Origin of the sequence: Sulfuritalea sp., from assembly GCF_031426875.1 — a bacterium.
Lineage (GTDB): Bacteria > Pseudomonadota > Gammaproteobacteria > Burkholderiales > Rhodocyclaceae > Sulfuritalea.
This window is the reverse complement of the sequence record NZ_JASJPC010000018.1, coordinates 55330-153317: the sequence shown is the minus strand read 5'-3', so window position 1 is coordinate 153317 and position 97988 is coordinate 55330. Positions and strand designations below refer to the sequence as shown.

Below are 97988 nucleotides of genomic sequence, written 5' to 3'. Positions count from 1 at the left end.
TCCCGGATCGTGAAATCGGGTCGTCGGCTGAACTCAAGTCCGACAGGCTGCTAGAGGTCGTTGCTGGCCTGTTCCCGGCGCAAGGCGCGGGCGTAGCGATGGCGTGCCATGAGGCGCGGGTCGGTGACGATCAGGCCGATGGTTTCGCCGATCACCATCACTACCCCCAGTACCGGCAGCACCAGCATCAGGCCCGACACTCCGGCCACGGCGCCGCCGACGAAAATCATCAGCACCGTGACCAGCGGATGCAGTTCCAGGCTCTTGCCTATGGTCAGCGGCATGTACACGAAATCGTCGAGCAGCCGCACCCCGATGAACAGCGCGACCGCCCAGTAAGCCATGCCGGGAGCATCGGGAAAGTCGGTCGCCGCGACCAACACCACCAACAGGCCGCCGAGGATCGAACCGACATAGGGTACCCAGGCCAGCACCGCGCAGATCAACCCCAGCGCCAGCGGGCCGGGTATGCCCAGCAGCCAGAGACCGGCGGCCAGGGTCAGGGCATCGAGCACGGTAAGGTTGATCAGGCCCTGGAAATAGGCGCGGGAGGTGCGGTCGATTTCGTGCAGCAGGAACAGCGTCTTCTCGAAAAAGGCGTTCGGCACCGCGGCGCTGAGAAAGCGCTTGAAGCGGCGCCCGTCGCGCAGAAAGAAAAACGCCAGGAAGGGCGCCAGCAACAGCGACGGAGTCCAGGCCATGATGCCGATAGCGATCGGCTCCAGATGATCGCCGACGCTACCCGCGCCCTGCGTCAGGCGCGCCGCCACGGTATCGGCGAGGTGGGCGCGGGCCAGCGTCGGCCAGTGCGCTTCGAGCGCGCGCAAGGACGCATCGAGCAGCCGCATGCCGCCCTCGGCGTAGCGCTCGACGGTGTTCTGCCAGTCGACAATCTGCCGGGCCACCCACGGCATCAGCGCAACGCCAACGATGACCAGCAACGCCAGGAAAACCAGGGTGACGACGCTTGCCGCGGCATCGCGACTCATGCCGCGATAGATCAGCGCCTTCACCGGCGGATACAGAAAATAATAGAGGATCAGCGCCAGCAGGAAAGGCACCACCAGCCACAGCATCTTCTGGAACACCAGCAGCAGCAGGCAGGTCGCGGCAATGATCGCGGCCCAGACCACCGGGCCGGAGCTGTTGTGAGCCGATCCCGCAGTTGCCGGCGCGTGCTTGAATCCGTTCACGGTCCGGAGCTAGACCATATGCTGATGCGCGCCCACTGCCACGGCCATGTTGCGCATGCGGGCGCCCAGGTGGCACGCCAGCTGGCGCGAAATCTTGGAGGCGATGCGGGCATGGGTGTCGAGCAGGCCGACGAAATCGTCGCGGAAAAACACGATCAGCTGGCAGGGCGTGACGGCGCGGGCCTGCGCCGAGCGCGGCGAGTTGTCCAGCAGCGCCAGTTCGCCGAAGAAGGTGCCGGGGCCGAGCTGGGCCAGCTGCCCACTGTCGCCCTGGCGCCGTCGCGGGTGGAGGGTGGATTCATGCGCAGCGGCTTGCGCGGCGTGGCCGCCATCCCCGTTTTCATGGCGGGAAATCCGCACCTCGCCCGAGGCGACGATGTAGATCGCCTGCCCCTCCTCGCCTTCGTCGAAGATCACCTCGCCACCGAGATAGTGTCGTTCGTGCAGCAGGCCATCGACGATCTGCAATTCGGCCGGCGTCAGGTTCACGAACAGGCTGAGGCTGTGCAGGCGTTCCAGGCGCGGACTGGTTTTTTTGGGGCGAAACAGGCTGACCACGGTATCGGCTCCGTCAGAGTCGTAATGACGGCATTCTAATCAATCGAGGTCCGCTGCGGCGAGCGGAAAGCTGGCCAGCGTCTGATAGCTTGCCGCCGACGGATGCAAATGGGTCTCGACCAGGGCGAATTCGCCGACCGGCCAGCGCACCGGCGTTTCCAGCCGCGGCAGCGACGCGCAACGCACGCGGCGCGCCAGCGTGACATGCGGCACCTGGGCCGAGCCGGAGCGCGCAGCGATCGCGAAGTCGGCCGCACGCAGTTCGGCGCCGAGCCTCTCGCCGAGCCGGCGCAGCGGCGCCGGCGTCTGGCGGCAGCCCGCCCACAGGATGCCGCGCTGCGGCCAGAAACCCAGCCGGTCGAGGCTCAGTTCGAAGGCATCGGCGCGTACCGCGGCCGCGATCCGTTCGAGTTCGGCGACCTGGCTCGGCGTCACCGATCCGACAAAAGCCAGGGTCAGGTGCAAGGACGCCGGACGGATCGCCCGGCCGCCGCCGCCCGCCAGGCTGTGGCCAAGGGCCGCAAGGTGGCCGCTCGCCTCGGCGTCCGGCCACAGCGCGAAGAACACGCGCCGCGAGCGAGCCTCGCTCATGTTGCCGCGCCGGCGCGCACCAGCAGCGCCACGGCCTCGGCGGCAATGCCCTCGCCGCGCCCCTCGAAACCGAGCCGCTCGTTGGTCTTGCCCTTGACATTCACGGCAGCGACTTCGATGCCGAGGTCGGCCGCAATGTTGGCGCGCATCGCCGCGACATGGGGCGCGATGCGCGGCGCCTGGGCGATGACCGTGGCGTCGATGTTGCCGACCTGCCAGCCGGCCTCCCGCACCGCCTGCATTGCGCCGCGCAGCAGGGTCCGGCTGTCGGCGCCCTCCCACTGCGAGCCGGTGTCGGGAAACATGCCGCCGATGTCGCCCAGCCCGGCCGCACCGAGGATCGCATCGGTGATCGCATGCAGCAGCGCATCGGCATCGGAATGCCCAAGCAGGCCGCGCGGGTAGGCGATCTCGACGCCGCCGAGGATCAGCTTGCGGCCCGGCGCCAGCGCATGCACGTCATAGCCCTGGCCGATGCGGTATGGCAGCTTCATTTCAGGAATCCTCCTTCGTGGCGGCGGCATCGATCTGCCGCAATGCCTGTTCGACCTCTGTCTGCCCGCCGGGACGCACCAGGCGGGCCAGCTCCTGGCCTTGCCGCAGGAATATCAGCGTGGGCCAGAGTTTGACGCGGAAGGAACGTCCCAGGCGGCGGCCGGGACCGTCTTCGACCTTGATGTGACGCACCCCGGGATGGGCGCCGAGCGCGGCGGCAATCAGGGGCTGGGCAGCGCGGCAGTGCCCGCAATACGCCGCGCCGAACTCGATCACAGTCGCTTCGCGGATGGCATCGATCTCGTCGCGCGCGGGTTCGCTCACCGGTTCGCTCGCCAATCCGTGCGCCGCCTCTGCCGGCTTCATCGTGCCCCCATGGGAATACCCAGAGCCTTGCCGATCAGCGCCCGCGTCTCGGGACTGTCCCAATCCCTGGCCCCATAGTATTTGCCGACCACGCGTCCACGCGCATCGACCACCACGGTCAGCGGCAGTCGATTGGCGCCCAGCATGTTTTCCAGCAGCAGCCGCTGGTCGATGAAGTGGGCGAAACTCGTCGGGTATTGCTGCAGGAAAGCCTTGGCCTTGTCGGGATAGTCGTCCGTGGAAATGCCGATCATCGCGAATTTCTTGCCTTCGTAGCGCCAGAACAGCCGCTCCAGCGAACCCATCTCGGACCGGCAGGGCCCGCACCAACTGGCCCAGACATTGATGAGCAGCGGCTTGCCGCGAAATTCCGAGAGCTTGCGCGAAGGCCCGGCGAGACCCTGCATGGTCGCCTCGCGCAGCGTGCCGCCGATTTCGACTTCGCCCGGAGCCGCCGCCAGGACCGGCATCGCGCCGCCGACGAGACAGAGCAGGATCAGGCCAAGGATGGCTTTGGTCATCGGCACGGCTTTCCGCGGTTCTGCAGTATCCATTCGGCAAGCTGCAGGTCGAGGGGATAGGTGACCTTGAGGTTGCTTGCGTCGGCCGCCACCAGGCGCGGCGCCAGCCGCAGCGTCTCGATGGCGCTGGCTTCGTCGGTGACCTGCGGCGCGAAATCGAGCGCATCGAGCAGTAGGCGATGGCGGAACATCTGCGGCGTCTGCGCCTGCCACAGGCCGTCGCGCGGGACGGTCTGGCGCACGCGGCCGTTCTCGTCGGCGCGCTTCAGGGTGTCGGCCACCGGCACCGCCAGCAGTCCGCCGGCATCGTCCTCGCCGACCTCGGCGATCAGGTTCTCGACCATGGCGACGGTCAGGCAGGGCCGCGCCGCATCGTGCACCAGCACCCAGTCGTTGCCGATATCCATCCGCTCGCCGAGTTCGCCGGCCATCGCCCGCAGGCCGTTGGCGACGCTGTGCGCGCGGGTGTCGCCGCCGCAGCGCAGGACGTGCAGCTTCGGGCCCAGCGTGGCCATCGCGGCGGCGGGCCAGTGCGCATCGTCGGGCGCCAGCACCACGAACACATGGTCGATCGCCGGAGTGGCGCACAATGTCGCCAGGGCGTGCCAAATCATCGGCTGGCCTGCCAGCGGCAGGTATTGTTTGGGAAGGGCGCGCCCCGAGAGCGCGCCCATGCGCGAGCCTGAACCCGCGGCGGGAACCAGAGCAAGATAGGTCATGCCGCGATTCTATACAATCGGCCTAGGGGAATTCGCGCGAGGACGCACATGTTCGCTGCAGAAGCCGGATACGAAGCCTTGCAGGCCTTTGCCACCAGCATCGGCATCGGCCTGCTGATCGGCCTGGAGCGCGAGCGCCAGTCCGACCTCAAGGCCGGCTTGCGCACTTTCGCCCTGGTCGGACTGCTCGGCTGCCTTTGCGCCTTGTTGGCGCAGGTCACCGACAGCGGCTGGATACTCGCCGCCGGCCTGCTGGCCATCGCCGCAATGATGATCGCCGCGCATGTCGCCGACCCGCTGGACTCCGGCGATCCGGGTACCACCTCGGTGGTCGCGCTGATGGTCTGCTACGCGCTGGGCGCCACGGTCTGGTTCGGCTACAGTTCGACCGCCGTGATGCTGGCTGTCGCCACCACCGTGCTGCTCTACTTCAAGGCCGAGCTGCACGGCATCTCGAAAAGCCTGACCCATGTCGACCTCTTGTCGATCCTGCAGTTCGGCGTGCTGTCACTGGTGATCCTGCCCATCCTGCCCGACCGCAACTTCGGCCCCTACCAGGCCTTGAACCCGCACAACATCTGGTGGATGGTGGTGCTGATCTCCGGCGTATCGCTGGCCGGCTATGCGGCGCTGCGCCTGACCGGGGCGCGGCACGGGGCGGCGCTGATCGGCATCTTTGGCGGCATGGTTTCGTCAACCGCCACCACCATGATCTTCGCCCGCCATGCCCGCGCCAATGTCGATCTGGGGCGCACCGCGATGGTGGTGATCCTGCTCGCCAACATCGTGGTCATGGTGCGCCTCGGGGTGGTTTCGGTCGCCGTGGCGCCCGCTATCGTCGAGGCGCTCTTCGGCGTGCTCGGCTGCGGCATCGCGCTGGGCGTTGCGGCCACGCTCTGGGGCTGGCGCCAGCTCGAGGGTGGCAGCACGCTGCCGATGCCGAACGTCACCAATCCGACCGAGATCAAGACGGCGCTGACCTTCGGCGGCCTCTACGCGCTGGTCCTGGTGCTCTCCGCCTGGCTGCAGGACGTCGCCGGCAGCCGCGGTATCTACCTGCTGGCGCTGGCCTCGGGACTGACCGACGTCGATGCGATCACCCTGTCTTCCTTGCGCATGTTCACCCTGGACAAGCTCAGCGAGGCACAAACCATTACCGCAATAACTCTGGCGACGCTTTCCAATCTCGCCTTCAAGACCGGGCTGGTGGTGGTCATCGGCGGTGCGGCGCTGGCGCGCCGCACCCTGCCGGGATTGGTCGCCATCGCCGCCGGTCTGGTCGGCGGCCTGCTGCTGCTGACCTGAACGAGGCGATCATGACTACCGCTACCCGTCCGCCGGCCGTTGCCGGCATGTTCTACCCCGGCGATCCCGCCAGCCTGCGCGACGACCTGGCGACCTGCCTCGCCGTTGCGCCAGCGCCAACTCTTGAGGCGGCGCCACCCGGCCTGCTCAAGGCGATCATCGTGCCGCACGCCGGCTACATCTATTCCGGCGGCACCGCCGGCCAGGCCTATGCGCTGCTGGCGCCGCTGGCCGGGCGCATCCGGCGCGTGGTGCTGCTCGGGCCCTGCCATCGCGTCGCGGTACGCGGCCTGGCGGCGCCCACGGTCACGGCCTTCGCCACGCCGCTGGGCAACATCGCGCTCGACCGCGCCGCGCTCGATGGCCTGGCCGACCTGCCGCAGATCGTCGCCTCTGATGCCGCCCACGCCCAGGAACATTCGCTGGAAGTGCAACTGCCCTTCCTGCAGACCGTGCTCGGCGAATTCCAGCTGGTGCCGCTGGCCGTGGGCCAGACCGGCGCGCGCGAGGTTGCCCAGGTGCTGGAGCGCCTCTGGGGCGGGCCGGAAACCCTGATCGTGATCAGCTCCGACCTCTCGCACTTCCACGGCTATGCCGAGGCGCAGAAGATCGACCAGGCCACGGCCGAGCACATCCTGGCGCTGGACCAGCTCAGCAGCTTCGAGCAGGCCTGCGGCGCGCTGCCGATCAACGGCCTGCTCGCCTTGGCAAAGCAGCGCGGCCTGCGCATCGAACGCGTCGCGCAATGCAACTCGGGCGACACCGCCGGCGACAAGTCGCGCGTGGTCGGCTATGCATCGTTCGCGCTCTACGAGGCGCCGCAGGAGGCCGCCGCCGATCCCGGCCCGGCGCTGCTGGTGCGTGCGCGCAATGCCATCGCCAGCCACTTCAAGCAGGCAACGCGGGCCGAGCCGGACCATCCGGCGCTGGCGCTGCCCGGCGCGACCTTCGTCACGCTGACCCAGAACGGCCAGTTGCGCGGCTGCATCGGCTCGCTGCAGGCGCATCGTCCGCTCGACCAGGACGTGCGCGCCAATGCCGTCGCCGCCGCCTTCCGCGATCCGCGCTTCCCGCCGCTCAAGGTCGAGGAACTGGCGCGCACCCGCGTCGAGGTCTCGCTGCTGACCGCGCCGCAGCCGATGAGCTTCACCGACGAGGCCGACGCGCTGCGCCAGTTGCGGCCCAACATCGACGGCATCATTTTCATTGCCGGCGAGGGTGGCAAACTCGGAAGAAGCACCTTCCTGCCGCAAGTCTGGGAACAATTGCCGGAACCACGCATGTTCATGGCCCATCTAAAACAGAAGGCCGGCCTGCCTGCCGACTACTGGTCTGCCGAAGTCCAACTACAACGCTATGAGGTGCAGAAATGGAAAGAAGCGCCGATCCCATAAGCGGAGTGCCCGCCCGCTGGTGGCACAAACTGGACGACGGCCGCATCCAGTGCGACCTTTGCCCGCGCGACTGCAAATTGCACGAAGGCCAGCGCGCCGCCTGTTTCGTGCGCGCCATGCAGGGCGGCGAGATGCTGCTGACCACCTACGGCCGCAGCTCGGGTTTCTGCATCGACCCGATCGAGAAGAAGCCGCTCAACAACTTTTTCCCCGGCTCCAGTGTGCTGTCCTTCGGCACCGCCGGCTGCAACCTGGCCTGCAAGTTCTGCCAGAACTGGGACATCTCGAAATCACGCGACATGGACCGGCTGATGGACGACGCCACGCCGCAGGCCATCGCGCGCGCCGCGCAACGTTATGGCGCGCAGAGCGTGGCCTTCACCTACAACGACCCGGTGATCTTCGCCGAGTATGCGATGGACACTGCCGACGCCTGCCACGCCCTCGGCATCAAGACCGTGGCGGTGACCGCCGGCTACATGCATCACGAACCGGCGCGCGAGTTCTATTCGAAAATGAATGCCGCCAACGTCGACCTCAAGGCCTTCACCGACGACTTCTACGTCAAGCTGTGCGGCGCGAAGCTGCAACCCGTGCTCGACATCCTGGCCATGATCCACCACGAGACCGACTGCTGGCTCGAAATCACGACACTGCTGATCCCCGGCAAGAACGACGGCGACGAGGAACTCAAGGCGCTCGCGGCCTGGGTGGCAAAGGAACTCGGGCCGGACGTGCCGATCCATTTCAGCGCCTTCCATCCCGACTGGAAGATGGGCGACATCCCGCCCACGCCGCCGGCGACGCTGGCTCGCGCCCGCCGCATCGCCATGGACGCCGGCCTGCACTACGTCTATACCGGCAACGTGCATGACAAGGCCGGCGACGAAACACTCTGCCCCGGCTGCGGCAAGGCCGTGATCCGGCGCGACTGGTACAGCATCCTCGGCTACGACCTCGACGACACCGGGCATTGCCGGCATTGCGGCACGGCCATCGCCGGGCGCTACGGAAAGTTCGGCAAGCCCTTCGGCCCGCAGCGGATTCCGGTGCGGCTGCACGCGGGCGCGTGAAATCGCCGTCCCGAACTCTGTCTGCCGGGAACTCCGCTTTATGTCCCGGAGGGACGGTATCCAGCCGGACGCGAGCCGACAAGCACCAACTTTCCTTTGCGCAGCCGGAACAAGGCTTACCGTCTGCATGCGGCCCATACCTGCCGGTCGAGCCCCTTAGTCCCAGAACCAATATGGGCGAGGCCAATGGGCAGTTCGCCATGGAGATGCACGAATACTCACCTATACTGGTGCGCATCCCACCGCCGCTGTTTCGTCCATGTCCGCGCCGCCGTTCGGAAAAACTGACCAGTCCGCCACCGGCAAAAGCGGCGGCAAGAAGAAGGTTTTGTGGGCTGTGTTGTTCCTTGCAATGTTTGCTTACCTTGGAAGTTATATCGCCGTCGTTGCCTATGTGCGATTTGGCGGCCAGGCCGTTAAAGACTTCTGCAATCAGGATTTGATCGGTAAGTCTGTGTCTGCGGCAAAGGAACTTGCCGCCAGAAGCGGGTTGGAAATCGTTGAATGGGAGGGATGGCTTCGTGTGACCACGGACCCGAACATGTCCCGACATACCTGCGACCTCAAGGTCAATGCCGGCATAGTGAGATCCGCCAAGGCATCCTTCCGATTCTGATGATCCGTGTGGGCGTTGCGGGCCTGGAACCGCCTTAGCTAGAGGTCTCAGTTCGGCCATCTACCGACACCGACTACGCATAAATTCCCTGCCCCTGAGCGTCGGCTCAAGGCAGGACAGCGGTCATCCCCTATACCTGCATGCCTGACTCGGGCGTTTTGACCTCCCGTCTCCTTTTACATTGCCGCCAGTCCGGAGCATCCGCCGCATTCACTTCACCGCCACTCTCCAGTAGTCAGTCAACAGGGAAAAAGCGCATTCCCTGTAGGAGCGAGCTTGCTCGCGATAAGCCGCTATCGCGAGCAAGCTCGCTCCCACATCCATCGGTTTCAACATGTCTGCTTACAAGGCATCAGCCCGTGTTCAGGGTCTATTCGGGAATGCTTTTCTGCAAATCGTGACGCGACCGGACCAAAATCGGCGATTGACCGCTACACCCGGCGTCAGGCACACTTCTAACAAGCCGGTTGGATTTCCTGTCCTTCACGAGGAGCCCGTGGTAAATGGAGCAAGTTGCTGAAGTCGGTATAGAAAAGTATGAAATCACCCGAGAGCTCGGCAGGGGCGCGACGAGCATTGTTTACCTTGCTTACGACACATTCAACGAACGCGAGGTAGCGATCAAGATCTTCAAACCGGAAATCTTGTCCGACCCCGAACACGGCAATACCTACCGCAAGTTGATCGCCAATGAGGCTGCCCTGGCGGGGCGCCTCAACCACCCGCACATCGTTGGCATCTACGACGCGCTGCTGGGCCAGGACGAAGGCTATATCGTCATGGAATACGTGCAAGGCGAAACGCTGGAAAAATACGGCCATGTCGAGCACCTGCTGCCCGTGGACAAGGTGGTCGAGATCGCCTTCAAGTGCGCCCTGGCGCTCGATTTTGCAAGCCGCAACGGCATCATCCATCGCGACATCAAGCCCGCGAACATCATGCTTTGCGAGGATGGCGCGGTGAAGATCGCCGACTTCGGGGCCGCGATTCTGGCGAAGAACGACGAGACGCAGCTGACCGGGGTCGGCTCGCCTGCTTATATGTCGCCGGAGCAGGTCCGAAACGACACCCTCAGCTACCAGACCGATATCTATTCCCTGGGCGTGGTGATGTACAAGCTGCTCACCGGCCGCCTGCCCTTCGAAGCCGACACCAACTACGGGCTGACCCACAAGATACTGAACGAAGACTCGCCCAGCATCCGCACCCATCGCCCTTCGCTGTCGGCGCGGCTCGCCGACATCGTCACCAAGGCATTGCGCCGAAACACGCCGGAGCGGCATGCCAACTGGCGCGAGTTCACCGAGGATCTGTCGACCATCGCGGAGCTGGATCTGCCACAGGAAGCCGATTCCGAGACCCAGCGCTTCAACATGCTGAAGGCACTGCCGTTCTTTCAGGACTTCAGCGAAATCGAGCTCTGGGAAGTGCTGCGCATAAGCATCTGGGGGCGCGTGCCATCCGGCACCTTCCTGGTCGACGAGGGGACCAAGGGCAACTTCTTCTTTGTCATCGCCGATGGCAGCGTGGGCGTGGTCAAGGGCAACAAGAAGCTGAGCACGCTGGGCAAGGGGCACTGTTTTGGCGAGATGTGCTACATCCGGCAGGGCGCGCTGACGCGCACCGCCACCATCGTGGCCGACACGCCCGTCACCCTCTTCAAGATCAAGGCCGACTCCTTGCACAAGGCGTCGGAAAACTGCCAGCTCCGGTTCAATCGCTCGTTCATGAACATCCTGGTCGACCGGCTGGCGCAGGCGACCAGCGAACTGGCCACCGTGTACTGACCCCGCGGCCGGTCGACGGCTAGCGGCCGATCTTTGCGTCGAGAAAGGCCTTGATCTCGAGAAACTTCGGTTCCTCGCGCTTGACGAACTCGACGGTGCAGTCATCGAGGCCCGCCAGCATGAAGCCGGTTTTCGATTCCGGCAGCACAAAGGTGATGTGGCCGGCCAGCAGGGTGCTGGCCGGCTTGAACTGGATCGAGGCGATCGAGTCGATGGGGATGTTCTTGTCGCCCTTGATGCCTTCCAGCAGGTCGCCCTTGAGGCTCTGCAACAGCACCTTGATGCCCATCTTGCGCTTGATCACGACCTCCTTGTCATAGACCTCCAGGAGATCACCCGTTTTCGACTCGGCGCTCATCAAGGCGCCCGGCGCGGTCGCATAGCCAAGCCCGCAGGAAGGGCATTTGTCTTCCGGCGCCTTCGCATCCTTGGGTTGCCGCTGGTAGGCGCAGTGCGGGCATTGGTTCGTCGCCAAGGGGCCGCCGGCCGCCGCCGGCGAGGTCGTCCGCGGCGGTTTCGGCATCCGTTCCTGTTTGGCGGATTCGCGCGCCTGGACCTTGTTCGCCGACGGGCCGGCATCACCGCGCGTGACATCTTCCTCGACGAAGCGAAGTTGACTGGTACCGACCGAAATCAGGTCCTCGTCGCTCAGCAGCAGCCTGGTGATTTTCCTGTCGTGCACGAAGGTGCCATTTGCGCTGCCAAGGTCTTCGATGACGTAGAGATCGCCACAGCGGGTGATTACCGCATGCTCGTTGTCGGCATTGACATTGGCGAGGGGAATCTCATTGGACGCCTTGCTGCCAATGACCATCCGGTCCTTGTTGACCGGAAATTCCCCGAGCACGTGACCATTCGAGTTAACCACCAGCTTCGGCATGTCGCTTCCCTCGAGAATTGAGATATCCAATGGTGCAAGCATAGCGCAAGGACCGGCGCTACGCAGATGCGCCGGGAGTCGCAGGCTTGCAGGCGCACAAGTTCATAACGAGGAGACAAAAATGAAAAGCCTACCCTGTTCATCAGCCTCGCCGCCACCACGTTTTCCACGATTGCGATGACCCAGGCGTCAATCGGCCAGGCTCTGCTGGCCAAGCTCGAACCCAAGGGCATCAAGGGCCCGGCATAACGGGACAAGCGCTTCAAGTAGATGTCGGCCAACACCTGTCTCGAGTGCGGCATCCTCGCTCGCGGTTTCGCCCGAGCTTACTGCGACGAGTGCCAGCACGATTTCCTGATCGCATGCTCCTGCAAATGTCGTGGCGTGTGCCCCTCCTGCAACACGCGGCGCATGGCCGAAACCACGGCGCACCTGGTCGATCACGTCTTCCCGCCGCTACCGGTGCGGCCGGACCCACTCTACGAGACCTTGCTGAAGTGACTGGAGAAGCCAGGTCAACGAGCGGCAGCTTATTGTCGTATACCAGTCACCCAATACCCAACAACCTGAATGACGGCAGTGGGCACTTATGCGCACCTCCCGCTGCACAAGGCCCTTGCGCGAGCGCGACTTACCCCCTGAATCGAGACGCCGTCGCCCAGCCCGATAGTTGGCGCTGGCAACACGGCGCCGCGCCGGAACGCGACCCTCGCTACAGCGTCACCCGCGTCCCCAGTTCCACCACCTGGTTCGGCGGCAGGCCGAAGAAGTCGGCGGCGGTGCGGGCATTGCGGCACAACCCCGAGAACAGCGCCTTGCGCCAGTAAGGCATGGCCGCGCCGACGCGAGGCACCACGGTTTCGCGGCCGAGGAAGAAGGATGTCGTCATCGCTTCCATGTCCAGGCCCTGCTCGCCGCACCACTCCAGCGCGGCCGGCACATCGGGCGGGTCCATGAAGCCGAAATGGATGTGCACGCGGTAGAAGCGATGCGTCAGGCGCTCGACCACCACCCGCTGCGCGCTCGGTACGCGCGGCACCGACAGCACCGTCACGGTGACCAGCGCCACCTGCTGGTGCAACACCTTGTTGTGCTTGAGGTTGTGCAGCAGCGCATGCGGCACATGCTCCGGGTAGGGCGTCATGAACACCGCCGTGCCGGGCACGTTGATCGTGTCGGGCGTCTCGATGGCGGGGATGAAATCCTTGAGCAGCAGGGCCTGGGTGTCGAGCTTGTCCTGCAGCAGTTCGCGCCCGGCCTTCCAGGTGGTCAGCAGCAGATACACGGCGCCGCCGAAGACCAGCGGGAACCAGCCGCCGTCGAGGATCTTGGTCGAGTTGGCGCCGAGGAAGGCCAGGTCGAGCACCAGCAGCGCGCCGAACACCGGCAGCGCCAGGCGCTTGCGCCAGCCCCACTGGCGGCGCGCGACGAGGTAGGCGAACAGCGAGGTGATGATCATGGTGCCGGTGACCGCGATGCCGTAGGCCGCCGCCAGGTTGGTCGATGACTTGAAGGCCAGCACCAGCGCGATCACGCCCAGCAACATCAGCCAGTTCACGCCGGGCATGTAGATCTGACCCATCTGGCTGCCCGAGGTGTGCAGCAGTTCCATGCGCGGCGCATAGCCGAGCTGGATCGCCTGCTGCGTGATCGAATACACGCCGGTGATCACCGCCTGCGAGGCGATCACCGTGGCCGCCGTGGCCAGGCCCACCAGCGGCAGCAGGAACCAGTCGGGCGCCATCAGGTAGAAGGGATTTTTTATCGTCGCCGGGTCTTCCAGCAGCAGCGCGCCCTGGCCGAAGTAGTTGAGCAGCAGCGCCGGCAGCACCAGGCCGAACCAGGCCAGGCGGATCGGTCGCCGGCCAAAGTGGCCCATGTCGGCATACAGCGCCTCGGCGCCGGTGACCACCAGGAAGACGCTGCCCATGGCGAGAAAGCCCAGAGTTGGATCCGCAGCGAGGAAGGCCAGCGCATGGCCCGGCCAGAGCCCCGCCAGCACCGAGGGATGGCGCAGGATCTGCATCACGCCAAGAGCCGCGAGGGCGGCGAACCAGACGCAGGTGATCGGCCCGAAACTCGCACCCACCTTGGCCGTGCCGTGGCGCTGGATCCAGAACAGCGCAACCAGGATGCCCAGCGTGATCGGCACGATGTAGGGCGCGAACACGGGCGTCGCCACCTCCAGCCCCTCCACCGCGGACAGCACCGAAATCGCCGGCGTGATCAGGCCGTCGCCATAGAACAGCGCGGCGCCGAACAGGCCGAGCAGGATCACCGCCTGCCGCGTGCGCCCGCTGATCCCTTCGTCGGCGAGGACGCGGGCCATCAGCGCCATGATGCCGCCCTCGCCCTTGTTGTCGGCACGCAGGATCAGGCCCACGTACTTGTACGACACCACGACGATCAGCGACCAGAACACCAGCGAGAGTATGCCCAGCACGTTCTCCGGCGTGATCGGCACCGGGTGGTGGGTGTTGCCGAAGACTTCCTTGATCGCGTAGAGCGGGCTGGTGCCGATGTCGCCATAGACCACGCCGAGCGCGGCGAGGGCGAGGACGGCGGTGCTGTCTTTTTGTACTTCGTGGCTCATGACGCGGAATCCTGAAGTTGAAAACGGTAGCCGACCCCGGTTTCGGTCAGTAGGTGACAGGGCCGCGCCGGATCGGCTTCGAGCTTCTGCCGCAGATGGCCGATGTAGATGCGCAAGTAATGGCCGCGTTCGGCGTAGCCGGAGCCCCAGACGTCCTTCAGTAACTGCCGGTGCGTCAGGACGCGGCCGACGTTCGCCAGCAGCACGCCGAGCAAGCGGTATTCGATGGGCGTCAGGTGGATCGTGGCCCCGTCGCGGGTCACTACGCGATGGACGCGGTCGACGCGGATCCGGCCGAACTCGATCACCGTCTCGCCAGCGCCAACTTTCTGCCGCCGCAGCAGGGCGCGCACCCGTGCCCGCAGTTCCTGCACGCCGAAAGGCTTGGTCAGGTAGTCGTCGGCGCCGGCATCGAGCGCCGCCACCTTCTCCGCCTCGGCCGAGCGCGCGGAAAGCACCAGCAACGGCAACATCGTCCAGGTGCGCAGCTCGCGAATCAATTCGACGCCGTCGCGGTCCGGCAGGCCGAGATCGATGATGGCCAGCGCCGGCGCCGGCCCGGTGAAGGCCTCCAGCGCCGCGGCGGCGGACGCGGCTTCGATTACGCGGCCCTCGTCCTCCAGCGCGGCGCAGACGAAGCGCCGGATCTGCGGTTCGTCCTCGACCAGCAGGATCAGCGGGCGCTCGTCATTCACTGGCTTCTTCCTCCAGTACCGGCGGCGTACCCAGCGGTAGCGTGAACGCCATGCGGGTGCCGCCTGCGGCCCTTCGCTCCGCCCATATGCGGCCGCCATGCGCCTCGACGATCGCGCGGCAGATCGCCAGGCCAAGGCCGACACCGCCGGTCGCGCCCGAGTGGCCGCCGCGCGCAAAGAGATCGAACACGTCCTGCGCAGCGTTCGGCGGCAAGCCCGGTCCGGCGTCGGCGACAGACACTTCCACCGTGTCGCCGACAACCCGCGCGGCGATCGCGATCTCGCCCTGCGGCGCATATTTCGCGGCGTTCTCCAGCAGGTTGCAGAACACGCGCTCCAGCAGCACCGCGTCGAATTCCAGCGGCGGCAGATCCGGCGCCAGATCGACGCGAACCTCGCGCTCCGCCAGCAGTCCCGCCATCGCCTTGAGGCTGCTGCCGACGACTTCTTCCAGCGGCTGCCATTCCTTGTTGAGGACTGTCTTGCCGGTTTGCAGGCGGGCCATGTCCAGCAGGTTGTGCACCATCCCGGACAGACGCAGCGCCTGGTCGCGAATCGCCAGCGCCGATTCCAGCGCCGGCGGCGGCAAGGCGGGACGCACCAGTGTCAATGCATCGGCCAGCCCCACCAGCACCGTCAAGGGCGTGCGCAAGTCGTGCGACACGGCCGACAGCAGCGCACTGCGCAGACGCACCGATTCCATGCGCAAAGTGACTTCCTGCAGGACTTCGCCGTAGTGCAGGCGCTCGACGACGATGGCCGTCAGCGATGCCACCGCGTCGAGCAGCGGACGTCTCTCGGCGGCGCAAACCTGCTCGGCATGCTCGCCGAACACCAGCAGCACTCCCCGTGTTCTGACCGGCGAAGCCAGGGGCAGGGCCAGCGCCGGCCGGTAGCCGCTTTCCTCGGCTGCCAGGTGCATCGGCCGCCCCTGCTCATGGACCGCGCGCACATGGGCCTGGCAGCGCTCCGCGTCCTGCCGCGCCGGAATCGCGACCAGCGTCTCGTCGGCACGCGGTAAATAGAGGATCGCCTCGATCTCCAGCCGCCGGCCGAGGAAACTGCGCACGATGTCAGCCACCTGTTCCGCGGAGATCGCGCCGGAAAGCTCCTTGGACATGTCGTAGAGCGCCCGCATCTCGTCTTCCCGCCGCGTGGCCAGCAAGGCCTTTTCGCGCAGGCGTGCGGCCAGTTGGCCGATCACCAGGGCCACTGCCAACATCACGGCGAAGGTGATCAGGTACTGGGCGTCGGCCACCGCCATGGAAAACCGCGGCTCGACGAAAAAGAAATCGAACAAGCCCACGCCGCCGAACGCCGCCAGGATCGCCGGCCCGCTGCCCAGCCGGACCGCCACCAGCGCCACGACCAGCAGGAAGATCATGACTATGTTGGCGGCGTCGACCACGCCCAGCAGGGGCAGGGTCAACAGGGTCGTCGCGACGCAGGCCAGCGCCGCGCGGAAATAATCGCCGATGCGGCTTGACGGGTTGGATTCCCTCATGAATTCATGCTACCCGCCGAGTTGTAAAAAGGGGGTAAAAATCGCCCCTGGAGCGGGGCGTATAATCGCGCGCCTTCCCGCCGTTCCCTCGCCTGACGCTGATTTGAATCCCCTGCTGTCGCTCCCCGCCCTGCCCAAACCGGGCCAACGCCTCGATTTGCCGCTCCTGGCCGCCTCCGCCGACGCGCTGGCGCTGGCGCAGTTGGCACGGCCCGGACAACTGCTGGCCGTGGTCACCGCCAGCCCGCTCGAAGCGCAGCGCCTGGCCGAGGAAATCGCCTGGTTCGCGCCGGAATTGCGCGTGCATCTGCTGCCCGACTGGGAAACCCTGCCCTACGACAGCTTCTCGCCGCACCAGGATCTGATCTCGGAGCGCCTGGCGACGCTCTACGCGGTGTCGCGAAACGAATGCGAGGTGCTGATCGCGGCGGCCTCGACCGCCATCACGCGCCTGGCGCCGCCGGCCTTCCTCGCCGGCCACACCTTCTTCATGAAGAAGGGCGAGCGGCTGGACCTCGCCAGGCTGCGCACCCAGCTCACGATCGCCGGTTACCAGCACGTGACCCAGGTGGTCGCCGCCGGCGAATACAGCGTACGCGGCGGCCTGGTCGACCTGTTCCCGATGGGCACGGCCCTGCCCTACCGCATCGAGCTGTTCGACGACGAAGTGGAAACCATCCGCAGCTTCGATGTCGATAGCCAGCGCACCCTCTACCCGGTGCCGGAAATCCGCCTGCTGCCGGCGCGCGAATTCCCCGCCGGCGACGCCGGCCGCACCACTTTCCGCCAGCGCTTTCGCGAAGCCTTCGAGGGCGACGCCTCGCGCATCAGCCTCTACAAGGATGTCACGAACGGCATCCTGCCGGCCGGCATCGAGTACTACCTGCCGCTGTTCTTCGAGGCCACCGCGACGCTGTTCGACTACCTGCCCGACCATGCGCTGCTGCTGCTGCACGGCGACGTCGCCGGCGCCATCGCCGAGTTCTGGACCGACCTGCAGGGCCGCTACAAGATGCTCGGCGGCGATCGCTCGCGCCCGGTGCTGCCGCCCGCCGAACTGTTCCTGCGCGACGAGGAATTCTTTGTCGCCGCCAAGCTGCTGCCGCAACTGGCTTTGAAAGTAGGTGCTGGCGATGCGACGAAAGTTGGCGCTGGCGATGCGGCGAACGCGGCGAACGCGGCGGCGAGCCTGCCAATCCTGGCAGTAAATCGCAAGGCCGACGATCCGCTGGCGGCTCTGCGCGGCTTCCTCGCTTTGCATGGCGGCCGCGTGCTGCTGCTGGCCGAATCGCCGGGCCGGCGCCAGACCTTGGCCGACTACCTCGCCGAATACGGCCTGGTACCTGCGTCCTGCACCGACTTCGCCGCATTTCTTGCCGACGCATCGCCCTTCATGCTCGGCGTCGGCCCGCTTTCCGGCGGCTTCCTGCTCGACGACGCCCCGAAGGAAGCCCCTTTGGGGGGCATCGCGGTCGTCACCGAGAACGAGCTCTACGCCGCCACCGCCCGCCCACGCGGCCGCCGCACCGACGCCCGCCGCGCCAACCTCGAAGGCTGGCTGCGCGACCTGTCCGAGCTCAAGGTCGGCGATCCGGTGGTGCATGAAGCCCATGGTATAGGCCGCTACCTCGGCCTGGTGCACATGGATTTCGGCGAGGGCGCCACGGAGTTCCTCCATCTCGAATATGCCAACGGTGCCAAGCTCTACGTGCCCGTAGCCCAATTGCAGGTCATCTCGCGCTACAGCGGCGCCGATCCGGATTCGATCCAGTTGCATACCCTGGGCTCCGGCCAGTGGGAAAAGGCCCGGAAGAAAGCCGCCGAACAGGTGCATGACACGGCCGCCGAGCTGCTGCATCTGTATGCCCAGCGTGCCGCGCGCGAAGGCCACCAGTTCGTTTTCAAACAGCACGACCTGGAAGCCTTTGCCGACGGCTTCGGCTTCGAGGAAACCCCCGACCAGCAGACGGCGATCAACGCCGTGATCGAGGACATGAAGTCGGGCAAGCCGATGGACCGCCTGGTCTGCGGCGACGTCGGCTTCGGCAAGACCGAGGTCGCCATGCGCGCCGCCTTCGTCGCCGTATCCGACGGCAAGCAGGTCGCGATCCTCTGTCCGACCACGCTGCTGGCCGAGCAGCACTACCAGAACTTCAGCGACCGCTTCGCCAATTGGCCGATCAAGATCGCGGAAATCTCGCGCTTCAAGTCGGCGAAAGAGCAGGACGAAGCGGTCGAACTGCTGGCCCAGGGCAAGATCGACGTGCTGATCGGCACCCATCGCCTGCTGCAGAAGGACGTCAAGTTCGAGCGCCTGGGCCTCATCATCATCGACGAGGAACACCGCTTCGGTGTGCGCCAAAAGGAAGCATTGAAGGCGCTGCGCGCCTCGGTCGACGTGCTGACGCTGACGGCGACGCCGATCCCGCGCACCCTGGGCCTGTCGCTCGAAGGCCTGCGCGATTTTTCGGTGATCGCCACGCCGCCGCAGAAGCGTCTGGCGATCAAGACATTCGTCACCAAGTGGTCCAACGGCCAGGTGCGCGAAGCCTGCCTGCGCGAGTTCAAGCGCGGCGGCCAGGTGTATTTCCTGCACAACGAAGTCGACACCATCGAGAACATGAAAGAGCGCCTGCACGCGCTGCTGCCCGAGGCGCGCATCGTGGTCGGCCACGGCCAGCTGCCGGAGCGCGAACTGGAGCGCGTGATGCGCGAATTCACGCAGCAGAAGCACAACCTGCTGCTGTGCTCGACCATCATCGAGACCGGCATCGACAACCCGCACGCCAACACCATCGTCATCAACCGCGCCGACAAGTTCGGCCTGGCCCAGTTGCACCAGCTGCGCGGCCGTGTCGGCCGTTCGCACCACCAGGCCTATGCCTACCTCCTGACCCACGAGGATGCCAAGCCGACGGCCCAGGCCAAGCGGCGGCTGGAAGCGATCCAGGCCATGGAAGAACTCGGCTCGGGCTTCTTCCTCGCCATGCACGACCTCGAAATCCGCGGCGCCGGCGAAGTGCTCGGCGAATCGCAAAGCGGCGAAATCCACGAAATCGGCTTTGCGATGTACACCAACATGCTCAACGCCGCGGTACGCGCACTGAAAGCCGGCGAGAAGGTGCCCGACCTGACCCAGCCCTTGTCCATCACCTCGGAAATCAACCTGCGCGTGCCGGCGCTGTTGACCAACGACTACTGCCCCGACGTGCATGAAAGGCTGACGCTCTACAAGCGCCTCGCCAACTGCGACAGCGAGGACGATTTGCGCGCCATGCAGGAGGAACTGATCGACCGCTACGGAGAAATGCCGGCGCAGACCCTGGCCCTGATGGATACCCACCGCCTGCGCCTGGCCGGCCGCACCCTGGGCCTGGCCAAGCTGGATGCGGGCCCGGCCGCGATTCAGATTCAGTTCATTCCGAACCCACCCATCGACCCCGCGAAAATCATCCGCCTGCTGCAAAGCGATCGCAGCTTCAAGCTCGCGGGCCAGGACAAGCTGCTCTGGCAGAAGCCCACCGCCGCGCTCAACGAGCGGGTGGCTGCGGTGAAGGAACTCTTCCGGCGCCTCAAGCACTGAGTTCGAAAGTTATGTCTACGGCGAAGCCGGAGACGGTATCCCTTGCGGGCGGCGCTGGCAGGACGGCGAAGGGGTGTCGCGAAGCACTGCTTCGCGCCTTCGCCGGTCGGTGGGCCATGCAGGGCCCACCGAGGGCCCCGATCAGGGGCCGAAGAAGGGGCCGAAGACTAGCGGGTTCCGGCATGTAGACTCCGGCCCTTGAGGCCCGCTATACTGTGCAGAATTCTGTAACCCATTGCCAGGAGCCGATCATGAGTTTTTCCGCACGCGACATAGTGCCCTTCACCCAGGCGCGCGCCAATCTCTCCGATCTGGCCGACCAGGCCAAGGCCGGCACCGAGAAAATCATCACCAAGAACGGCGAGAGCTACGTCGCCCTGATCGATGCCGATCGGCTGGACTACTACCATCGCCTGGAGCGCGAGCACATCCACCTGTTGCTGATCGACGACGCCAGGCGCGGCCTGGCCGATATCACTGCCGGCCGCACCGTCGACGCCGACGAGGCCATCGCCCGGATTCAGCAGCGCCGGGCGGCCGGCGCTGCCAATATCGCCCGTCCAGGCAAATCCGCCAAGAAGCGTGGCTGACACGCGCTGTCGGGTCGAGCTGACCGCCAGCTTTCGCGAGCGCCTGGAAGCCATCGAGGCGTTCCTGGTAGAGGCCGACGCCGGCTTCGCGTTCGACGCGCTCCTGGCCGAGCTGCGGGCCACGGTCATCCCCAACCTGCGGCGCTTTCCGCGTATTGGCCGGCGCTACCTGGACAATCCGCCGCAGTCCGCCGAAGCGCTGGCTCAACTGGCCGCGCTGCCGACGGGCGCACCGGAAGCGCTGCGCGAGTACCTACATGGCGACTACCTGCTGCTCTACGCCGCGATGGAGGCCAACGCCACCGTGTACCTGCTATCCATCCGCCATCACCGCCAACTATCCTTCGACTTCGCGCGCCTGTGGCCCAGCGCCTGACAGGCATAACAGTATCTACAGCCTTGACCTTCCGTTGTTGGTCAGATAAGATGACCAACATTCAATGGAGCACGCCATGCAGCAATTCAACATCGCCGAAGCCAAGGCCCATCTTTCCGAGCTGGTGCAGAAAGCCATGATGGGCGAGGAAATCGTCATCGCCCGCGACAACAAGCCGCTGGCGATGCTGGTGCCGATCAAGCGCGCGCGGCAAAAGCGCACGCCGGGCTCGGGCAAGGGGCAGATCCTGTTCATGGCCGACAACTTCGATGCGATCCCGGAAGGATTCGAGGACTACACGAAGTGATTGCGCTGCTCGACACCAACGCCTTCCTGCGCTGGGTGGAAGGCGACGACAAGTTGTCGGTCAAGGCGAAATCCTGCATCGCCAATCCGGACAACGAAATCCTGGTCAGCGTCGTCGTCGCCTGGGAACTGGCGATCAAGTCCGGCCAGGGTGGCATCAAGCTGGCCCAACCGGTCGGGCGCTATGTGGCGAGCCATATCGAGGCCAACGGCTTTCGTCTGCTCGGCATCGAACTCGATGATATGGCCGCCATCGAAACCCTGCCCCTGCATCACCGCGACCCGTTCGACCGCCTGCTGGTCGCGCAGGCGAAGAACCGCAAGTTGCCCGTGGTCAGTTCCGACCGGGCGTTTTCCGACTACGGCATCAAACGCATCTGGTAACCGCCATGCAACAGACTGAAAACCTCAATATCGAAGCCTTCGAACCGATGCCGACGCCGGAGGAAATCCACGGCCGCGTGCCGCTGTCGGACTCCGCCGCAGAGTCGGTGCTGGCGGGACGGCGCACGCTGGAACGCATCCTCGACGGCAAGGACCCGCGCATATTTGTCGTGGTCGGCCCCTGCTCGATCCACGACCCCGTCGCCGGGCTCGATTACGCGCGACGCCTGAAGCAACTGGCCGACGAAGTGGCCGACACCATGCTGCTGGTGATGCGCGTGTATTTCGAAAAGCCGCGCACGGCGACCGGCTGGAAGGGTTACATCAACGATCCGCGCATGGACGATTCCTTCCACATCGAGGAAGGCATGCAGAAGGCGCGCGAATTCCTGCTCGCCGTGAATGAACTGGGCCTGCCGGCCGGCACCGAGGCGCTGGATCCGATCGCGCCGCAGTATCTGGGCGACCTGATCGGCTGGGCCGCGATCGGCGCGCGCACCTCGGAATCGCAAACCCATCGCGAGATGTCTTCCGGTCTTTCGGCGCCGGTCGGCTTCAAGAATGGCACCGACGGCTCGCTCGATGCCGCCGTCAATGCCATCATCTCGGCGTCGAGCCCGCACAGCTTTCTCGGCATCAACATGCAGGGCCGCTCCAGCGTGGTGCGCACCGCCGGCAACCGCTACGGCCACTTGGTGCTGCGCGGCGGCGGCGGCCGGCCGAACTACGACACCGTCAGCGTCGCGCTGGCCGAGGCGGCGCTGGCCAAGGCCGGACTGCCGCACAATATCGTCATCGATTGCTCGCACGCCAACAGCTACAAGAAGCCGGAACTGCAACCGCTGGTGATGCAGGACTGCATCAACCAGATCTGCGCCCAGCGCAAGGCCGGCCATCGCTCCATCGTCGGCCTGATGATCGAAAGCTTCATCGAAGCCGGCAACCAGCCGATCCCCGACGATCTGTCGCAGTTGAAATATGGCTGCTCGGTCACCGATGCCTGCGTCGATTGGCCGACCACCGAGAAAATGATCCGCGACGCCGATGCAACGCTGCGCGGCCTGTCCGCCCAACCCGCCTGAGAATCCCCATGAGCCTGATTCGAGCCTTTCGCGGCCTGCGCCCTGCCGCCGGCCAGGCCGGCGCCATCGCCGCGCCACCCTACGATGTCCTCTCCAGCGACGAAGCGAGAGTCCGCGCCGCGGGCAAGCCCTGGTCCTTCCTGCACATTTCCAAGCCGGAAATCGACCTGCCGCCGGACATGGATCCCTATGCGCCGGCGGTATATGCCAAGGCTGCCGAAAACCTGCAGAAGATGCTCGCCGCCGGGGTGCTGGCCAGGGACGCCGCGCCCTGCTACTACGCTTACCGGCTGACCATGCCCGGCATGGGTGACGACAAGGCCGGCGACCATGTGCAGACCGGCCTGGTGGCCGCCGCGAACGTCGCCGACTACGACAGCAACCGCATCCGCAAGCACGAGTTCACCCGGCCCGACAAGGAAGACGACCGCGTGCGCCAGATCGAGGCGCTCAACGCCCAGACCGGTCCGGTGCTGCTGGCCTACCCGGCATCGAGCACGGCCGATGCGCAGATCGCCGCCATCGCGCAAGGCGCGCCGGCCGCCGATGTCGTCGCCGACGACGGCATCCGCCATCAGATCTGGGTCCTGACCGACGCCGCGCAGATCGCGGCGATCACGGCAACTTTCGACGCCATGAAGGCGCTCTACATCGCCGACGGCCATCACCGCTCGGCCGCCGCCTCGCGTGTCGCCGCCGCACGCCACCAGCAGGGACGCGTATCGTCCGCCGACTCCTTCCTGTCGGTGATCTTCCCCCATCACCAGATGAAGATTCTCGACTACAACCGCGTCGTCAAGGACCTCAATGGCCTCGAAGAGTTGGCGCTGGCGACCCGCCTCGCCGCCGCCTTCACGGTCGAGGACAGCGCCGGCCGCGCGCATCCCTCCTGTCCCGGCGAGTTCGGCATGTACCTGGCCGGGCGCTGGCGCAGGCTGCGCATCAAACCCGAGCTGATTCCCGAGGATCCGGTGGCGCGCCTCGATGTCTCGCTGCTGTCGCACCATGTGCTGGCGCCGCTGCTGGGCATTGCCGACCTGCGCCGCGACAAGCGCATCGACTTCGTCGGCGGCATCCGCGGCCTGACCGAACTGGAAAGGCGCGTCGACTCGGGCGAGATGGCGGTGGCCTTCGCCCTCCATCCCACCAGCATGGATCAGCTGATGGCAGTGGCCGACAGCAACGAGGTGATGCCGCCGAAATCCACCTGGTTCGAGCCCAAGCTGGCCGACGGCCTGGTCTCCAACGTGCTCGACTAGTACGCAGACATGTTGAAACCGATGGATGCAGGAGCGAGCTTGCTCGCGACAACGGCTTATCGCGAGCAAGCTCGCTCCTACAGAGAATGCGCCTTTTCCTTGATGACTGACTACTAGGCAGGAAGAACGCAGGCCGGCGCGAAGCGCAGGCCCGTCGGTGCTTCAGTCCCTGGCTGCCGTGGCGACAGGCTGCAGACAGCGGCTGCAGGTCGGCGCAGCTTCGCTGACGGCGTGGCCATATTTGCGGCATTGCCTTTCGGCGGCATAGAGCGCAAGGGCCGGCCTCTTCGACGCCAGCGCGAGAATCAGGACCGTGGCCAGAATGTAGCTGGCCTGCTCTCCGGCAGCCCCATCCAGCAAAGCCATGGACAGCGGCTGCAACAGGCTGGCGGCAAACATCAGGATGCCCGAACCGATCACAAAGACCGAGTTGGCAAAGTGCCTGACTTTGGCTTCCAGTTCTTCTTTCGATGGCATCACGACGATCCGGAGGGAAAAGCACTATTCCAGAAAACAAGGGCAACCCGCGGGTTGCCCTTGTCATGTCCCGGGCATTCAACCGGGGATGGTCTCCCCGAGGGACATTGGAGCGGGCGGCTTACTTCTTCTTGGCGGCCGGCTTCTTTGCTGCCGGCTTGGCGGCAGGCTTCTTTGCAGCGGCGGGTTTCTTGGCGGCAGCGGGCTTCTTGCCGGCAACGGCGGCCTTCAGGCCAGCGCCGGCGGAAAACTTCGGAACCGCCTTGGCGGCGATCTTCAGGGGTGCACCCGTCTTCGGGTTCTTGCCGGTGCGAGCGGCGCGATTGACCGCCTTGAAGGTACCGAATCCAATCAGCGCAACCGGATTGCCTTTTGAAATTACGGAGGTAATCACTTCGGTCAAGGCATCGATGGCCTTGTTGACCGCGGCCTTGGAAAGCTCGGCACGCTCGGCTACTGCTTCAATCAGTTCGCTCTTGTTCATCGAATTCCCCTTCGGTTTGGAAAGCCGCATTGTTCCATTAATTCTGCGCAAGTTGCAAGCCCTGCACGGCTTTGCGCGACGAATGTGTTGCGCCGATGCCAGCCGCGCTACAGGCCCTTCACCGCATAGACCGCCGGCAGGTTGCGCCACGCGCCCTTGACGTCCATGCCGTAGCCGAAGACGTAGCGATTCGGCAGATGCACGCCGACGAAATCGGCCGCAACCGGCTTGGCACGGCCGAGATTCTTGTCGGCAAAGACGGCGCTGAATACCTCGCTGGCGCCTTGTTGCCGCAGACGGCGGACCACCTCGGCCATGGTCACGCCTTCGTCGAGAATATCGTCCACCACCAGCACCACGCGCCCCGCGACGTTGGACCGTGGCTTGACGATCCATTCCAGTTCGCCGCCGCTGGTGACGTCGCCGTAGCGCGTGACATGCAGGTAATCGAAATCCAGAGGAAAAATCAGTTGCGGCAGGAGTTGGCCGGTGAATACCACGGCACCGCCCATCACCGCCAGCACCAGCGGATTGGCGTCGGCCAGGCGCGCCGTGATCTCGGCCGCCACGCGCCGTACCGCCAGCGCCGACTCTTCGGCCGAACACAGCAGGTCGGCCTCGTCGAAAATCTTCTGCGCTTCCTGCGGGCTCATTGGACTACCCTCCCCCCAGCCCCCTCGCCAAGCGAGGGGGTGACAATGGTTCGCCGCTGCGCGGCTCCGTGTGATGACTGGCGGTCCACGGCCGGCTTTGCACAGCCGGCCGGCTCCGGCGGCGCGAAGCAGTGCTTCGCGAAACCCCGCCTTCGCCCCTGCGGGCGGCCGTGCGGAGCGCTCATGCCATGCGCTTCAAGCTGGCGGCAAAGGCTTCGCCGATTTCGGGATGGCGCAGGCCGAAGGCCACGGTCGCTTCGAGATAGCCGAGCTTGGAGCCGCAGTCGTAGCGGGTGCCCTTGTAGCGATAGGCCAGCACCTGCTCCTCCTCCAGCAGCGCGGCAATGCCGTCGGTGAGCTGGATCTCGCCGCCGGAGCCCTTGCCGATGTTGGCCAGGTGGTGAAAGATGCGCGGCGTCAGCACGTAGCGGCCGACCACCGCCAGGGTGGACGGCGCCTCCTCGGGCTTGGGCTTTTCGACGATGCGCACGATCTGCTCCAGCGTCTCGTTCATCGGCTTGCTATCCACGATGCCATAGCTGCCGGTGTCTTCGCGCGGCACCTGCTGCACGCCGATCACCGAAGTGCGGTAGTAGTCATACACATCCACCATCTGCTTCATGACCGGCGGCTCGCCGTCGATCAGGTCGTCGGCCAGCAGCACCGCGAAGGGCTCGTTGCCCACCGCCGGATAGGCGCAGAGCACCGCATGGCCCAGCCCGAGCGCCTCCGGCTGGCGGATGTAGATGCAGTTGATGTTCTTCGGGATCATGCCGCGCACGAACTCCAGCAACTCGGTCTTGCCGCGCTGCTCGAGTTCGCTCTCCAACTCATAGGCCTTGTCGAAATGGTCCTCGATCGCGCGCTTGGAACGGCCGGTGACGAAGATCATGTCGGTGATGCCGGCGGCCACCGCCTCCTCCACCGCGTACTGGATCAGCGGCTTGTCGACGATCGGCATCATTTCCTTGGGGCTGGCCTTGGTCGCCGGCAAGAAGCGCGTGCCGAGGCCCGCGACGGGAAAGACCGCCTTGGTAACTTTTTTCATTTGGAACCTCTGGTGACTTTTTTAGCTACGGCCGCTGCGCTTAACGCCGATGATTCCGGCATTAGCCTTCGCTGAAACTTCGTTTTCATTTTTTGTTCCTTGGCTTGGAATCGATATTGGCGGTGAAGCCGATGCCGCGACGGGCAGGCGCCGGTGGGTTCATCAGTTGTCGAATGGCGTCGATCAGGCCGGCGATGGCCTGATCGTGGCTGGAGAGCTTGCGTTCCATTTGATCGAGCTTGGTGGATATATCCTTGTGCGCGGAGAGCATTTCCCGAATCTGGACGAAGGCACGCACCACCAACAGACTGACTTCGACGGCACGCGATGACTTCAGCACGTTGCCGAGCATCAGCGCACCGTGCTCGGTGAAGGCGTAGGGCAACGACGGCGAAAACTTGAGTCGAGCGAGGTGGTCGCAATTTGCGACCACCTCGGCTTTTTCGTTCGCATCCAATTGAAACATGAAGTCGCCAGGAAAGCGCTCAGCATTGCGCTTTACGGCCTGATTCAAGGCTCTGGTTTCAACACCGTACAAATCAGCCAGATCGGCATCCAGCATCACGCGCTGGCCGCGCAGCAACAGAATTCGGCTGGCCACGGTTTCCGGAATGATAGTGCTCACGACGAAATCGACTCCATGGCGGGGTGATCACAATTTGTGACCACCTCCATTTTTGCCGCCATCGCGTGCGATACGAGGGTGCTCATGACGAAACCAACTCCCTGAATTGCGCCTCGTCCAGAATGCTAAGCCCCAGGGCCTGCGCCTTGTCGAGCTTGGAACCGGCTTCCGCGCCGGCCACCACGTAATCGGTCTTCTTCGACACCGAGCCGGCCACCTTGCCGCCCAGCGCCTCGATCATGTCCTTCGCCTCGTCGCGCGTCAGCGTCGGCAGCGTGCCGGTGAGGACGAAGGTCTTGCCGGCGATCGGCGAATTCACCACCGCGGCCGACTCGCCTTCGGTCCAGTTCACCCCGGCCGCGCGCAACTGCTCGATCACCTCGATGTTGTGCGGCTCGGCGAAGAAGCGGACGATCGACGCCGCCACCACCGGCCCGACGTCGGGCACCTGCTGCAGGCGATCGAGATCGGCCGCCATCAACGCATCGAGATTGCCGAAGTGGCGCGCCAGGTCCTTCGCCGTCGTCTCGCCGACATTGCGTATGCCCAGCGCGAAAATGAAGCGCACCAGGGTGGTGTGCTTGCTCTTCTCGATCGCGGCCAGGATGTTGGCCGCGGATTTCTCGGCCATGCGTTCGAGATTGACCATGGCCAGCAAGCCGAGCTTGTAGAGGTCGGCCGGCGTCTTGACGATGGCATGATCGACCAGTTGCTCCATCAGCTTGTCGCCCAGGCCCTCGATGTCCAGCGCGCGCCGCCCGGCGAAATGCAGCAGCGCCCGCTTGCGCTGCGCCGGACAGAACAGGCCGCCGGTGCAGCGCGCGATGGCCTCGTCCTCCGGCTTTTCAACGGCAGAGCGGCAAACCGGACAGGTCGCCGGCATTTCAAACGGAGCATGCAGCGGCTCGCCGCCCTCCTTCATCGGCCGCTGGTCCACGACCACCGACACCACCTCGGGAATCACGTCGCCGGCACGGCGCACGACCACCGTATCGCCGATGCGCACGTCCTTGCGTCGCGCCTCGCCCTCGTTGTGCAAGGTGGCATTGGTTAACGTCACGCCACCGACGAACACCGGCGCCAGGCGTGCCACCGGCGTGATGGCGCCGGTGCGGCCGACCTGCAGTTCGATCGCCTCGACCGTGGTCAGCGCCTCCTCGGCCGGGTACTTGTGCGCCACGGCCCAGCGCGGTTCGCGCGTGACGAAGCCGAGGCGCTGCTGCAGTTCCAGCGAATTGACCTTGTACACCACGCCGTCGATGTCGAAGGGCAGGCGGTCGCGCGCCTCGCGCATGCGCGCATGGAAGGCGATCAGGCCCTCGGCGCCCTGCACCACCGCGCGGTGCTCGCACACCGGCAGGCCGCAAGCGGCCAGCGCATCGAGCACGCCGGCGTGGGTCGGCGGCTGGTCCCAGCCGCGCGTCTCGCCCAGGCCATAGGCATAGAAGGACAAGGGCCGCTCGGCGGCCATGGCAGGATCGAGCTGGCGGATGCTGCCGGCGGCGCCGTTGCGCGGATTGACCAGCGTCGGCCGCCCCGATGCACGCTGTTTTTCGTTGTAGCGCTCGAAGTCGGGCCGGCTGATGAATACTTCGCCGCGCACTTCCAGCACCGGCTGCGCCTCGCCCGTCAAGCGCAGCGGAATGCGCCGCACGGTGCGGATGTTCTGCGTCACGTCCTCGCCGGTTTCGCCGTCGCCGCGCGTCGCGGCCTGCACCAGCACGCCGTCCTCGTAGCGCAGGTTGATGGCGAGGCCGTCGAACTTGAGTTCGGCCGCATACTCGATCGCGGCATCGCCTTCGGCCAGACCCAATTCGCGGCGCACGCGAGCATCGAAGGCGCGTGCCCCCGAAGGCTCGGTGTCGGTCTCGGTGCGGATCGACAGCATCGGCACGACATGGCGCACCGGCAAGAACTCGGGCAAGGGTTTGCCGCCGACCCGCTGCGTCGGCGAATCCATGCTCAACAGTTGCGGATGCGCGGCCTCGATGTCCTGCAGTTCGCGGAACAGCCTGTCGTATTCGGCGTCCGGAATGGTCGGCGCGTCGAGCACGTAATAGGCATGGTTGTGCTGCTCGATCTCGCGGCGCAGGGCCGCGGCGCGCGCCGCTGCCTCCGGCACGGACATCAGGAAAAGAGGCGCAGCGCCCGCACGCTGCCGGGCTCGATGCCAGCGTCGCGCATGGTCTGCTGGAGTTCCGCGGTCTTGGCGCCGATCGCATCGATCATCGCCTGCGACAGCGGTGCGCGTTGCGCATCGACCAGCACGCCGCCCAGGGCCGTGGTCAATTGGCGCGCCATTGCCAACATGCGACCGAAGGCGGCGACGCCGTCGGCGACGCGCGGCACGTCGAGGCTCAGCGTCAGGCCATGCGTGGACAGTGCCGCGAGGGTATCGGCAGCGAGCGGCTCATTGCCGAGATTGGCCACGGTGAACAGTTCGCCGCCGGCCTCGTCGCGGGCGCGGAATACGCCGTCGGCTTCGAGCACCAGGCCCGCCGCTTCGGCCACGCCGCGCAGCTTGGTGCCGGCGAAGACGCCGCCGGTGGCTTCGACCACATGCAGCACGAACTGGATGTCCACGCCGGCGCAGAATTCGTCGAGCCTGGCGGCGTGCAGCAGGGTTTCGTCGAATACAGGGAGGTCCAGGGCCGCGCCCATATGCTGCGCAATCTGTTGCGCACCGTCGAAGAAGCTCGTCAACTCTTCAGCCGAAACGGCACCGCGACGATCGACCAGTTGCAGGGCGACCGCCCAGTCGCGGTAGCGCTCCGCATCCTGCGCATCGAGCTGCCGCCAGGCCTCGTCGTCGTTGCGCGCCAGCCAGTGCAGCGGCTTGCCCAGCGCTCCCGCCCAGGCATTCTGCATGGCCAGGACGACAGGCGCCGCGATCGCTTCGCTTGCCGTCAGACGCAGCACACAATCGGCAATCTCGTCGGCGCTGTCTTCCGGCAGCGGCGGTGCCGATGCCGATGCCGATGCGGCCTGCGCCTCGTCGGTCTCCAGGTCCACGGCAGCGGTCGGGTAGGGATCGTCGTCGCCTTGCGCCACGGCATCCGGACCGGCGTCGAGATGAGGTTCCCGCCGTTCATCGTCGACCGCCCGCGGCAGCTCCGGCGCCGCCACCGGCAGCGCATCGCCCTGCTCGCCGTTGAAGATACGCTCGGCGGTCTTGCGGTACTGGCGGTCCTGCCAGACGTTGTAGCCCCAGACCATGGCCACACCCACCGCGCCGGCCCCGATCAATGCGATTTGCAGTTCGCTGATTGCCATGTTCACGCCACCTTCTGTTCGACGGCGAGGCGCAACGCCTCTTCGATATCGACTTCCACGACGCGCGACACGCCCTGTTCCTGCATGGTCACGCCGATCAGCTGCTGGGCCATTTCCATGGCGATCTTGTTGTGCGAGATGAAGACGAACTGGGTGTGCGTAGACATGCGCTTGACCATCTCGCAGAAGCGCACGGTGTTCGAATCGTCGAGCGGCGCATCTACTTCGTCGAGCATGCAGAAGGGCGCCGGGTTCAGGTTGAAAATCGCGAACACCAGCGCAATCGCGGTCAGCGCCTTCTCGCCGCCGGAGAGCAAGTGGATCGTGGTGTTCTTCTTGCCCGGCGGCTGCGCCATGATCTGGATGCCGGCATCGAGAATCTCGTCGCCGGTCAGGATCAGCCGTGCCTCGCCGCCGCCGAAGAGCTGCGGGAACAGCGTGCCGAAGTGCATGTTGACGGTGTTGTAGGTCTGCTGCAACTGGTCGCGGGTTTCGTGATCGATGCGGCGGATCGCGTTTTCCAGTGTGCCGATGGCCTCGTTCAGGTCGGCCGCCTGCGCATCGAGAAAACCCTTGCGTTCGGAGGCCGTGGCCAGTTCCTCCAGCGCCGCGAGATTGACCGGACCCAGCGCCTCGACTTCCGCCGTCAGGCTGGCAATTTCGGCTTGCAGCAGGTTGTCGCGCAGCTTGCCCGTGGCCAGTTCCTCGGCGAAAGGCGTTTCGTCTTCCTCGGTCACCACGTGCACCTCGGCCAGGCGCTCGCGGAACTGCTCTTCGTTGATCTGCGAGGCCTGTGCCTTGAGGCGCAGATCGTTGATCTTGTCGCGCAGCGGCACCACGCCCTGCTCCAGCCTGAGGCGCTGTTCGTCGAGGCTGCGCAGCTCGCCAGCCGCCGTTTCGAGCACGTTGCGCCGTTCCGCCAGCGCCAACTCTTTGCCTTGCTTCGCATCCAGCGCGGCATGCAGTTGCTCTTGCAGCACCATGTCGCTGATGCCGGCGACCTCGGTGCGCGCACTGGCGGTTTCGGCTTCGATGCGCTGCAACTGGCTGCTCGCCGTGGTCGCGGCGCGCGCATTGTCTTCCAGTTTCGACAGGCACTCGCGCTCGGAGAAGCCGGCCTCCTGGGCCTCGCGCCCGAGCTGGATTTCGAGTGCCCGCGCCTCGCGCAGGGCCGCATCCTTCTGCCTGTGGATCTCCAGCGCGCGTTCCAGGCGTTCGCGCACTTCGCCGAGGCGCTCGCGCTGCAACTCGCCCTCGCTCTCGGCGCGCTCGCGCCGCGCCTGTTCGGTTTCGTCCTGGCGCTGCAACTCGGCCAGGTCGCGGTCGATCTGCGCCGAGCGCTCCTCGAAGCGCGCCTGCGCCTGGGCCAGCTTCAAGGCCTCGACCTGAGCGGCGTGGAAGGCCTGTTGCGCCTCCTGCATCGCGCGCCGGGCCGCGCTGAGCTGCGCCTGGACGTCGGCCAACTGCTGCTCGGCCGCGCGCTGCACTTCGCGCGCCGCATCTTCGGCCGCCGCGCGCACATCCAGCAGCGCAGCCAGTTCATCGATCTCGCGCTGGCGTTCGATGACGCCATGCGTCTTGGCATCCGGCACATACAGCGTGAGGCCGGCAGGCGTCAGCAGATGGCCGGCGCGCGACACGCGCTGGCCGGCAGCCAGCGGCAATTCTGCGCCGAGATCCTCGGCGACCGAAACCCCGGCCAGCCATTCGTCGAGCACGCCGGACCAGCGCGCATCCTCGCAGCGCACCTTGCCGCGCAGGCTGTCGGTGGCAGTTGCCGCCGGGCTGGCGGCAGCAGCGCGGGCCAGGGCCAGCGTCAGGATTGCCGGGGGGGGCGCCGCGACGGCCGCACGCAGAGTTTCCGCATCGGCGGCGAGCGCCGAGAAACGCTCGCGCAGCACGGCTTCGACCGCGGTCTCCCAGCCGGCCTCGACCTGGATGGACTGCCACAGCGGTTTGGCGTCGGCCAGATTGCGCGCCTTGAGCCAGTCGCCGATCTCGCCGCTTTGCGCCACCTTGGCCTGCAGATGCGCCAGCGCGTCATGCCGGGCGCGGGTTTCGGTCAGGCTGCGATGCGCGGCCTGGAGGGCTTCGCGCGCGGTACGCAATTGCGCTTCGGCAGTGGGAACGGCGGCCTGCAACGTCGCCAGGCGCTCCTGGGCCACGGCCAGCGCCGCTTCCGCGCGCGCTTCGGCCTCTTCGGACGCGGCCAGCAAGGCCGGATCGGGCGCGCCCAGCGCCTGCCGGTCCTGTTCCAGCCGGCTGCGGCGCTGCGCCAGGTTTTCCAGGGCGCGCTGGGCGTGGCCGCGGTCGGCTTCGGCCAGGCGCAATGACTGCTCGGCTTCGCTCAGGCTGCGGCGCGCCTCGGTGACGTCGCTGCCGGCGGCCTGCAGCGCATCCTCGGCATCAGGCAGGCGCGCGGCGGCTTCCTCGTGGCGTGCGGCGGCGGTGGCGGAACGCGCGCGCGAATTTTCCAGCAACTGATTCCAGCGCGCTTCGTCCTCAGCCAGTTGGCGCTGCTGCGCGCGCCAATGGCCGTCCTCGGCATCCAGCTGGGCCAGACGCGCTTCCAGCCGCGAACGCGAATCGCGCAGATGGCTGATTTCGGATTCGAGCCGGCTGACTTCGGTATTGGACGCATACATCTCGGCCTGCGCCGCGTGCAGCGAGTCCGACGCGGAGAAATGGCTTTCGCGCGCATGTTCGACGCGCGCTTCGATTTCGCGCAGCTGCGCGGTCTCGGCCTCGACGCGATTGACGGCCTCGTCCACCTGGCGCGCCAGGCGCTGGGCGTCGTTGCGGGCGTCGTTGCGCTTTTTGAGCCAGAGCAGGGTCTGCTTCCTCGACACCTGCTCGTGCAGGCCGCGGTATTGCTGCGCCACGGTGGCCTGCGCCTGCAAATGGCCGACCTGGGCTTCCAGCTCGTTGCGGATGTCATCGACGCGGGCGATGTTCTCGCGCGCATCTTCCAGGCGGTGCTCGGTTTCCTTGCGGCGTTCCTTGTACTTGGTGACGCCGGCCGCTTCTTCGAGGTAGAAGCGCAGCTCGTCGGGCTTGGCCTCGACGATGCGCGAGATCATGCCCTGGCCGATGATGGCGTAGGCGCGCGGACCCAGGCCGGTGCCGAGGAAGAGATCGATCACGTCGCGGCGGCGCACGTGCAGGTTGTTGATGTAGTAGCTGGAATTGCCTTCGCGATCGAGCAGGCGCTTGACCGTGATTTCGGCGTACTGGCTCCACTGGCCTTGCGCGCGGCCCTGGGCATTGTCGAAATACAGTTCGACGCTGGCGCGGCTGACCTGCTTGCGGTTGCCAGACCCTTTGAAGATCACGTCCTGGATCGACTCGCCGCGCAGCTCGGAGGCCTTCGACTCGCCGAGCACCCAGCGCACGGCATCGATGATGTTCGACTTGCCGCATCCATTTGGACCGACCACGCCCGCCAGCTGGCCGGGAAACAGCACCGTGGTGGGCTCCACGAACGACTTGAAGCCCGAAAGTTTCAGCTTGTTTAGACGCACTGGGATTGAACCGGAAAGATGATGGCGAAAAGGCGACTTTGCAGCCGCGCCATTATAATCTGTCCCGCCCCTCTTACCCGCAGCCAGACAGCATGCCAAAGCCAGCCAGCACGACCCGCGCCAAGGCGCTGGAAACCTTCGCCAACCCCGCGCCGCACAGGGATTACCAGATCCACATGGAAATCCCCGAATTCACCTGCCTGTGCCCCAAGACCGGACAGCCGGATTTCGCCGTGCTGACGCTGGATTACATCGCCGACAAGGTCTGCATCGAGCTGAAAAGCCTCAAGCTCTACATCTGGAGTTTCCGCGAGGAAGGGCATTTCCACGAGGACGTCACCAACCGCATCCTCGACGATCTGGTGCGCGCCACCAAGCCGCGCTTCATGCGCCTCACCGCGCGCTTTTACGTGCGCGGCGGCATCTTCACCAATGTCGTTGCCGAACACCGCAAGACTGGCTGGAAGCCGGCGGCGAAAATCGAGCTGGCGGAGTTCCCGGCGCAGTCGAATACGCGCGGCTGACACGCACGCCGGCAGAAGCCGGCCAAATCGCCAGGAAGGCCGACCTGGACCAGGATTCGAGGTAATTGCTCAGCGCACGACCGGCCGACAGGCTGCCGGCGCCGCTCATCCCGAAGCTTGTGAAGAAATCGTCGCGCCCGGCAGGTTTCCGGACACTTCCCTGACACCGCGCACCGGCAAAATTACCTTGAACGTGGTGCCCACGCCTGGCTCGCTTGCCACTTCGAGGCGTCCGCCGTGCTTGCGGACAATGCCGTAGCTGAGCGAAAGGCCGAGGCCGGTACCTTGGCCCACCGGTTTGGTGGTGAAGAATGGATCGAAAATGCGCTTCATGTTCTCGGGCGCAATCCCGCTACCCGTATCGGCGATTTCGATCCAGACCCAGTCTTCATCCTGGGTGCCGGTGCGAATCGTAATCGTCCCCCGGTCCGCGATGGCATGCGCGGCATTGACCACGAGGTTCATGAATACCTGGTTGAGCTGGGAAGCCAGGCATTCGACCTGCGGCAGCCTGCCGTATTCCTTCACCAGGTCGGCCTTGTACTTGATTTCGTTATTGACGACGTTGAGCGTGGAGTCGAGCCCCCGATGGAGGTCTACCCATTCCCAGTCGCCGGCATCGACGCGAGAGAAATCCTTGAGATCCTGGACAATGCGCTTGACACGCGCCAAGCCTTCCCGCGATTCGGCAAGCAGGAGGCCGATATCCTTGCGCAGGTAGTCGATTTCAGCGGCCGCGCGGACTGCGTCGATGCGTTGCTGCACCTCCGGGCTGACGCAACGGGGGCACTCGATCTCGTAGGCCGTCAGTACGGACAACAGGCTTTCCACGTACTCGGCCAGCGTGCCGAGATTGGAATTGACAAAACCGATGGGATTGTTGATTTCATGGGCAACACCTGCCGCCAATTGTCCGATCGACGCCAGCTTCTCGGATTGCAGCAACTGGTTGTGGGCTTCCTCGAGCTTCCGGATCAGAGCCGTCTGCTCGGCCTTTTCCGCGAGCAGCGCTTTCTCGGTCACGCGGCGCGCCTCGAGTTCCCCACGCAGGTCGCGGTTGCGTTCGGTCAGCTCTTGCGACATTTCGTCCAGCGAGCGCTCTATCATTCGCCGGTCCGCGTCGCCGCGGGCGTAGGCGTCGCCGACCGCGGCAAAAAAATCGGCCCAACCCACCGGCAAACCATCCGCGCCACCGAGACATCGGTTGATCTGGCGCTCCAGCAAGGGATGCATTCAGTCCTCGGCGAAGCTGGTAATGGTCATCGTCTGGTTGTGTAGTTCGCAGCGTGCCGTCGGCGCGTAGGGCGAGATCTCGCCATAGGAATAGAAGCCGGTCAGCGCCACACCGTCCCCAAGCACACGGCGCACACCCTCGATCTCCTCCTCGATGCGCTGTCCGAGCACCAGCTTGCGGCCGACACAACTGATCAGCACGGCGAGCCCGGCACCGGCAGTCAGGCGCGAAGCCTGTGCTGCGCCGGCCGCGCCTTCGATCAGGCGGTCGAAGTTCGCCTTCATCAGGCGCGCATGAGTGCCCTGCGGAACGTCGCCGGCGAAGGTCATCGAACCGTCCGCCTCGTCGACCGCAAGTATGGTTCGTACCAGCCCGGTGTCCGTGTCGTCCGCGCCGCGCAGCGCAAGCGGGAAAAGCAAGCCGGACGCCGGCAGTCCGGCGGCGTGTTCCCCGAGATAGCGCTTGTAAAGCGCCAGCGCCGGCTGCCCGTCCAGTTCGTAGAGAACATTGCCCACGGACCGCGTGATCAGCCGGTCGGGACCGAACGGATCCCAGCCGCCAAGTGAGCCGTAGCCGACCCTGAGCCGTTCGCCGTAAAAACCGATGGCGGCGACCACGCGTTCGGCGGGCGGTGCATCGGCGACGACCAAGGTGCGAGTGAAGCGTGCGCCGTCACCGGAAAGCCCGCCGGTCACCGCGATGCCGGGCGGCAGACCGTCCTGAAGGCCGGCAGCGAGCTCCGTGCCATTGACATGGAGGCCATCGGAAAGCACGAAGACATGTACGAGTCCGGGGCCAAGCAACTGCGCCGCGAGGGTCGAACCTATCCGCCGGTCATCGCCGGAACCTTCCACGCGCGCGCTGGCAAGACGGACTTGCGAGTGTGCAAAACGGACCGCCGTCACGACCAGGGTATCGTCGCTGACGCTGGTGCCGGCTATCTCGCCGGCCGTCGAGCAGCCGACCACCAGCGCCCCCGGATAGGCGGCATGCAGTTCGTTGTAGCGGTCGACGTCGAGCTGGGCCGTGCCACCGAATACCAGCACCAGTTGCGCGGCGTCCGAGCCCGCCGGCAAAACCGTCCAGCCATTCGCCGGCGTCCATTGTCGTTGCGTGATGTCCATGTCTTCTCCTCGAACAGAGCCGCCGTCTGCATTTGGTCTTGCGCGCCTCCCGCATTATGCCGTCAGTTTCTTCTGGTACGGTTCGGCAATCCGGCCTTCGGGAATTCTTTTGCCGGCGAACTGCCGTCGCCGGCCTCGCAAGCCGGCACGGCCGACGCGACCATCCTCCGCCTTGGCTAGTACGCAGGCATGTTGAAACCGATGAATGCAGGAGCGAGCTTGTTCGCGACAACGGCGTATCGCGAGCAAGCTCGCTCCTACAGGGAATGCGCCTTTTCCTTGCGCCTTTTCCTTGTTGACCGACTACTGGTAGTGCCTGTCGGGGCGCACATACAGAGTCAGGCGACCGCCCTCGCGGCGCTCCATGTCCTGTATTTGCTTCACCAGTTGCGCATCCAGAAGGTAATCGGCAGCCAGCAGCAGCACCCCGTCGCGCCCGACGAAATCCCTCGCCAGCACCATGCCCGCCCGCACCTCGGCGGCAGGCACGGCCTTCTCCAGGGCTATTTCCTGCGCCTGGGCTCCAATCATGGCGAAGAAAGCATCCAGTGCCTGCGGGTCGTAGCGCTTGCCGCGCCCTTGCGCCAGCATCGCCCTGGCGTCTTCCTGGCTCGCGCGCTTTTCCGACAAGCTACCGATTTGCATGCCGTCATAGTCATTGACCACGCTCAGAATGCGCGCTCCGAGCGGGATGAAAGCTCCCTGCAATCCGTCCGGGTAGCCTTGGCCGTCGAAGCGCTCGTGATGCGCGCGGATGATGCGCGCCACCTCCTTCAGTTCGGCCAACGGCATCAGGGCCGCTTCGCCGGCGACCGGGTGCTGGCGATAGACGCCCATTTCATCGCCGTTCATCCTCGACACGGGGCGTCCCAGCAAACTGTCGGAGAAACCGATCTTGCCGATGTCGTGCAGCAACGCCGCGACAAACACATCCTGCTGCTCCTTGGCCGGAAGCTCCAGGCGCACGGCCAGCTTGCGCGCCAGATCGGCCACCCGTCGCGAATGGCCGACCATCGTGCCGCCACGCAGTTCCATGAGACCCGAAAACACCTTGATCGAGACCAGGAAATTCTGCTTGAGCCGGTCGTTGGCCAGGTTCAGGAAGCTGTTGATCTGCTGGATCTCCGCCGTGCGTTCGGCCACTTTCTGTTCCAGGCCGGTATTGAGCTGCGCCAGTTCCTGGTTCTGCGCCGTGGTCAGGGCCAGCAGGCGGATGTTTTCCTTGCGCAGGCGACTGCTTTCGAGGGCGTCGCGTATGGTCAGCACGAGCTGGTTGTCGTCCCAGGGCTTGGAAATGTAGCGGTAAATCTCGCCGCGGTTGATCGCCTCGATGGTCGAACCGACGTCGGCATAACCCGTGAGCAGAATCCGCATCGTGTCGGGCCAGCGCTTGCGCACCTGCTCAAGAAACTGCGCCCCGTTCATTTCCGGCATGCGCATGTCGGAAACCACCAGATCGACCGGCTCCCGTTCGAGAATATCGAGGCCCGCCGCACCGCTTTCCGCCATGTGAATCGTGTAGCCCGCCGGCCGCAGCAAGCGTCGCAGCGACGAAAGTATGCTCGCCTCGTCATCGACCAGCAACAGAGTGGCTTGGGTTTCAGTGATGTCGTTCATGAGACTCGGTTACGATTGAGTACTTCTTGCCCTCGGCGAATCGCCAGACTAACCTGAAACTCGGCTAGCCGGCTACATTGCTTCCCGACGGCGGATGACACAGGCCCGCTTCAGCGTCGGGCCTACGTAGCTACCGCAGTTTGTAGCGTAATTCACGGATAAACAACACGCCACGCCTCTGGGATTATGCCTGTTTGTTAGACTCCAACATCTCGCTAATTCCGATCCAACCGAACATGGCGAATTCCCTGACAGTGCCTTTCTGGCAATCCCTGCGCACCCGCATCGTGCTGCTGGTGCTTCTGGGCGCGGTGCCATCGCTGATCGGACTGAGCGTGGCGCACTATCAGGGCTACCAGCGGATGGAGCACGAACAGGCCGATAGCCTACGCATGCAACTCGACGGTGCGCTGGTACGGATGGAAGGGATCACCGCATCGGCACATGACCTGCTGGCAGCCATGGCCGGCGACCTAGCCGTTCATGGCGGCGACGCGGCCCACTGCCAAGCCTATGTGGACAGCCTGCGCGTGCGACTGCCGCAATACCAGGTTTTTGGCTTCATCGATCGCCGCGGTCGCATGGCATGCACGTCCGTGGCAGAGGTGGTCGGCAAGGACTTTTCAGATCAGGACTATTTCAGGGACGCGCTGGCGCAAAAGCGCTTCACCGTCAGTGGAATGATTCGTGGGCGCGTCGCCAACACCCCGCACGTCATGTTTGCCCAGCCGGTGATCGGCGCGGCAGACCAAGCTTTCGGCGTGGCGATTGCCGTCATGGACGTTGCCGAACTGGGCCGCGCGATCAAGGAGGAAATACCGGCGGACGATAGCGTGGCGCTGCTGTTTGACCGTGACGGCCAGTTGGTCTATCGGAACGCCAAGGCGAACGCCTTGCCGGTCGTCGAAGACCCCCAGCATCCGCTGGTGCGGCAAATACTGAGGTCGCCGCGCGGCACGGCCGTGTTGCGGGGTCTGGACGGCATCGAACGCAATTTCAGTTTCGCCGTAACGGGAGAAGCCGACAAGCACGCCCTGCATATCGCCATCGGCGTGCCGCAGGAAGCGCTGCGCGAGGCGTTGCTGTGGGAATACCGGCAAAGCATGGCAATCGGGCTGGGCACCCTGTTGGCGACCCTGGTGCTGGCCATTGCCGGCGCCGAGATCGGCATCATGCGCACCGTACGTGCGCTGGTGGCGGCGGGCCGCCGCATCGGCGGGGGCGATTTCGCGGCCCGCGCCGGACAGACCGCCGCAAGCGGCGAACTGGGCCAGTTGGCGCGCGGCTTCGATGCCATGGCAGCCTCGCTGCAGGTCCGCGAGGCCTCCATCGATCAGGCGCACGAGAAGCTGGCGCACAACGAAGCGCGCCTCAGTTTCCTGCTGCAGGAAAGTCCGGCGGTGATCTACACCGTGGGGGTGAAGCCGAATTTCCCCGTTACCTACGTCAGCCCCACTGTCGATGAATTGCTGGGCTATGCGCCGGAATGCTTTATCGATCAACCTTCCCTGTGGATCGACAGCGTTCATCCGGATGACCGTCAGCGCGTATTGGGCAAGATTTCCACACTGTTCGGCACGGGGCGCTGGCGCGACGAGTACCGCTGCCGCCACAGCGACGGATCATGGCGCTGGATCGCCGACGAGTGTCGCATGGTGCGCGACGACGCCGGTCAGCCGCAGGAGATTATTTGCTATGCGATCGACGTCAGTGCGCGCAGGGAAAAGGATGAAGCCATCGCCTTCCTCGGCAATCATGACGCGCTGACCGGCCTGCCGAACGAGGTTCTGCTGGGCGACCGATTCGTCCAGGCACTGGCGCTGGCGCGGCGCAGCGGCAGTTCGGTAGCGGTGCTGGAGTTGGATATCGATGGCTTCAGCCGGCTCAACCAGACGCTCGGCCATCGCGACGCCGACCAGCTGCTGGTCGAACTGGCCCGACGCCTGACGGCTTGTATGCGCCAGGCGGATACCGTGGCCCGGCGCGGCGGCAACAATTTCATCATCCTCATGCCGGAAGTGACGGAAAGCCTCGATGTCGCCGTCGCAGTGCGCAAGGTGCTGGATGCCTCCGCGCTGCCGATCGATGTGTCCGGTCGCGAAGTGCACGTCACTGCCTGCGTCGGCATCGCCCTGTTTCCGAAGGACGGCGACAGTCCGGACGTTCTGCTGGCCCACGCCGCCAACGCCCTGGCGCGGGCCAAGCAGGACGGCAGCGACCGTTTCCAGTTCTACGTCGAAGCCATGAACCAGACCATGCTTGACCGGCTGCAGATGGAGACGGACTTGCGCCACGCGCTGGAGCGCAAAGAACTGCTGCTGCACTACCAGCCGCGAGTCGATTTGCGCAGCGGCCGGATCGTCGCCGCCGAGGCGCTGCTGCGCTGGCAGCACAATGGAGCGCTGGTGCAGCCGAACGATTTCATTCCGCTGGCCGAGGACACCGGGCTGATTCAGCCGATAGGCGCCTGGGTGATCGCCGAGGCCTGCCGCCAGCAGCGTGCCTGGCTCGACCGCGGCATACAGATCGTCACCGTCGGCGTGAACGTCTCGCAGCAGCAACTGCGTATACGCAACGAAGAAGAGGGATTACCCGCTTTGTGCCGTCGATCTCTCGCCGCTTCGGCCCTGGAAACCCAGTGGCTGGAACTGGAGCTGACCGAGAGTTTGCTGATGGAATCGCCCGACCAGACCATCGAGCTGCTGCGCAAGCTGCATGCGGCAGGCACCAAACTGGCGATCGACGACTTCGGCACCGGGTATTCGAGCCTTGCCTACCTGACCCAATTGCCGGTGCAGTATTTGAAGATCGACCGTTCCTTCGTCAATCATATGTGCACCGATCCGAATAGCGCCGCAGTGGCCCGCTCGATTATCGGACTGGCGCACAATCTGCACATGACGGTGATCGCCGAGGGCGTTGAAACGGAGGCCCAGCTGGGCTTCCTGCGCAAGCTCGGCTGCGACGAAATGCAGGGCTTCCTGTTCAGCAGGCCCATGCCGGCAGATCAGTTCGAGGCGATGCTGACGGCAGGCAAGACCATCGACAGCGCCGATGAAACGCCCAGCGAAACCCTGCTGCTGGTGGATGACGAAGCGGGGATTCTCAACTCGCTGAAACGCCTGCTGCGCCGCGACGGCTACCGCGTCCTGACCACCACCGATCCGAACGAGGGCCTCGAACTGCTGGCGACCAACGACGTCCAGGTGATCATCTCCGACCAGCGCATGCCGCAAATGAGCGGCACCGAGTTTCTCAGCCGGGTCAAGGGACTGCATCCCAATGCCATTCGCATCATACTGTCCGGTTACACCGACCTGCAGAGCATCACCGATGCCATCAACCATGGCGCCATCTGGCGTTTCCTCACCAAGCCGTGGGAAGACGAAGTCCTGCGCAAACTGGTGCGCGAAGCCTTCCGCGAGTACGATCTACGGCATGGCAAGAGCCAATCGCCGTGACGGCTAAAGCATGAGCGACATTTCCGCGACTGACCCCGACGCGCCGGCACGACCGACCTTGTTGCTGGTGGACGACGAAGACAGCATCCTGTCGTCGCTCAAACGCACGCTGCGGCGCGAGGCCTATCGGATTTTGACCGCCACTGGCGGTCGCGCGGGGCTCGACGAGCTGGCCCGCAACCGGGTCGACGTGATCGTTTCCGACCAGCGCATGCCGGACATGAGCGGAGTCGAGTTTCTGCGCCGGGCCAAGGAGCTCTATCCGGACACGGTGCGCATGGTGCTCTCCGGCTATTCCGACCTGCAAAGCATCACCGATGCCATCAACGAGGGCGCGATCTACAAGTTTCTCTCCAAGCCCTGGGACGATGACATGCTCAAGGCCGAGATCGAAGAAGCCTTTCAGCGCAAGCAGCTGCACGACGAAAACCGGCGCCTGAACCAGCAGGTGCAAGCGACCAACGCCGAATTGATCCGTCTCAATGCCCAGTTGCAGGAGGCACTGGAGGCGCAGCAGCGTCGCACGGCGCTCGGCGAGAGCGCACTGGCGACGGTCCAGGAAATCGTCAACTGCCTGCCGGTGCCGCTGCTCGGCGTCGACCCGGAAGGCTTGCTGGTGTTTGCCAACGCCGATGCGACAAGGCGTTTCGCGCGGCACCCGCTGCTCGGCACCTTTGTCGCCGAGGCGCTGCCGGCGGTGGCGGAACTGGTGGCGCAGGCAGGTGGCGAGCAGCGCATTTCGATCGACGGCTGCGCCTATCGGGTAAGCTGCCATGCCGTCGATTCAATCACACTGCAGCGTGGCTACTTGCTGATATTCATTCCGGAGGGAACGAAATGACGCCGGCGAACTCCTTGCCGTCCGCCAAGCTTCCCCTGGCCGAGGTCCAGCCCGGTGCACGACTGACCGCGGCCGTGCTCGACGCGGACGGTCAGGTGCTGATGTCCATTGGCAGCATCCTCACCGAAACAGCGCTGCAACAGCTCGCCCGGCACGGCGTTGCCGTTGTTGCAATCGAGGCGCAGCGCAACGAAGCCGAACTGAAGGCCGCCCGCGATGCGCTGCATCGGCGCATCGAGCACCTGTTCCGCCGATGCGAACTGGAAGGCGATAGCGGCGCGCAAACGCTGTTCAAGGCGGTGCTCGACTATCGCCTGGAAGCCCTGCGATGACGCGGCCGAGCCTGCAGGAGATCGTCACCGGCCTGCGCGCCCTGCCCTCGCTGCCGACGGTGGTGATGGAACTGCTGCAGACCATGGGCCGGGACGACGTCGATATCCACCGGCTGGCCCGCGGCATCAGCCATGATCAGGCGCTCGCGGCGCGCACGCTGCGGGTGGCCAATTCACCGTTCTACGGCATGCAGGGCAGGATCGACACGATAGCCGAGGCCGTCACGGTGCTCGGTTTCGTCAATGTTCGCTCGCTGGTTACCACGGCCGGGATTGCCATGGCCTGGCCGGCCAGCGGCGCGGCAGGCTTCGACCCCCGCATGTTCTGGCGCCATTCGCTGGGCGCTGCGTCGTGCGCCGCGGCGCTGGCGCCACTTGCCGGATTGCGGCCCGATCCCCTGTTCCTGGCCGGACTGCTGCACGACATCGGGCGCCTGGTGCTGGTGGTCACGCATCCGGACGCCTATGCCGAGATCCTGCTGCAACGCGCCCAGACGGATTGCCTGCTGCTCGACGCCGAGCGCGTGGTGCTGGGCTTCGACCACACGCAAATCGGCAGCGAACTGTGCCGCCACTGGCGCATTCCGGCGCCGATCGCCGCCGCGGTGGAACGGCATCATCAAGTGAATCCGTACGCGCCCAAACTGCCGGCCGACATGACGGACGTGGTTCATGTCGCCGATGTGCTGGCGCATGCGCTCGACCTGGCGGGTGACCCGGATGCCCTGGTGCCGCCGCCGGACGGCGCCGCATTGCAACGCCTCAATCTTGACGAGCACGCTCTGCGCCTAGTGCTGGAACAGGCAGAGCGCCATTTCAACAGCCTTGCCAGCATATCGGGTTGACCATGACTGAACAGCCGGAACTCGCGTCGAACGCAGCGTTCTCGATGACTCAACTGGCCGCGCTGGCGGAAGCGCTGCCGACCGGCGTTGCCTGCCACGATGGCGAAAATCTGGTGCTGGTCAATCAGCCGATGTGCGATCTGACCGGCTATTCGCGGCAACAGTTGCTTTCCATGAAGTTCTGGGAACTGTTTCATCCGCAGATGCGGGACATCGTGAAAGAGCGCGGCCAATCGCGCATTCATGGCGTAGCCGCGCCAACGCGTTATGAGGTGGTATTGCTCACGGCGCAGGGCGAGGAACGCTGGGCGGATCTGATCGCCACGCTGCTCAGTGTCGATGGCCAGACAGTCGCCTTGGGCAGCTACCTGGACACTACCGAGCGCAAGCGCGCGGAAACCCGGCAGAAGCAGGCACAGCAGGCGCTGGCGCAGATCATCGACAGCAATCCGGTGCCCACCTTCGTCATCGACCACCAGCATCTGATCACGCACTGGAACAAGGCCTGCGAGCAGATTCTCGGATTCCAGGCCATCGACATGGTGGGCTCCAGGAGGCACCAAAAGGTGTTCTACAGCAAGGAGCGGCAGACCATGGCCGATCTGATCGTCGACGGCAGCATGGAGAAGACCATCAACGAGCTGTACGGCAACAAGCGCCTGACCCGTTCGCAACTCATCGCAGGCGCCTACGAGGCCGAAGATTTCTTCCCGAATCTGGGCGAGGGCGGCGCCTGGCTGTATTTCGCCGCGGCGCCGCTGACCGATACCGACGGCCGGGTGATCGGCGCGGTGGAGACGCTGCAGGATTTCACCGAACGACGGTTCGCGGAGTCCGAGATGATCAAGTCCAAGCGCGAACTGGAGCAACTGGTGGCCACCCGCGGCGAGCAGCTGCGCGAGGCGACGTACGAACTGGAGCAGGACATCGCCCGCCGCCAGAAAGCCGAGGCCGAACTCATGCAACGCATCAACGAACTGTCCGAGCTGAATGCCGAACTGAACCAGACGCAGCAGCAACTGGTGCAATCGGAGAAGCTGGCGTCGATTGGCCAACTGGCGGCCGGGGTGGCCCACGAAATCAACAACCCGATCGGTTTCGTGCAATCCAATCTCGGCGCGCTGGAGCGCTACTTCGAACAGATCATGGCGCTGCTGGACGGCTACCAGGAAGGCGAGGTCCTGCTTGGCGGGCTGGCAGAGGACCACGCGGGCACCACCGCCTTGCTGGAGCGGATCGAGCAACTCAAGAAGGATGCCGAGCTCGACTACCTGAGGGACGACATCCCGGCCCTGCTGAAGGAATCGCGAGACGGCATAGTCCGCGTCAAGCAGATCGTCGCCGACCTGAAGGATTTCTCCCGGGTCGACAGCGCTCAGCAATGGGAATGGGTCGACCTGCGGACGGGGCTCAATTCGACCCTTAACATCGTGAACAACGAGATCAAGTACCGCGCCGACGTGGTGAAGGAATATGGCGACCTGCCGCACATCAAATGCCTGCCGTCGCAACTCAACCAGGTGTTCATGAACTTGCTGGTGAATGCGGCGCAGGCCACCCCCGAGGGCAGGCACGGCGCCATCACGATACGCTGCGGAGCACAGGCCGACGGCGTCTGGGTCGAGATTGCCGATACCGGCGCGGGAATCCCGGAAGAAAACCTGAAGCGAATTTTCGACCCGTTCTTCACCACCAAGCCGATCGGCAAGGGAACAGGGCTCGGTTTATCCCTGTCCTACGGCATCGTGCAAAAGCACGGTGGACGAATCGAAGTCAGGAGCGAGGTCGGGATCGGCACCACGTTCCGCATTTCGCTACCGCTGGAGCCGCCCGAAAGCCTGCCGGCGAACTGAGCTTCCGCCACAATTTCTCCACTCAGACCGGCGGCCGCCAACTTGGTGCGGTGATAGTGGGGCCGGCTGAAGCCGGCCCTACCCGGGAGTTGGCGCTGGCGCTACGGCGCCGGGGATGTCGCTTCAGTCCGCCATGGCCGGCTGAAGCCGGCCCTACGGTACTCACGGCATTTGCGCAGCAGACCGCTGGATTTTCTTCCTTTTCAGGAAGCTGCCGATCCGCGCTGCAATCGCTGGGCTGGTCTGGGTCAGTCCGGCCGCGCCAGCGTGATGGTGTAGATGCCGTCCGCGAAAACGGCCTTTACCAAGGATTCCGTCACTTCATATCCTTCAGGTTGCGCCCAGGGTTATGACGCCGCTGTCGACTTCATCGGCATACAGATACAGCACCAGGTCGGCGCGGCGCGTCAGCACCGCGCGCTGGTTGATGTAGCCCTTGTCGGTGATCTCGCCGGCCTCGGTCGAGGGCGGCTCCGCCATCAGCAGCAGCCGCGTCGGGTAGGTGCTGGAACCGCCGCCTTCGCGCTTCATGCGCACCAGGCCCTCGCGCACCCGCTCCTTGACCATCGGATGGCGCAGCACCTGGTCGGCCGGCGCGTCGGCCGGCAGTTGCGCCAGGCGCCGGCACTCCGACATGTTGGGAAACACCAGGAAGCCGATCTCGTCGCGGTCGTGGCCGGTCACCACGATGTCCTGCGCCACCGGCGACAGCGCGTCGATGCCGGCCACGCGCAAGGACCCGACATGCACCCAGGTGCCGGTCAGCAGCTTGAAATCCTCGGCCACGTGGCCGTCGAACAGCAGGCCCTGCTCGGGCCGCGTCGGATCGACGAACTCGACGGCGTCGCCGATGATGTAGAAGCCGTCTTCATCGAAAGCCTCCTGCGTCAGCCTGGGTTGTTTCCAGTAGCCGGGGAAGACGTTGGGCCCCTTGACGCGGACTTCGAGCTTGTCGGCCACCGGCACCAGCTTGAGTTCCGTGCCGGGGATCGGCACGCCGATCACGCCCGAGCGCACCGCCTGGAAATGGCAGTCGGTGGCGGCCGGGGCGGTTTCGGTCGAACCCCAGGACGACAGCATGGTGACGGGCTCGCCCAGTTCCATGCGCGCCAGGCGATCGAGTTCCTCCCACAGGTGCTGCGGCAAGGCGGCGCCGGCGTAGAAAATGATCTGCAGGCGGGAAAAGAAATTCCTGCGCAGCACCGCGTTGTCGCGCAGCAGCGGCACCAGCATGTCATAGGCGCGCGGCACGCTGAAATACTGGGTCGGCGCGATGTCAGTGAGATTGCGCACGGTCTTGTCGATCAGTCCCGGCGCCGGCTTGCCGCCATCGATGTAGAAGCTGCCGCCCCAGCAGAGCACCTTGTTGAAGCAGTAGTTGCCGCCGAAGACGTGGCTCCAGGGCAGCCAATCGACGATCACCGGCTTCTGTTTCGCCATGAAGGGCCAGATCTGGGCATTGGCCTCCTGATTCGAACACATCATGCGCTGGGTGGTGATCACGGCCTTGGGCGCGCCAATCGAACCCGAAGTGAACAGGAACTTGGCGATTGTGTCCGGCGTCACGGCGGCGAAGGCACGCCGCACCGCCGCGTACTTGCCCGTGGGGTCGATGCCGGCCTGCTCCATCGCGGCGAAGGCATAAGTCCCCGCCTGCGGCCGGCTGTTGCCGCCGGCGATCACGATGCCGTCATGCAAGCCCCTGACGGCCTCGATGGCCGGCATGAAGCGCTCGATCGGGTCGGCGAAAATGACGCCGGGGCGCAGCAGCTCGACATTGGCCCTGAGCTTGGCGAAATCCTTCGACATCAGCGAATTGCCCGGCGACACGGCGCAATGCGGCACGCCGATGTGCAGGCAGGCCAGCATCAGCAGTGCGTGCTCGATGCCGTTGTCGGACAGCACCACCACCGGCCGCTCGGCCGACAGTTCGAGGCCGAGCAGCGCGTTGGCGATGGCCTTGACGCGAGCCAGCGCCGCGCCGTAGCCGACGCGGATCCACTCGCCGTCGGCGCCGCGCTCGGCGAGGAACACCGTGTCCGGGGTTTCGCGCGCCCAGCGCTGCAGCCACTCGCCGCTGCAGCGCAGCGAGCTGGGCGGCAAGGGAATCGCCGAGCGCAGGCGGCGGCTGCCGTCGGCATGGCTTTCGACAATGACCGACGGATCGGCAAACAGGTCCGCGGGTTTTCTTGCAATGGAATTCATGGGCGACCTCTCCCGGGCTTAGTGAGTATCGTGGGCGCCGCGGAAAGAAGCGCCACCGCGCAAACCCATCGACCCCGCCGCGGGTGGCGGCGAGGTCGATATTTTCGGACAGCGGCAGTACGCCGCCGATCGCGTCTGCCTTACTTGAGGATCTTCCAGTCCCCGTTTTCGACCGTGGCCATGATCGCGGCACGTCCGTCGAAGCCGTTGTGGTCCTTGGCCGACATATTGAACACGCCATGCACGCCCGGCAGTTCCTTGATGCCTTCCAGCGCATCGCGCAGGGCGACGCGGAACTCGGCGGTGCCGGGCTTGGCCTTCTTCATCGCTTCGGGCACGGCGCGGTTGAGCAGCAGATAGGCATCCCAACCGTGGCCGCCGAAGGTCGAGCGGCTGTTGGCGCCGTGCGCGCCCTCATACGCCTTGATGTATTCGAGCGCAGGCTTCTTCGACGGATGGCTGTCGGACAGTTGCTCGGCCAGCAGCATCGGGCCGACCGGGAACAGCGTGCCCTCGACGTTCTTGCCGCCGACACGGAGGAAATCGCGGTTGGCGATGCCGTGCGTCTGGTAGAACTTGCCCTTGTAGCCGCGCTCGATCAGGGTCGCCTGCGGCAGCACCGCGGGCGTGCCGGAACCCGCGATCAGGATCGCATCCGGGTTGGCCGCGACCAGCTTGAGCGCCTGCCCGGTAACGCTGGTGTCATTGCGTTGATAGGCTTCCGAGACGGTGATCTTGATGCCCTTGGCTTCGGCCGCGCCCTGCATCGCCTTCAGCCAGAGCTGGCCATAGGGATCGGCATAGCCGATGAAACCGACGGTCTTGACCTTGTTGGCGGCCATGTGGTCGGCGATCGCGATCGCCATCTGGGTGAAGTTCTGCGGCGTGGTGAACACCCAGGGCGCCTTGTCGCCGGCGGGCGGCAGCGGCGCCATGGCGATCTGCGGCGTCTTGGTTTCGAAGGCGACTTCCAGGATCGCCATCGAGGTGGGCGTCGCGGTCGAACCGATGATCGCATCGACCTTGTCTTCGCCGGTGAACTTGCGGGCGTTCTTTACCGCCGTGCTGGGGTCGGTGGCATCGTCGAGCACGATGTATTTGACCTTCTGGCCGCCGACCGTCTGCGGCAGCAGGGCAAAGGTGTTCTTCTCGGGAATGCCCAGTGATGCGGCCGGACCGGTGGCTGAAACGCTGACGCCGATGGTGATGTCGGCCCAGGCCGAACCCGCCGCCAGAACCAGCGCCAACGCCTGCGCCAATACGAGTTTCTTGACTTTCATGTCTCCTCCTGTTTTTTTGTCATGTGATGTTCGCCCGCTGGGGAATCGCTGGCCCAAGGCGACGAACGGATTGTAGGCAGCGTTTGTTCGATGTCAACCTGTTTGACAAACACCTACATGACGCGCTTGCCGCCACCAGTCTAACTGGATTCCCGCCCCTCTCCCGCGGAGCCTAACGTAGGCACACATGTTGAAACCGATGGATGTAGGAGCGAGCTTGCTCGCGACAACGGCTTATCGCGAGCAAGCTCGCTCCTACAGGGAATGCGCCTTTTCCCCGTTGACTGACTACTGGTCCGTGGAGCCTCCGACCATTGCGCGCACGGTCTGCAAGCCCTGTGGAAAGTCGAAAGCCGCCAGTTGGCGTTCGAGCTGCATCGCCTCGGCGCCGAAACTGGCCAGCAGCAGCGCGCGGTGGGCGGCGAACAGCTCCCCGGCCGCCGTGTCGTCGCTGGCCAGCAGCGGTTCCAGTTGCGCCAGCACTGCCTGCGCCCGCTCCGGGTCGGCAGCGAAGCCGCCGGCGTCCACCGGCGTCGCCGCCACGCGCGCGAGTACCTCGTCCAGTGCGCCTTGTTCGCTCTGCAAGGTCGCCAGCATCCCCGGCAGCAGCCCGGGCAGCAGCGCCGGCGCGTCGGCGTCGCGCAGGGCGTATTCGATGGCCGCCGCCGCGGCCTGCAGCCGGATCGCGCCCAGGCTCCCGGCCGCTCCCTTCAGCGCATGCGCGCGCTGCCGCGCCGCTTCGATCTGCCCCGCCGCCAGGTCGTCTTGCAGCCGCTGGGCGTCGTCGCGATGGTTGGCGGCAAACTGCCTCAGCAGGCCCAGGTAGGCGCGCCCGTCGCCGCGCAGGGCGACCAGCGCGCGGTCGGCGACCAGGCCGTCGAATTCGGTCAGGGCCGGCGGCAGGCTTTGCGCTTCGCGCCGCGGTCGCTGCGGCACGGCAACCGGCCGCGCCTCGGCACCGGGCCGCGCGGTGCTCGATAGCCACAGCAGCAGGGTCTGGTAGAGCATGGCCGGATCGACCGGCTTGGTGATGAAGTCGTTCATGCCGGCTTCTTCGCAGGCGTGACGGTCTTCGTCGAAGGCGTTGGCGGTCATCGCCAGGATCGGCACCTGCCCGCCTGCGGGCAGGGCCCGGATGGCGCGCGTGGCGTCGAGCCCGTCCATGCGCGGCATCTGGATGTCCATCAGGATCAGGTCGTAGCGGGTGGCCCGGGCTTTGGCCAGGGCGTCTTGCCCGTCGATCGCGGTGTCGACCGCCAGTCCGGCGCCGTACAGCAGTTCCAGCGCGACTTCCCGGTTGATCAGGTTGTCTTCGGCCAGCAGCAGCCGGGCGCCGGCGTGGTATTGGCGCAGCCGGGTTTCGGCATCGGCCATGGCCAGTTCGCTTGGGCTGGGCATGATGCCGTGGCCGCGTTGCAGCCGCACGGTGAACCAGAAGGTGCTGCCGATCCGCGGCGTGCTGTCGGCGCCGACTTCGCCGCCCATCATCTGCGCCAGGCGGTGGGTGATGGCCAGGCCCAGTCCGGTGCCGCCGTATTTGCGGGTGATGGTGGGGTCGGCTTGTTCGAAGACGCGGAACAGCCGCGCTTTGTTCTCGGGGGCGATGCCGATGCCGGTGTCGCTGACTTCGAAGCGCACCAAGAGGTCATCGCCGTGTTCTTCGAGCAGCCGCGCGCGCAGGGTGATCACGCCGCGTTCGGTGAATTTGACGGCATTGCCGGCGTAGTTGAGCAGCGCCTGGCGCAGCCGCGTGGGGTCGCCGCGCAGCCACGGCGGGACGTCGTCGCCGTCGACGTCGATGCGCAGTCCCTTGTCGCGCGCCGATTGGCCGATCAGCGAGGCGACGTTGTCGAGCACCGAGGACAGCGGGAAGTCGATGGTTTCCAGTTGCACCCGCCCGGTTTCGATCTTGGACAGGTCGAGGATGTCGTTGATGATGGCCAGCAGGTGCCGCCCGGCGCCGTCGATCTTGTCCAGCCGTTCGGCTTGTTGCGGGGTGGCGCTGCTGCGCCGCATGAGGTGGGTGAGGCCGAGGATGGCGTTCATCGGGGTGCGGATTTCGTGGCTCATGTTGGCCAGGAAGGCGCTTTTGGCCAGGTTGGCGGCTTCGGCTTGCTGCCGCGCCGCGTCGAGTTCCGCGGTGCGCTGCGCGACCAGCCCTTCCAGGTGGTGCCGGTGCCGGTCGAGTTCGAGCCCCAGGTGCTTTTTCTCGGTGATGTCTTCTTTCACCGCCACGTAATGCGTGATCGCGCCGTCGGGTTGCCGCAGCGGCGTGATGATGGCAAATTCGACGTATTCGCTGCCGTCCTTGCGCCGGTTGTGAAATTCGCCTTTCCACGGCCTGCCTTCGCTCAGCTCCGCCCACATCGCCTGGTAGGTTTCCGGCGGCGTCCTCCCCGAGTGCAGAAAACGCGGGTTCTGTCCCAGCACTTCTTCACGGCTGTAGCCGGTGGCCTGGATGAAGCTGTCGTTCACGTACTCGATGCAGGCGTCGATATTGGTGATGACGATGCTCTCCGGGCTCTGTTCCACGGCCAGTGCCAGCTTGCGCAGTTGGTCCTCGATCGCGCGGCGCTCGGTGGTGTCGCGCGCGATGCCCTGATAGCCGGTGACCCGGCCGTTGTCGTCGCGCAGGCCGACACCCCGGGCGGAATGCCAGCGCACCGTGCCGTCCCGGCGCACCGCGCGGTAATCGACGCTGCTGGTGCCTTTGGGCGGCGCACTGGGGTCGAGCAGACCGGCCACCAGTTCGACGTCGGCCGGATGAACGTAGTCCCTGAAGGACTTGCCCAGCGCCGCGACGGCGGGCTCGTCGACGTAGTCCTGCCAGTTCGGCGAGACATAGGTCAGCACACCTTGCGGCGACAGTTCGTAGATCAGGTCGCTGGCGTTCTCGATGAAGCCGCGGAAGCGTTGCTCGCTGGCGCGCAGCGCCGCCTGCACCTCGCGCTGATCCTCGAGCACGCTCAACAGGGCGGCGCGCGCGCGCTCCGCTTCCTGAACGTGGCGCACCGTCGCCGCCTCGGCGCGCTTGCGCTCGCTGATGTCGCGGATGATGGCGGTGAATAGCGGTTCGCCGCGCACCGCACTCTGCGAGATGGAGAGTTCGATCGGGAACGGCTCGCCGCTTTTTCTCCGCGCCGTGACTTCGATCGATTGGCCGCCGACGTCCGCCTGCTGCATCGACACGGAGAGCATGAATCCGGCCTGATGCGCCCGGGGTTGATCCTCCGCCATGAGCAGACTGGTCGACCGGCCCAAAGCTTCGTGCGCCGCATAGCCGAACATGCGCTCCGCGCCGCGGCTGAAAAAGCTGATCGCGTCGGACGAATCCACGCTGACAATGGCGTCGCTGGCCGAATCGGCGATCGCCTTGAAGCGCGCCTCGCTTTCCTGCAGTGCCGCTTCCGCCTGGCGTCGCTGCTGCCGTTCGCGCGCTTCCACACGCTCGCGCTGCACCGCCGAGGCCAGGCGCCCGAGATCGCTTTTCATCACGTAGTCGTGTGCGCCGTGGCGCATCAACTCGATCGCCGACATTTCCTCGATGACTCCCGAGACTACGATGAAGGGAATGTCGAGCCCGCTCTCCAGCAGCAGTTCCAGGGCCTCGGCCGCGCCGAAGCCCGGCATGTGGAAATCCGACAGCACGACGTCCCAGGTCTGCGCCTGCAGCGCGTCGCGCATCGCCGCCGCGGTGTCTACACGCTGATGCGCGACCGCGAAGCCGGACTTCTGCAACTGGTGCACCATCAGACCCGCATCACTGGCTGAATCTTCGACTATCAAAACGGAAACTGGCGTACTGGGGCTGTTCATCGGAGCGCATTCATGCAAATTCAGATCCTGGGCGGCGGCTGGTTGACCACCAGCCAATACATGCCGAGCTGCCTGATGACCTCGGCGAACTGGTGAAAATCCACCGGCTTGCGGATATAGCTATTGGTGCCGTTGTCATAGCCGGCGGCGACGTCGCGCTCCTCGCTGGAGGAAGTCAGGATCACCACCGGGATGCGCCGGGTGCGTGGATCGGCGCGGATCCGGCGCAACACCTCCAGGCCATCCACGCGCGGCAGCTTGAGGTCGAGCAGCACCAGCAGGGGCGTGTCGGCAATCTCGCGTTCGCTGTGCGCACCGCCGCAAAAAATATAGTCCAGCGCGTCCTGACCATCCTCGGCCACCACCAACGGATTGCTGATGCCGCTTCTCTCCAATGCCCGCATGGTCAGGCCGACGTCGCTCGGATTGTCCTCGACCAGCAGTATCACCTGGCTCGTCATGCTGCCTCCGTCAGAGTGAAGTAGAAAGTTGCGCCCTGGCCGATTGTAGCGTCGGCCCAGGCGCCGCCCTGATGGCGATGCATGATGCGCTGCACCGTGGCCAGGCCGATGCCGGTACCGGGAAACTCGCTGACCTTGTGCAGTCGCTGGAAAGCGCCAAACAGACGCTGGGCGTGCGCCATGTCGAAGCCTACCCCATTGTCGCGCACAAAATAGATGGTCTGGCGCGAACCCGTCTGCGGATCCTCGCTGATCTCGCAACCGAACTCGACGCAGGCCTTACTGCGGATGCCCGTGAATTTGCAGGCGTTGTCGAACAGATTGGTCAGCGCGATCTCCAGCAACTGTGCATCGCCGGTCGCCGCCATGCCGGGCTGGATATTGAAATCGATGTCGCGCCCGGGTGCGGCCTGTCGGCAACGCCCGGCTATGGTCTGCGCCAGGGCGCTCAGATCGACCGGCTGCACCGCGATTTCGGCCCGGGTGACGCGCGACAGCGCCAGCAGGTCTTCGATCAGCCGGCCCATGCGCTGCGTTTCGGCGCGAATGGTGCGCAGATACTCGCGTGCCTTTTCATCCAGCTGCGCGCCATAGTCCTCGGCCAGCGCCAGACTCCAGCCGTCGATGCCGCGCAGCGGCGCCCGCAGGTCGTGCGAGACGGAGTAGGCAAAGGCCTGCAGTTCCTGGTTGGCCGCATCGAGTTGATGACTGCGCTGCTTCAAGGCCTGGTTGCTGCTTGCCAGCTTCGCCTCCGCCGCGGTGCGCCGCGCGACTTCGTCCTGCAACTGCCTGATCGTGTCTTCCAGTTGCCTGGTGCTCGGCAGTTTCAGCGCCTTGGGAATCAATGGCCAAAGCAGGACCGCGGTGATCAGCGACACGGCGGCCGTTCCCGCCTTTATCGCGGCATCCAGCCAGTAATCGGGATTCCAGATGGTCCAGATGCCCATCAGGTGGGTCGTGCCGCAGGCAAAGATGAACAGCGAGAACAACACGAAAATCCAGTTGAACTGGAAATCCCTGCGCTTCCGGACGAAATACATCAGTCCCAGCGGAATCGAAAAGTAGGACAGGACGATGACGCCTTCGGCAAGGACAAAGGTCCACAACAGTGCCGGCGTCCATAGATAGCAATGGCCGTGGGGTATGAAGCCCGACGCACTGCCCCAGTTGCTCAGGAATTCCTGCATGGCATTTGTCCTCCTCCGGCAATTGTCGGCCCGCCGGCGCGGTGCGACCCGGGCCCGGTCCGGGTGCGAAAACGCGGGCGTGGCGTCATTCTCATCCCGCTGCCGGTGGCGCTGCGGCGGCGGCGGCCACGGAATCGACCTCGACGTTGGCATAGCGCGGCGGCTGTTCGGCCAGCGCGAGAAGCTGGTTCACTTCCTGTTTAAGTTCGAGGATGCGGTCCTCGCGATTCAGCATGACATCGTACCAGCGGCGCAGTTCATCGAGCTGCCGCTGAATCGCCGCCCCGGCCTCGCGGCGGGCGCTGATGTCGCGGATGAATTTTTGCCGGTAGATACTGCCGTCGACCTCGACGATGCGCGAACTGACCTCCACCGGAAAGCTGCTGCCGTCCTTGCGCCGGTGCTCGGTTTCGAACAGCACGCCCTGCGGACCGAGCGCGTCCCTCTCATCCTTGTCGATATCGGCTTGCGCTGCCGCAGTGCGCAGCTGGTCGACATCCAGTGCCCGCAGTTCCTCCGCGCTGTAGCCGTAGGCGGCGAGCGCAGCGTCGTTGGCTTCGACGATCGAGCCCTGCATGTCGACCAGCAGGATGATGTCGCGGGCATTCTTCAAAAGCGTCCCATAGCTGCTGCTCAGCACTTCGCGCTCGACACGCTCGCGTTCGATGCTGTCGAGCATCGCGTTGAACTGCCTTGCCACCGCCGCCACCTCGGCCGGGCCATCGCTGCTCGCACGCACGCTGCCATTGCCGCTGGCGATGGCGGCGGCGGTAATTTCGAGGCGGCTTATCGGCCTATTGATGCCGGCGGCGATCCACCAGGCTATCGCCAACTGCAGCAGCAAGGCCGCGCCGCCGAGAATGCCGCCGCGCACGACCAGCGCACGGGCCGGCGCCAGCACTTCGGCCTCGGCCATGCCGACGCTGACTCGCCAGCCGGCGCCCGGTACGCCGACGAAGGCCCACAGATACGGGATGCCGGTCACGTCCGGCGCGCGCACGTAGCCCTCTGCGCTGCCCCGGTAGATATCGGCAACCGCGGGATCGAGGGCCTTGCCGATCCATTTTTCGGGCTCGGTGGAACTCAGCAGGAACCTGAAATCCTGATCGAGCACCGCTATCTTCGCATCCGCGGGAACCGCCTGCATGACCAGCCGATTGAGCGCCAGCAAGTCATGCGACAGATTGACGAAACCCGAGCGCTGGCCGTCCCCGCCGCGCACCGGGTAGGTCAGCATCGTCAACCAGCGGCCGCTCACGGGGCCCTTGATCGCGCCGCCGACCACGAAGGTTTCGCTCTGCAACCCCTGCTGCACCCACGGGAACGCGAGCGCCTTGGCGGCGGGAACCGGCGTGGCCAGGTGGTTGAAGATATTGCCGGCGCGCAAGTCGCGCACGCCGAAGCTGACGATCTGCGGATGCATGCGCATGACCTGTTCCGGGTCGAAGCGCGACGCACGGACCGGCGGATTGCCGCGAAACTCGTCGCCGATAAAGCCGAGCAACTCCTCGTCGTCCCGCAGCGTCTGCGCGAGACTGGCGGCGATATTGTCGGCGACGAGTTTCAACTGAATGGAAGCCGCCTCGCGCGCCTGCCCCGCCTCGTGGTCGAGGAACCAGGCGAGGAAGCCGAAGACCGGCAGCAGGCAGGCCAGCACCAGCGTCAGCAACCGGGCGCGGATCGACATGCGATGCCGGGCGGGATTGACGAGCGCCGCTTTCCCCGGCGCGTTGCGGTGCGCTGCCGCGGGGCCGCCGGGCGCATGCGCCCCGCCCGAGCGAGGCTTGCCATTACCCTCTGCTTCATGTTGTGCCATCAGGCATTCTTTCCTGGATTTCGCATTTTCACGAATTGCCCCCGACCGTGCCGGCAGCAGAGTTCAGTTCCCCGGCCAGCGTTGCATCGACAAAATCGAGGGCATGCGGCGGCGTCTGTCCGAGCTGGCGCGAAAGCTCATTCACGCGCAGCTTGAGCCTGATCATGTCCAGTTCGCGGTCGACCGCGGCGCGATTGAAACGCGCCAGTTCCTCCATGTTCCTGCGCAATTCCCTTTCGACCTGCTTGCGTTCGGTGATGTCGCGCGCAATGCCGAACAAGCCTACGATCCGGCCCTCGGCATCGCGCAAGGGCCCTTTGGTCGCCTGGTAGATGCGTTCCCCGTCCACCGTCGACAGCGCTTCCTCGTAGGTATTGATGCGCTGCTCGGCGACCACGCGGAGGTCGTTGGCGCGGATCATCACTACCTGCTGCGGCGAAAACAACGCTGCGTCGTCGCGCCCCAGGACGTATTCGGCAGGCTTGCCGATGATCCGCGCGGTTTCCCGGTTGAACAGCAGGTAGCGGCCCTCCAAATCCTTGGCGAAGATGGCGTCGGAGGAGTTGTCGGAAATCGTGAACAGCAGGTGCTGGGCGCGCGCGGCTTCCTCTTGCGCCGCAAGTTCGCGCCGCGACGCGACCAAGGCCTGGTCGAGCAGGCGGCGGATCAGGACGTACAGCAGCACGGAGGTGACGGTGACAAACAGCCAGCCCTTGAGCAGGCTGACTGCGAGAACATGGTCCGTGCTACCGAAGCGCCAGACCACCAGATTGTCGGAGACCAGTATCCAGAGCCCGGCAAACACGGCATAGACCAGAACTACGCGCAGTACATCGCGCGGCGCTGGGCGCGCGCCGGTGGAAGACGGTGCGGATTTCATGGCCGAGGCTTTCAAGGCGATGGACAGGGGGAGGATTCGAGCATGACGCCACGCGCAGATTTCGCAAGAGTTGGCGCTGACAACACGGCGACTCAATTCTTTGCAGCCGCCAGGATCATACTGCGCACCGTGTCGAGCGCCTGCGGAAAGTCGAAAGCCGCCAGTTGGCGTTCGAGCTGCATCGCCTCGGCGCCGAAACTGGCCAGCAGCAGCGCGCGGTGGGCGGCGAACAGCTCCCCGGCCGCCGTGTCGTCGCTGGCCAGCAGCGGTTCCAGTTGCGCCAGCACTGCCTGCGCCCGCTCCGGGTCGGCAGCGAAGCCGCCGGCGTCCACCGGCGTCGCCGCCACGCGCGCGAGTACCTCGTCCAGTGCGCCTTGTTCGCTCTGCAAGGTCGCCAGCATCCCCGGCAGCAGCCCGGGCAGCAGCGCCGGCGCGTCGGCGTCGCGCAGGGCGTATTCGATGGCCGCCGCCGCGGCCTGCAGCCGGATCGCGCCCAGGCTCCCGGCCGCTCCCTTCAGCGCATGCGCGCGCTGCCGCGCCGCTTCGATCTGCCCCGCCGCCAGGTCGTCTTGCAGCCGCTGGGCGTCGTCGCGATGGTTGGCGGCAAACTGCCTCAGCAGGCCCAGGTAGGCGCGCCCGTCGCCGCGCAGGGCGACCAGCGCGCGGTCGGCGACCAGGCCGTCGAATTCGGTCAGGGCCGGCGGCAGGCTTTGCGCTTCGCGCCGCGGTCGCTGCGGCACGGCAACCGGCCGCGCCTCGGCACCGGGCCGCGCGGTGCTCGATAGCCACAGCAGCAGGGTCTGGTAGAGCATGGCCGGATCGACCGGCTTGGTGATGAAGTCGTTCATGCCGGCTTCTTCGCAGGCGTGACGGTCTTCGTCGAAGGCGTTGGCGGTCATCGCCAGGATCGGCACCTGCCCGCCTGCGGGCAGGGCCCGGATGGCGCGCGTGGCGTCGAGCCCGTCCATGCGCGGCATCTGGATGTCCATCAGGATCAGGTCGTAGCGGGTGGCCCGGGCTTTGGCCAGGGCGTCTTGCCCGTCGATCGCGGTGTCGACCGCCAGTCCGGCGCCGTACAGCAGTTCCAGCGCGACTTCCCGGTTGATCAGGTTGTCTTCGGCCAGCAGCAGCCGGGCGCCGGCGTGGTATTGGCGCAGCCGGGTTTCGGCATCGGCCATGGCCAGTTCGCTTGGGCTGGGCATGATGCCGTGGCCGCGTTGCAGCCGCACGGTGAACCAGAAGGTGCTGCCGATCCGCGGCGTGCTGTCGGCGCCGACTTCGCCGCCCATCATCTGCGCCAGGCGGTGGGTGATGGCCAGGCCCAGTCCGGTGCCGCCGTATTTGCGGGTGATGGTGGGGTCGGCTTGTTCGAAGACGCGGAACAGCCGCGCTTTGTTCTCGGGGGCGATGCCGATGCCGGTGTCGCTGACTTCGAAGCGCACCAAGAGGTCATCGCCGTGTTCTTCGAGCAGCCGCGCGCGCAGGGTGATCACGCCGCGTTCGGTGAATTTGACGGCATTGCCGGCGTAGTTGAGCAGCGCCTGGCGCAGCCGCGTGGGGTCGCCGCGCAGCCACGGCGGGACGTCGTCGCCGTCGACGTCGATGCGCAGTCCCTTGTCGCGCGCCGATTGGCCGATCAGCGAGGCGACGTTGTCGAGCACCGAGGACAGCGGGAAGTCGATGGTTTCCAGTTGCACCCGCCCGGTTTCGATCTTGGACAGGTCGAGGATGTCGTTGATGATGGCCAGCAGGTGCCGCCCGGCGCCGTCGATCTTGTCCAGCCGTTCGGCTTGTTGCGGGGTGGCGCTGCTGCGCCGCATGAGGTGGGTGAGGCCGAGGATGGCGTTCATCGGGGTGCGGATTTCGTGGCTCATGTTGGCCAGGAAGGCGCTTTTGGCCAGGTTGGCGGCTTCGGCTTGCTGCCGCGCCGCGTCGAGTTCCGCGGTGCGCTGCGCGACCAGCCCTTCCAGGTGGTGCCGGTGCCGGTCGAGTTCGAGCCCCAGGTGCTTTTTCTCGGTGATGTCTTCTTTCACCGCCACGTAATGCGTGATCGCGCCGTCGGGTTGCCGCAGCGGCGTGATGATGGCAAATTCGACGTATTCGCTGCCGTCCTTGCGCCGGTTGTGAAATTCGCCTTTCCACGGCCTGCCTTCGCTCAGCTCCGCCCACATCGCCTGGTAGGTTTCCGGCGGCGTCCTCCCCGAGTGCAGAAAACGCGGGTTCTGTCCCAGCACTTCTTCACGGCTGTAGCCGGTGTTGCGCAGGAAAGCCTGGTTGACGTACTCGATGCAGGCATCGGTGTCGGTGATGACGATGCTCTCCGGACTCTGCTCGATGGCCAGCGCCAGCTTGCGCAGTGCCGCCTCGCTGCGCTTGCGTCCCGTGACGTCGGTATGCGCCACCACCGCGCCGCGACCCTGCCTTCCCAGCGGCGTCACGCTCATGCTGAACCAGCGCTGCTGCCCGGGCGAATGACAGGGGTATTCGAGGCTGAAGCCGGCCAAACGCCCATCGAGGACCGCGCGGATGCCATCGCGGGCGTCCGGCGCTTCGGCATTTGCCGCTCCGATCCGGTCCACGCAGGCCTCCAGGTAATTGGCGCCGACACCGGTGCCGGGCGCCTCCTCACCCGGCTCGACGCCGTTTTCCTCGGCAAACCGGCGCCACGGCCGATTGACTGCCGTGATCATTCCCTTGCGGTCCAGCACGGCGATTTCGGCGTCGACCGAATCCAGCGTCGAGCGATTGAGCGCCTCGCTCTCGCGCAGGGCGACATCCATCCGCCGCTTGCGGACAATATCCCAAACGCCGTTGGCGAGCAGCCGCACCGTGTCCAGATCGAGGTCGCTATACGGTTCCGGCCTGTTGCCGACGCCGGCCAGCATGCGCACCAGGCCGTTTTCGATCACCGGCACGACGATCAGGCGCCGCAGCTCGGAATGGCCGTCGGGCAGCCCGTGCTTGCCTTCGACCGCGGGGTAATCGTTGATCACCAAGGCTTCGCGCCGGCGCAACCCGTCGGCCCAGACTCCGGCCTCGCTGACCGGATAGTGGCGCATGTGCACGGCCTGGCAGAAATGATCCAGCGTGGAACGCGACCAGGTCACCAGTTCGATGGTTTCCTGGTCTTCGAGCACGAAATGGATGAAGGCGATCTTGCTGCCCGTCAGTTGCTCGGCCTGTTCCATGCCGTGCTGGAGGAATTCATCCTCGACCATGGTTTCGGCGGCGGCGGGCAGGGCCAGCAGGGTTTCGACCCGCCGCGTGTGGAAAGCCAGGGCCAGTTCGTTGCTCTTTTGCTCGGTGATGTCGGTATGGGTGCCGACCATGCGCAAGGGCTTCCCGGCGGCATCGCGCGCCACCACCCGGCCCAGGGAAAGTATCCATTTCCAGCCGCCCGCGCGGGCTCTTTGACGGAACTCCAGGCGGAATTCGGGAAGCTTGCCGGCGACAATGTAGTCGCGATAGGTTTGCGTCACGAGCCCGTGATCGTCGGGATGCAGGCGTTCAATCCAGCTGGCATAGTCTTCATGGAAGCTGGCCGGGTCGTAACCCAGCATCGTGGCGTATTCCGGACTGACGATGGCCTCGCCGGTCGTCACGTTGACGTCGTAGGTGCCCTGATTGGCCGCCCGCAAGGCCAGCTTCAGCCTTTCCTCGCTCTCCTGCAGGGCCGCCACGGCAGCCTCGGCGCTGGTTCGTGCGGCGATGGCATCTTCCATCAGGTTGAGCGCCGCCAGGCGTCCCCGGCGCTGGGCTTCGAGCGCGGCGGCCTGTCCATCGCGCAAGGCCCGCTCCGCATCACGGCGGGCGCGGTGCTCGGCGGCCTCGTCGAGTGCGCGCCGGATGGCGGCCGGCAGCCGGACCAGATTCTCCTTCAGCACAAAGTCGGTGAGGCCCATGCGCAGCAGATCCACCGCGGTTTCCTCGCCCACGCTGCCGGACACCAGGATCACCGGCAGATCGGGCCAGCGCGCCTTGATCTGTTGCAGGACTTCGCCGAAATCCAGGTCCGGCATGCTGTAGTCGGACAAGGCCAGGTCCCATTCGCTGTCCAGGGCGGCAGCCAGGTCCGCAGCGCTGGCGACGTGCCGGCACTCGGCGGCCGGGCCGTGCTGGCGCAGACAGCGCTCGACCAGCAGGAAGTCGGCGGCGACGTCGTCGATGACGAGAATTTTCAGCGCCTGGTCCATGGCCGGCTCATGCGCTTGGCGGCGGCTCGTTGGTGGCCAGCCAATAGATGCCCAGGCGCGCCACGGTTTCGGCGAATTCGGCAAAGTCGAGCGGCTTCCGGACAAAGCTGTTGGCGCCCTCCTGGTAGCTCTTCAGGCGATCCCTTTCCTCGTCGGACGAGGTGAGGATCACCACCGGCAGCAAGCGGGTGCGCTCGTCGGCACGCAGCCGCGCCAGCACCTCAAGGCCCGAAACACGCGGCAGGCCGATGTCGAGCAGCACCACGGCCGGCAGTTCGGCAAGGGCGCGTGCGGCAAACTCGCCCACGCCGAACAGGTGGTCGATCGCCTGCTGGCCGTCGCGCACGACCTCGACCGAGTTGGCCAGGCTGACTTTCCTGAGCGCGCGCAGTGTCAGCATTTCGTCCTGCGGGTTGTCTTCGACGAGTAGTATGGACTTGGCTTTCATGCTTATTCCTCGTTGGCACCGGCGGGCAGGGTGAAGCAGAAGCACGCCCCGGCGCCGGGGCGGCCTTCGCCGCGAATCTCGCCGCCGTGGCGATGAATAATACGTTGTACGGTGGCCAGGCCAATACCTGTGCCGGGAAATTCTTCCTGCCGATGCAGGCGTCGAAACGGCTGGAACAATTGCCCCGCATGGGCCATGTCGAAACCCGCACCGTTGTCGGCGATACAGACGCCGCGCCGGCCGTCGACTGCTCCCGCATGCACGCGAATTTCCGCAACCTCCTTCTTGCCGGAGTATTTCCAGGCATTGCTCAACAGATTGCGCGCCACCGCCTCGATCATGCGCGCATCGCCGACGGCCCTCAGCCCGGCTTGCACGGTCCAGCCGACCCGGCGCGCCGGCTCGGCACGCTGCAATTCATCCAGCAGGCGGGTCGCCAGTGCCGAGATGTCGATCTCGTCGCGCTGCAAGCCGCCGCGCGTGCTGCGCGAGAGGGCAAGTATGCCGTCGATCAGTTCGCCCATTTTGCGGCTGGCGATATCGATCTGCTCAAGATAGCTTGCGGCCTCGCCGTCGAGTCGGGTTCCGTAATCCTCGCTCAGTGCCCGGGAAAAACCGCTCATGGCCCGCAGCGGTGCGCGCAGGTCATGCGAGACGGCGTAGGCGAAGCTGTCGAGTTCCTGGTTGGCGGCGCTCAACTCGGCAGTGCGCAGGACGACACGCTGTTCCAGCCCGGCGTTGAGCGAGCGGATCTGCTCCTCGGCCAGTTTGCGGGCGGTGATGTCCTGCACCGTGCCGTGCAGGCTCACGACCTTGCCGGCGGCGTCGCGCGTGGCCTCGCCGCGCGCGGTGATCCAGCGGCGGCCACCGTCCGGACGCCGCACCTCGGCATCGCATTCGTAGGCCAGGCCTTGCGCCAGGGCCTGCTCCACGGTTTCCGCCAGATGCGACCAGCTTTCCTCGGTGAAATATTGCTTGACCTCCGGATACGCGGCGGCCGGCAGGGCCGGATCGCGGCCGTAGATGCGGTAGATTTCCTTCGACCAGACGTGCCGGCCCGAAGCGATATCCCAGGTCCAGTTGCCGATGCCGGCCAGTTGCTGCGCTTCGGTCAGGATCGCCGCCGCCTGCTCGGCCGCCTGCCGCGCCTCATCCATGGCGCGATACAGATCGAGGTTGGCGAGGCCCACCGACATGGCATCGGCCAGCGCCAGTTGCAGTTCCAGCTCCTCGGCGCTGGCGCGGTGGCGTTCCGCCCAGTAGCAGCCGATGGCGCCCACCGGCCGGTCGCGGCCGATAGGCACCATGGACAGGCTCTTGACGAAGGTCGGACGATAGGCCGCGTAGGGAATCCGCGGATCGACGTAAATGTCTTCGATCACGGCCGCTTCGCGGTTGAGCATGGTCCAGCCCGAAATGCAGGATTCGAGCGGGAAGCGCTGGCCCTTCCACAACGGGCCGACGGCATCCTCGTCGGCGTAGTGGCAATTCCCGTTCTCACGCAACACCAGGGTGACGCCATCGGCTCCCGTCAGTTCGCGGACGGCATGCCGGACTATGCCCATGAGCCCCGCCATGTCACGCACCGCCGCGATCTTCTCGACGACTTCGGCAAGACGCCGCAGCCGTTCCGCGCTGCGGCCCAGCTCTGCCACGGTGCGCCGCCGCGATGCGACCAGGCCGCCGATGCGCGCCAGCAATTCATCGGTGGAAAACGGCTTGCCCAGGTAATCCTGTACGCCGAGTCCGAACAGGCGCACCCGCAGTTCATCGTCGGCCCTGGCCGTCAGCATGACGATCGGCAGCTCGCGCGTGACCGCCTGGGCGCGCAGCGCCTTGACCATGTCCTCGCCGTCCATCAGCGGCATCATCATGTCGGTCAGGACCAGGTCCGGATGCAGCGCCAGCGCCTTGTCGAGGCCCTCGCGGCCATCGCGCGCGCTGGCGACCCGGTAATAGGGGCGCAGCGTGGCCGCGATGAATTCGTTCATGTCGACGTTGTCTTCAACCACCAGGATCAGCGGCGTATCGGCCTCCCGCGTCTCGTCGGGCTGCGCGGCGCGCAAGCCCAGTTCCTCGACCGACTGGCGGTCGAGCACTTCGTCCTGCGCCGGCGGCGCGACGAGCACCGTGCCGACAGGTGCCTGGAACCCCAGGCGCACCGAAAACAGCGCACCGCCGCCCGGCGCCTCGTCCAGGCTCACGCTGCCACCATGGAGTTCGACGAAGTCCTTGACGATGGCCAGCCCGAGGCCGGTGCCGCCGTGCCGCCGTTGCGCGCCGCCCTCGCCCTGGCGGAAACGCTCGAACACTGCGGCGCGCAATTCGACGGGGACGCCCGGGCCGTTGTCCTGCACTTCGATCAGCGCCTGGCCGTCGCTGGCGGCCAGGCGCAGCGCGACTAGACCGCCATCGGGAGTGAACTTGAAGGCGTTGGAAAGCAGGTTGAGCATCACCCGCTGCAGCTTTTCGGCGTCGGCCTCGGCCGGCAGCGTCTGCGGTGCGCTGACCCGATAGTCGATGCGGCGTTCCACGGCGAGCGCCTCGAAATGGCTCGCCGTGACCCGGGCCAGACGGGCCAGATCGACCTCCGACCAGGCCACCATCATGCGGCCGGCATCGAGCTTGGCGACATCGAGCAGATCCGTGACGTGGCGGTAAAGCAGGCGCGCATTGCGCAGCATCATCTCGGTTTCGCGCAGTTCGGCGGCTGAAGAGTTGGCGCTGGCGAGACGGCGATAGTGCCGCTCCAGCGGTGCCAGGATCAGCGTCAGCGGCGTGCGCAACTCGTGGCTGACGTTGGCGAAGAACTGGTTCTTCTGTGCGTCCAGTTCCAGCGTCTTGCGGTAGAGCTGGGTGATCTTGGCGTTGGCGGCCTCGGTGCTGGCCAGGGCTTCGTCGGTGCGCCGGCTGGCCAGCCGCATGCGCTCGAAGATGTAGGCGAACAGGCCGCCCATGATGACGAACACCACTACGGAAAAGGCCGACGCGGGATTATCCAGCTCGAAGGAGAAGGCCGGCGGGATGAAGACGAACCAGACCAGCAGCGTACTGATGCCGGTCGCCGCGAGACCGCCGGCGAGGCCGCCGATCCAGGCGCTGAAAAATGCCGCCGGAAAAAACAGGAACCAGACATAGGGCTTGAGGGCATCCCATAACAGCCATTGCACCGCGCAGGCGAAGAACGGCAGCAACACCGACAGCGCCAGCCGCAGCTTCATGCCGCGCCGCCCTCCCCTGGCGACTTCGCCGCCTCGTCGATGAACGCCAGCGGATAGGGCGGCTCCTGCCCAAGTTGCCGAGACAAGGCATTGATCCGCTGCTTGAGTTCGATCATGACGACCTCGCGCCCCACGGCGGCGCGGTTGAAGGCTTCGAGTTCCTCATTGCGCAGGCGTAGGTCGCTCTCCACGGCCCTTCTATCGGAGATGTCGCGGCAGGCGCCGAAGAGATTTCCGTCCGGCAATCGCACGGTATTGAGTTCCACCGGCACGCGGCTGCCGTCGCGGCGTTTCATCCGGCCTTCGGCGAGTATGTGTCCGTGCTGCTTGAGTTGCGCGAACTGGGTTATGGCAATTTCGACCAGGTCGTCCGGCACCAGGTCGCGGAAATTCAGGGTCAGCAGTTCGTCGATGCCATAACCAAGCAGTTGGCCCGCCCTTTGATTGGCATAAATGAAATCTCCTCCCGGATTGGCCACCAGCACGGCATCCGCGGCGTTCTCCAGCACCATCCGATAGCGCTCTTCGCCGGCCCTCAAGGCGCTTTCGGCCTGCTTGCCCGCGGTGACGTCGCGCGCGATGCCGAACAGGCCGATGACCTGGCCGTCGGCATCGCGCAATGGTCCTTTGGTCGTCGAAAATACCCGCTCACCGTCGACCGTGGTCAGCAGATCCTCGACGGTCTGGATGCGATTCTCGGCAATCAGGCGGCTGTCGTCGGCGCGGATCGCCGCCGCCTGCTCGGGCGGAAACATGGACCGATCATCGCGCCCAAGCGCCTCGTCGGTAGACAAGCCCAGAACCCTGGCGGCTTCCCGATTGCACAGCAGGTAGCGCCCTTCCCTGTCCTTGGCGAAAATGGCATCGGGCGAATTGTCGGCAATCGCCGCGAGGAGCTGCAGGGCGCGCGCCTTTTCCGTCTGCGCGGCGAGCTCGCGCTGGGCCGAGGCCATCGCCTGGTCGAGCCGGCGCCGGATGAAGCCGAACAGCAGCAGGGACGTCACGGCGACAAACAGCCAGCCCTTTATGGTGCTGGCCAGAACCAGTTGTTCCGGGTCCTTGAATAGTTCGCCCAGGACCTCGTCGGAAAGCAGTATCCAGAGGCCGGCGAAAACGGCATAGGCGAGGACGACCCGCAGGGCGATGGCACCCGCTGCCTGTATTCCCTCGCGCGTGGCGTCTGGCTGCGGGTCCATGACGGGACTTTGCTCAGCCTGTCGGGTGGCGCGCCTCCGCCGAATCGCGATAGCGCTGGGCGATGCCGACGAACTCGTCGAAGGAAGCAAGAAACGCGTCGGCGACATCGGGGTCGAAATGCCTACCGCGTTCGGCGGCGATGATGTCGCGTGCCTGCTCGTAGGACATCGGCGCCTTGTACACCCGCAATGAGATCAGCGCGTCGAAGACATCGGCCAGCGCCATGAGGCGGGCCGAATAGGGTATGGCATCGCCGGCAAGGCCGTCGGGATAGCCGCTGCCATCCCATTTTTCATGATGCCAATGGGCTATCTCCTTGGCCAGGATCAGGAAGGCGACCGGCTGCTCGGCGTCGGCCTCGGCCTGCTCGATGGCGTCGGAACCGAGCTTGGCGTGGGTTTTCATGATTTCCCACTCCTCGGCGGTGAGCTTGCCGGGCTTTTGCAGGATGGAGTCGGGGATGCCGACCTTGCCGATGTCGTGCAGCGGCGCGGAACGGGTGACCAGGTCGACATTGCGCGCATTGAGGAAGTCGACAAATCGCGGGTGCCGCCGCAGTCCGAGCGCCAACTGCCGTACATAGCCCTGGGTGCGCAGAATGTGGCTGCCGGTTTCCGGGTCGCGCGTCTCCGCCAGGTGTGCCAGGGCGCGAATGGTGATGATCTGGGTCAGATCGTTTTCGGTCGTGCGCCGCGCGACTTCGGCTTCGAGAAAGGAGTTCTCGTCACGCAGCCAGTCGCGTGCCTGCTTGGCCTGCAACTGGCTGCGCACGCGGGCCAGCACCACCGCCGGCTTGATCGGCTTGGTGATGTAGTCGGCGGCGCCGAGGTGCAGGCCGCGCTCCTCGTCGTCCGCCGCGGCCAGCGCAGTGAGGAACATCACGGGAATGTCGCAGGTCTCGGAATTCTCGCGCAGGCGCGCCAGCACCGCATAGCCGTCCATGCCGGGCATCATCACGTCCAGCAGCACCAGGTCCGGCCGCGGCTGGCTCGCCGCCGCGCGCAAGGCGCTTTCACCCGAGTTGGCGGCGCGCACCAGGTACTCGGGTCGCAACAGGCCGGTCAGGAGAAACAGGTTTGTCGGCTCGTCGTCGACGATGAGGATGGTTGCGGCGGCCATTGATACGCACTCGCTCCGATCGATAGGTTCAAGAATACACCAAGCCGTCCCGTTTATACCATTGTCTTGATTCGGGCACTGCTTCGATGGATCGATCAATGCTACTACCGAACGATCGGTGCGCGCTGTGAACTACGCCCGGATTTGCCCTTGCCGGGCAGCGACAGGCGCCCGCCGCGGCGGGCGAGTCGGGATTCACTGCTGGCCAGCGGCCTTGGCGTAAAGGCGTACCAGCGCAAGTTGCACCGTATCCGAATGGCGCCGCAGCGCGGACTTCAGCGACGCCGTGGCGGCCTCCTTGTCACCGCCATGGGCATCGGCCAGAATCGATCCCGCGCATAGATGAAAATCGGCGTGCACCGCCCGCAGTTGCTCAAACTCGGGGACGTGGCCGAATTGCGCCTTGCCGTCTCCGTGTATCCATTTGCCCAGGGCACAGTTGCCGTCGGCGGCGACCACGCCGACCTCCAGAGTTTCTCCGGCGTCGCCACGTATCTGCGCCTCCAGACGGGTCTTCCACGCCATATGCGCCTCGATCGCGGCTTTCATGTCCAGGCCATGAAAGTGCTGCTCATGTTCGGCAAACTGCAGGGGCGCAGCAGCTTCGCCGCCGACGACCCCTTTCAACCATCCCAGAATGCTCATTGATATTCTCCCTTTGGTGTCGGTTCGCGAGGCAGCTCCATTGGCACCGCGACTCGCGCCGGACGGCGGAATTTTATCAGTCCGGCATACGCGGCGGCGAGTGCGACCAAGTAGCGTCTCGTTCGGATCCGCGATCCGGCCTAAATCGGAATGAACGGCAGGTCCTGCGGCTGATTCCCGCCATCGGGCCGGCTGACCCGGGCATTGACCCAGGTCTTGCCGAAATGGCTTTCGGTGACCGGCGGGCCGAAGCGAAAGCCCTGCAGAACATCGCAGTCCTGCGCCACCAGGAAGGACCACTGCTCGTCCGTTTCGACACCCTCGGCGACGGTCTGCAGGCCAAGCGCCTGCGCCATGCGCACCGCGGCGATGACCAGGGCGCGGTCACTCTGGTCGTCCGAAACGTCGTGTATGAAACTGCGATCGATCTTGACGGTATGGAAGGGAAACTCGCGCAGGTAGGAGAGCGAGGAATAGCCGGTGCCGAAATCGTCCATCGACAGGCGCACGCCGAGGGCGTGAAGCTCGTCGAGGATCACCTTGACCTCGCCCTGGTTGCGCAGCAGCAGGCCTTCGGTAATCTCGATTTCGAGTTGTCCGGGCGGCACCTGGAATTCGTCGAGACACTCCTTGACCAGGGCAATGAAGCCGCTGGTCTTGAACTGTCGCGGCGAAACATTCACCGCCATGACGAAACCGGTCTGCTGCAGACGCCAGCGCGCCAGGGTGGCGCAGGCTTCGCGCAGCACCCAGCGCCCGAGATCGACGATCAGCCCGTTTTGCTCGGCCACCGGAATGAAGGTGACCGGCGGCACCTCGCCCAGTTCCGGACTGTTCCAGCGCAACAGGGCTTCGGCGCCGATGATGCAGCCGCTGTCGGCCTGCACCAGCGGATGATAGACGACATGAAGTTCATGGCGTTCCAGCGCGCCGCGCAGGCAGCGCCCGATTTCGAGTCGCTGCAGCGACAGGTCGTGGATCGAACGATTGTAGAAACGGTACATGTTGCGGCCGGAATCCTTGGCCTCGTACATGGCCAGATCGGCGTTGCGCAGCAGCACCATCGGTTCGGTGCCGTCATCCGGATAAACCGCGATGCCGATGCTCGGCGAGGTGACCAGTTCGCGTTCGTCGACCTGGAACGCGGTCGAGAATGCCGCAATGACCTTTTCCGCAATCGCCGCCGCCTCGTCGCCGTGGCCGAGGCCGCCGGCGACGATCAGGAATTCGTCGCCGCCCAGCCGCGCCACCACGTCGTCGCCGCGCACCGATGCGACCAGACGTTGCGCCACCTGGCGCAGCAGGTGATCGCCGACGGCGTGCCCCAGCGTATCGTTCACGTCCTTGAAGTTGTCCAGATCGATGAACATCGCCGCAGCCCTGCCGCCGTCGCGTCGGGCGCGGCTTACCGCCTGCACCAGGCGATCGTTGGCCAGCACGCGATTGGGCAGGCCGGTGAGCATGTCGTAATGCGCCTGGTAAGTGATCTTTTCCATTTGCTGGCGCTGTTCGGTGATGTCCTCGCGCGACAGCAGCAGGTGGGTCGCCCGCCCTCTTTCGTCATGCACGGCGCCGAGCCGCAGCCGCTCCCAGTAGGCGTCCTCGCCGCGCCGGCTGAGCTGTTCGAGCTCCCAGATGGCCCCGCCGGTCGCGACGCGCAGCGCATTGTCGGCGTCGAGCGGGTCGGTTGTACACATGACCTCGATCAGCGGCTGCTCGATCGTCTCGGCCGGCGAACGGCCGGTGATGCGGCAATAGGCGGGGTTGACGAACTCCACCACGCCACCGATGCGGGCAATCAGGATGCCCACCGGATTTTGCTCGACCACCTGCGAGAAGCGCACCAGGCGACGATTGGAGCTTTTGAGGTCGGCGGTGCGTTCCTGGACGCGCTGTTCGAGTTCGAGTTGCGCGTTGCGCAGCGCGCTTTCACGCGTCAGCACCTGCTGCCGCATGGTGCCGAACGCCTCGGCCAGATCGCCTATTTCATCGTGGCGGGCGATCGTGATCTGTTCGCTTTTCTCGCCGGCCGCCAGCTTCTGCGCGTGCTCGCGCAGCACGCTGATGCGTCGCACCACCGTCTGTCCGGAATACGCCAGGCCGACGAACATCACCAGCCCGCCGAGCATCACCAGCCAGATGAAGTCCCGCCGCTGCGCCAGTTGTTCCTCGGTGGCCTTCTGGTAGGCGGCGTCGGCGGCAGCCTCGGTCTGCTCGGCAAGGCCGGTCAGCATCGACTGGATGGAGAGAAACGGCAAATGCGATCCGGCCGCGGTAATTCGGCGCACGCCGGCCAGATTCATCTCGGCCGCCAGCCGTGCCTGTTCCTGCAGGCGCGAGCGATAATCGCGCCAATGCCCAGCGAGTCGCTGCGCATCGCCCGGGGCTTCCCGCGCCAGCACCACCGAGAACTTGCCCACCTCGGCATCCACCGCGGCTATCTCGGCGTGCAGCCGCGTGACGTGCGACTGCAGCGCGAAAACATCCTCCATATGCCCGAGTTCCAGCTCCAGGTTGCGCAGGCCGCCGAAGCGTGCCTGCAGCGAATGCAGGCGTGCCAGCGGTCGGACGTGGTGCTCCAGGGTGGTAATCAGGCGCGCCGCGGATTTGTCCAGCATCTGATTGCCGGCGAAAAGCAGGCTGAGCACCAACACCGCGCCGCCGGCAAAGCCGGTCAGCAATTGCGGCAGGAGACCGAAGCGCTTCGGCAGCCTCATGCTTTCGACATCTATCGGGCAGCGCCGATGCCCGGTTCGCGACCCGCGAATCCGGCATGGAATATTTTCAGCCACGGCAGTTGCTGGTCGCGACCGCGCCGCTGGGTGACTTTCTCCCAGTCATGCGCGGTTTGCCGCATCGCCTCGGCGGCCGAGATCTTCCCGCTGGCCGCTTCCCAGAGATGCTGATCGAGTATTTCCAGGTACTCGCCGTCGCCCGGCAGGCCGGTGCCCGGCGGCAGTGCAATCGCCCATTCGCTGGCAAACACCGCCAGCGCCTGCGGCGTATACAGTTCCTTGATGCGCGCGTCGGCGAGATGGTGCCAACGGAAAGGATCGGTGAATCCTCCCTTGACACCCACCGTGCGCAGCGAGTTGTCCGGGTCGGTCAGCCACATGGCGAACAGGAAGGCCAGTTTGCGCTGCGCACCGCGACTGGAGACCACCAGGTTGTTGCCGTAAATCGGCATGTTCTGGCGCACGATGCGCCCGCCGATCCGGGTGCCCGGAATCGGCACCGCGATGAACTTGCCGCGCACGCCGGAGGCCGCCGAATTCAGCAGCTTGGCCCCGGCGATGGTAAACATCGACGAGAAGGCCTTGCCCTGCATGAACAGCGGCAGCGTATAGCTGTAGTCCTTGCCTTCGCCGAGAATCTCCGCCGGGGAATAACGGACGGTGCGCACATAGCTTTCGGTCGCGGCAATGCCCGCCGGCGAATCGAGCAGTGGTTTCAGGTTCTCGTCGAACAGTTTGCGGTGCGGTGTACTTTGCGACAGGTAGCGCGGCAACCAGAACATCCAGCCGCCGGCCCGCTCGCGTTGCTCCACGCTGCCGTAGAGGCCCTGTTGCGGTCGATGGAAAAAGCCAGCCAGCTGCTCGTATTCCTGCCAGGTTTTAGGTAGCGTCAGTTCGCGGCCAAAGGCCTGGCGGAAGGCGGCGCGCTCCGCCGGATTTTCCATCAGGTCGCGGCGCAGGTACATGAGCAGGATGTCGCCGTCCGCCGGAATGGCGACCACCTTGTCGCCGAAGTAGCCCTGCAGGCGGGGCCGCACATAGCCTTGCGGCGGCGCGCCGTCGAGGCGGAAGCCGAATTGCTTGAGCAGCGGCGTCAGATCCTCGACCAGCCCCTGTTCCAGCAGGTCGGGAAATTCGTTGGTGCGCGCCACTGTCAGATCGATATCGGGGTTGGCCTTCAGATTGGCCACGGACGGCTGCTGTGGAATCACGCGCGCCGTGATCATGACCCCGCTGCGCTGTTCCCACTCCCTTTGCAGTTCCAGCTCGGGCCCCAGCAGCGCTGCGATATTGCCCGATTTGAAAGCCACCTTGATCGCGGCATTGCGCGGCACTTCGCCCGCGGCGACCATCTGCTTGACCATGGCCAGCGCGCGCTCGGCCTGGGCGCCGGCGCCGGCAGCATCCGATGCCAGCAGCAATGCAAAGGTGAGCAGCCGGACGACGTGCCGGCCCAAAATTCCTGTCATTGTCTGCTCTCCCTTAACCTGTCGCGCCCAGCCCGGTGCAACTGGCCCAATTCTAGGGGATGCGCGAGTACCCTTGCAAGGACAAGTGCCTTGTGCCGCGCCGATTTTCGCGCTTCGATGGCCGACGTCGACGCTCGGGTATTGACGTCCGGCGGAACCGGATTTCCGTTACGAATTCAGCGTCCCGCCGTTGCCAGATGCAGGGCCAGGGCGAAAAATATCGCCGCGGCGCCGCGATCCAGCCAGACCGCGAGCCTTGGCTGCCGTTGCAGGCGCCGTCCGAGGCTGCCCGCAAACCAGCCGAGGCCACCGAAAATCACCACGGTCTGCGCCGCGAACAGCAGCCCCAGCAGCAACATCTGCTGCCACACCGCGGCGCGCGTCGGATCGACGAATTGCGGCAGGAAGGCGATGAAGAACAAGGCTACCTTGGGATTGATCGCATTGGCGACGAAGCCGCGCCGCAAGTGCAGGCCGAGCGGCTCGGCCGGACACTGCTCAAGCCTGGTCAGGGCCATTTCTCCGGCGTGACGCCAGGCGTTGATCCCGATGTACACGAGATACGCCGCACCGGCCATTTTCAGCGCGGTGAACGCGGCGGCCGAGGCCAGCACCACGGCGCCGATGCCCAGCGTCGCCCACAGCGTATGGGTGAAGCAACCCAGCGCGCAGCCGAGACCGAAGCCGATTCCGGCGCCACGACCGCGGCTGATGCCGATCGACAGCACCATCAGGTTGTCCGGTCCCGGCGCGATGGTGATCAGCGCGGAAGCGGCCAGGAAGGCCAGCAGGACTTCTCCCGGAATCATGACGGCAGCGAGTGACGCAGGCGACCGGCGCGCGACAGCAGCCAGGCGCCGGTCGCGACCAGCAGCGCCGCTTCGCCGAGCAGCGCGGCGGGCGCGCTGGAAAGCGCGGCAATGCTGCCGGCGATCAGGCCGCCTATGGCATCGAGCCCGAAACGAATACTGGAGAAAAACGAAACCACGCGCCCACGCAGGCGATCGGGCGCGATGGTCTGCATCACCGTGTTGATGCCGACGTTGGCGCCGGAAATGCCGAAGCCCAGTGCCGCCAGCGCCGGCAAGGCGATGAACAGATCCGCGCTGAGCGGAAACGCCAGCAGCGCCAGCGCCGCGAGGACCACGCAGAAGATCGCCAGGTTGAGCGTGGCACGCACCGATTGCCGCGTCGCCAGCATCAGCGTCGCGACAAAGGCGCCGCAGCCGGCGGCGCCCCAGAGCAAACCCAGGGTCCGCGCATCGCCGTGGAACACCTCCTTGGCGAATACCGGCAGCAGCACGGCGTAGGCCGAGGCGGTCAGGTTGAGCAGGGCCAGCACGATCAGCAGCGTGCGGATCGGCCAGGTATCGAAGGCATAGCGCACGCCTTCCTTGAACACATGGCCGACGCTGCCGGCGGCCCGGGCATTCGCCGCCAGACGCATGGCCGCGACGCCCCACAGCAATGCCAGATAGGAAAACGCATTGAGCAGAAAACAGGCCGCCTCCGACATGAAACCCAGCATCAGGCCTGCGATCGGCGGACCGATGAAGCGGCCGAGGTTGAACAGCATGGCATTCAGCGCCAGCGCGTTCGGCAGGTCGTCGCGGCCGCCGACCATGACCGGAATCAGCGACTGGCGCAGCGGCGTGTCGAAGGCGTTGAGCACGCCGAGGGAGAGGGACATCAGGATGATCAGGCTCGGTCCGATCAACTCGAACCAGGTCAGCGCCGCCAGTGCACTCGCCTGAATGAAAAGCAGGACCTGCACCTGCATCAGCAGGCGGCGCCGATCGTGACTGTCGATCCAGGCGCCGGCCAGCGGCCCCACCACCAGGATGGGCGCCAGCGCGGCGAAGGCGGCAAGCCCCAGCAGCGCCGCCGAGCCGGTCAGCCGATACACCAGCCAGGCCAGCGCCACCTGCTGGATCCAGGAGCCGAGTATCGAAACCGCCTGGCCGCAGAAATACAGCCGGAACGGGCGATGCGCCAGCGCCCGCATCGACGCCGGGAGTTTCACGGCGCGGCCACCCGCAGCTTAGAGCGCGATCACAGGCCGGCCATGGCCAGGTACTTGATCTCCAGATATTCCTCGATGCCGTGACGCGAACCTTCGCGGCCCAGGCCCGACTGCTTGACGCCGCCGAAGGGTGCGACCTCGTTGGAAATCACGCCGGCATTGATGCCGACCATGCCGTAATCCAGCGCCTCGCCGACGCGCCAGGCGCGTGCGATGTCGCGGCTGTAGAAATACGCGGCAAGGCCGAACTCGGTGTCGTTGGCCATACGCACCGCCTCGGCTTCGTCCTTGAAGCTGAAGATCGGCGCCACCGGGCCGAAGATTTCCTCGCGCGCCAGACGCATCGCCGGCGTCGCGCCGGTCAGCACCGTCGGCTCGAAGAAAGTGCCGCCGCGCGCATGGCGCTTGCCGCCGCAAACCACCTTGGCGCCCTGCGCCACGGCATCGGCCAGCAGCTCCTCGACCTTGGCCAGCCCGGCGCCGTCGATCAGCGGACCTTGCGTGACGCCCTCCTCCAGCCCGCTGCCGACCTTGAGCCCGGCCACGGCGGCGGCGAGCTTCTGCGCGAACGCATCGCGCACGCCTTCCTGCACCAGGAAACGGTTGGTGCAGACGCAGGTCTGCCCCGTATTGCGGTATTTCGAGGCCATCGCCCCGGCTACCGCGGCGTCGAGGTCGGCGTCGTCGAAGACGATGAAGGGCGCATTGCCACCGAGTTCCAGCGACATCTTCTTGACGGTCGGCGCGCACTGCGCCATCAGCAAGCGGCCGACCTCGGTCGAGCCGGTGAAGGACAGCTTCAGCACTTTCGGATTCGAGGTCAGCTCGCCGCCGATCGGCACCGGTTCGCCGGTCACGATGTTGAGCACGCCGGGCGGAATGCCCGCCTGCTGCCCCAGCCAGGCCAGCGCCAGGGCGGAAAGCGGCGTCTGCTCGGCCGGCTTGACCACCATGGTGCAGCCCGCCGCCAGGGCCGGCGCGACCTTGCGCGTGATCATCGCCGCCGGAAAATTCCACGGCGTGATCGCGGCGCAGACGCCGACCGGCTGCTTCAGCACGATCAGGCGCCGATCCGGCAGCGGCGAGGGAATGATTTCGCCATAGACGCGCCGCGCCTCCTCGGCGAACCACTCGATGAAGGAGGCCGCGTAGGCGATCTCGCCGCGCGCCTCAGTCAGCGGCTTGCCCTGCTCCAGCGTCATCAGGCGCGCCAGGTCTTCCTGGTTTTCCATCATCAGTTCGAACCAGCGCTTGAGGATCTTCGCCCGCTCGCCGGCGGTCTTCGCCCGCCACGGATGGAAGGCGGCCTGCGCGGCGTCGATCGCGCGACGGGTCTCGGCAGCGCCGAAACTCGGCACCGAACCCACCAATTCGCCCGTAGCCGGGTTGCGGACTTCGAGGCTGGCGCCGGTGGCGGTCAACCATTCGCCATCGATCAGGCAGGCATTGCGCAGCAGTTCAGGATTGTTCATGGGGTGCTTTCGATATCAAAACGAAGTTTCAGTGAAGGATAAGACCGGGTTTATCGGCGTTAAGCGCAGCGGCCGTAACTAAAATCAAAGTTTAGCCGCATTGCGCCAGAAAGCGGATGCCCATCCGAAGACAGCAAACGCCGTCTCGCCAGCGCCAACTCTTGTCAGGTCGCTGCGCCAAGTTCGGATTGGTCGCCCTGGAAGGAAGCCGCCAGCTCCACCGCCGCGCTGCGCAGCAGCGTGGTATCGCCGCCGACGGCGACGAAGCTGGCGCCGCAGGCGCGATAGTGCTGCGCCAGCTCCGGCTCGGTGACGAAGATGCCGGCGGCCTTGCCGCTCGCTGCGATGCGCGGCAGCGCAGCCTCGATGGCGGCCCTCACCTCGGGATGCCCGGAATCGCCGAGATGGCCCAGCGAGGCGGCGAGATCGGCCGGACCGATGAACACGGCATCGACGCCCTCCACGGCCAGTATGGCGTCGAGATTCTCCAGGCCCGCCCGCGTCTCGACCTGGACCACCAGGCAGACCTCCGCGTTGGCATGTTTGACATAGTCCTTGATGCCGCTCCAGCGCGCGGCACGCGACAGCGAGGCGGCGACGCCGCGGATGCCCTCGGGCGGATAGCGCACCGCGCGCACCAGTTGCTGCGCCTGCTCGGCGTTGTCCACCAGCGGCAGCAGCAGGGTCTGCGCGCCGGCGTCGAGATACTGCTTGATCAGCGCGGGATCGTGACTCATCGGACGCACCAGCAACTGCACCGGATAGGGCGCCGCGGCCTGCAGTTGCGCGAGTACGCTGGCGGGATTGTTGGGCGTGTGCTCGGCGTCGATCACCAGCCAGTCGAAACCCGCGCCGGCGAGAATCTCCATGCTGATGCCATTGGCCAGGCCGACGAAGAGTCCGACCTGCCACTGCCGCTGCCGCAGCCTTTGCCTGAAGAGATTTTTCGGCATTTCCATGATGACTTATTCCAATGGCAAGCCCTTGTCCCAATAGGGTTCGGGACCGAGGCGCAAGGCAAGAAAATCGACGAAGGCGCGCACGCGCTGCGGCACGAAGCGGTTGCCGGGGAATACCGCGAACATGTCGAGCACCGGCGTCTGGAATTTCCTCAGGATCGGCACCAGCAAGCCCCGGCGAATTGCTTCGGCGGCAATGAAGGTCGGCCCGTAGAGTATGCCCATGCCCTGGATGGCGGCGTCCTGCAGCGCGTTGCCGTTGTTGGCGGTGATCGGCCCGCTGATCTCGACCGCATGCGGCAGACCGTCGATGAGGAAAGTCCAGGTGCTGCGCGAGGTCAGCGAATAGGGCAGACAGGCGTGCTGCGCCAGCTCGTCGGGATGTTTTGGCTCGCCATGCCGCTGCAGATAGGCCGGCGCCGCGGCGACCACCGAACGACAGGTGGTCAGGCGCCTTGCCACGGTGGTTTCCGGCAGGCGCTCGGTGATGCGCAGCGCCAGGTCCAGGCCTTCCTCGATCAGGTTAACGCGCCGGTCGTTGAAGTCGAGGTCGATGCGGATGTCGGGATGCGCCTGGGAGAATTCCAGGATCAACGGCGTCAGGTGCAGCAGGCCGAAGGTCAGGGGCACGGTGGTGCGTATGCTGCCGCGCAGGGTTTGCCGCTCGCCGGCCAGGTCGCCCTCGGCTTCGTCGATGCGATCCAGGATATCGCGGCATTGCTCGATATAGGTGGCGCCGGCGGAGGTCAGCGACAATCGGCGCGTGCTGCGCGCTATCAGCTTGACGCCCAGATGCGCTTCCAGCGCCGCAATCTGGCGCGTCACCGCCGAGCGCGCCACGTTCAACTGGTCGGCCACGGCGGTAAAGCTGCCCGCTTCGGCCACCCGGACGAAAGTCTGCATCGCCGCCAATCGATCCATGAAGGTCTTGCCCCGTATAAATTTCGGCCTTCGATCATTGTATGGGGAACGCTGTCTTACAATTCCAATCGAAAACAATTTCCACGGAGATATTCATGAAGCGACTCGTTACCCTGCTGTTTTCTGCCCTCCTTGCATGGTTGGCCCTGCCCGGCCTTGGCCTGGCCGCCGAACCGCTGGCCGGCCGTGAATTCAAGGCAATCAGCCCGCCCCTGGCAAGCACCAAGGACAAGATCGAGGTGATCGAGTTCTTTTCCTATGGTTGTCCGCATTGCAGCGATTTTCATCCCCTCGTCAGCAAATGGTCCGCCGGCCTGCCGAAGGACGTGACTTTCCGGCGCGTGCCGGTCAGCTTCAATCGTCCGGAATGGGCACGACTGGCCCGGATTTTTTACGCGCTGGAAACCACCGGCGACCTGGCCAAGCTCGACACCGCGGTATTCATTGCGATTCACGAGCAGCGCGTGGCTTTCAAGACCGACGAGGCCGTGGTCGCCTGGGCGGCCGGCAAGGGCGTCGACCGCAAGAAATTCGCCGATGCGATGTCCTCCTTCGCCATGCAGAGCAAGGTGCAGCGCGGCGATCAGGACGCCACCGCAGCCCGCATCGGTGGCGTCCCGGCGCTGGCGGTGGATGGCAAGTTCCTGATCAACAACGAGGCCGCCAACAGCTACGAGGACTTGCTGAGGATTACCGACAGCGTGATCGCCAAAGCGCGCCAGGATCGCAAGGGAAAGTAAGGCGTGATCCTGCTACGCCTGCTGCTGACCCCGCGCGGCCTGTTCGCCGCAACCGGCGCGGCGGCCGTGGGCCTGGTCGCCGGCGGCCTGGTTCTGGCCCACACCATGAATCTTGCCGCCTGCCCGCTGTGCATACTGCAACGCATGCTCTACCTGCTGCTGGGCATCGAGGCCATCGCGGCGTGGTTTCTTGCCGGCGCACGAGCGACGCGCCTGGCAGCGGCGCTGCTGATGGCCGCCACCGCGCTGACCGGGGCGGGCATCGCGGCCTACCAGACCTGGCTGCAGCGCTTCGCCAAGGGCGTCAGTTGCACGGCCGACCAGCCATGGTGGGAGCATTTTGTGAATTGGGCCGGCAGCCAATGGCCGCTGCTGTTCGAAGCATCCGGCCTGTGCTCGGAGGCCGGCTGGAAGTTTCTCGGTCTGTCGATCGCCGAATGGTCGCTGATCGCCTTCAGTTCGATGAGCATCGCCATGCTGGCGGCCATGCTGCGCAATACGGATAACCGCAAGGCCTGAAACGTGAAGTTTCGGCCCTGATCAGCCCCGGTCGGCGCGCTTGGTCAGGGCGGCGGCTTCGGCGGCCGACAGACGTTTCCAGGGCAGCGGAAACAGCCCCGGCGCCTTCTCCATGTAGCGGCGATAGGTTTCGCCATAGACCGCCAGCAGCTTGCCTTCCTCCAGCTTCGAGCCGACCACGAAGTAGGCGGTGATCATCAGCGCCGATACCAGCAACGGCCCATTCATGTCGCGGGTCCAGATCAGGACCAGCCCGACGCAGTACCACGGATGGCGGACAAAGCGATGGATGGCTGAAATCGTGAAATTCTCCGGATGATCGTCGCCATGCTGGCGCAGTTGGCGCAAGCCGAGAAACTCGCCCATGTCATAGCCGGGACCCGACAGCAGCAGACCCAGGATGGCCGCAAGCGCAAGGCCATCGGCCAGCCAAGCCCAGGCGCCCTGCCATCGCCAAAGCCAGTCATTGTCTCCGCGGTAGACCAGCCACAGCACCGGGATCAGCGTCAGCGTGGCCAGCAGGTTGAACGCGATCCGGTAGCCGGGCATGAATTGCGGCCAGCGGCCGGCGATCCAGGCCTTGAAGCTGGACGCAGCCAGGACGGAATGCAGCGCGAAATAGCCGAGCCAGGCCAGGGCAATCACGGCCAGTTTCATGACGGAAGGCTCAGCCAGGTTTCTGGCCGATCACCCGCTTGTACAGCGCCAGCGATTCACCGACGATGCCGCGGCGGAAGGCCAGCACGCAGATCACGAAAATCGCGCCCATGATCACCGTGACCAGCGAGCCGACCTTGTCGGCCAGTTCGTTCTGCAGCGTGACGATCACCGTCGCCCCGACCACCGGGCCGAACACCGTGCCCATGCCGCCCAAGAGCGTCATCAGCACCACCTCGCCCGAGGTGTGCCAGTGGGCGTCGGTCAGCGTGGCGAACTTGAACACCAGGGTCTTGGTCGCCCCGGCCAGCCCGGCCAGGCCGGCCGAAAGCACGAAGGCCAGCAGCTTGTATTTCGCCACGTCATAGCCCAGGGAGATCGCGCGCGGTTCGTTTTCGCGGATGGCCTTGAGGATCTGGCCGAAGGGCGAATGGATGGTGCGCTGGATCAGCCAGAAGGAGCCGGCGAAGATTGCCACGACGAGGTAGTAGAGGTTGATGTCGTCGGCCAGGTCGAGGCCGAACAGCGTGCCGCGCGGCACGCCCTGCAGGCCGTCCTCGCCGCCGGTGAAGGGCGCCTGGAGGAAGAAGAAGAACACCATCTGCGCCAGCGCCAGCGTCACCATGGCGAAGTAGATGCCCTGGCGGCGGATGGCCAGGCTGCCGATCACCCAGCCCAGTCCCGCCGCGGCGACCGTGCCGGCCAAGAGGCCCACCAGGGTCGGCAGTTCCCAGACCTTCAGCGCATGGCCCGTGACATAACCCGCGCTACCGAGAAACACCGCGTGGCCGAAGGACAACAGGCCGGTATAGCCCAGCAGCAGGTTGAAGGCGCAGGCGAACAGCGCGAAGCACAGCACCTTCATGACCAGGATCGGATAGATGAACATCGGCGCCAACAGCAGCAGGCCGAGGCCGAGCAAGTAGGCGATGATCACGCGCCGGTTCATTTCTCCCTCCCGAACAGGCCGGCCGGACGGATCATCAGCACCACCGCCATGATCATGAACACCACCGTGGCGCTGGCCTCGGGCCAGAACACCTTGGTCATGCCCTCGATGATGCCGAGGCCCAGCCCCGTCAGCACCGAACCGAGTATCGAGCCCATGCCGCCGATCACCACCACCGCAAAGACGATGATGATCAGGTTGGAGCCCATCAGCGGGCCGACCTGGGATGCCGGGGCGGCCAGCACGCCGGCAAATCCGGCGAGGCCGACGCCGAAGCCGTAGGTCAGCATCACCATCAGCGGCACGTTGATGCCGAAGGCCTGGGTCAGCTTGGGGTTTTCCGTGGCGGCGCGCAGGTAGGCGCCCAGCCGCGTCTTCTCGATCATGTACCAGGTGGCGAGGCACACCGTCAGAGAGGCGACGACTATCCAGGCGCGATACTTGGGCAGGAACATGAAGCCGAGGTTGAAGGCGCCGGCGAACTCATCGGGAATCGAATAAGGCTGGCCTGCCACGCCGTACAGGTCGCGGAACAGGCCCTCGATCATCAGCGCCAGGCCGAAGGTCAGCAACAGGCCGTAAAGGTGGTCGAGCTTGTACAGCCATTGCAGCATCAGGCGTTCGATCAGGATGCCGATCAGGCCGACGCAGATCGGTGCCAGCACCAGCGACCACCAGTAGCCGACACCCAGATACTCAAGAAAGATCCAGGCCAGCATGGCGCCCGTCATGTAAAGCGCGCCATGGGCGAAGTTGATGATGTTCAGCATGCCGAAGATCACGGCAAGCCCCAGGCTCAGAACGGCATAGAAAGACCCATTGACCAGCCCCAGCATGAGCTGGCCGAACAGGGCCTGGATCGGTACGCCGAAAATCTCCGTCATGCGAACATCCTCAACAACAGACTGCCTACTTTTTGGCTACGGCGGCGCAACGCGACAGCGACATCGGCTGGAAGGCCTCGTCACCGGGAATCACCTGCTTCACGTTGTAGTAGTCCCACGGCTCCTTCGAATCGGCGGGCTTCTTGACCTCGACCAGGTACATGTCATGGACCATGCGGCCGTCCTCGCGAATCTTGCCGCCCTTGGCGAAGGCATCATTGATCGGCGTGGCCTTCATCTGTTTCATCACCGTCGCCGTGTCATCCGTGCCGGCCGCCTGTACCGCCTTCAGGTAATGCAGCACCGCCGAATAAGTACCGGCCGGCAGCATGTTGGGCATGCCCTTGTGCTTGCTGAAGAAACGGCGACTGAATTCACGCGTTTCCTTGTTCAGGTTCCAGTAGAAGCCCTCGGTGAACATCATGCCCTGCGTGGTCGGCAGGCCCAGAGCGTGAATGTCGACCACCGTGGTGAGCAGGCCGACCAGGGTCTGGTTCTTGGTGATGCCGAACTCGTTGGCCGCCTTGATCGAGTTGATGGTGTCGCCGCCGGCGTTGGCCAGGCCGATCACCTTGGCCTTGGAGGCCTGCGCCTGGAGCAGGAAGGACGAGAAGTCCGACGCATTCAGGGGATGGCGCACGGCACCCAGCACCTTGCCGCCATTGGCCTTGACCGCATCCATGGTGTCCTTTTCCAGCGAATGGCCGAAGGCATAGTCGGCCGTCAGGAAGAACCAGCTGTCCTTGCCCTGCTTGGTCACCGCCTTGCCCGGACCGTTGGCCAGCGCGTAGGTGTCATAGACGTAGTGCACCACGTTGTTCGGCGCGCAATCCTCGTTGGTCAGGCGCGTCGACGCGGCGCCGGTGTTGAGCATGATCTTGTTCTTTTCCGTGGTGACCTTCGCCACGGCAATGGCCACACCGGAATTCAGCACGTCGGTGACCATGTCCACGCCTTGCGTGTCATACCACTCGCGCACCTTGTTGGATCCGACGTCGGCCTTGTTCTGGTGGTCGGCGGAGACCAGCTCGATCTTGAATTTCGGCTTGAACTGCGCCTTGAAATCCTCGATGGCCATCTCGGCCGCCAACACCGAGCCCTTGCCGCCCAGGGCGGAATACACCCCTGACATGTCGGTCAGCACGGCAACCTTGACCACGTCGCCGGAAATCTTGCCTTTGGACTGCGCCAGAGCGGATCCAGCCGCCGGCAAGATCAGTGCGGAAATGGCCAGGGCCAGCAGTTTGCGTTTCATCATGGTGTCTCCTCCTTGGATAAAATTGAACCAGACCCGAAGTTTCAAAGCGTACTTATACCCCGAGGTACTCCTGCAGCAGATGCTGCTTTTCGCTGATTTCGTGCTGCGCGATTTCCTCCATCACCTGCCCATGCTCGACAATGAACATGCGGTCGGCCAGCGGTGCGGCGAAGCGGAAGTTCTGTTCGACCAGGATGATGGTGTAATCGCGCTGCTTGAGCATCCTGATGACCTCGCCCAGCTTCTGCACGATGACCGGCGCCAGCCCTTCGGACACCTCGTCGAGCAACAGCAGCTTGGCCCCGGTGCGCAGGATACGCGCCATGGCCAGCATCTGCTGTTCGCCGCCGGAAAGCCGCGTGCCCTGGCTATTGCGGCGTTCCTTGAGGTTCGGGAAGATTTCGTACAACTCGTCCAGGCTCATGCCGCCGCTGCCCACCTGCGGCGGCAGCAGCAGGTTTTCCTCGCAACTGAGGCTGGCGTAGATGCCGCGCTCCTCCGGGCAGTAGCCGACGCCCAGCCGGGCGATGCGGTGCGAAGGCATATCGATCACTTCGCGGCCATTGAGCATGATCGATCCGGTGCGCCGCCCGGTCAGGCCGAGAATCGCGCGCAAGGTCGTGGTACGCCCCGCGCCGTTGCGTCCCAGCAGGGAAATGCATTCGCCGCGCCGCACCGTGAAATCCATGCCATGCAGCACATGCGATTCGCCGTAGAAGGCATGCAGGTCGGAAACCCTGAGAAATTCGGTGGCGCTCATCTGCCGCCTCCAGCAGTCGAGCGCAGCGAGCCGTCGTCACCCCCTTCCCCGGGAAGGGGGCCGGGGGGATGGCTGTCAACCGTGGGGACTGAGGCCAGCTCGCTGGCTTCAGTCCCCATATAGGCCTCGATCACCAGCGGATTGGCCGCCACCTCGGCGTACGGCCCTTCGGCCAGCACCGAGCCGCGGGCCAGCACCGTCAGCGTGTCGGAAATCCCGGCAACCACTTTCATGTTGTGCTCGACCATCAGGATGGTGCGGTTGGCCGAGACCTGCTTGATCAGTTCCATGACCCGGTGCACGTCCTCATGCCCCATGCCCTGCGTGGGTTCGTCAAGCAGCATGAGTTCGGGATCGAGCGCCAGGGTAGTGGCAATTTCCAGTGCGCGCTTGCGGCCGTAGGGCATTTCCACGGTCACCATGTCGGCATAAGTTTCGAGGCCGACCGCGGTCAGCAGTTCCATGGCGCGGTCGTTCAGCAGATTGAGGCTGCGGTCGGACTTCCAGAAATGAAAGCTGGTGCCCAGCTTGCGTTGCAACGCAATGCGCAGGTTTTCCAGCACGGTGAGGTGGGGGAACACGGCGGAAATCTGGAAGGAACGCACGATGCCGCGCCGTGCGATCTTCTCCGGCGCTTCGCGCGTGATGTCGATGCCGTTGAAACGGATCTCGCCGCGAGTCGGCTCGAGAAACTTGGTCAGCAGATTGAAGCAGGTGGTCTTGCCCGCCCCGTTGGGGCCGATCAGGGCGTGAATGTGCCCACGCCTGACTTTGAGGTCCACGCCATTCACCGCGACGAAGCCACGGAATTCCTTGACGAGTCCACGGGTTTCGAGAATGCAATCTTCGGCCATCAAGCTCTTTTCGAATTATTGGGGCGCCGACCATCAGCGCCCCGCTCTCTGCTGCAGCCGATTATGCTGTGCGCCTTGCGTTTGCGCAAGCAGGCTCGAATCCGCGACTTGCGGAAATACCCCTCACACAAACAGTTGCATAGTTATCTGCCTGCAATTAGGCTGCCACCATGGTATCCATGGACCATATCGATAAAATTCCGCGGCAGGCCTCGGGGGCGGAACAGATGCGACGACGCGCAAGCGGCACGATGCCGCTGATGATCGCCTGCATCGTGCTGGCGATCGGGCTGCTCATCAGCGTCGGACTGTCGCGCCATGCACGTGACAACCACGAAAACGAGGTGCGGACGCGCTTCGACGCCGGATCGAGCCTGGCGCTGGCCGGCATCCAGAACCGCATCGACGATTTTCAGGCCGTGTTGCTTGGCATGCAGGGTTTGTTCATCGCATCCGAGCACATCGACCGCCGCGAATTTCAGCGCTATTACGGCAACCTTCGCGCACAGCTGCGCTTGCCGGGCGTCAGGGCGCTGCACTTCACGCGCCGCGTGGCCGACTCGGAAAAAGCTGCGTTCGTAGCTGCCGTGCGTCGCGACCGCGCCCTCGATGCGCAGGGGTATCCGGATTTTGCGATCCATCCGGAAAGCGCCGGCGCCGAGCATTTCATCATCGAATATATCGAGCCCCTGGACAGCAATCGGAGCGCCTTCGGCCTCGATGTCGGCAGGCAGCCGTCCAACCTGGCGTCATTCCTCGCCGCGCGCGATACGGGCCGGATCAGCCTGACGCCGCCATTTCAACTGGTCCAGACGCCGCAAGGCGAAAAAGGCCTGGTGTTGCGCGCGCCGATATATCGCTACGGCGTGCAATTGACGTCGACCGACGAACGTCGTAGAGCCTTCGTCGGCCTGGTCGGGATCTCGCTCAACGCCGGTGAAATATTCAAGGATATCTTCGCCGAGCCCTATCTCGCCGGGCATTGTGTCGTCGTGCACGACCTGGATTCCCGCGGCACCAGCGCGAATCCCGCACCCGTGATGCAATTGATCGCGGAGACGTGTGCCGGCGCAAGCCCGCTCGGGACTTCGGACAGCGGCATGGCGACTACCACGATCATCCCGGTAGGGGGCCGCCTTTGGCAAGTAAGCGTCAGCGCCAGGCAGGATTGGCTCGCCCAGCAGCAGGAAAGCCAGGCACCGGCGCTGATCCTCGCCACCGGGGTCGTCATCAGCCTGCTGCTGGCAGCGCTCTACCTCGCGCTGGCGCGCTCGCGCAGCAAGGCCGAACAGCTTGCAGCGCAAATGACGCGCGACCTGCGCCAGAGCGAACGTCGCTTTCGCGCGATGGCCGAGATGTCCACGGACTGGTTCTGGGAACAGGACGCCGAAGCACGCTTCATCAGCATCACCGGCGCCGGACTTGCCAGCGCCCGCAAAATGCCGCTGCCGCTCGAAACCATCAAGGGCAAGACGCGCTGGGAGGTTTCTCCGTCGGCGCTGTCGCCCGCGCAATGGGATGCGCACCGCCGGCAGCTCGCGGCACACGAAGCCTTCGAGCTGGAGTACCGGATGGGCGCCGCGCCCGGCGAGGAGCGCTGGCTCAAGGTATGCGGTGAGCCCCACTATGACGATGCCGGCCGGTTCGTCGGCTATCACGGCACCGCGCGCGACGTCACGGTGCCCAAGCAGGCCGAGATCGAGATGGCCCGCAAGACGCGGGTGCTGCAGGCCACCCTCGACAACATGTCGCAGGGAATCAGCGTGGTCGACGGCGATCTGCAGATGATCGCGCTCAACCGGAAGTTCTGCGAAATCCTGGATTTCCCGCCGGAGATGGGACACGAAGGCGCCAGCTTCGAAAGTTTCATACGCTATAACGCCGAACGCGGCGAGTACGGGCCCTGCGATGTCGACGCCAAGGTGCACGAAATGATGGAGCGCGCCAGGGCCGTGCAAGCCCACCGCTTCAAGCGCACCCGGCCCAACGGACGCATCGTCGAGGTCGTCGGCAATCTCCTGCCCGATGGCGGCTTCGTCACCACCTACACCGACATCACCGAGCAGGAGCTGGCCGAGCAGGCGATCCGCGTCAGCGAAGCGCGCCTGAAACGCGCCGAGCTCGCCTCCAAATCAGGCAACTGGGAATATCACCTCGATTCCGATGCCATTATCATTTCGGACGGCGCCGCCAAGCTGTACGGCGTGCACGACACCCAGCTCGACTATGCCGACGTCAAACCGGTGGTGCTTCCAGAATATCGATCCTTGCTCGACGCAGCGATGAAAGATCTGATCGAAAACCATCGACCGTACGACGTGGAGTTCAAGATCAGGACCGTGGATGCGGGCGAGTCCAGGGATATCCATTCCATGGCCCGCTTCGACGAGGAAAAAAGGGTTGTCTTCGGCGTGATTCAGGACATCACCGAGCGCAAGCAGGCCGAGGCGACGCTGCTCCAATCCGAAGAGCGCTTTTCCAAGGCATTTCACTCCAGTCCGCTGATGGTTTCCATCGCCCGCGTAAGCGATGGGCGCTTCATCGACGTCAACCGCAACTACGAGCGCGACTTCGGTTGGAAGCGCGAGGAACTGATCGGGCGCACCTCGCTCGAAGTGGGCCTCTGGCCCGACGCGGAAGCGCGCCGACCATGGGCCGCGGCGCTGCTGCGCGACGGCCGGGTGGTTAACCGGGAAACCACCTGGCGCCACAGGAACGGAGAGCTTCAGTGGGTCAGCATCTCGGCCGAAAGCGTCGACATGAACGGCGAGCAATGCATTCTGGCCTTCGTCATGGACATCACCGAACGCAAGCAGGCGGAGGAAAAGCTGCAGCTTGCCGCCAGCGTATTCACCCACGCCCGCGAGGGCATCACCATCACCGATGCCACCGGCGCGATCCTCGAAATCAATGCCACCTTCACCGACATCACCGGCTACGGCCGCGAGGAGGTGCTGGGGCGCAATCCGCGCATGCTGAAATCCGGACGGCACGAAGCCGAGTTCTATGCCACGATGTGGCGCGAGCTGATCGCCAACGGGCACTGGTACGGCGAAATCTGGAATCGCCGCAAGAATGGCCAGATTTATGCCGAGATGCTCACCATCAGCGCCGTGCGCGACGCTGCCGGGAATACCCAGAACTATGTCGCCTTGTTCACCGATATCACGGCGCTCAAGGAACACCAGCGGCAGCTCGAACATATCGCCCATTACGATGCGCTCACCGGCCTGCCCAACCGCGTGCTGCTGGCCGATCGCCTGCAGCTTGCGATGGCCCAGAGCCAGCGGCGCGACCAGTCGCTGGCCGTGGTCTATCTCGATCTGGATGGCTTCAAGCCGGTGAATGACCAGTATGGCCATGAAGTCGGCGACGAGCTGCTGATCGCCGTTGCGCAACGCATGAAAGGCGCCTTGCGCGAAGGCGATACCCTGGGGCGTCTGGGCGGCGACGAGTTCGTCGCCGTACTGGTCGATCTGGAGCAGGCCAGCGACTGCGAACCGGTGCTGGCCCGCCTCCTGCTGGCCGCCGCCGCGCCGGCGACCGTAGGCAATCTGGTTTTGCGCGTTTCCGCCAGCATCGGAGTGACGCTCTATCCGCAGGACGACTCGGATGCCGACCAGTTGCTGCGCCATGCCGACCAGGCGATGTACCAGGCCAAGCAGGCCGGGAAAAACCGTTACCACCTGTTCGACCTGGTGCAGGACGCGGCGGTAAGGAGCCAGCGCGAGAGCATCGAAAACATCCGCCACGCCCTCGCCCACCGCCAGTTCGTGCTGCATTACCAGCCCAAGGTGAATATGAAGAGCGGCGCGGTGATCGGTGCGGAAGCCCTGATCCGATGGCAGCACCCCGAACGCGGCTTGTTGCCGCCGGCCGCCTTCCTGCCGATCACGGAGAACCATCCCGTCAGCGAGGAACTGGGCGAATGGGTCATCGACACGGCCCTGGCGCAGATGTCGCAGTGGCGCGCCGCCGGGCTGGATATTCCGCTGAGCGTGAATGTCGGTGCGCGCCAGTTGCAGCAGGGCGATTTCGTCTCGCGCCTTGCCGAACTGCTCGCGACCCACCCCGACGTTCCGCCCGCCAGCCTGGAACTGGAAGTGCTGGAAACCAATGCACTGGAAGACGTGGTCAAGGTTTCGGCGATCATGCACGCCTGCCGCGCGATCGGCGTGCGCTTTGCGCTGGACGACTTCGGCACCGGCTATTCGTCGCTCACGTATCTCAAGCGCCTGCCGGCGGATGTGCTCAAGATAGACCAGAGCTTCGTGCGCACCATGCGCGACGACCCGGATGACCTGGCCATCGTCGAAGGCATCATCGGACTGGCCACGGCGTTTCGCCGTCAGATCATCGCCGAAGGCGTGGAAACCGTCGCGCACGGCGAACTGCTGCTGACGCTGGGTTGCGAACTGGCGCAGGGCTATGGCATTGCCCGACCCATGCCGGCAGCCGAATTGCCCGGCTGGATGCTCAGCTGGCACCCGGATGCCGCCTGGAAGGCCTGGTCGAACGGCAGCGTGCATCGCGACGATCTGGCCGTGATATTTGCCGAGGTCGAGCATCGGCACTGGGTGCGCAACATGGAACTGTTTCTGTCCGGCGAGCAGGATGCGCCCTTGTCCCTGGACCCGCATCAATGCCGCTTTGGGCGCTGGCTGGACACCGACAGCAAGGCGCGTTTCGGCGATCGCCCGGGTTTCCCGCCGGTGATCGCCGCGCATGAGTGCGTGCATGTGCTGGGACACGAACTGGTTAACTTGTACAGTCAGGGACGGGTAGCCGAGGCGCAGGCGCGGATCGGGGAACTGCATCGCCAGCGCGATGAACTGATTGCCGGACTGCGCAGTCTGATCCGTGGCAGGGAGGCAAATTGATTGATGGAGGGCCTGGTGCAGAAGCAGTGTCGAACCGTCATCGATGCGCAGCGTGAAACACCCCCGCGAAAGCGCGCGGAGCGGCACCGCTCGGCTGCTCATGCCATGAAGCGCGGTTGCCTGGCGACTCTGGCTTGCCTTGTCGCCGTCGGGGCGGAAATTCCCGCGGCCGGCGCCCAGCCAGTGATACCGGGATCGACCGCGTTCTGCCTGTTTGAAGTTCCGCTCGATGAGAGCGGCAAGCGACGCTGGATCAACCTCGGCATCGTGCAGTATGTCGAGGCGACCCAGACCGAGGTGAGGATCTTCTACGGCGCCGGAAGTTTGGGCAGCGGCCACGAGGCCAGGATCGTCGTCGCCAGCATGGAGGCAGCTTTGCAGGTGCTGGAGAAGATGCGCCGGGTGGCTGCCGCCTGCCGCTGACGCCGGGCCTTCAGTCTGCCAGCGCGGCGGCGCGGCCGCGCCTGGCATCGATGCCGATCAGCAGCAGCAGTCCGCCGACGAAATACAGCCCGGTGATCCCCAGCGCCAGGCGGTGGTTGCCGCCCGACAGCCAGGTCGTCAGGCCGTAGGTCATCGGCCCGGCGATGGCCGCGAGCTTCATGGCCAGGCCCCAGAGCCCGAAGAATTCGGCGCGCCGCTGCACAGGCGCGAAGAAGCCCACCAGCGCCCGCGAGGCGGACTGGCTGGAACCGAGACAGAGGCCGGCGATGTTGGCCGCCACCCAGAACTGCCCGCGGCTATCCGAACCCAGGGCAATCGCCGTCATCAGCAGCCAGCCGGCCAGGGTCAGGGCGATGGTGCGCACATGGCCGAGCCGGTCCTGCACGTAACCGAAGGCGAAGGCGCCGACCGCCGCCGTGCCATTCACCACGAAGAACAGCTTGATGTTGTCCTCCGCGGTGAAGCCGATCGCTTCCTGCGCGTAGATGGCGGCCAGCGCGATGGCGGCGAAGACTCCCGATTGGTAGCACAGCAGGCAGACCAGGAAACGCGCCATGTCGGGAAAGCGCCGCACCTCGTGCAGGGTGCGCCGCAGCCGCTGCGCCAGCGCCGCGAATTCGGCGCCGGCCGCCGCCACCGGCCGCGCCGCCACGCGTTCGCGCAGGAGCAGGAAAGTTGGCGCTGACGCCACGGCGAAGAACACGGCGGTGATCAGCATGGCCGCGGGGACGAAGCTTTCGGCGCCCTCGCCGCGCCCCTTGGCGGCGACGATCCAGGCCAGACAAAGACCGAGACAGCTCATGCCCCCCAGATAACCCCAGCTCCAGCCCCAGCCGGAAACCTTGCCCAGATCCTCGTCGCCGGCCAGCTCCGGCAGGAAGGCGGCGATGATGTTTTCGCCGCTGCCGAAAAAGAAGCTGGCGATCGCCACCAGGCACATGGCCAGCACCACGTCGCCGGGACCGACCCAGTACAGCAACGCGGTAGCCGCGACGCAACCGACGGTGGTGATGGCCAGCAATTTCTTCTTGTTGCCATGGCGATCGGCCCAGGCGCCGACACTGGCCGCGGTGAGCATGATGGCGATGCTGGCGATGGCCTGCGTGGTGGTCCAGGCCAGCGTCGCCCAGGCCGCGCCGCCGGCCACTACGGCGACGAAATAGGCGTTGAAGATCGCCGTCACCACGGTCGTCGTGTAGGCCGAGTTGGCGAAGTCGTACATGGCCCAGGCCCAGACCTCGCGCGGCTTGACGCCTTCGGCAAGAACGCTCCGACTCATCGAACGATCCTCCTCCCATTCCCCTGCCCAAGGCAGGGGATGACGCTGGTTCGCCGCTGACGCGGCTCCATGTTTCTTGCTGCGCCGCCTTGGGGCGGCCCGGCGGCGACGCTCATGACTGTCGTCCTTCCAGATCGGCCTCGCCGCAATCCTGCAGGATCGCCGCCCGCGCCGCGTCGCGCAGTTGCAATGCCGCCGCCCAGCCCTCGCCCGCCGGCGCTAGCGGCGCGCCGATGCTGACGCGCACCGCGGCGCGCCGCGGCAGCCAGGATTCGTCGCGCAGGATTTCGCGGGTCCCCGCCAGCGTCACCGGCGTCACCGGCAGCCGGTTCTGCACGGCAATCTGGAAGGCGCCGAGGCGGAAGGGCCGCAGCCCCGACTGGCGGGTGAAGGTGCCTTCGGCGAAGAACAGCAGCGGACGGACGCCGGCCGCCCCGGCCAGGCGCCGCACGTCATCGACGCCCTGCCTGGCGTCGAAGCGTTCGACGAAGGCCGCGCCGAGGCGGCGCAGCAGCGGGCCGGCCAGGGGATGGGCCGCCAGCTCCTGCTTGGCGACGAAGCCCAGCGACAGCGGCAGGGCCGCCGCCAGCACGATGCCATCGACGTAGCTGGCATGGTTGGCGACGAATATCGCCGGCCCGGCCGGCAAGTGCTCCAGGCCCGCCACGCGCAGGCGGATGCCGCACAGGCGCACGCAGGCCCGCGCGATCGCGCCGACGAAGCGCCAGCGCCGCTCGATGCCGGGCAGCAGCAGGATGCCGGCGACGGCGGGCAGGGTCAGCAGGCCATAGACGCACCAGGCATAGCCGCCGTAGAGCAGTTCGCCGCCGCGCCGCAGGGCGACGCGCAGGCTCTGCCAGAATCCCGCCGCACCCAGGCGCGCCACCTGCAGCCAGAGCGCGCGGCCATCGCCGGCAAAGCCGCTGCCGCAATAAACCTCGCGCGTCGCGGCGCGCCGGATCTTGCCGCTGGAGGTTTTCAGCACGGCATGGGGCGGCGCCAGCACCACGTCATCGGGCGGCGTGCCGAGCAGGTCGACGGTCAGCGCATTGATGCGGCGGACCAGTTCCTGCCGCGCCGCGGTGTCGGTCTCGCGGCTTTCGGCCACCACCACCAGCTTCTCGGTGCCCTGCCCGGCCGCGGCCACGCCGAACACCGCGACGCAGCCGCGGCGCACGCCGGGGATGCCGCCGACGGCCTCCTCAAGTTCATAGGGATAGAGGTTGCGCCCGCCGCGGATGATGGTGTCCTTGATGCGCCCGGTGATGACGATGTCGCCCTCGAGCAGATAGGCCAGGTCGCCCGAATCCAGCCAGCCGTCGCGGATCAGCCCGGCGCTGGCCTCGGCGTTGCGGTAATAGCCGCGCGTCGCCGAGGGTCCGCGGAACTCCAGGCGACCGACGCGGCGCGGCGGCAGTTCATGGCCAGCGGCATCGACGATGCGCACCTCGTGGCCCGGCAGCGGCAGGCCGCAGGCCACCATGCTCAGGGCATGGGCGTCGTCGGCCGGCGCCGGCAGCGCCGAGCCTGCCGCCAGCGCCTCGCGCTGCACCCGGTCGATCCGCGGGCCGCGCCCCGGCGGCGAGACAGCGAGGCCGACCGTGCATTCGGCCAGGCCATACACCGGGGCCAGCGCCTCGGCGCGCAGGCCGTAAGGCGCCAGCGCCGCGGCGAAGCGCGTCAGGGTCTCGGCGGCGACCGGTTCGGCGCCGTTCGCGGCGTAGCGCCAGGAACTCAGGTCGAGGCCTTGCAGCCGCGCCGCATCGAAATGCCGCAGGCAAAGCTCGAAGGCAAAATTGGGCGCCGCGGTCACCGTGCCGCGATGCTCATGGATGGCCCACAGCCAGCGTTCGGGCCGCGCCAGGAAATCCAGCGGCGACATCAGCACCAGCGGGCAGGCATGGTAGAGGCTGCCCAGCCAGGCGCCGATCAGGCCCATGTCGTGATACAGCGGCAACCAGCTGACGGTCACGTCGGCCGGCGTCAGCGCCACGGCCTGGCCCCAGGCGCGGATGTTGGCCAGCAGATTGGCGTGATCCAGCGTGACGCCCTTGGGACTGCCGGTGGAGCCGGAGGTGTATTGCAGCAGCGCAATGTCGTCGGCACGCGCGCGGTGGTCCGCCGCGGCTGTCGCCGCCCTGCCCGCTGCGCGCAGTTCCGCGGGCGTCGTCACCTCGCGCAGGCTGCTGACCAGCCCGGACAGGATGCGCGCCACCATGCGCGCGGCATCGAAGGTGACCAGCGCCGCGGCCTCGCAGTTCTGCAGGATGCCGGCCTGGCGGCGCAGGTGGTCCTCGATCTGGCCGGGCCGCGTCGGCGGGTAGATCGGCACCGGCACCGCGCCGGCGAGCAGGATGCCGTAGAAGCTGTGGAAGAATTCCAGCCCGGTCGGCAGCATCAGGGCCACGCACTGGCCCGGCGCGATGCCGATGCCGCGCAGGCCGGCCGCCACCTCGCGCGCCGCCGCCAGCAACTGGCCGTAGTCCATGGTCTCGGTTTCGGTCGCACTGTGCTGGAACAGCACATGCGGCCGCTGCGGATGCCGCAGCGCATGCCATTGCAGAACCTCGACCAGCGTCGCGGCGCTGTCCGGCTGGCCTTCCTCCGCCGCCGCGGGCGCCGTCCAGCGCTGGTGTTCTGCGCCAGCGTCGGGCCCGCCGGGCAGACCCGAGGACAAGGCGGCCAGCAAGTCGCGCGGGGTTTCCGCCGCGCCCAGCACCTCGTCGTCGAGGCGCACCCCGTAGGCCTGCTCGATGCGCGCCAGCAGTTCCACGCGCGCCAGGCTGTCCAGCCCCAGATCCTTGTCCAGCCTGCTGTCCAGCGCGGCGCTGGTGCGCCCGGCCGGCCGCACTTCGGCGGTCAGTTGATCTACGATCGACAGCAGTCGGGTCGAGCGATCGAGTGCTGGCATTTGCTCCATGGCCTAAAGTTTCGAGTATCCCCATTTCGTTGGGGATATGCAAATAAATGGCCGCGCGCGGCACTCGGCACACGCGCGGCCAAACCTGGTAGCCGAAAACCCGGATCAGCGAACCTTGCCGGCCTTCCACGCATTCAGCAGCGTGTCGTAGGCGATGGTTTGACCTTTCGGTTTTTCGTTGGCCAGCTTCTTCCATGGCGCGCCCTTGTCGGAGAGCCACTTGTTCGGATCGCCCTTGGGGTTCAGCTTCGGTGCGCAACGAGCCATGCCTGCGCGCTCGAGGCGAGCCATCACCTGGTCCATCTCCTCCGCGAGGTTGTCCATCGCCTGCTGCGGCGTCTTCTCGCCGGTGACGGCAACGGCCACGTTCTTCCACCACAACTGCGCAAGCTTGGGGTAGTCCGGCACGTTGGTGCCGGTCGGAGTCCAGGCCACACGCGCCGGGCTGCGGTAGAACTCCACCAGACCGCCGAGCTTGGGCGCCAAATCCGTCATCGCTTTGGACTGGATGTCCGATTCGCGAATCGGCGTCAGGCCGACGATGGTTTTCTTCAGCGACGTGGTTTTGGCGGTAATGAACTGCGCATACAGCCAGGCAGCGGCCGTGCGGTTGGCGTCGTGAGCGGCGAAGAAGGTCCATGAGCCGACGTCCTGGTAGCCGTTCTGCATGCCCTGCTTCCAGTACGGACCATTCGGGCCGGGCGCCATGCGCCACTTCGGCGTACCGTCGGCATTGACCACCGGCAGGCCCGCCTTGGTCATGTCGGCGGTGAAGGCGGTGTACCAGAAAATCTGCTGCGCGATCTGGCCTTGCGCAGGCACCGGGCCGGCTTCGCCGAAGGTCATGCCGGTAGCCTCCTTGGGCGCGTACTTTTTCATCCAATCGACGTACTTGGTCAGCGCGTAGACCGCCGCCGGCGAGTTGGTCGCACCGCCGCGCGAGACCGACGCCCCGACCGGATTGCACTTGTCGGCCGAGACGCGGATGCCCCACTCGTCCACCGGTACGCCGTTCGGAATGCCGATATCGGCGGTGCCGGCCATCGACAGCCACGCGTCGGTGAAGCGCCAGCCCAGCGAGGGATCCTTCTTGCCGTAGTCCATGTGGCCATAGATCGGCTTGCCGTCGATGGTCTTCACGTCATTGCTGAAGAATTCGGCGATGTCCTCGTAGGCGCTCCAGTTGAGCGGTACGCCAAGGTCGTAGCCGTACTTGGCCTTGAACTTGTCCTTCAGGTCCTTGCGCGCGAACAGATCGGCGCGGAACCAGTACAGGTTGGCGAACTGCTGGTCCGGCAGTTGGTAAAGCTTGCCGTCGGGCGCGGTGGTGAAGCTGGTGCCAATGAAATCCTTCAGGTCCAGGTCGGGGTTGGTCCATTCCTTGCCCTTGCCGGACATGTAGTCCGTCAGGTTCATGATCTTGCCATAACGATAGTGGGTGCCGATCAGGTCGGAATCGGAGATCCATCCATCGTAGATCGACTTGCCCGACTGCATTGATGTCTGCAGCTTCTCGACCACGTCTCCCTCCTGGATCAGGTCATGCTTGACCTTGATTCCGGTGATCTCCTCGAAGGCCTTGGCCAGTGTCTTCGATTCGTACTCGTGAGTCGTGATGGTCTCGGATACGACCGATATCTCCTTGACCCCCTTGGCCTGCAACTTTTTGGCGGCTTCGATGAACCACTTCAACTCGGCCATTTGCTGAGTCTTGTTGAGGGTTGACGGCTGGAACTCGCTGTCGATCCATTTTTTTGCCTCGGCCTCGCCGGCCCAGGCATGACCGGCTACCGCGCAAGCGATGGCCAGGGTCAGCGTGGTGTAGCGTAATTTCATTGTTCATCTCCTCGTGCATAGGCCTCCCCGTGTGTAGTGTTGGTCACCACGGCCCCGGGAAAGCTTCGGGCCGGATTCCAAGAAGCGCTTCAGCCCTTCCTCATTACCAGCACCAGTGCCGCTATCGAAATTGCAAAACTGATCCAGACACTCGGATCCTGTTCAAGCTGCAGCCACTCCGCGAATTTTCCCGACAGCCCGACGAACGCCAGGTTTATGTATGCGGCGCCGAGCAGTCCGATGAACAGCCGATCGCCGCGCGTCGTGGCGATCGGCAGGAAACCCTTGCGCAGCGTCGTCGGCGACTTGATTTCCCATATGGTCATCCCTGCCAGCATCAATGCAATGCAGCTGAAAAACACCGCCACCGGCGTAGTCCATACCATCCAGTCAAGCATGCTTCCGCTCCCGCAATTTGAATCGCATATACGGCCCGCTGCGCCGTGCCGCCATCCGCAGCGGCGAGGAGAGCGTTCTTTGCCCGACCGCCCTGCTGCGCAGGGGCTTCATCAGCGCCGACTTGGCGAGACATCTGGACACCTCGCGCATCACACCCGTCCCATCGCAAATCCCTTGGCGATGTAATGCCTGACGAACCAGATCACGATCGCGCCCGGCACGATGGTCAACACGCCGGCGGCTGCCAGCGTGGCCCAGTCCATCCCCGATGCCGAGACGGTGCGCGTCATCGTGGCTACGATCGGTTTGGCATCGACACTGGTCAGCGTGCGTGCCAGCAGCAGTTCCACCCAACTGAACATGAAGCAGAAAAACGCCGTCACCCCGACGCCGGCCTTGATCAGCGGCAGGAAGATGGTCAGGAAGAAACGCGGAAACGAATAGCCGTCGATATAGGCGGTCTCGTCGATCTCGCGCGGGATGCCGCTCATGAAGCCTTCCAGTATCCACACCGCCAGCGGTACGTTGAACACCAGATGTGCCAGGGCCACCGCGAGGTGCGTGTCCATCATCCCAAGGGTTGAATAGAGCTGAAAGAAGGGCAGCAGGAAGACCGCCGGCGGCGTCATGCGGTTGGTCAGCAGCCAGAAGAACAGGTGCTTGTCGCCAATGAAGCTGTAGCGCGAGAAGGCATAGGCAGCAGGCAGCGCCACGGTGATCGAGATCGTCATGTTGATGGCGACGATGATCAGGCTGTTGATGTAGCCGGAGTACCACGCTGGGTCGGTGAAAATGGTCTTGTAGTTGCTCCAGGTGAAGTGCTGCGGGAAGAAGGAAAAACTGGAAAGGATTTCCTCGTTGGTCTTGAAACTCATGTTGACCATCCAGTAGATCGGCAGCAGGGCGAAGACGATGTAGCACGCAAGCAGCAGCCTGCGCTTCTGGAAACGCTCTTCATTCATGCTCGATGCCCTCCTGCTTGGCCGCACCCACGCGCTGCATCCAGTTGTAGAGGATGAAACAGAACAACAGGATGATCAGGAAGTAGATCAGCGAGAATGCCGCCGCCGGGCCGACGTCGAACTGGCCGACCGCCTTTTGCGTCAGATATTCGCTAAGGAAAGTGGTGGCGTTGCCCGGTCCGCCGCCGGTGAGGACGAAAGGCTCGGTGTAGATCATGAAGCTGTCCATGAAGCGCAGCAGCACCGCGATCATCAGCACGCCGCGCATCTTGGGCAGCTGGATGTAGCGGAACACCGCGAACTTGGAGGCGCCGTCGATGCGCGCGGCCTGGTAGTAGGCATCGGGAATGGAGCGCAGGCCGGCGTAGCACAGCAGAGCGACCAGCGGCGTCCAGTGCCACACGTCCATCGTCAGCACGGTGATCCATGCATGCGTGGCGTTGCCGGTGTAGCTGTAATCGAAGCCCATCTTCTGCAACGTGGCGCCCAGCAAACCGATATCGGCGCGGCCGAATATCTGCCAGATGGTGCCGACCACGTTCCACGGGATCAGCAAGGACAAAGCCACCACCACCAGGACTGCCGAGGCTTGCCATCCTCTGGCCGGCATCGACAGGGCCAGCATGATGCCCAGGGGAATCTCCACCGCCAGCACCGCCAGCGAAAAGCCCAGTTGCCGGAGCAAGGCGCCGTGCAACTCCTCGTCGCGCATCACCGCCGAAAACCACTCGGTGCCGACGAAGACGCGCCGCTCGGGAGAGATGATGTCCTGCAGCGAATAATTCACCACCGTCATCAACGGCAGCACCGCGGAGAAC

74 protein-coding genes and 3 pseudogenes (1 of these 77 running past the window's edge) are annotated in these 97988 nt (G+C 65.3%); 23 read left to right on the top strand and 54 right to left on the bottom strand.

Annotated elements, in window-relative coordinates:
• Nucleotides 1-50: 50 nt before the first annotated feature.
• The 7 genes from RMO95_RS08325 to ispD are packed head-to-tail and all read right to left on the bottom strand — an operon-like array spanning nucleotide 51 to nucleotide 4443.
• Entirely contained in the window at nucleotides 51-1193 is a 1143-nt protein-coding gene (locus tag RMO95_RS08325) for an AI-2E family transporter (protein WP_310450147.1), read from the bottom strand.
• 9 nt (nucleotides 1194-1202) lie between these two features.
• The gene (locus RMO95_RS08320) at nucleotides 1203-1751 is read right to left on the bottom strand and encodes a cyclic nucleotide-binding domain-containing protein (RefSeq protein WP_310450146.1); all 549 of its coding nucleotides are present in this window, start codon (nucleotides 1749-1751) and stop codon (nucleotides 1203-1205) included.
• Between the two features lie 39 nt (nucleotides 1752-1790).
• Nucleotides 1791-2342, bottom strand: a complete 552-nt coding sequence (gene thpR / locus RMO95_RS08315) for an RNA 2',3'-cyclic phosphodiesterase (protein WP_310450145.1) — start codon at nucleotides 2340-2342, stop codon at nucleotides 1791-1793.
• Nucleotides 2339-2836 carry a 2-C-methyl-D-erythritol 2,4-cyclodiphosphate synthase gene (ispF, locus tag RMO95_RS08310; RefSeq protein WP_310450144.1) on the bottom strand — a complete coding sequence of 166 codons (498 nt, stop codon included), beginning with the start codon at nucleotides 2834-2836 and terminating at the stop codon, nucleotides 2339-2341. The genes thpR and ispF overlap by 4 nt, the downstream gene beginning before the upstream one ends.
• 1 nt (nucleotide 2837) lies before the next feature.
• The gene (locus RMO95_RS08305; RefSeq protein ID WP_310450143.1) at nucleotides 2838-3161 is read right to left on the bottom strand and encodes a thioredoxin family protein; all 324 of its coding nucleotides are present in this window, start codon (nucleotides 3159-3161) and stop codon (nucleotides 2838-2840) included.
• Between the two features lie 38 nt (nucleotides 3162-3199).
• Nucleotides 3200-3724, bottom strand: a complete 525-nt coding sequence (locus tag RMO95_RS08300) for a TlpA disulfide reductase family protein (protein ID WP_310450142.1) — start codon at nucleotides 3722-3724, stop codon at nucleotides 3200-3202.
• Nucleotides 3721-4443 carry a 2-C-methyl-D-erythritol 4-phosphate cytidylyltransferase gene (gene ispD / locus RMO95_RS08295; RefSeq protein ID WP_310450141.1) on the bottom strand — a complete coding sequence of 241 codons (723 nt, stop codon included), beginning with the start codon at nucleotides 4441-4443 and terminating at the stop codon, nucleotides 3721-3723. The genes RMO95_RS08300 and ispD overlap by 4 nt, the downstream gene beginning before the upstream one ends.
• Before the next feature lie 48 nt (nucleotides 4444-4491).
• On the opposite strand from ispD, the gene RMO95_RS08290 reads away from it, so the two are divergent.
• The 5 genes from RMO95_RS08290 to RMO95_RS08270 all read left to right on the top strand — a co-directional run bounded on the left by RMO95_RS08290 (nucleotide 4492) and on the right by RMO95_RS08270 (nucleotide 10618).
• Nucleotides 4492-5748, top strand: a complete 1257-nt coding sequence (locus RMO95_RS08290; protein ID WP_310450140.1) for an MgtC/SapB family protein — start codon at nucleotides 4492-4494, stop codon at nucleotides 5746-5748.
• An 11-nt stretch (nucleotides 5749-5759) separates the two neighbouring features.
• The gene (gene amrB, locus RMO95_RS08285; RefSeq protein ID WP_310450139.1) at nucleotides 5760-7142 is read left to right on the top strand and encodes an AmmeMemoRadiSam system protein B; all 1383 of its coding nucleotides are present in this window, start codon (nucleotides 5760-5762) and stop codon (nucleotides 7140-7142) included.
• Nucleotides 7118-8215, top strand: a complete 1098-nt coding sequence (gene amrS, locus RMO95_RS08280) for an AmmeMemoRadiSam system radical SAM enzyme (protein WP_310450138.1) — start codon at nucleotides 7118-7120, stop codon at nucleotides 8213-8215. Before amrB ends, amrS begins: the two co-directional genes overlap by 25 nt.
• 259 nt (nucleotides 8216-8474) lie before the next feature.
• The gene (locus tag RMO95_RS08275; RefSeq protein ID WP_310450137.1) at nucleotides 8475-8831 is read left to right on the top strand and encodes a hypothetical protein; all 357 of its coding nucleotides are present in this window, start codon (nucleotides 8475-8477) and stop codon (nucleotides 8829-8831) included.
• Nucleotides 8832-9334: 503 nt separating this feature from the next.
• Entirely contained in the window at nucleotides 9335-10618 is a 1284-nt protein-coding gene (locus RMO95_RS08270) for a serine/threonine-protein kinase (protein WP_310450136.1), read from the top strand.
• Between the two features lie 19 nt (nucleotides 10619-10637).
• Here RMO95_RS08270 and RMO95_RS08265 read toward each other — a convergent pair whose 3' ends face one another.
• Complete coding sequence (locus RMO95_RS08265) at nucleotides 10638-11498, bottom strand: FHA domain-containing protein (protein ID WP_310450135.1); 861 nt, start codon at nucleotides 11496-11498, stop codon at nucleotides 10638-10640.
• Between the two features lie 288 nt (nucleotides 11499-11786).
• Between RMO95_RS08265 and RMO95_RS08260 the strand changes: the two are divergent.
• Nucleotides 11787-11966: pseudogene (locus RMO95_RS08260) on the top strand (transposase zinc-binding domain-containing protein); the annotation flags it as partial.
• 244 nt (nucleotides 11967-12210) lie between these two features.
• Here RMO95_RS08260 and RMO95_RS08255 read toward each other — a convergent pair.
• From RMO95_RS08255 to RMO95_RS08245, 3 genes are read right to left on the bottom strand one after another with little or no spacing between them, the layout of a single operon-like run.
• Nucleotides 12211-14091 carry a potassium transporter Kup gene (locus RMO95_RS08255; RefSeq protein ID WP_310450134.1) on the bottom strand — a complete coding sequence of 627 codons (1881 nt, stop codon included), beginning with the start codon at nucleotides 14089-14091 and terminating at the stop codon, nucleotides 12211-12213.
• Complete coding sequence (locus RMO95_RS08250) at nucleotides 14088-14786, bottom strand: response regulator (protein ID WP_310450133.1); 699 nt, start codon at nucleotides 14784-14786, stop codon at nucleotides 14088-14090. The genes RMO95_RS08255 and RMO95_RS08250 overlap by 4 nt, the downstream gene beginning before the upstream one ends.
• Nucleotides 14779-16290, bottom strand: coding sequence for a DUF4118 domain-containing protein (locus RMO95_RS08245; RefSeq protein WP_310450132.1), 1512 nt, complete (start codon nucleotides 16288-16290; stop codon nucleotides 14779-14781). The genes RMO95_RS08250 and RMO95_RS08245 overlap by 8 nt, the downstream gene beginning before the upstream one ends.
• Before the next feature lie 112 nt (nucleotides 16291-16402).
• On the opposite strand from RMO95_RS08245, the gene mfd reads away from it, so the two are divergent.
• The 7 genes from mfd to RMO95_RS08210 all read left to right on the top strand — a co-directional run bounded on the left by mfd (nucleotide 16403) and on the right by RMO95_RS08210 (nucleotide 23870).
• Nucleotides 16403-19873 (top strand): transcription-repair coupling factor, encoded by a 3471-nt coding sequence (mfd, locus tag RMO95_RS08240; protein ID WP_409574933.1) that lies wholly within the window; start codon nucleotides 16403-16405, stop codon nucleotides 19871-19873.
• Between the two features lie 251 nt (nucleotides 19874-20124).
• On the top strand, nucleotides 20125-20463 hold the full coding sequence (locus tag RMO95_RS08235) for a type II toxin-antitoxin system Phd/YefM family antitoxin (protein ID WP_310450131.1): 339 nt from the start codon (nucleotides 20125-20127) through the stop codon (nucleotides 20461-20463).
• Nucleotides 20456-20839 (top strand): type II toxin-antitoxin system RelE/ParE family toxin, encoded by a 384-nt coding sequence (locus RMO95_RS08230; protein ID WP_310450130.1) that lies wholly within the window; start codon nucleotides 20456-20458, stop codon nucleotides 20837-20839. The genes RMO95_RS08235 and RMO95_RS08230 overlap by 8 nt, the downstream gene beginning before the upstream one ends.
• A 76-nt stretch (nucleotides 20840-20915) precedes the next feature.
• Nucleotides 20916-21146, top strand: a complete 231-nt coding sequence (locus RMO95_RS08225; protein ID WP_310450129.1) for a type II toxin-antitoxin system prevent-host-death family antitoxin — start codon at nucleotides 20916-20918, stop codon at nucleotides 21144-21146.
• The gene (locus tag RMO95_RS08220) at nucleotides 21143-21529 is read left to right on the top strand and encodes a type II toxin-antitoxin system VapC family toxin (RefSeq protein ID WP_310450128.1); all 387 of its coding nucleotides are present in this window, start codon (nucleotides 21143-21145) and stop codon (nucleotides 21527-21529) included. The genes RMO95_RS08225 and RMO95_RS08220 overlap by 4 nt, the downstream gene beginning before the upstream one ends.
• Nucleotides 21530-21534: 5 nt before the next feature.
• Nucleotides 21535-22611, top strand: a complete 1077-nt coding sequence (locus tag RMO95_RS08215; protein WP_310450127.1) for a 3-deoxy-7-phosphoheptulonate synthase — start codon at nucleotides 21535-21537, stop codon at nucleotides 22609-22611.
• Nucleotides 22612-22619: 8 nt separating this feature from the next.
• Complete coding sequence (locus RMO95_RS08210; RefSeq protein WP_310450126.1) at nucleotides 22620-23870, top strand: DUF1015 domain-containing protein; 1251 nt, start codon at nucleotides 22620-22622, stop codon at nucleotides 23868-23870.
• Between the two features lie 162 nt (nucleotides 23871-24032).
• Here RMO95_RS08210 and RMO95_RS08205 read toward each other — a convergent pair whose 3' ends face one another.
• The 8 genes and pseudogenes from RMO95_RS08205 to smc form a co-directional block, all read right to left on the bottom strand.
• On the bottom strand, nucleotides 24033-24347 hold the full coding sequence (locus tag RMO95_RS08205) for a hypothetical protein (RefSeq protein WP_310450125.1): 315 nt from the start codon (nucleotides 24345-24347) through the stop codon (nucleotides 24033-24035).
• Between the two features lie 217 nt (nucleotides 24348-24564).
• Nucleotides 24565-24831: pseudogene (locus RMO95_RS08200) on the bottom strand (HU family DNA-binding protein); the annotation flags it as partial.
• A 107-nt stretch (nucleotides 24832-24938) separates the two neighbouring features.
• Nucleotides 24939-25484: a hypoxanthine-guanine phosphoribosyltransferase gene (locus RMO95_RS08195; protein ID WP_310450124.1), complete on the bottom strand. Its 546-nt coding sequence runs from the start codon at nucleotides 25482-25484 to the stop codon at nucleotides 24939-24941.
• Nucleotides 25485-25665: 181 nt separating this feature from the next.
• Complete coding sequence (gene galU / locus RMO95_RS08190; protein WP_310450123.1) at nucleotides 25666-26532, bottom strand: UTP--glucose-1-phosphate uridylyltransferase GalU; 867 nt, start codon at nucleotides 26530-26532, stop codon at nucleotides 25666-25668.
• An 85-nt stretch (nucleotides 26533-26617) separates the two neighbouring features.
• A complete protein-coding gene (locus RMO95_RS08185; protein ID WP_310450122.1) occupies nucleotides 26618-27157 on the bottom strand; it encodes an ORF6N domain-containing protein in 540 nt (179 codons plus the stop codon).
• Nucleotides 27158-27239: 82 nt separating this feature from the next.
• On the bottom strand, nucleotides 27240-29285 hold the full coding sequence (gene ligA / locus RMO95_RS08180) for an NAD-dependent DNA ligase LigA (protein ID WP_310450121.1): 2046 nt from the start codon (nucleotides 29283-29285) through the stop codon (nucleotides 27240-27242).
• The gene (locus tag RMO95_RS08175) at nucleotides 29285-30430 is read right to left on the bottom strand and encodes a cell division protein ZipA C-terminal FtsZ-binding domain-containing protein (protein WP_310450120.1); all 1146 of its coding nucleotides are present in this window, start codon (nucleotides 30428-30430) and stop codon (nucleotides 29285-29287) included. Before RMO95_RS08175 ends, ligA begins: the two co-directional genes overlap by 1 nt.
• 2 nt (nucleotides 30431-30432) lie before the next feature.
• Nucleotides 30433-33951: a chromosome segregation protein SMC gene (gene smc, locus RMO95_RS08170; RefSeq protein WP_310450119.1), complete on the bottom strand. Its 3519-nt coding sequence runs from the start codon at nucleotides 33949-33951 to the stop codon at nucleotides 30433-30435.
• 92 nt (nucleotides 33952-34043) lie between these two features.
• Here smc and queF point away from each other — a divergent pair, with 92 nt between their 5' ends.
• Nucleotides 34044-34475: a preQ(1) synthase gene (gene queF, locus RMO95_RS08165; RefSeq protein WP_310450118.1), complete on the top strand. Its 432-nt coding sequence runs from the start codon at nucleotides 34044-34046 to the stop codon at nucleotides 34473-34475.
• Between the two features lie 105 nt (nucleotides 34476-34580).
• Here queF and RMO95_RS08160 read toward each other — a convergent pair whose 3' ends face one another.
• The 3 genes from RMO95_RS08160 to RMO95_RS08150 form a co-directional block, all read right to left on the bottom strand.
• Nucleotides 34581-35708, bottom strand: a complete 1128-nt coding sequence (locus tag RMO95_RS08160) for an ATP-binding protein (RefSeq protein WP_310450117.1) — start codon at nucleotides 35706-35708, stop codon at nucleotides 34581-34583.
• Nucleotides 35709-36833: an FIST signal transduction protein gene (locus tag RMO95_RS08155; protein ID WP_310450116.1), complete on the bottom strand. Its 1125-nt coding sequence runs from the start codon at nucleotides 36831-36833 to the stop codon at nucleotides 35709-35711.
• Nucleotides 36834-37136: 303 nt separating this feature from the next.
• Nucleotides 37137-38450 (bottom strand): HD domain-containing phosphohydrolase, encoded by a 1314-nt coding sequence (locus RMO95_RS08150; RefSeq protein WP_310450115.1) that lies wholly within the window; start codon nucleotides 38448-38450, stop codon nucleotides 37137-37139.
• 236 nt (nucleotides 38451-38686) lie between these two features.
• Between RMO95_RS08150 and RMO95_RS08145 the strand changes: the two genes are divergently transcribed.
• Genes RMO95_RS08145 through RMO95_RS08125 form a run of 5 tightly spaced genes read left to right on the top strand, consistent with a single transcriptional unit; the run spans nucleotide 38687 to nucleotide 45782 of the window.
• Nucleotides 38687-41911, top strand: a complete 3225-nt coding sequence (locus RMO95_RS08145) for an EAL domain-containing protein (protein ID WP_310450114.1) — start codon at nucleotides 38687-38689, stop codon at nucleotides 41909-41911.
• Nucleotides 41912-41921: 10 nt separating this feature from the next.
• Nucleotides 41922-42752, top strand: coding sequence for a response regulator (locus RMO95_RS08140; protein ID WP_310450113.1), 831 nt, complete (start codon nucleotides 41922-41924; stop codon nucleotides 42750-42752).
• The gene (locus RMO95_RS08135; RefSeq protein WP_310450112.1) at nucleotides 42749-43084 is read left to right on the top strand and encodes a hypothetical protein; all 336 of its coding nucleotides are present in this window, start codon (nucleotides 42749-42751) and stop codon (nucleotides 43082-43084) included. The genes RMO95_RS08140 and RMO95_RS08135 overlap by 4 nt, the downstream gene beginning before the upstream one ends.
• Nucleotides 43081-43929 carry an HDOD domain-containing protein gene (locus RMO95_RS08130; RefSeq protein WP_310450111.1) on the top strand — a complete coding sequence of 283 codons (849 nt, stop codon included), beginning with the start codon at nucleotides 43081-43083 and terminating at the stop codon, nucleotides 43927-43929. The genes RMO95_RS08135 and RMO95_RS08130 overlap by 4 nt, the downstream gene beginning before the upstream one ends.
• Nucleotides 43930-43931: 2 nt before the next feature.
• The gene (locus tag RMO95_RS08125) at nucleotides 43932-45782 is read left to right on the top strand and encodes a PAS domain S-box protein (protein ID WP_310450110.1); all 1851 of its coding nucleotides are present in this window, start codon (nucleotides 43932-43934) and stop codon (nucleotides 45780-45782) included.
• A gap of 330 nt (nucleotides 45783-46112) precedes the next feature.
• Here RMO95_RS08125 and RMO95_RS08120 read toward each other — a convergent pair whose 3' ends face one another.
• The 20 genes from RMO95_RS08120 to RMO95_RS08025 all read right to left on the bottom strand — a co-directional run bounded on the left by RMO95_RS08120 (nucleotide 46113) and on the right by RMO95_RS08025 (nucleotide 77829).
• Nucleotides 46113-47987 (bottom strand): feruloyl-CoA synthase, encoded by a 1875-nt coding sequence (locus RMO95_RS08120; RefSeq protein ID WP_310450109.1) that lies wholly within the window; start codon nucleotides 47985-47987, stop codon nucleotides 46113-46115.
• A gap of 140 nt (nucleotides 47988-48127) precedes the next feature.
• Nucleotides 48128-49267, bottom strand: a complete 1140-nt coding sequence (locus RMO95_RS08115; RefSeq protein WP_310450108.1) for an ABC transporter substrate-binding protein — start codon at nucleotides 49265-49267, stop codon at nucleotides 48128-48130.
• A gap of 288 nt (nucleotides 49268-49555) precedes the next feature.
• Nucleotides 49556-53083, bottom strand: coding sequence for a PAS domain S-box protein (locus tag RMO95_RS08110; protein ID WP_310450107.1), 3528 nt, complete (start codon nucleotides 53081-53083; stop codon nucleotides 49556-49558).
• Between the two features lie 20 nt (nucleotides 53084-53103).
• Entirely contained in the window at nucleotides 53104-53544 is a 441-nt protein-coding gene (locus RMO95_RS08105; protein ID WP_310450106.1) for a response regulator, read from the bottom strand.
• The gene (locus RMO95_RS08100; RefSeq protein WP_310450105.1) at nucleotides 53541-54731 is read right to left on the bottom strand and encodes a sensor histidine kinase; all 1191 of its coding nucleotides are present in this window, start codon (nucleotides 54729-54731) and stop codon (nucleotides 53541-53543) included. Before RMO95_RS08100 ends, RMO95_RS08105 begins: the two co-directional genes overlap by 4 nt.
• A gap of 91 nt (nucleotides 54732-54822) precedes the next feature.
• Entirely contained in the window at nucleotides 54823-56547 is a 1725-nt protein-coding gene (locus RMO95_RS08095; protein ID WP_310450104.1) for a PAS domain S-box protein, read from the bottom strand.
• Nucleotides 56548-56575: 28 nt separating this feature from the next.
• A complete protein-coding gene (locus RMO95_RS08090; protein WP_310450103.1) occupies nucleotides 56576-57427 on the bottom strand; it encodes a PAS domain-containing protein in 852 nt (283 codons plus the stop codon).
• A 92-nt stretch (nucleotides 57428-57519) separates the two neighbouring features.
• Nucleotides 57520-61620 (bottom strand): response regulator, encoded by a 4101-nt coding sequence (locus RMO95_RS08085; RefSeq protein WP_310450102.1) that lies wholly within the window; start codon nucleotides 61618-61620, stop codon nucleotides 57520-57522.
• 7 nt (nucleotides 61621-61627) lie between these two features.
• Nucleotides 61628-62068, bottom strand: coding sequence for a response regulator (locus RMO95_RS08080; protein WP_310450101.1), 441 nt, complete (start codon nucleotides 62066-62068; stop codon nucleotides 61628-61630).
• Between the two features lie 2 nt (nucleotides 62069-62070).
• On the bottom strand, nucleotides 62071-65289 hold the full coding sequence (locus RMO95_RS08075; protein WP_310450100.1) for an ATP-binding protein: 3219 nt from the start codon (nucleotides 65287-65289) through the stop codon (nucleotides 62071-62073).
• Complete coding sequence (locus RMO95_RS08070) at nucleotides 65286-66485, bottom strand: PAS domain-containing protein (RefSeq protein ID WP_310450099.1); 1200 nt, start codon at nucleotides 66483-66485, stop codon at nucleotides 65286-65288. The genes RMO95_RS08075 and RMO95_RS08070 overlap by 4 nt, the downstream gene beginning before the upstream one ends.
• Nucleotides 66486-66498: 13 nt before the next feature.
• Nucleotides 66499-67605, bottom strand: coding sequence for a two-component system response regulator (locus RMO95_RS08065; RefSeq protein WP_310450098.1), 1107 nt, complete (start codon nucleotides 67603-67605; stop codon nucleotides 66499-66501).
• Nucleotides 67606-67800: 195 nt separating this feature from the next.
• On the bottom strand, nucleotides 67801-68250 hold the full coding sequence (locus RMO95_RS08060; RefSeq protein WP_310450097.1) for a CZB domain-containing protein: 450 nt from the start codon (nucleotides 68248-68250) through the stop codon (nucleotides 67801-67803).
• Between the two features lie 140 nt (nucleotides 68251-68390).
• Nucleotides 68391-70967 (bottom strand): EAL domain-containing protein, encoded by a 2577-nt coding sequence (locus RMO95_RS08055; RefSeq protein WP_310450096.1) that lies wholly within the window; start codon nucleotides 70965-70967, stop codon nucleotides 68391-68393.
• An 11-nt stretch (nucleotides 70968-70978) separates the two neighbouring features.
• Nucleotides 70979-72454: an extracellular solute-binding protein gene (locus RMO95_RS08050; RefSeq protein ID WP_310450095.1), complete on the bottom strand. Its 1476-nt coding sequence runs from the start codon at nucleotides 72452-72454 to the stop codon at nucleotides 70979-70981.
• Nucleotides 72455-72630: 176 nt separating this feature from the next.
• A complete protein-coding gene (locus RMO95_RS08045; protein WP_310450094.1) occupies nucleotides 72631-73263 on the bottom strand; it encodes a LysE family translocator in 633 nt (210 codons plus the stop codon).
• Nucleotides 73260-74477: an MFS transporter gene (locus tag RMO95_RS08040; RefSeq protein ID WP_310450093.1), complete on the bottom strand. Its 1218-nt coding sequence runs from the start codon at nucleotides 74475-74477 to the stop codon at nucleotides 73260-73262. Before RMO95_RS08040 ends, RMO95_RS08045 begins: the two co-directional genes overlap by 4 nt.
• A 29-nt stretch (nucleotides 74478-74506) precedes the next feature.
• Nucleotides 74507-75949, bottom strand: coding sequence for an NAD-dependent succinate-semialdehyde dehydrogenase (locus RMO95_RS08035; RefSeq protein ID WP_310450092.1), 1443 nt, complete (start codon nucleotides 75947-75949; stop codon nucleotides 74507-74509).
• A gap of 164 nt (nucleotides 75950-76113) precedes the next feature.
• Nucleotides 76114-76908 (bottom strand): HpcH/HpaI aldolase/citrate lyase family protein, encoded by a 795-nt coding sequence (locus RMO95_RS08030; protein WP_310450091.1) that lies wholly within the window; start codon nucleotides 76906-76908, stop codon nucleotides 76114-76116.
• 6 nt (nucleotides 76909-76914) lie between these two features.
• A complete protein-coding gene (locus RMO95_RS08025) occupies nucleotides 76915-77829 on the bottom strand; it encodes a LysR family transcriptional regulator (protein WP_310450090.1) in 915 nt (304 codons plus the stop codon).
• A gap of 95 nt (nucleotides 77830-77924) precedes the next feature.
• Here RMO95_RS08025 and RMO95_RS08020 point away from each other — a divergent pair, with 95 nt between their 5' ends.
• Entirely contained in the window at nucleotides 77925-78569 is a 645-nt protein-coding gene (locus tag RMO95_RS08020; RefSeq protein ID WP_310450089.1) for a thiol:disulfide interchange protein DsbA/DsbL, read from the top strand.
• A 3-nt stretch (nucleotides 78570-78572) separates the two neighbouring features.
• Nucleotides 78573-79088: a disulfide bond formation protein B gene (locus RMO95_RS08015; protein WP_310450088.1), complete on the top strand. Its 516-nt coding sequence runs from the start codon at nucleotides 78573-78575 to the stop codon at nucleotides 79086-79088.
• A gap of 21 nt (nucleotides 79089-79109) precedes the next feature.
• Here the strand turns inward: RMO95_RS08015 and RMO95_RS08010 are convergent, their stop codons facing one another.
• The 6 genes and pseudogenes from RMO95_RS08010 to RMO95_RS07985 form a co-directional block, all read right to left on the bottom strand.
• On the bottom strand, nucleotides 79110-79745 hold the full coding sequence (locus RMO95_RS08010) for a hypothetical protein (RefSeq protein ID WP_310450087.1): 636 nt from the start codon (nucleotides 79743-79745) through the stop codon (nucleotides 79110-79112).
• 10 nt (nucleotides 79746-79755) lie between these two features.
• Nucleotides 79756-80694: a branched-chain amino acid ABC transporter permease gene (locus RMO95_RS08005; RefSeq protein ID WP_310450086.1), complete on the bottom strand. Its 939-nt coding sequence runs from the start codon at nucleotides 80692-80694 to the stop codon at nucleotides 79756-79758.
• Nucleotides 80691-81578, bottom strand: a complete 888-nt coding sequence (locus RMO95_RS08000; RefSeq protein ID WP_310450085.1) for a branched-chain amino acid ABC transporter permease — start codon at nucleotides 81576-81578, stop codon at nucleotides 80691-80693. Before RMO95_RS08000 ends, RMO95_RS08005 begins: the two co-directional genes overlap by 4 nt.
• Nucleotides 81579-81603: 25 nt before the next feature.
• Complete coding sequence (locus RMO95_RS07995) at nucleotides 81604-82836, bottom strand: ABC transporter substrate-binding protein (RefSeq protein WP_310450084.1); 1233 nt, start codon at nucleotides 82834-82836, stop codon at nucleotides 81604-81606.
• Nucleotides 82837-82888: 52 nt separating this feature from the next.
• A complete protein-coding gene (locus RMO95_RS07990; RefSeq protein WP_310450083.1) occupies nucleotides 82889-83596 on the bottom strand; it encodes an ABC transporter ATP-binding protein in 708 nt (235 codons plus the stop codon).
• A gap of 92 nt (nucleotides 83597-83688) precedes the next feature.
• Nucleotides 83689-84450: pseudogene (locus tag RMO95_RS07985) on the bottom strand (ABC transporter ATP-binding protein); the annotation flags it as partial.
• Nucleotides 84451-84677: 227 nt separating this feature from the next.
• On the opposite strand from RMO95_RS07985, the gene RMO95_RS07980 reads away from it, so the two are divergent.
• Nucleotides 84678-89330 (top strand): EAL domain-containing protein, encoded by a 4653-nt coding sequence (locus tag RMO95_RS07980; protein ID WP_310450081.1) that lies wholly within the window; start codon nucleotides 84678-84680, stop codon nucleotides 89328-89330.
• Nucleotides 89331-89753 (top strand): hypothetical protein, encoded by a 423-nt coding sequence (locus RMO95_RS07975; RefSeq protein WP_310450080.1) that lies wholly within the window; start codon nucleotides 89331-89333, stop codon nucleotides 89751-89753.
• Between the two features lie 10 nt (nucleotides 89754-89763).
• On the opposite strand, the gene RMO95_RS07970 is transcribed toward RMO95_RS07975, so the two are convergent.
• From RMO95_RS07970 to RMO95_RS07945, 6 genes are all read right to left on the bottom strand, one after another.
• Nucleotides 89764-91053 (bottom strand): MFS transporter, encoded by a 1290-nt coding sequence (locus RMO95_RS07970; RefSeq protein WP_310450079.1) that lies wholly within the window; start codon nucleotides 91051-91053, stop codon nucleotides 89764-89766.
• 112 nt (nucleotides 91054-91165) lie between these two features.
• Nucleotides 91166-93964: an AMP-binding protein gene (locus RMO95_RS07965; protein ID WP_310450078.1), complete on the bottom strand. Its 2799-nt coding sequence runs from the start codon at nucleotides 93962-93964 to the stop codon at nucleotides 91166-91168.
• 114 nt (nucleotides 93965-94078) lie between these two features.
• A complete protein-coding gene (locus RMO95_RS07960) occupies nucleotides 94079-95809 on the bottom strand; it encodes an ABC transporter substrate-binding protein (protein WP_310450077.1) in 1731 nt (576 codons plus the stop codon).
• Nucleotides 95810-95898: 89 nt separating this feature from the next.
• Nucleotides 95899-96207, bottom strand: coding sequence for a DUF2160 domain-containing protein (locus RMO95_RS07955; RefSeq protein WP_310450076.1), 309 nt, complete (start codon nucleotides 96205-96207; stop codon nucleotides 95899-95901).
• Between the two features lie 150 nt (nucleotides 96208-96357).
• The gene (locus tag RMO95_RS07950; RefSeq protein ID WP_310450075.1) at nucleotides 96358-97170 is read right to left on the bottom strand and encodes a carbohydrate ABC transporter permease; all 813 of its coding nucleotides are present in this window, start codon (nucleotides 97168-97170) and stop codon (nucleotides 96358-96360) included.
• Nucleotides 97163-97988: the 3' portion of a sugar ABC transporter permease gene (locus RMO95_RS07945; RefSeq protein ID WP_310450074.1), read on the bottom strand. It continues 68 nt past the right edge of the window; only the last 826 of its 894 coding nucleotides appear in the window; its start codon lies beyond the right edge, outside the window; it ends in the stop codon at nucleotides 97163-97165. Before RMO95_RS07945 ends, RMO95_RS07950 begins: the two co-directional genes overlap by 8 nt.

Bases quoted from the DNA above. Each gene is read 5' to 3' on its own strand.
- thpR (WP_310450145.1), bottom strand. From the start codon at position 2,342: ATGAGCGAGGCTCGCTCGCGGCGCGTGTTCTTCGCGCTGTGGCCGGAC.
- ispF (WP_310450144.1), bottom strand. From the start codon at position 2,836: ATGAAGCTGCCATACCGCATCGGCCAGGGCTATGACGTGCATGCGCTG.
- RMO95_RS08300 (WP_310450142.1), bottom strand. From the start codon at position 3,724: ATGACCAAAGCCATCCTTGGCCTGATCCTGCTCTGTCTCGTCGGCGGC.
- ispD (WP_310450141.1), bottom strand. From the start codon at position 4,443: ATGACCTATCTTGCTCTGGTTCCCGCCGCGGGTTCAGGCTCGCGCATG.
- RMO95_RS08290 (WP_310450140.1), top strand. From the start codon at position 4,492: ATGTTCGCTGCAGAAGCCGGATACGAAGCCTTGCAGGCCTTTGCCACC.
- amrB (WP_310450139.1), top strand. From the start codon at position 5,760: ATGACTACCGCTACCCGTCCGCCGGCCGTTGCCGGCATGTTCTACCCC.
- amrS (WP_310450138.1), top strand. From the start codon at position 7,118: ATGGAAAGAAGCGCCGATCCCATAAGCGGAGTGCCCGCCCGCTGGTGG.
- RMO95_RS08275 (WP_310450137.1), top strand. From the start codon at position 8,475: ATGTCCGCGCCGCCGTTCGGAAAAACTGACCAGTCCGCCACCGGCAAA.
- RMO95_RS08270 (WP_310450136.1), top strand. From the start codon at position 9,335: ATGGAGCAAGTTGCTGAAGTCGGTATAGAAAAGTATGAAATCACCCGA.
- RMO95_RS08265 (WP_310450135.1), bottom strand. From the start codon at position 11,498: ATGCCGAAGCTGGTGGTTAACTCGAATGGTCACGTGCTCGGGGAATTT.
- RMO95_RS08255 (WP_310450134.1), bottom strand. From the start codon at position 14,091: ATGAGCCACGAAGTACAAAAAGACAGCACCGCCGTCCTCGCCCTCGCC.
- RMO95_RS08245 (WP_310450132.1), bottom strand. From the start codon at position 16,290: ATGAGGGAATCCAACCCGTCAAGCCGCATCGGCGATTATTTCCGCGCG.
- RMO95_RS08235 (WP_310450131.1), top strand. From the start codon at position 20,125: ATGAGTTTTTCCGCACGCGACATAGTGCCCTTCACCCAGGCGCGCGCC.
- RMO95_RS08225 (WP_310450129.1), top strand. From the start codon at position 20,916: ATGCAGCAATTCAACATCGCCGAAGCCAAGGCCCATCTTTCCGAGCTG.
- RMO95_RS08215 (WP_310450127.1), top strand. From the start codon at position 21,535: ATGCAACAGACTGAAAACCTCAATATCGAAGCCTTCGAACCGATGCCG.
- RMO95_RS08210 (WP_310450126.1), top strand. From the start codon at position 22,620: ATGAGCCTGATTCGAGCCTTTCGCGGCCTGCGCCCTGCCGCCGGCCAG.
- RMO95_RS08205 (WP_310450125.1), bottom strand. From the start codon at position 24,347: ATGCCATCGAAAGAAGAACTGGAAGCCAAAGTCAGGCACTTTGCCAAC.
- RMO95_RS08195 (WP_310450124.1), bottom strand. From the start codon at position 25,484: ATGAGCCCGCAGGAAGCGCAGAAGATTTTCGACGAGGCCGACCTGCTG.
- galU (WP_310450123.1), bottom strand. From the start codon at position 26,532: ATGAAAAAAGTTACCAAGGCGGTCTTTCCCGTCGCGGGCCTCGGCACG.
- ligA (WP_310450121.1), bottom strand. From the start codon at position 29,285: ATGTCCGTGCCGGAGGCAGCGGCGCGCGCCGCGGCCCTGCGCCGCGAG.
- RMO95_RS08175 (WP_310450120.1), bottom strand. From the start codon at position 30,430: ATGGCAATCAGCGAACTGCAAATCGCATTGATCGGGGCCGGCGCGGTG.
- queF (WP_310450118.1), top strand. From the start codon at position 34,044: ATGCCAAAGCCAGCCAGCACGACCCGCGCCAAGGCGCTGGAAACCTTC.
- RMO95_RS08160 (WP_310450117.1), bottom strand. From the start codon at position 35,708: ATGCATCCCTTGCTGGAGCGCCAGATCAACCGATGTCTCGGTGGCGCG.
- RMO95_RS08155 (WP_310450116.1), bottom strand. From the start codon at position 36,833: ATGGACATCACGCAACGACAATGGACGCCGGCGAATGGCTGGACGGTT.
- RMO95_RS08150 (WP_310450115.1), bottom strand. From the start codon at position 38,450: ATGAACGACATCACTGAAACCCAAGCCACTCTGTTGCTGGTCGATGAC.
- RMO95_RS08145 (WP_310450114.1), top strand. From the start codon at position 38,687: ATGGCGAATTCCCTGACAGTGCCTTTCTGGCAATCCCTGCGCACCCGC.
- RMO95_RS08140 (WP_310450113.1), top strand. From the start codon at position 41,922: ATGAGCGACATTTCCGCGACTGACCCCGACGCGCCGGCACGACCGACC.
- RMO95_RS08135 (WP_310450112.1), top strand. From the start codon at position 42,749: ATGACGCCGGCGAACTCCTTGCCGTCCGCCAAGCTTCCCCTGGCCGAG.
- RMO95_RS08130 (WP_310450111.1), top strand. From the start codon at position 43,081: ATGACGCGGCCGAGCCTGCAGGAGATCGTCACCGGCCTGCGCGCCCTG.
- RMO95_RS08125 (WP_310450110.1), top strand. From the start codon at position 43,932: ATGACTGAACAGCCGGAACTCGCGTCGAACGCAGCGTTCTCGATGACT.
- RMO95_RS08120 (WP_310450109.1), bottom strand. From the start codon at position 47,987: ATGAATTCCATTGCAAGAAAACCCGCGGACCTGTTTGCCGATCCGTCG.
- RMO95_RS08115 (WP_310450108.1), bottom strand. From the start codon at position 49,267: ATGAAAGTCAAGAAACTCGTATTGGCGCAGGCGTTGGCGCTGGTTCTG.
- RMO95_RS08110 (WP_310450107.1), bottom strand. From the start codon at position 53,083: ATGAACAGCCCCAGTACGCCAGTTTCCGTTTTGATAGTCGAAGATTCA.
- RMO95_RS08105 (WP_310450106.1), bottom strand. From the start codon at position 53,544: ATGACGAGCCAGGTGATACTGCTGGTCGAGGACAATCCGAGCGACGTC.
- RMO95_RS08100 (WP_310450105.1), bottom strand. From the start codon at position 54,731: ATGCAGGAATTCCTGAGCAACTGGGGCAGTGCGTCGGGCTTCATACCC.
- RMO95_RS08095 (WP_310450104.1), bottom strand. From the start codon at position 56,547: ATGGCACAACATGAAGCAGAGGGTAATGGCAAGCCTCGCTCGGGCGGG.
- RMO95_RS08090 (WP_310450103.1), bottom strand. From the start codon at position 57,427: ATGAAATCCGCACCGTCTTCCACCGGCGCGCGCCCAGCGCCGCGCGAT.
- RMO95_RS08085 (WP_310450102.1), bottom strand. From the start codon at position 61,620: ATGGACCAGGCGCTGAAAATTCTCGTCATCGACGACGTCGCCGCCGAC.
- RMO95_RS08080 (WP_310450101.1), bottom strand. From the start codon at position 62,068: ATGAAAGCCAAGTCCATACTACTCGTCGAAGACAACCCGCAGGACGAA.
- RMO95_RS08075 (WP_310450100.1), bottom strand. From the start codon at position 65,289: ATGAAGCTGCGGCTGGCGCTGTCGGTGTTGCTGCCGTTCTTCGCCTGC.
- RMO95_RS08070 (WP_310450099.1), bottom strand. From the start codon at position 66,485: ATGGACCCGCAGCCAGACGCCACGCGCGAGGGAATACAGGCAGCGGGT.
- RMO95_RS08065 (WP_310450098.1), bottom strand. From the start codon at position 67,605: ATGGCCGCCGCAACCATCCTCATCGTCGACGACGAGCCGACAAACCTG.
- RMO95_RS08060 (WP_310450097.1), bottom strand. From the start codon at position 68,250: ATGAGCATTCTGGGATGGTTGAAAGGGGTCGTCGGCGGCGAAGCTGCT.
- RMO95_RS08055 (WP_310450096.1), bottom strand. From the start codon at position 70,967: ATGAGGCTGCCGAAGCGCTTCGGTCTCCTGCCGCAATTGCTGACCGGC.
- RMO95_RS08050 (WP_310450095.1), bottom strand. From the start codon at position 72,454: ATGACAGGAATTTTGGGCCGGCACGTCGTCCGGCTGCTCACCTTTGCA.
- RMO95_RS08045 (WP_310450094.1), bottom strand. From the start codon at position 73,263: ATGATTCCGGGAGAAGTCCTGCTGGCCTTCCTGGCCGCTTCCGCGCTG.
- RMO95_RS08035 (WP_310450092.1), bottom strand. From the start codon at position 75,949: ATGAACAATCCTGAACTGCTGCGCAATGCCTGCCTGATCGATGGCGAA.
- RMO95_RS08030 (WP_310450091.1), bottom strand. From the start codon at position 76,908: ATGGAAATGCCGAAAAATCTCTTCAGGCAAAGGCTGCGGCAGCGGCAG.
- RMO95_RS08025 (WP_310450090.1), bottom strand. From the start codon at position 77,829: ATGGATCGATTGGCGGCGATGCAGACTTTCGTCCGGGTGGCCGAAGCG.
- RMO95_RS08020 (WP_310450089.1), top strand. From the start codon at position 77,925: ATGAAGCGACTCGTTACCCTGCTGTTTTCTGCCCTCCTTGCATGGTTG.
- RMO95_RS08010 (WP_310450087.1), bottom strand. From the start codon at position 79,745: ATGAAACTGGCCGTGATTGCCCTGGCCTGGCTCGGCTATTTCGCGCTG.
- RMO95_RS08005 (WP_310450086.1), bottom strand. From the start codon at position 80,694: ATGAACCGGCGCGTGATCATCGCCTACTTGCTCGGCCTCGGCCTGCTG.
- RMO95_RS08000 (WP_310450085.1), bottom strand. From the start codon at position 81,578: ATGACGGAGATTTTCGGCGTACCGATCCAGGCCCTGTTCGGCCAGCTC.
- RMO95_RS07995 (WP_310450084.1), bottom strand. From the start codon at position 82,836: ATGATGAAACGCAAACTGCTGGCCCTGGCCATTTCCGCACTGATCTTG.
- RMO95_RS07990 (WP_310450083.1), bottom strand. From the start codon at position 83,596: ATGAGCGCCACCGAATTTCTCAGGGTTTCCGACCTGCATGCCTTCTAC.
- RMO95_RS07980 (WP_310450081.1), top strand. From the start codon at position 84,678: ATGCGACGACGCGCAAGCGGCACGATGCCGCTGATGATCGCCTGCATC.
- RMO95_RS07970 (WP_310450079.1), bottom strand. From the start codon at position 91,053: ATGAGTCGGAGCGTTCTTGCCGAAGGCGTCAAGCCGCGCGAGGTCTGG.
- RMO95_RS07965 (WP_310450078.1), bottom strand. From the start codon at position 93,964: ATGCCAGCACTCGATCGCTCGACCCGACTGCTGTCGATCGTAGATCAA.
- RMO95_RS07960 (WP_310450077.1), bottom strand. From the start codon at position 95,809: ATGAAATTACGCTACACCACGCTGACCCTGGCCATCGCTTGCGCGGTA.
- RMO95_RS07955 (WP_310450076.1), bottom strand. From the start codon at position 96,207: ATGCTTGACTGGATGGTATGGACTACGCCGGTGGCGGTGTTTTTCAGC.
- RMO95_RS07950 (WP_310450075.1), bottom strand. From the start codon at position 97,170: ATGAATGAAGAGCGTTTCCAGAAGCGCAGGCTGCTGCTTGCGTGCTAC.